Origin of the sequence: Solibacillus sp. FSL R5-0449 (genome assembly GCF_037975215.1) — a bacterium.
Lineage (GTDB): Bacteria > Bacillota > Bacilli > Bacillales_A > Planococcaceae > Solibacillus.
The window spans coordinates 2,485,114-2,600,456 of the sequence record NZ_CP150239.1 but is presented as its reverse complement, the minus strand read 5'-3'; the positions used below and the strand labels follow the sequence as shown (position 1 = coordinate 2,600,456).

Genomic DNA, 115,343 nt, shown 5'->3' with positions numbered 1-115,343 from the left:
ATAAAATGTGTGCACCAACTGGAATTGGGGTACTATATGGTAAAAAGGCGCTTCTTGAAGAAATGGAACCAGTAGAGTTTGGCGGAGAAATGATTGACTTCGTAGGTTTATATGAATCAACATGGAAAGAGTTACCGTGGAAATTCGAGGGTGGTACGCCGATTATTGCAAGTGCAATTGGCTTAGGTGCCGCAATCGACTTTTTAGAGGAAATCGGATTAGACAATATTGCAGCCCACGAACATAAGTTGGCTGGTTATGCAATGGATCAATTGGAAACGATTGACGGTCTTCAGATTTTCGGTCCACGTGACCCGATGAAACGATGCGGACTTGTTACATTCAACCTAGATGACGTGCATCCACATGATGTGGCGACAGTATTGGATATGAGTGGAATCGCAGTTCGCGCAGGACATCATTGCGCCCAACCTTTAATGAAATGGCTTCAAGTAACAGCAACAGCACGAGCAAGCTTCTACATGTACAATGATGAAGAAGATGTGGATCGTCTAGTTGCAGGATTGCGCTCAGCGAAGGAGTATTTTGGCGATGTCTTTTAATAATTTAGATCAACTTTATCGTTCCGTAATTATGGACCACTATAAAAACCCTCGTAACAAAGGGGCTCTTGAAGAAAACAGTGTGACAATCGATATGAATAACCCTACTTGCGGTGACCGTATCCATTTAACACTGAAGTTAAACGATGGGGTCGTAGAAGATGCGAAGTTTGATGGAGAAGGCTGTTCTATCTCCATGTCTTCAGCCTCAATGATGACTCAAATTGTCAAAGGCAAAAAATTGGACGAAGCTTTGGAACTGGCAGATATTTTCTCGAAAATGATGCTGGGCGAAGATTTTGACGATGAAAAGTACGACCTTGGGGATGTTGAAGCACTGCAAGGTGTAGCTAAATTCCCGGCACGTATCAAATGCGCTACATTAGCTTGGAAAGCGATGGAAAAAGGCGTAAACAACGAAAAGAACTAAAAAGTAGTAAGGCTAAAGTGTGTTTATGCACATTTTAGCACTTCTCAATAGATGAACGGAGGAGACAACATGGCTAAAAAAATGCCTGAAATCGGCGATTACAAGTATGGCTTCCATGACAAGGACGTATCTATTTTCCGTTCTGAACGTGGACTTACAGCAGATATCGTTCGTGAAATCTCAAGTATGAAGGAAGAGCCTCAGTGGATGCTTGACTACCGCTTAAAAGCTCTTGAAAAATTCTATGAAATGCCAATGCCTCAATGGGGCGGTGACCTAGCGTCATTAAACTTCGATGAAATTACGTATTACGTAAAACCATCTGAAGCAACAGAACGTTCTTGGGATGAAGTACCTGAAGAAATCAAAGCAACATTCGATAAATTAGGTATTCCTGAAGCTGAACAAAAATATCTTGCAGGTGTATCTGCTCAGTATGAATCTGAAGTAGTTTACCACAACATGAAACAAGACCTTACTGACTTAGGTATTGTGTTCAAAGATACTGACTCGGCATTAAAAGAAAACGAAGAAATCTTCAAAAAACACTGGGGTACAGTAATCCCTTATACAGATAACAAATTCGCAGCATTAAACTCTGCAGTTTGGTCTGGTGGTTCATTTATTTATATGCCTAAAGGCGTTAAATTAGACACACCATTACAAGCATACTTCCGTATTAACTCTGAAAATATGGGTCAATTCGAACGTACGCTAATCATCGTAGACGAAGATGCATCAGTACACTACGTAGAAGGTTGTACAGCACCAGTTTACACAACAAACTCTCTACACTCGGCTGTAGTTGAAATCATCGTTAAAAAGAACGCTTACTGCCGTTACACAACGATTCAAAACTGGGCGAACAACGTTTATAACCTTGTTACAAAACGTACAGTTGTTGAAGAAAACGGTACAATGGAATGGATCGACGGTAACATCGGTTCAAAATTAACAATGAAATACCCTGCTTGTATCCTTAAAGGTGAAGGCGCACGTGGTATGACATTATCAATTGCCATTGCAGGTAAAGGTCAACACCAACACGCTGGTGCGAAAATGATTCACTTAGCACCAAACACATCTTCAACAATCGTTTCAAAATCGATTGCTAAACAAGGTGGTAAAGTTACGTATCTTGGTCAAGTAAGATTCGGTAAAAATGCTAAAGGTGCACGTTCGAACATCGAGTGTGACACATTAATCATGGATAACGAATCTACTTCTGATACAATTCCTTACAACGAAATCTTAAATGATAACGTTTCTTTAGAGCACGAAGCGAAAGTTTCTAAAGTATCTGAAGAGCAATTGTTCTACTTAATGAGCCGTGGTGTTTCTGAAGAAGAAGCGACAGAAATGATCGTAATGGGCTTCATCGAGCCATTCACAAAAGAATTACCAATGGAATATGCAGTAGAAATGAACCGTCTAATCAAATTCGAGATGGAAGGTTCTATCGGATAATTTCTATCCAGGCACCTGTCTCCGATTTATCGGAGACAGGTTTTTTTTATTGTTGGATGTCTCTTGGATATTTACTTTGACTAAAATCTCTCTTAGTATGACTAAAAAAATGCCGAAGTTGGCCAAATAGCAAGTAGCGTTGACTAAATTGCTAAATAAGATGACTAAAATGATAAATAACTTGACTAAAATTATTTGCCGGGCGTCCCATACCTCAAATGCAAACCTGTTAATTTAGCAAAATTGTGTTGAATTCGTGAAGAAATAAACAACTTTACTAGAAAGATTTAAGAAAGCGCAGAGTATCCATTTACAATAATTGTATTAGATGGAATAATGGATTTAGATATATACATAAAGGAGCGACAAAATGGAAAACTTATTTTGGCCAGTAGTTTTAGGGGTTCCGGGTGCTGTAGTTGTAGTTGCAGTAGCACTCACTTTTTGGGCTTTAGGGGAAAAGAAGAACGGTAAGATGATGAAAAATGAAGAGCATGAAGGTATTATTAAATAATATTAAAATGGCTTCAAACGACTGCTTATGCGTTTGAAGCTTTTTTCTATTTTAAGTTGGAAACAAAGTTTTCGATTTCCTGTTGTGTTTTACGGTCTTTGCTGACGAAACGACCAAGTTCCTTGCCATTTTCATAGGCTAGAAAGCTCGGAATACCAATAATGCCTAAATCAATACATAAGTCCAGAAACTTATCACGGTCAACTTTAACGAATGTATATTCGGGAAATTTTTCAACGACTTCCGGCATAAACGGATCAATAAAACGGCAATCTCCACACCAGTCGGCTGTAAATTCGAAAATAACGGCTGAACTGCTTTTAAATTGCTCAAATTCCTCTGTTGATTGTAAAATATGCATAAACTTGTCCTCCTTTTTTCTATTATTATGATAGGAAATGTAGCTTTTTGCAATGAATGACCATTGAAAAGGGTAAGGTATTATACAATGCTAGAGAGGTGAAGAACGATGATTTCAATCGGCTTAACTGGTTGGGGAGATCACCCGGAAGTATATAGTGAAGTTACAGCAGCAAAAGATAAATTATTTGATTATAGCGGGCATTTTCCTGTCGTAGAATTAGATACGTCCTTTTATGCAATACCATCACCGGCAAACGTTGAGAAATGGTGCAAAGAAACACCGGATAGCTTCCAGTTTGTCGTGAAGGCTTATCAGGGCATGACAGGTCATTTGCGCGAGGAACTGCCTTTTGAGACGAAAAATGATATGTTCAACGCATTCCGAAATTGTGCCGATACATTTAAAAAGCATAATAAGCTTGCAATGGTCCTTGTTCAATTTCCACCTTGGTTTGACTGCCAAGGAAAAAACGTTCAATATATTCGATATATAAAGCAACAATTACAAGGTTATCCAATTGCCATTGAGTTTCGAAACCAAACTTGGTACAGCCCGCAAATGAAAGAGAAGACACTGCAGTTTTTGAAGGATCATGAACTGATTCATACGGTCTGTGATGAACCGCAGGCAGGAAACGGCTCTGTTCCTTTTGTTCCGATTGCTACCAGTGGGAAGGTACTTGTACGTATTCACGGGCGCAATGTACATGGCTGGCGAAATATAGGGCATGGGGAGAACTGGCGCAAAGTTCGGTTTTTATATGATTATAATGAAGAAGAATTGCAGAAACTTGCAGAGGAAGTAACATTTTTGGCTCGCCAGTCAAAACATGTTTTTGTCTTATTTAATAATAATTCGGGAGGACATGCAGCAAAAAATGCAAAGCGAATGCAGCAAATTCTTGATCTTGAATTTGATGGTTTAGCGCCAAAGCAATTAGGTCTTTTTGAAGAATAATGTAGAGCGAGGTGGCAATGCAAAAGTGCGAGAAGTAATTCATATATTCCATACGAATGATTTGCATAGTCATTTTACGTACTGGAAGCGCAGTCAGTCGTTTATTCAAATACAACGTCAAATACTGGCCGGAAAAGGTGAAACTAGCTTCTTGGTTGATTTAGGAGATCATTTGGACCGTTCCAATTTATATACAGAGGCAACACTAGGCAAAGGGAATATCAAAATGCTGAATGATGCTGATTATGATGTAGTGACAATCGGAAACAATGAAGGCATAACGCTCTCCTATAATCTGCTTTATCAGCTATATGATGATGCAAAGTTCGAGGTAGTTGTTGCAAATCTATATTCACAATCAGAACAAAATCCCCAGTGGATGAAACCTTATACAATATTAACTACCCAGTACGGCACAAAAATCGCTGTAATAGCTGCAACTGCCCCGTTTGATCTGTTTTATAAGGAACTTGGCTGGGACGTAACAAACCCGCGCAAAGAGCTTGTGAAGCGGGCATTTGAATTAAAAAAACAGGCGGATATAATTGTTTGTTTATCTCATTTAGGCATTACCGAAGATGAATTGCTGGCACAGGAATGCCCGATCATCGATGTGATCTTCGGTTCACACACACATCATGTATTTGAAAAAGGTAAAATGGAAAACAATGTCCTTTTAACCGGAGGCGGAAAGTTTGGACAGTATACCGGTCAGTTAACGATGGAATTTGACCACGTGTCTCGTAAATTAGTAGAAAAATCAGATCAATTATATGAAAATGCTCTTTTACCGACTGTCGAAGAAGAAGAACAATGGTTGTCCAATCTACAAAAAGAAGCAAAGGCTATAATGGAAAAACCTATTTTCAATTTAACGAAACCATACAATAAAGAATGGTTTCACCGCTCTCAATTATCGGATTTATTTGCAGAATGTATGTATGATTATACAGAAGCCGATTGTGTCATGTTCAATGCAGGAATCTTTGTTGAACCATTGCGAAAAGGGTTAATTTCTACATATGATCTTCATAAAATTTTTCCCCATCCGATAAATATATGTGTTGTTCAAATAACAGGTAATGAATTAAAAGAAATTTTCACTCAATCGGAAAATGAAGAATGGCCGCGTCTTGAATTAAAAGGCCTTGGCTTTAGAGGTGTTATTTTCGGGAAAATCTTGAACTACGGTATTGAGATGACGAAGCAGCGAGAACTTAATATTAACGGAGAACTCATGGTGCCGGATCGAATTTACCGTTTAGCAACGCTGGATCTGTTTACATTCGGCTATTTTTTCCCAAGTTTTAAGTATGCAAAAAAACAATATATGCTGCCGGAATTTATCCGGGATGTGTTTAAAAATTATTGTATGAAAAAGTTTCAATAAAATTTCCCAAAAGCCCCTTTCCAATTATATAATGAACGTAATAGTAGAATGGAGAAATTAGTATAGATGCGATTAATATCGATAAATGTTTTGAAAGAAGGTATGGCAGTCGGCAGAACGATCTGGAATGAAGCCGGACATCCGCTGCTTCATAAAAATGTCATTGTAACTAGCCGGATTATTGAAAGGCTGCGAGCACTAAATATTCATTATTTATACATTGATGATAAACTATCAGCCGGAATTGAAATTGAAGAAACGATTGAGCCGTTAAAAAGAATGGAAGCCGTTAAAAACATGGCGAAATCGTTCGAAAATGTAAAGAATGCGAAACGGGATCAGGCATCATATGTACTTGATCAACAGTCAAAAGTAATTGGCTTAATTGTCGATGATATTATGAATGCGATTATTAATAGCGAAGAAGTATTAATGGTGCTGACGGATGCTTATTTGTATGACAAATATATTTACCAGCATTCATTCCAAGTAGCCTTGTATTCAATCGCGATTGCTAAAGAAATGGGCTATTCATACGAAGACATACGATTAATTGGAATTGGGGCAATTTTACATGATGTGGGAAAGCTGCTTATTTCGCCTGATATATTATTAAAACCGAGTAACTTAACGGATGAAGAGTATGAAGAGATGAAAAACCATGCCCGTTACGGGTTTGATTTATTACGCAATTTACATTCAGTATCATTGCTTGTAGCTCATTGCGCGTTCCAGCATCATGAACGTATTGATGGGAGCGGATATCCGCGGGGTCTTGTTAACAATGAAATTCATCCGTTTGCAAAAATTATCGCTGTTGCGGACGTATTTGATGCGTTGACGTCCAATCGGATTTACCGAAAGAAAATGTTGCCGTCAGAAGCGATATCTATCATCAGTAGGGGTGACGGGAAGCAGTTTGATGCAAAGGTAATGGAGGCTTTCCGACGGAGTGTCGTCCATTACGCAAATGGATCAATTGTACTGCTGTCAGATGAACGACGGGGAATTGTATCAAAGCAAAATATTGTTGATGTGACACGTCCTTGGATTCGTATTTTCCAGGAGAACGGCAAAATGTTGGACGCTACATATGAAATATGTTTAAGTGATTACCCGACAGTCGACATAAAAAAAGTCGATGTAGATTTTGAAGTAAATGTAGTATAGAAAAATCCTCCTGCTCATATTTTATGGGAAGGAGGATTTTTTTTGCGTTTTCGTAAAAGAAAGTGGAATTCCTATGGCAGAAGAAGGGGCAAAATGCATAATGCCGTAACAGTCGTTATCGTCAGTATTATCGGTATGGTTTGTTTTAGTATATATGTAATTAACGATAGATTAATGCCAACCTATTTACAGTACGCTGAAGTCCAAACATTTAAAGTAGCCTCATATGTTGTGAGTAAAGCAATTAATTCAAGGACATCAAGTGTGTTAGATGTAAATGATGTCATCGTTGATTTACCGACCCAATCAGACGATATGATTACGACAAAATTCAATACGGAAATCATTAACCAAGTACGGGCAGAAACAACAGCATTAGTAAAAGAATATTTAGAGCAGGCCGAAAATGGAGATTTATCGCATTTGCCGAATTTGGAAAATGTAGAATATGACGTTGGAAAAATGGAAGCCGGGGACGGAATCGTGTTTTTCGTTCCGTTAGGGCAGGCTTTAAACCTTCCGATTATCGGGAATTTAGGGCCGAAAATACCGATTCGCTTTCATATTATTGGGAATGTAAGCAGCAATGTGGAATCAACAGTAAGTGAATTTGGTATAAACAATGCAATTGTGGAAGTGAATTTACTCATTGGCGTGAATGTTCAAATTATCGTGCCATTTGCCAGCAAATCAGCGGCAGTAGAACAGAAAATCCCGATAGCCATTGGTTTAGTAAGAGGAACAGTGCCGCATATTTATAGTGCAGGTGAAGGAGCACAGCCGTCTATCGAAGTACCAATCCCTTATGAATAGTAACTTAATTATGATAAATTCAAATTATAAGAATACTCTGTTGTTGGAAATTGGTTAATATGATACTCTGACATCAGAACATCGTAGCATTTGAGTGAGGGGAGTAAATGATATGACATCTTGTAAACCAACTAATCCTAGGGAAGAACACTTGCGTAAACCGGAGTGGCTAAAAATTAAGCTAAATACGAATGACGAATACAAAGCACTGAAAAAATTAATGCGGGACAATAATTTGCATACGGTATGTGAGGAAGCTCGCTGCCCGAATATTCACGAATGCTGGGGTGAGCGTCGTACAGCAACGATGATGATTTTAGGTTCTGTATGTACGCGTGCATGTCGTTTCTGTGCAGTTAAAACAGGTTTGCCTAATGAATTGGACTTGGCTGAACCAGAGCGCGTAGCAGATTCTGTTGCGTTAATGAATTTAAAGCATGTTGTTATTACAATGGTAGCGCGTGATGACCTGAAAGACGGGGGCGCGGAAGTATTGGCAGAAACAGTACGTGCAATCCGACGCAAAAGCCCGTTAACTTCTGTTGAAGTACTACCATCCGATTTAAGCGGCCGTGAAGAAAGTTTACGCATATTAATGGACGCTAAGCCGGACATTTTAAACCATAATATCGAAACAGTACGCAGTCTGACTCCACGTGTTCGGGCAAAAGCGACATACGACCGTTCACTGGAATTTTTACGCAGAGCAAAAGAAATGCAGCCGAATATTCCTACCAAATCATCTTTAATGATTGGTTTAGGAGAAACATTAGAAGAAATCTATGAAGTAATGGATGATCTGCGTGCAAACAATGTAGATATTATGACAATCGGCCAATATTTACAGCCGACAAAAAAACATTTGCCGGTAAAAAAATATTACTCTCCAATCGAGTTTGGAAAGTTGCGTAAAATCGCTATGGAAAAAGGCTTCAGCCATTGTGAGGCAGGTCCATTAGTGCGCAGTAGTTACCATGCAGATGAACAAGTGAATGCAGCAAAACAATCAAGTGTTACATTGTAGAAAATAGACGTTTAACTTATTTGTGCGGGCATCATACTACTCGCCGAAAGACGGACTATAGCTAATTTCACCATATTTACCTACAAAATTTGTTGTGAATATTGCTTTCATGTTCAATATTCATTAACATGGAAATAGATAGGTGGTGTCTAGTTTGATTATTGCAGATGGGTATGCTTATGAAGTGATCGAAAATGTGCGGGAAGGTTTTCAAGAAGATGCTTTTATCGCACGATACTCAGATATTTTATCGAAATATGATTATATTGTAGGGGACTGGGGATACGGTCAACTACGTTTAAAAGGATTTTTTGACGATAAAAATCAAAAATCTACGTTTGATACAAAAATTAGTACGATTCAAGACTATTTATACGAATATTGTAATTTTGGATGCGCCTATTTTATACTGCGAAAAACAGGCCGTGCACAAGAGCAAAAGAAAGAACAAATAGTTGCACAACAAACTGAGGCAGAAGAGCCGGTTGAATCAGCTGAATAACGTACAAAAGAGGAGGCGTCGTATAGCGCCCCCTCTTTTTTAGCTTAATAGTTCACGTAAATATTCACGTAAATCGACCGTCTCTTCTTCTGTACGGTTATATACATGCTCCAGGTAACCCGGCTCCTCCACATCATCCGCTCCGATAATAGCAAAACGTCCGAACTGGATATCAAGAACAAGCACTTTTCCGAAAAAGCGACTACTTTGCAATATGGCTAAATCATAACGCTGAGTCTTTCCTGCAAAGCTGACGAAGCGCGTTTTTGTATCTTCTACATCATCATATAAGAAAAATCGTTCCATTTTGTTTTGTACCCCTTCCATCTCTATAGAATATGGTACTATATATAGGAAAACACTATCAACTTTTATTGATTGAATGGAGGCTTTATCTATGTACTTCGTAGATAGAAATAAAATTACAAACAACTTAGCACACTTGGACGAGTTACTGGCGATTTTTGAATCGACTGAGAACTGGTTGGCAGATGATATTCATAAGCTGGCATTACAACGTATCGGCCATAATGTAATGGAAGCGATGATGGATGTAGGGAACTTGGTGATTGACGGCTTTATTATGCGTGATCCTGGAAGCTACGAAGACATTATCGATATTTTCGTTGATGAAAAAGTAATTACAGAAGAGATGGATGCACCATTAAAAGCGGTTGTCGGCTTACGCAAAATGATCGTTCGTGAATTTATCGCTGTAGATAGTGAAGAAATTTTAAATGTATTAACAGCAAACTTAAATATATTAAAGCAATTCTCACCAAAAGTTCACGATTACTTAACGAATGAATTGGGACCGGTTTCAGCATTTTTACCAGAGGACCAGGCATAATGTTTCCATATAAAGCGTATTGCTTTGATTTGGATGGGACAATCTACCGGGGGAGTGAAGCGATCGACTCTGCCGTGAAATTTGTTCGCCTACTGCAGGATAACGGAATCGAGCCTTATTATTTAACGAACAATTCATCGAAAACCCGCGAAAGACTGCAGCAGGTTTTACAAGATATGGGTGTAGATGCACCGCTTGATCATATTTATTCAAGCTCACTTGCAACTGCAGCTTACGTGGCTAAGATGAGTGCAAATAATAAAGTGAATGTTGTCGGTGAACTTGGCATTCGCACGGCTTTAATCGAGCAAGGATTAGAGATTACCGATGAGCAGAGCGATGTTCTTGTAATGGGGATTGACCGTCAGATCTCCTATGAGAAGCTTGTAAAAGCATGTAACTATGTTCAAAATGGCGCAAAGCTTATTGGAACAAATGGAGATATTAAATTTCCGAATGAAACCGGTTTTACTCCCGGCAATGGGTCATTTGTTCAGTTAGTAGCAACTGTAGCCGGTGTGACACCGACCTTCGTAGGGAAACCGTCACCGGTCATGCTGCAGATCATTGCTGAAGAGCATCACTATGAAAAGAGTGAAATGGTCATGGTCGGGGACAACTATGATACCGATATTTTATGTGGTATAAACTTCGGCTGTGATACGATTCATGTCAATACGGGCGTTACTTCTACTGAAATCGTAAAACAGCAAGCAAAGCTGCCAACATATTGTGTAGAAAATTTGATGGAACTTATCAAATAAAGAAAAAATCCGATGTGGGTCATTTACCACATCGGATTTTCTTCTATATATTTATAAATGCACTTTGTCAGCTCTTCTGGAGTGTCCGCTTCAACGATATCTCCGTTCACAACGGCATAAAAGTTTTCGGCACATTTCGTACAGTAGCTTAGGCAGCCATATTCTAATACATCAATATCAGGATCTTGCTCCAGTTGTTCATATGTTTGTTGCGCACCATTTGCTAAGTTGCTGATGCAAAATTCGACTAATGGATTTAACATGTTGTCACCTCACTATTAGCAATCCTACTTTTTTTTGCAGCGAACGTCAATTTCTCCGATTTAATATCTTTCACAACATGTTTGAATATACTTTAATTGAACCAAAATAGATAAAATAGGGTAATAAAAAACTTATGTGAATAAATTCACAAAATATCGTTTAATATATTGTGAAACTTATCACAAACAGTTATAATACTTATGGAAACTTTGAGAACACAATTTTGAGGTATGGAGCTTCTTAATTGATTACTTACAGATATGAGGGAATATGCTATGCAAAAGTTAGTATTATTGGGTGGCGGCTACGGAAATATGCGAATTTTACTTCGTCTATTACCAAGCTTACCAGCAGATGTAGAGATTACATTGGTAGACCGTACACCATTCCATAGTTTGAAAACAGAATTTTATGCACTTGCTGCGGGTACATCAACAGATAAGGAAGTTCGTGTTGCGTTCCCGGAACATGAACGATTAAAATGCGTTTACGGAGAAGTAGTACGCATCGACCGTGAAGATAAAAAAATTTACCTGGGTGACGGCGGGGAGCTTTCTTATGATCAGCTTGTTATTGGCTTAGGCTGTATTGATAAGTATCATGGAGTGCCGGGTGCCGATGAATTCACATATAGTATTCAAACAATCGCCAAATCACGTAGAACATTTGAAAAAGTATGCGGATTGGCTCCAGGTTCGACTGTTGCCATTATTGGTGCAGGTCTGTCAGGAATCGAGCTTGCAAGTGAATTGCGTGAAAGTCGTTCGGATTTAAAAATTAAATTATTTGACCGCTCACACCGTATTTTACGTGATTTCCCGGAAAAGCTAAGTGAGTATATTAAGTCTTGGTTTATTAAACACAACGTAGATGTAATTGCGGAATCGAATATTACTCGCGTTGAAGAAGGTCGTTTATACAATCACGATGAAGTAATTGAAGCGGATGTAATCGTATGGACAGCTGGTGTACAGCCTGTGAAAATCGTTCGTGAACTGGATGTTGAAAAGGATAAATTCAATCGTCCGATCATTACGGATCATTATCATGTAGTTGGGGATGAAAACGTATTTGTAGTTGGAGACTGTGCTTCTTCACATCTACCTCCAACAGCGCAATTGGCAGAAGAACAAGGCGAACGTATCGTGAAAGTTCTAAAAATGCGCTGGAAAGGCGAGCCACTTCCAGAAAAGCTTTCAGAGATCAAAATGAAAGGCTTTATGGGCTCCCTTGGTAAAAAGCAAGGTTTCGTTCATCTGGCTGATACAACGGTAACAGGACGCATTGCACGCCTTATGAAGTCGGGTCTGCTTTGGTACTATAAAAAGCAAAACGAAAACTAAAATTGGGTGTCCAAGCAATGGAAGCAATTTGACTTTAAACAAAAAAATTCAATTTCCTCGAGGAGAAAATTGAATTTTTTGTTTATGTTATAATTTACTCTTCAGTTGGTACGAAGCCCGCTGATTCAAGCGCTGTAAAAACAGGCTTAATCTGCACATAGCCTTCACCAACTACTTCATCATTGACTAGCACTAAAGGGTAGAAAAATTCATCTTCTTGAATACGGTTTGCGTAATCTTGATCACGTTCATTATCAATTACACCTTCAATATCGATATAGCGGATCGTAAACGGCTGTTCCGGATATTTTCGTGAAATTGCAGCTTGGAGCCATTCGTATGTATCTTTGGAAGATGGTGCATTTACACAGCTGGCACAGATGATGTCAGCGCCGAATACTTCTATAACTGGATGAGATTGTGACATAGGAATTCCAACCTTTCGTTATTCAATAATGGATTTTTTTGCTCCTTCACATTATAATGATTTTAATGAAGGGAGTCGAGCAAAATGACAGAAACAGAACAATATGCACAAGTACAAGAAGTTTTAGATAAATTACGTCCGTTCTTATTACGAGACGGCGGGGACTGTGAATTGGTAGATATTGAAGATGGTATCGTGAAATTGCGTTTACTAGGCGCATGCGGTAGCTGCCCAAGTTCTACAATCACATTAAAAGCAGGTATCGAACGTGCACTTTTAGAAGAAGTGCCAGGTATCCTTGAAGTAGAACAAGTTTTCTAATTTAAATTAAAAGAGCTGCCAAGAAAGTATTGCTTCCTTGGCAGCTCTCTTTTATAGGGCGATTTTACCGCGTGCTTCACGAACTAATTCCCATTGTTCTTTAGCCATATTAACAAGTTTGGCTTCACCGCCTACACGCTGGCTTTCAATTACACGTGAAAAGAAACGTGTTGCATTTTCATAATCTCCGATGCGACGAGACAGTTCAGCAACCATGTATACAATCCGTACATCCGACATCGATGTACCTGCATAATCTTCCGTAGAATAGCTTTCCATGTAATGATCACGGGCCAACTTTAAAAAGCGCTGTTCCTGTATATCATTTTTTATTGACCGATATAACCAAGCCAGGCGCAATGCCAAGCCGGAAGTAATGACGAATTTTTCTTTTTTGATCGTTGCACAAAACAACGCGAGCTTATAGGTTTGAATTGCTTCGAAAACAGTACGCTCTTTACTGAAACTGTGCGGTACCCAATGACTGCAAATTTTTTCATTGATTTGTTCTTGCACACCTGGAGCAAAATTTTTACTGAAGTCTTCAGTAAATGAAAACCCGCAATGCTGACAGACAAAAACATTATAATATAATGCATTTACGTTATTGTCTGTATAGACCGGCTGAAAATCGGATGCTGTATGTTCAATTTTTATGGATTTGGTACGAACTTTAAGTGTTGAAAAACTTTTCTTGCAATGAATACAGTTCACTGTCTTTTCGTAATATGGGGAAATTTCCATAAAGTTTCATACCTTTCGTTTAAATATGTTCCCTTATTATAGCAAGGAAATTTAAATAAGTGTGAGTAATTTACTGAATTTGTGTGAATTTTTTAGGTATTTTATCCTTATCCCTTTTTAGGCAACACAGGAATATAATCAGGTAGAGCAGTTTTGTTGTCAGATAGCTTTTACAATTGTTATGATTAATAAAAGAAAGTAGGTGACTGGAATGGCAAGTGAAAAACAAGTAATCATTTTAACAGAAGCGGCCTCATTTCAAGTCAAAGAAATGATGGTTCATAACGAAGAAGAAAATGCGAGCCTGCGTGTAGCAGTAAAAGGCGGAGGTTGCAGTGGTCTTTCATATGGTATGGCATTTGAACAAACAATTAATGACGATGACTTTGTTGACAACCAACATGGCATTCAAATTATCGTATCTGAAGAAGATGCGGGCATTTTACAAGGAACGAAAATTGATTTTAAACAATCATTAATGGGCGGCGGTTTCACAATCGACAACCCGAACGCACTTGCTTCATGCGGATGCGGCACAAGCTTTAAAGCAGCAGCACGTCCGGCAGTAGAGCAACCATGTGAATAATGGATTGTGAATAACGAGTCTCTTTGATTTGTGATGTTAATAAACATGACAAATCAAAGAGGCTTTTTTTGTGTGTGAAAAAACAAAATAAACTACTGAAAGAGTAAATTCTGTAAAAATATGTTGGATTAAGTAAAAAGTTGGGGTAAAATGACATTCGGGAATTAAAACTAGTACTTTTATCTATATTTTGTAGTTGTGGGGAAGTTATTTATACTCTATTCTATCGTGAGTAATAGTTCATTAACTCTATAATTATATAGGTTAATTAGTTTCAGTAACCAAATATATGAATACAAGGGGTGTATAATAATGAAAAAACAATCTAAATCCAGGTCTAAATCTAACTCTTCCATTAAATCAAAGTTAATTGTTATTTCTATTTTACTTTTGATTGTGCCGATGATTGTAATTGGAATGACAAGTTACCAGAAAAGCTCTACCAGCTTAGAGAAATTAGGTAAAACAAACTTGCAAAACAGTGTTGAATTTACACTTGCTACAATAGATGCTTATAATACGGAAGTTGAAAAAGGGAATATTCCACTTGAAAGTGCTCAAGAGAAAGTAAAGGAGATTATTTTAGGCGAAAAGAATGGGGATGGCGTTCGACCTATAAACTCTTCAATCGATCTTGGGGAAAACGGCTATATGATTGTTTATAGTCAAGATGGAACCCGTATAGCGCATCCATCTAAAGAGGGTGCGAGTGCATGGGATGATGTGGATGAGAACGGTGTGAAATTCGCTCAAGAGATGATTAAAACAGCAAATAACGGCGGTGGGTTTACTTTTTATAATTCCGCATTGCCAAATAATAAAGAGCAAATTGAGGAGAAGGTTTCCTATTCAAAAGTAGATCCAAACTGGGACTGGGTAGTAACTGCCAGTACCTATATGATGGATTTTAATCAGCCTGCTACAGAGTTGTTGACAATTATTCTTATTGTTATGGGGATTTCAATTATTCTAGGGGTAATCATTATTTGGTTCTACACTAATTTAATTACTAAGCCAATCATTAAAGTTACTGAACAGATGGGGTATTTGGCCAATGGTGATTTAACGAAAGAACTGCTGTTAGTTAAATCAAAAGACGAAATAGGCAAATTGGCGGATGCCATCAATCTATTACATAAAAATCTTAAAAATTCGATGAAAAAAGTTGCCGATACTTCAGAGTTATTAACGAGCCAAAGTGAAGAACTATCACAATCGGCCGATGAAGTAAGGTTGGGATCGGAGCAAGTGGCATCTACTATGCAAGAATTGGCTGCAGGTTCGGAAACACAGGCTCATAATGCGAGTGAACTGGCATCGGTGATGAATACGTTTGTTGAAAGAGTCCATGATGCGAATGAGAATGGGTTACGGATAGAGGAGAATTCAAAAGACGTATTAAGTATGACCAATGACGGATCTGAACTAATGAAAAAATCAATTCAGCAGATGGAAAAAATCCATGCCATTGTAAATGAATCAGTAAAAAAGGTTGCCGGATTAGATAAGCAGTCACAGGAAATATCCAATTTAGTGACGGTCATTAAAGATGTAGCCGATCAGACGAATCTCCTTGCTTTAAATGCTGCAATTGAAGCTGCAAGAGCTGGAGAACACGGTAAAGGATTTGCTGTAGTTGCTGATGAGGTAAGGAAGCTGGCTGAGCAAGTATCTAATTCTGTAACAGATATTACGGGGATTGTGGACAATATTCAAAAGGAAACTTTTTTTGTTTCTGACTCACTGCAAACGGGCTATAAAGAAGTCGAGCAAGGAAAAATCCAAATTGAATCAACAGGTGAAACTTTCGAAGGGATTAGTAGTGCTGTAAAAGAAATGGTAAATAGTATTACAACGATCGGCCAAAACTTATCGGAAATTACAGCCAGTACACAAGTGATGAATGGGTCCGTTGAAGAAGTTGCATCGGTCTCCGAGGAATCCGCTGCCGGCATCGAACAAACAGCAGCATCTGTTCAACAAACGAGCAGTATTATGGAGGAAGTAGCAGGCAGTTCGAAACATCTTGCCGATTTGGCGGAAGAACTCAATGCATTAGTTGGTGAGTTTAAACTTTAATTAATTTAGGCAGCTTGACTGCACTGTGAATAAAATATAACTAATGTTGAAACCTTTAGCGGTGTACTGCCGTTAAAGGTTTTTATATAAAATCGACCTTTTCATAGAAAAAATAAATTATCTTAATTTTAAAACTTATATTTCCTATAAAATAACTATGTTTTATCGGTTGGTTTTGTATTATTATAAGGATTGAATTATTATAGATTTATTACCATACTGCTAGGGGGCTTTTTAAATGAGTGTTTTAGAGTTACTGGATAAGTTAGATCAAATCGAAATTTTATATGAGCCAATCTATAGTGCAGATGGTCATCGCATTGTGGCTTATGAAGCGATAGGCCAAGTGGAAAGTGAAAATGAAAATGAACCGATCAATATTGAGCAATTTACATATGAAAAAGACGTACCAGCAGATATTAGAGCAGAAATTGAGCAAATTTTTGTTTCCCGATCATTGCAAAATGTTGCTCATTTGATTGACGATGTTGGCTTGTATATTCCATGCAACCCCGAACTGCTTTTACTGGATTTTGGGGAAAGTTATTTTACGATGCTGAAAGAAACAGTTGCCGAATCGAACCTCCCAAACATTACCCTTGTCATGACGGAACATCTTTATGAAGGAGAGCTGAATCAGCTGCAGCATTTAATTCGCTATATTAAAACATATGGCATCAAAATTGCTTTGGCAGATGTCGGTCCGCAAACCCAGCTTGAAAATATTTTACTGCTTGAACCGGCTATCCTTAAAATCAACGTCGCCCAGTTGAACTATAATTTATGGGGAGCGCAAAACCATGCGTTTTCAACAATTCGAACACTTGCCGTAAAGATGGGGACGCAATTATTAGTCGAAAATATTGAAACAGTGTACCAATTACAGCACGGATGGAAAAACGGTACCCGTTATTTTAAAGGACCTTATTTGCAACTGCCGCATAAAGAGCTGCAAGTACGCGATGCTTTAAAAGAACGCTTTCGCAAAGATTGTGAACAGTTTATTGCAACGGAAAAGAAACTCCTTCTTCAAAAGTATGAAGAAATGAAACGTCTTGAACGGACGATTTGTTCAACAGTTGAGCAAATCAATCCATCCACTTCACAGATTGATAAAATGATGCAGCTGGCAAATGCTTTGGAAAAATGTGCATTTCGTATTTATATTTGTGACAGCAATGGTTTCCAGACATCCCCGAATATCCGCTGGAACGAGGGGAAATGGGAAAAGCAAGAAGAGATCATCGGCAAAAACTGGAGCTGGCGACCATACTTCCTGTTGAACATTATTAAAATGACAAAAGACAATAAAGGCGAGTTGTCTTCCGTTTACAGTGACATTGAAACAGGCGAATTGACACGTACGTATTCAATGGCTATTTCAAACGAAGAGTTTTTGTTTATCGATATTAAATACGATTATTTATATGAACATAACATTGTAAATTGACGAAACGATTAATATCCATATGTTTGAAATCACGCAGGAAAAACGCTACTATTATGTTAGTATTTCAGTAAATTACCGTTTGCTGGCGCTCTATAAAAATGGCAAATAGATTTATAGCGCCGGTTCATTAAAATGAAGGGGTTTGATTGAATGAAAAGACCGACTATTTTAGTATTAGGCGCAGGGTATGGAGGATTAACAACAATTGTAAATCTCCAAAAATTAATCAATACAAATGAAGCAGAAATTATTTTAGTGAACAAAAACGACTATCATTATGAAACAACATGGCTGCATGAAGTAGGGGCTGGTACGATTTCTCCGGATAAAGCCCGTTATCCGATTTCAAAAGTTATTAATCACAATGTAACGTTCGTCATTGCGAATGTAGAAAACATTGATGCCAATACAAAGAAAGTAGAAACATCAGCTGGTGAGTTCTCGTACGATTATTTAGTGATCGGCTTAGGTTTCGAAGGGGAAACATTCGGCATTCCTGGTCTGAAGGAACACGCATTATCATTGACGAATATTAATACTGCACGTCAGGTCCGTGAGCATATTGAATATCAGTTTGCTTCCTGGACATTGGATGAAGTGAAAGACGACAGTAAACTTACGATTGTCGTAGGCGGTGCCGGCTTTACAGGCATAGAATTTTTAGGAGAGCTCGGTAACCGAATTCCTGAGCTTTGCAGAGAATTTGATATTCCTCAAGAAAAAGTGCGTCTTCTTTGTGTAGAAGCAGCACCGACTGTATTACCTGGTTTTGATCCGGAGTTGGTCGATTATGCGCAGGAACAGCTGCGTAAAAAGGGTGTGGAATTTTCTATCGGCACACCGATTGTGGAAGCGACAGCAGAAGGTGTGAACATTAAAAAAGATGAAGAAAACACGGAATTCATTAAAGCAGGTACTGTTGTATGGGCAGCGGGAGTCCGAGGAAATGCATTAATCGAGTCTTCCGGTATTGAATCGAACCGCGCACGTATTGCGGTCCGTGAAGATATGCGCGCACCAGGCTTTGACGATGTCTTTGTCGTAGGGGACTGTGCATTTTTACTGAATGCGGAAGCAGGCAGACCTTATCCGCCAACAGCTCAGATTGCGATGCAGCAAGGTGAAATCATCGCCAAAAATATTAAGCATTTAATGAATGATGAGCCGACGGAAGTGTTTGCTTACGATGATAAAGGTGCTGTTTGTTCATTAGGTCAAGAAGATGCTATTGGAACAGCATTCGGCCGTAAATTTACCGGCAAGCCAGCATCGGCATTAAAGAAAGTCGTTGATGACCGCGCATTGTATTTAGTCGGCGGTGTCGGCTTAACATTGAAAAAAGGCAAATTCAAATTTATATAAACGAACTTCAAACTTGCAAACGAATGTGTAACGCTTCCTTTGCAAGTTTTTTTACACCGTATTAACGGGAAGCAACAATTAAGTAGTTTCTAATCAGTGGAGTATGAAGTCAATTACTATCACAGCAAAGGGGGAATGTTATTTATGAAAAAGGATCGAGGAAAAGTTTGGCTTGGAGTTGCCGCGATTGTTGAAAATTCAGCAGGGGAATGGCTGCTCGTGAAAAAAACATATGGAGGACTAAAAGGAGCATGGTCTTTACCGGCCGGATTTGTTCAGCCAGCTGAAACCGTTACAACGGCTGCTGTGCGTGAAGTGCTGGAAGAGACGGGGATTCTCTGTGAAGTAAAGGGACTTGTCGGTTTTCGTTCCGGCGTCATCCTGAATGATATTAGTGATAATATGGCGATTTTTTATTGTAAGCCGGTAGATGATGATCAGCCTTTTACATTGCAGGAAAGAGAAATCGGCGAAGCATGCTGGATGGCACCGAGTGAAATTATTCACCATGAACTGTCATCGGTTATGCTCAGAGAAATGGCTAACCAGCACGCAGCACAACATATTCACCCGATTATTGAAGGGGTGAACCCGGGGGACGTGTTCGGCTATAGCGAATACCATCTATTTTTCAAAAAATAAGCGATTTACGTTATGAAGGATTTCTTACAATATTAGTATTCTATACGTTATTTTGGATGTTGAATTGAAAGCACCCGTTATATCATGTAAAATTATGATAGATTAATGGGGGTATACATAACATGAATGATGTTTCGTTAGTACAAGTAATTATTTCCGTCGTATTATTTTTTGTCATGTTTTTCGGGATCGGCTTTTTATTGAATATGTTATTGCGGATGACATGGTTAATGGCTATTGTCTATCCGGTTGTCGTAATTTTTATCATCGATGAAGTAAGCTTTTTGGATTATTTTTTTAAGGCAGGGACAGCATTTCCGGCTTTAAGCGACAAAATTCAGGCATTACAGATTGTGGATATCGTTATCTTGGCTGGTGGCTTTGCCGGGGCAATCGTATCCGGCTTTGTTATGATAGCACTGCGAAAAGCAGGATATCGCATGTTTTAGTTTACTTCTGCAAGGTGTCTGCAACAGAATTAAGGGGATGTTAAAAGCCGGTTTAGCCTTTAACATCCCCTTTTTTTATAACACTTGAATGGTGTACCATAAAGCTGCAAAAACAATTCCTGCCAATCCCCCGATGAACACTTCACTTTTTTTGTGACCTAATAATGTTTTTAAATCCTCGATTTTTTCTTGTTCATTCATTTCCGGCCAGCGTTTAATTTCATCAAAAAACAAGCGGAGATCGTGGCGCAGTTCGTTTAAAACGGCCGCGTGTTGTCCAGCCTGAAAGCGTACATGGCTTGCATCGTACATGACAATTCCGGCCAACATAGCTGCAACAGCAAAAGTCGGTGAATCAAATCCTGTCTCAATACCGACTGCAGTAGCAACACTTGTTACAGCTGCAGAGTGGGAACTTGGCATTCCGCCGGTAGATGTCAGCAAGCTCCAATCCACTTTTTTCGTTACAATAAAATGGATCGGTACTTTTAGGATCTGTGCAAAAACAATTGCAAAAACCCCAAGCCAAAGCGGCGTATTTTGTAGAAGTTCGATAATTACACCTACTTTCTCCTCATTGCTATAATTATATCATTTTCCCTATAATCGTTTGAATTTAAACTTGCAGAAAAATAAAAATTATTGGATGTTTCGATACCCGAATTAAAAGAATTTGTATATAATGAAACTATACTTTAGGAGGTTTTTAACTATGAATATTGAATCAACAGCAAAAACGTTTGAATCACAAACTTCTGAAACATTGATTATCGGAGTACAAAAACATCGTGAACAAATGAAAAACTGGTCAGCGTTTACTGAATTTTATGGAGATGTTATTGACACATGGCTTCATGCAGGTGAAATTTCATCAGATACAAAAAAGATTACGAAATTACCGTATTCGGGCAACCACTCTTCACTTAAACGTATATACTTTGTCGGCCTAGGTGAACGCAAAAATATAACAGCGAACGAATTACGTGAAGTATTTGCAGCAGTAGGTAAAGAACTGAAAGCGGCAAAAGTAGGCGATGTGGCAGTTTGGGTAGAATCTTTTACAACAGATCAGCTGGAAGAATCGGAAGTGGCTTACTTAGCTGGTGAAGGTTTAAATTTAGGCTATTATTCAGTACAAAATTATAAAACTTCTTCAAATGAGCCGAACATATATTTTGATCAAATTCAATTTGTTACAGAAGCGAATATGGAAGATGTGATCGGTAATTTCGAAGTAGGGAAAATTTATGCGGATGCGGTAAACGAAGCGCGTACATTAATCAACTTGCCTCCTAATTTACTGACAGCAAGTGATTTGGCGGATTACGCAACAGAGCTTGCGAATATTTATGGATTAGAAGTTGAAATTTTAAACAAAGCACAAATGGAAGAACTGGGTATGGGCGGTATTTTATCTGTCAATAAAGGTTCTGTAGAAGAGCCGCGTTTAATTACATTGAAGTATAAAGGGAAACCGGAATGGGAAGATGTAATCGGCTTTGTCGGAAAAGGTGTAACGTACGATACAGGCGGTTACTCATTAAAACCGCGTGAAGGCATGGTCGGCATGAAAGGCGATATGGGCGGAGCAGCTGCTGTTCTTGGTGCGATGCGCATTATCGGTGAAACTCGCCCGAAACAAAATGTTGTTGCCGTAATCGGATCTACAGACAATATGGTATCAGGTGAAGCATTCAAGCCGGATGATGTTATTACAATGTACAATGGCAAAACAGTTGAAGTATTAAATACAGATGCGGAAGGCCGTTTAGTATTGGCGGATGCTATGACTTATGCGAAGCAGCAAGGAGCAAACTATTTAATCGATGTAGCGACATTAACGGGTGGAGTAATCGTTGCGTTGGGCAAAGATAAAACAGGCGCTTTAACAAATAACGAAGAATTCTTTGAAGAGTTTATGGGTGCGGCACTTGAAACAGGTGAGTTCGTATGGCGTTTACCATTAACAGAAAGCGATAAAAAGCGTATCCGTAAATCGGAAGTGGCAGATTTAAACAACTCTCCGGGTCGTGACGGCCATATGATTTTCGGCGGTGGCTTCGTTGGAGAATTTGCGGAAGGAACTCCTTGGGTTCACCTTGATATTGCAGGGACTTCTGATGCGGATGCACCGCATGCATTGGGACCAAAAGGCGGTACAGGTGCCATGGTTCGTACTTTAGCAACACTGGTAGAATTACGCGATAACTAATTATTAAAGAGATGCTTTGCGAGGAAAAAACTTGCAAGGCATCTTTTTCATTTTTAGGCGGGTGACTAGCGGCTCTCATAATTATGAATACACTATTCATAAGGGAGGAGGACATGAACATGGTTAATCGCAATCGTTACTATAATCCAGGTTTTGGATTCGGATATCCGTTTGGGGTTCCTTTTTTAGGGAGCTTTTTAGGAGGATTTTTAGGGGGGTCACTGAATAATAATCGATACGGACCATATCCGCCGTATTATCAACCGTATCCGCCTAATTACTACTATCCACCTTATTATCCGCGCTATCCGAGACGCTACTGGTAAGAATGCGGTAAGTAGTGAAGGAGAGGCTTGCTCGTCTCCTCATTGTTAGCTATGATGAGGAAAAGAAATATTACGAGTTTTGAGGGAACAAGATGATGAAAAATCCTTATTTGTATGGCTACTTACCATTCATTACAATTATATTATTTAGTTTTTCGTTCAGTATGTTAGCCATATCAGAATCGCTACAACTGCTTCATGCAATCGGTGTCTATAATGGGATGCGTGAATTTTTATCGGATCTGGAGCTGCGCTTTGTATTACTGATTGTATTTGTATTACTATTTTTCATGATTTTTTCAGCATTAAAGCTGATCGGGGAGACGATTCATGAGCTTGGAATGCTGTTCTTCTCAAAAGATAAAGAAGGGCAAACGATTCATGCTGCACGCGGTGGATATGTCATCTTCTTTTTTGGAGCATTTGCTTCAATAATTGGGAGCCAATCCTTACCGATCTTAGTCGGCATTTTTATTTTTACGATTTTTTGTTATTTTATTTACAACGTTTATAAAAAGAGTCAGTATATGTCCATTCCAGGTGTGATCGGATTAATCTTTTATGAAGTACTTACCTGGTTCCTGTTATTGGCTCTCGTGATCTATGCAGTTATTAAGCTGTACAACGGAATTCTTGCGAGCTTGCCGTTCGCATAGTATAAAAAAAGCTTGTTAGGATTTTAGCGGGGGAGGTGCGCTATTTAAAACTAACAAGCTTTTTTTATTCTGTTATCGCATTAAATATAGCAAAATGAATTTTTGCGCGTTCGATCGCTTCCATTGAACGGGGCTGATCATAGCCAATCCAAACGGCTGCTGTATAGTCATTTGTCAATCCGGCAACCCAATAATCTTTGAATTCGTTTGTCGTTCCGGTCTTGGCCCCAATATAGCCGGATGCGCTATAAAGGCCTCTCCCTGTTCCGGTAGCCACCGTTTCATTCAAAAGGCTGCGCATCGTTTTTGTAGTCGATGCAGACCATATTTCCTCCCGTTTGCGCGGCCAGCTAAAAATCGTTTCTCCATTTAAATCAGTTACTTTACGAATGCTATGAGCAGGTACATAATAGCCGTCGACAAAACTGGAGTAAGCATCGGCCATTTCCAGTGAAGTCACCCCGTATGTTAACCCGCCCAGAGCTGCGGCAAATGTGCGGTCTTTTTCTATGATCGATTCAAAACCGAACCGGTTAATATAACGGAATGCTGTTTCAACCCCTACAGCATTAAACAGTCGTAAAGCACTTGTATTAACACTGTTTTTGAAAGCTGTTTCCACAGTTATATTGTTGTACCAGATACGTCCATAATTATCAGGACAGAAATTTCCTACACAGTACGGCCCGCCATTTACGATTGAATAAGGTGTAGCGGATGTTTCTTCAAAGTAAGGGGCAAACACACTGATCGGCTTAAATGCAGAACCCGGCTGTCTCGGAGATTGAAAAGCACGGTGCAAATCATGCTTCCGATAATTTTTACCACCAAATATACTGATCACTTCACGTGTTTCATTATCAATAATCGTTGCACTTGCCTGTAAGTCGGTCTTCGGTAAAATCCGGTTAATAGCCGTTTCATCCTGTCGTTGTTTCTCAGGCTGCAGTGCTGTATATACATGGACACCTTGACGTAAAATGGCGTCCGTTTTTTTCTTCAGCTCCAGCTGTAGAAATTCCTTTTCCATCTTATCGGAAGTGTTGTCGATTTTTTCGCGGTAACCTGTTTGTTCGGCAATGAGCCATTTCAGTTCCTCTAAAACGTATGTACTGTAGCTCGGATACTGCTGTGCTTTTTGTTTAATCGTCAATTGAATCGGTTCTTTTTTATACGTTATTGCTTCCTCAGCTGTAATAACCCCATGCTCTGTCAGTTTATCGAGTAACCGTTCCTGCCTGCTTTTTGTATTGTTAAAGTGCACAGACGGGTCGTATAATGAGGGATTGTTCGGAATCGCCGATATAAAAGCAATTTCGGGTATGGACAATTTTGACAAAGGACGATTGAAGTAATAAGTTGCCGCTGCTCCAATGCCATATACTTGATTGCTGAAATACATTTCATTTAAATACATCTCAAAGATTTCGTCTTTTGAATAAGTTTTCTCAATTTCGTAGGCGTAAAAAAGCTCCATCAGTTTCCGCTCATATGTTTTGTCCGTTGTTAAATAACGCATTCGGACAAGCTGTTGTGTAATAGTGGAACCGCCTTGCTGAATGGACTGCTCCGATTTATTTGCAATGAGGGCACGGGCGATTGCACTCACATCAAAGCCTATATGTTCATAAAAACTTTCATCTTCACTGAATATAAACAGCTGCTTAGCAATTTCAGGGACTTCATCCAGCGCAAGTGGCTGTGACCATTCAGTATATTCTTCACTGAAGATTTTGTTGTTTGCATCGTATAACGTAATGGGCGATGTGGAAGTTACTTCAGGGAGCTTGATCGACTGCTTGATTAATTGTTCATGCTGCTCCGCTTTCGCAAGTTCTTTCCAGGCCGCATTCCCGATTAGTAGAAGTAAAGGAATGCTACATAAAATGACAATGTAGCCGAAAAGTTGTTTCATGGATAATTGGCCCCCAAATAGGATATTCATTAAAATTGTCCAGACAAAAAACAACAAAATGAAAACGTTAGAAGCGTGATCATCTGTTGTTTTTTAAAGGATACCATATATACATTGAACATTTAAGCATGTTTTTTTAACATCTCGTCCATGTACTGCGTCGGAAGCTTTTTCAAGAAGGACATAATGACAAAGCCGATTAAAAATAGTAGGCCGGTCGTATAAAATACGGAATGAATTCCGCCAAAGCTTGCTACCACTCCGCCTAATACCGGTCCGATGATATTGCCAAGGAAACGGAAACTCTGGTTGTAGCCCATAATTTCGCCTTGCACTTCAACCGGTGCTTCACGGCGAATAAGAGCCGAAGTAATCGGAATGAGACCGCCGGATATAATACCGAACAAGAATCGTAAAATGATAAGCTGCCATAAATCTGTAACGAAAGCCTGTGGAATGATGAAAACGACGGCAAGGACTAACAAGTACGATAAAATTCGTTCATATCCATAATGGTCGGCCAATTTCCCCCAAAATCTCGCGAAACATATGTTACCTAGACCGGCAGCACTAAAGGTAATACCGGCGAGCATAGCAACTTCCTGAGAAGGGGTCAGTTCAGATACGTAAAGGGACAGCAGTGGCTGAATACTAAAGTTCCCGATTTGAATGAGTGACGTTACGAACATTACATTTAAGATGAGGCGATGATGGAAAATAGCCCATATGACATTTCTCCGTGAATAAATCTCATTTTTAACTTTCCGAATAATGGCCGGCTCATGAATACCGAAAATAATAATAATCGCCGCAATTGTAATTGTGACTGCTGTGATGAGGAACGTGTACTGAAAACCAAAAGTATCCGCCATCAATCCGCCGATTACTGGACCGAATAATGTCCCACCAACACTGCCCATCTGCAATGTCCCGAGTGTTTTTCCTGCTACTTCTTTCGGAGTATGCTTACTTATGAACGCAATGGAAGTAGGGATAAAGCCGGTTACAACACCCATCGCAAGCCTGAGTACAAAGAATTGCTCGACATTTTGAACATAACCCATTAAAAAGATACTTAACCCAACCCCGAAGCAGTTGATGATCATAATAGGCTTGTACCCATATTTGTCGGCAATTCGCCCCCAAATCGGTGACATTAAAAATGCTGTAATAAATGTTGCAGCAAAGATGATTCCGGCCCATGTCTGGACATAGCTATCTGTAAAGTCGCCGAGCGTATCAATATATAAAGACAAAAACGGCATGATCATCGTAACAGAAGCCGCAACAATAAAGTTTGCTATTAAAATGATGATGAAATTATGTCTCATATTTTTCTTCAATTTATCACTTTCTTCCTTTTTAATTATTTAGTATAACTTATTTCGGAATACGAAGGAAGTTCTTCACAAGATATTGGCTTAAAATATTAGAGTTATGGTAAACTTGGACTTGGTATTAAAGGGGAAGTTTGGTTTCTATACCTATACCCATCCATTCCACAATTTATTTAAAGGAGAGACAAAAATGTTTCCACAATTATCGAAAGAATTAAATCCAGGTGAAGTAATGGTAGAAATGAACACAACTATGGGTTCAATCAAAATTAAATTATTCCCGGAGCACGCACCAAAAACAGTTGAAAACTTTTTAGGGCATGCAAAATCAGGTTATTATAACGGTATTATTTTCCACCGTGTAATTCCAAACTTCATGGTACAAGGTGGCGACCCAACTGGTACTGGTATGGGCGGCGAGTCTATTTGGGGCGGTACATTCGAAGATGAGTGTGTACCTGAATTAATGAACATTCGTGGCGCATTATCAATGGCCAATGCGGGTCCTGGTACTAATGGATCTCAGTTCTTCATCGTTCAAGCACCTCAAGTTGAAGTATCTATGCTAAAACAAATGGAAGTGCGCGGCTGGTCTAAAGAAGAAGTGGAGTTTTACAAACAAAACGGCGGTACACCATGGTTAGACGGAAAGCATACAGTATTTGGCCAAGTAGTTGAAGGTATGGATGTTGTTGACAATATTGTTAAAGTTGACCGAAATATGCACGATAAGCCTAAAGAAGATGTTAAGATTGAGTCAATCACTGTAATTGACTAATTATTAAAGGACGTGTGGGCAAGTGAACCAATTTTTAATGAATTTCTCTGGTGGCTTTTTGTATTTCCCGGAAGACAAGTCATTGTATCTTCCCGCTGCAATTGAATTCGCAATACTACTGATTATTGTTTTTTTTACATTCCGGTTCGTCCGCCGTATCGCTGCTCGTCAGGCTGCACAGGCTAAAATTTTAGAGGAACGCGCATTAAAAGAACGTGATGCTCGTATCGCTAAAGAAACCATTAAGGAAGAATAAAAACAATAATCAAAAACATGTTATAGAAGAAGGGGCAGTCCGGAGTGATTATTCCGGCTGCCCCTTTTGTTTGATTATTCGAATGTAGCCATCGTTCGTTTTATGCGTTCAACCCCATCTTGCAATAGTTCAAATGGACAAGCAACATTGATGCGCAAGAAGCCTCTTCCTGCTTCACCATATTTTGTCCCCGGATCTAACGCAACTTTTCCTACCGAAAGAAGGCGTGCCATCAGTTCCTTTTCTTCTATTCCTGTTTTGCGGTAGTCTATCCACATTAAGTATGTTGCATCAGGAACTTCTACATGAATGCCTTCAATAACATTCAATTCTTTTACGACATATTCCATATTGTTTTTCAAATAACTAAGAAGCTCGTCCAACCACGGTGCCCCTTCTGTATAGACAGCTTTTACAGCAGTCGAAGCAAAAGTATTTAAACCTAAGTTGCCGTGTGCCTGTGTATTTTTCTCGATTGCTGTATATAATTTTTTGTCCGGTGCAACGATCATAGCAGCATGAATTCCGGCAATATTGAATGTTTTCGTTGGCGCAATACATGTGATGATTTTTGCCTCGTTAGCATTGGCTAATGTTAAGACAGGTGTATACGATTTTTGAATTGAAATATCAGCGTGGATTTCATCAGATAAAAGATACACGTCATATTGGATGCATAATGCAACTAACTGTTCCAGCTCTTCGGGACTCCATACAATACCGATAGGATTATGCGGATTACATAAAACAAACAGTTTAATACCGGCGCGGAATATTTCTTCAAGCTTCTCAAAATCCATCGTATAATGACCGTTTTGTTCGGTTAATTCACATGTCACGACTTCACGTTTCTGAGCCGCCGGTACGTTTGTGAATGGCGGGTATGCCGGTGTGGACATTCCGATTTTATCGCCAACCTCTGTAAAAGTTTCGATAATTGTCGCGATTGCCGGCACAACACCCGGCTGGAAAATAATCGAATTTGGATCGATCGACCATCGATGGCGCGTATCATACCAGTGAACAATCGCATTTTTTACAACATTGTCGGCAAAAGTGTAGCCGAAGATAGGATGCTCCAATCGAGCCTTTAACGCGTCTGATAAAGCAGCAGGTGGAGGGAAGTCCATATCTGCTACCCACATCGGCAGTAATTCAGTTGTATCTTTCAAATTGTAAACGACATTCATCATATCCCATTTTACAGATGCGGAACTGCGACGCTCATGAACTTTATTAAAAATAGACATTTGAACCCTCTTTTCTTATGCTTTCTTTCAGATTATGGTATCATACTAACTATTATAAGAGGTAGTTAGGTGAATCAAATGGATAATATTGAAATGAATCAAAAATGTGTACATTTATTGGAGCAGTGGGATCCTTTTAACTACGGTTCCGAAAGTTATGCAACTGAAACGGCAGATGTTGTCGCTGCGCTTCAAAATATTGACGATCCAACAACATTGGCAAAAGTCATTCAAAGAGTTTACGAATACTCCTTTGAACAATGGATACCTTTTGAGCAATGTGTTGCCATCGCATATAAATTAATTGCCGTAAAATTCGAAGCGAAGTGTATTATATAAAAATGCAGGCGACCTGTAGATTGAGGTCGCCCGCATTTTAATGTAATCCATCGATTAAGTTAGAAACCGGTACTTCCAGAACAGTCGATAAAATTAAAATGGTTTGGGTTGAAGGAATTTGCTCACCGTTTTCGTAGGCTGTCAGTTTTTCCGTACTTACTTGTGTTCGTAATGAAAGCTCTTCTATTGATAAATTCTTTTCCGAACGTAAAGATTTTAACTGTTCCTGAAACTGCAATTTCATTTCCCATCTCCTCCCCGTATGTTTACTATCATATGAACAATAGCTTATTAGGTCCCTTAATTGTAAAAATAAAAAAACTTGCCCGAATTTCATATCGAACAAGTTTTTTTAATTAACTAAAGAAAACTTTATTAATAAAGATAGCTGCAATTGAAAGTGGTGCTACATAGCGTACTATAAACAGCCAACAATTATAAACAACAGGTGATGCCTGCATTTCTTCACGAGAAATTTTCTTCGAATAATAATATCCCGCAAAAATAGATGTTAAAAAGGCACCGATCGGCATTAAAATCGCGCTCGTTACATAATCAACAAAGTCAAAAATGGAACGTTCAAAAATGGTGATATCCGATAAAATCCCGAACGATAAAGCACTAGGAATACCGATGATAAAAATCATTGCTGCCAATAACCAAGAGGCTTTCTTACGCTGCGCTGTTTTTTCCCGAATCCCTATGGAAACGACCACTTCCAGCAATGCAATCGCTGAAGTAACTGTCGCAAACAACAGCAAGATGAAAAATACGAGCAATAAAAATCCGCCAAACGGCAATTGCTCAAAAACAGCTGGAATCATTATAAATACTAAGCCAGGCCCTTCTGTAGGAGAGAAGCCTAATGCGAATACGGCAGGGAAGATAACAAGACCCGCCAATAGAGAAATCGCGATATTCATACTCGCTACATTAACTGCAGAAGTTACAATCTTCTCTTTTTTGGATAAATATGAGGCGTATGTAATCATCGCCGCAACTCCAATACTAAGAGAGAAGAATGCTTGGCCTAACGCCAACATTAACGTATCGCCGTTCATGTATGACCAGTCTGGTATGAACATGAACTTAACGCCTTCCATCGCACCATCCAATGTAATCGAACGGATAAACAATAAAATGAAAAACAAGAATAAAATCGGCATCATCCACTTACTTGCAGTTTCAATCCCGTTTTTAATCCCCGCTTGAACTATGAATAATGTTAAAAGCATGAAAGTAGCTTGTGCGATTAACACTTCCCAAGGGTTCGCAATAATATCAGAAAACAAAGTCCCGAAGTTAACACCTTGTCCCGTAAGTGAAAAACTAATTGCCCGAAGTATATAACTCAATATCCAACCACCTACAACACTATAGAAGGATAATATTAATCCGCATGCTACTAGGCCAATCCAGCCGATCATAAACCACGGTTTATTTGGAGCCTGCTCTTTAAATGATGTAATCGGATCTTTTTGACCGCGTCGTCCAATCATAAATTCTGCAATTAAAATCGGCAAGCCAATTAAAACTGTACATAGAACAAATAAAATAATAAATACACTACCGCCATTCGTACCCGCCATATAGGGGAACTTCCAAATCGCGCCAAGACCGATTGCGCTTCCTGCTGCCGCAAGTATGAATCCTATCTTAGATGTAAATTGATCTCTAGATGACAAAACAAAACCTCCTCATATATATGCAAGTACTCATTTTACAGCACGAATCCCGTATTTAGCAAAAAGTTTTGTGAATTTATCGGAAGTGTAAATCGAAAGAGAGAAAATTTTCACATTTTTTTAACTGGACTCTTATTTAATGCCTAGAAAATGCTAGATTAAAGCGATTCTTTGTTACAGCCCGTCTCATATGTTATAATTTAACATGACATTTACGTATATACGAAAAGAAGGTAGGAACAAAGTATGGCAAAAAAAATTGAAGTGGGTGACGTGCTAACGGGTAAAGTGACAGGAATTCAACCATACGGAGCTTTTGTTGCTTTAGATGAATATACGCAGGGACTTGTGCATATTTCTGAAATCACATACGGTTTTGTAAAGGATGTAAGTGATTTTTTATCCGTCGGGGATGAAATACAAGTTAAAGTTCTGGATGTGGATACGGATCAAAAAAAAATAAGTTTATCAATACGCGAATTGCAGGAAGTACCGTTTCACCGAAAAAGGGATATGCCGCCACGGCGAACTTTGCAAGATCGGGTTGATGAAGTGGATGCGGACGGCTTTCAAATTTTGAAGGAAAAGTTGAAAGATTGGATCGAACAATCTGGACACTAGGCAGGACATGCTCAATTAATTCTAAAATAAATTGAGCATGTTTTTTTATGGATGAATCTGGTCAGTTTTGAGCAAAATTTGTAAAAAAAGCGCTTTCTTCGTTTATTATCAACGGAAAAATTAAAAGTGTATAAAATGTGGCTAAATATTTAACAAACTCCGAATAAAGTATGTTACAATGTTGGCGGAAAGACCCAAATACATCAAAATTTAAAGAGGCGAATTATAAAATGGCTGAAAATTTGAACTTATTTACATCAACTCAAGAAGTAATTCATGAGGCATTAAATAAACTAGGCTATGATGAGGCAATGTATGAATTATTGAAAGAACCGGTTCGTATGTTGACAGTGCGTATTCCTGTAAAAATGGATGACGGTACAACAAAAGTATTTACTGGATACCGTGCACAGCATAATGATGCAGTAGGTCCAACAAAAGGTGGCGTACGTTTCCACCCGATGGTATCGGAAGAGGAAGTGAAAGCGCTTTCGATGTGGATGACGTTAAAATGCGGTATTGTTGATCTTCCATATGGTGGAGGTAAAGGTGGCGTTATTTGTGACCCGCGCGAAATGTCTATGGGCGAAATTGAACGATTAAGTCGTGGTTATGTTCGTGCAATCAGTCAAGTAGTTGGTCCAACAAAAGATATCCCGGCACCGGACGTATTTACAAATGCTCAAATTATGGCTTGGATGATGGATGAGTACAGCCGTATGGATGAATTTAACTCGCCAGGATTCATTACAGGTAAACCAATCGTTCTTGGCGGTTCACAAGGCCGAGATCGTGCAACAGCTGAAGGTGTTACAATTGTCATCGAAGAAGCTGCAAAAAAACGTAATATCGATATTAAAGGTGCACGAGTAGTTATTCAGGGCTTCGGTAACGCTGGTAGTTTCTTAGCGAAGTTTATGAGTGACTTAGGTGCAAAAGTTATTGGTATTTCAGATGCACACGGTGCGTTGCATGATCCGAACGGATTGGATATTGATTACTTATTAGATCGCCGTGACTCGTTTGGAACAGTTACGACATTGTTTGAAAATACAATTTCAAACAAAGAGCTTTTAGAACTGGATTGCGATATTTTAGTGCCTGCTGCTATCGAAAATCAAATTACAGCAGACAACGCATATCAAATTAAAGCAAACATCGTTGTAGAAGCTGCAAACGGTCCGACAACTGCCGAAGCAACAAAGATTTTAACGGAGCGCGGTATTCTTCTAGTACCGGACGTGTTAGCTTCTGCTGGTGGTGTAACAGTGTCTTACTTTGAATGGGTTCAAAACAATATGGGTTATTATTGGACGGAAGAAGAAGTACGTGAAAAGTTATATTCAAAAATGACTGCTGCGTTTGAAAATGTCTACACAACAGCACAAAACCGCAATATTAACATGCGTTTAGCTGCTTATATGGTAGGTGTACGCCGCACTGCCGAGGCCTCTCGCTTCCGTGGATGGGTATAATCATTATATTATTAAGTCTCACTCCTAATATTGGAGTGGGACTTTTTTTAAAAATAGGGGGAACCATTGATGAACGAATTTTCATTTTATAATCCAGTAAAGATTCATTTTGGTAAAGGCAGTATAGAACATTTGCGAAAAGAACTTCCGCAATATGGCCAGAACATTTTAATTGTATATGGTGGCGGAAGTATTAAATCGAATGGTGTATATGATGACATTATGACCATCCTAAATGATTTGAATATGAATGTATTCGAATTATCTGGTGTCGAGCCAAACCCTCGAGTTGAAACAGCGCGTAAAGGGATTGAAATCTGTAAAGAAAATCAGGTTGATATCGTATTAGCAGTAGGTGGCGGTTCAGTAATTGACTGCTCTAAATTAATCGTTGCAGGTGCAAAGGTGGAAGCGGATGCTTGGGATATCGTAACAAGAAAAGTAATGGCAACAGAAGCATTACCATTGGCGACTGTTTTAACCTTAGCTGCGACAGCATCTGAAATGAACTCAGGTTCGGTTATTACGAATTTAGAAACAAAAGAGAAATATGGTTGGGGCAGTCCGGTAACTTTCCCGAAATTCTCGATTTTAGATCCATCTTATACTTATTCAGTACCGGCGAATCAAACGGTAAATGGTGTTGTTGATACAATGTCGCATATTTTTGAGCAATATTTCAACAATGCGACAAACACACCGATTACAGATGAAATGAGTGAGGGGATTTTACGTACACTGATTGATGTTGCGCCGAAAGCATTGAAAGACCCGTCGAACTATGAGCATCGTGAAACACTAATGCTTGCAGGAACAATCGGCTTAAATGGATTCCTGGCATTAGGTTCACGCGGTGACTGGGCAACACACAATATTGAACATGCAGTTTCAGCATATTACGATATTGCACATGCAGGGGGCTTAGCTATTATATTCCCGAACTGGATGAAGCATAACTTACATGTGAACCCGTCACGTTTTGCAAAATTGGCTGTAAATGTATTCAATATTGATCCGACAAACAAGTCGGAGGAACAAGTTGCATTGGAAGGTATTGACGCATTATCAGCATTTTGGACATCTCTTGGTGCCCCGAATCGCTTGGCAGACTATGAAATTGATGCCACATACTTTGATGAAATGGTTGAGCATTGTCTGGTATATGGTCCATTCGGTAACTTCAACAAACTTGAAGCAGGAGATGTACGTAAAATTCTAGAAATGTCTTTATAAGAAAAAGAAAAAAGGAAGCGGTCGATTAATAGGACCAGCTTCCTTTTTTATTTTAAGATTCAATTAAATCATGCCTTTTTCTGATTCAGGTTTTGTAGCGATATGTGTCCAGCTGCGTTCGCCATTATCTTCATCAAACGCCATCGTAACTTTTGTTACACCTTTTTGGTTTAACAGCAATGTTGTTAAATGGTCACGTACATCATCTAAATAGGCGAGTGATAAATTCGGATCTGTCTCCGCAATAAGTTCAACATGTAAAAATTCGCCTTCTTTAATTACTTCTAGTCGTGCGATATCCGTTACATGCGGATCTTCCATAACAAGATTTCCGATATGCACAAGCATTTCCTCATCCGTTTCACCGATTGCACCACGCGCATTATCTAAAAAGACACGACCTACTACATAAAACATCATTAAACCGATTACCATTGAAATAAATCCTTCCAATCGGTAAAAGTCTGTAAAATACGCAATAACAATTGCTAAAAACGCCAGGACATTACCTGAAGTTGCCACTAAGTCTTCCATCCAGACAAGCTTTGTAGCCGGTTTTGCCCGCTTTAAATATTTTGCGGACTGGAGAATAGTAATCCCTTTAGGTTCTACACCAACTTCATGAAGCACTTCTTTAGCAGCTTTATTTAAAACAAATGCTTCCAAAATAATACCGAGTGCCAATACACCAAGGGCAATCAAAATTCCGGATGATTCCGTAGCAGGATGCATAAAATGGTGCCATCCTTCTTTAATCGTTTCGTATGAAAGGATTGCTACTATTAAAACGGCGCCTAAACACACTAAGTTAACAATCCGTCCGTATCCATTCGGGAATTTTGGTGTAGGAGCCTTTTTTGCCAAGGCGGAGCCTATGAATACGAAAAATTGGTTTGCGGCATCCCCGAAAGAGTGCATCATTTCAGCGAACATCGCAACATTTCCTGTAAAGAAGAAAGCAACTCCTTTAATCGTTCCTAAAAATGTATTGACGAATGCAGCGAGTAATGAGGGTTTATTGCCATCTTTGAGTAATTTAAATAGTTCTCCCATTGCGTTTTCCTCCGTTAATCTAAATATTCGATTTTAATATTTCTTACATAATCCAATTTACGCAGCCGGTTGTAAAGTTCGATTGTATGATTTGTTTCGACGGTCGATAAACGTATATCGATTTCGTGCAACAGCTTATCAGAAAATGGTACATCCCTGATTGAAATGTTATCAATATACATATCATGCTCCCTCAAATAATCCACAAGGTTTTTTATATTGTCTGCTTGGTCGGTATTGATTATTAAAGATACTTCACGCATTCTTAGACGTTTTGGACCGAATCTAAAGAGAAAAGGTGCCAGAAGTTCTATGCCCAATACGACAATAAGGACTGTTATAAAAGCTTCAATATAAAACCCTGCTCCAACGGCTATACCGATTCCGGCTGCTCCCCAAATCATGGCGGCTGTCGTAAGTCCGGTAATACTGTCATTCCCTTTACGCAAAATAACGCCGGCACCTAAAAAACCAATACCGCTTACAATTTGCGCGGCTAAACGCAACGGATCCATCGTAATATTTATATCGTCACGTGCAGGGGTTGAATAGGCCGTCTCAATCGAGATGATTGTAAGTAAACAACTGAATGTCGCAATTACTAAACTTGTCTTTAGACCGACTGGCTTCTTTTTCAATTCCCTTTCGATACCAATAATTAAACTTAGTGTAGCCGCAATTAGCAATTTTAATAAAATTTCTACCGTAAATTTATCATTCGCTAACCATTCCATATCCAAACATCTCCTTCATGTAAAATGGAATTCAAAACCTCTCGAAAAAAAATCTTTAATAAGGTATAGTTTGATAATGTGAATATGAGGTATCGCAAAATATTTCGTATTAGATGATATATATAGAAAGAAGGGTTTTAGTGGAAAGACCACCAATCCACCCGTATATTCCTATTATTATTGGGGTAATCTCTGTTTCCCTTTCTGCGATTTTTGTAAAACTTGCAAGTGCAGATTCTGGCGTTATTGCATTTTACCGTATGCTGTTTTCAATATTGATCATGCTCCCATGGTTTTTAATGAAATATAGCAATGAAATCAAAGTACTGTCAAAACGTGATTGGATATTTTCATCAATCGCAGGAGTATTTTTATCATTTCATTTTATATTATGGTTTGAATCATTAAATTACACTTCTGTAGCGAGCTCTACTGTACTCGTAACAATGCAGCCGCTATTTGCATTTATCGGTACGTATTTATTCTTTAAAGAAAAGATAACACTTCAGACATTCATTGCAGGAGGCATTGCGATATTAGGCAGCGTCCTTATCAGCTGGGGAGATTTTCAAATTAGCGGTACGGCACTTTACGGAGATATATTAGCATTGATTGCTTGTGCCTTAATAACAGGTTATTTATTGTTCGGGCAAGATGTACGGAAAAGATTGTCTCTTGTTACTTATACGATGGTCGTGTATTCCGTAAGTACAATTACTTTATTCTTTTATATTATTATAAAAGGAGAATCATTCGGTCCATATCCGGCAATTGATTGGATGTGGTTTATTTTATTGGCGATTATCCCAAACTTATTAGGGCATAACCTTTTCAACTGGGCATTGAAATGGACGAGTACGAATGTCATTTCAATAGCAATTTTATTTGAACCGGTTGGGGCAGCGTTACTTGCAATTTTTATCTTCAATGAGTATTTGACTGTTTCACAAATTGTAGGCGGATTGGTCGTTATTTTGGGGATTATGTTATTTGTGGTGGATATAAAAAAGTTTTTTAGAAAAAAAGCTTGATTTCAACTGTCCTTTTGAGGTATATTATTACTTGTCCTTAAGAGGACGGTTACTTCAAAAATATTTTACAATAATTATTGACTTCAATAGAACATTGTAATATACTAATTGGAGTCGCTATTAAAGTGAAAAGTTGATAGAAAATGTTATTGACATAATAGTTATGAAATGATAACATTGAGAAGTTCCTTTTGGGAGCACAATGAACCTTGAAAACTGAACAAGCAACGTTAATGAAACAAGCTTCTTAAATGAAGCAAACAATAGATTTCAACTTCTAACGAAGTTGGATCGCTAGCAAAGCAAATGAGCTTTCAAACTACTTTTATGGAGAGTTTGATCCTGGCTCAGGACGAACGCTGGCGGCGTGCCTAATACATGCAAGTCGAGCGGAAATTTTATTGGTGCTTGCACCTTTAAAATTTTAGCGGCGGACGGGTGAGTAACACGTGGGTAACCTACCTTATAGATTGGGATAACTCCGGGAAACCGGGGCTAATACCGAATAACACTTTTTAACACATGTTTTGAAGTTGAAAGACGGCATCTCGCTGTCACTATAAGATGGACCCGCGGCGCATTAGCTAGTTGGTGAGGTAACGGCTCACCAAGGCAACGATGCGTAGCCGACCTGAGAGGGTGATCGGCCACACTGGGACTGAGACACGGCCCAGACTCCTACGGGAGGCAGCAGTAGGGAATCTTCCACAATGGACGAAAGTCTGATGGAGCAACGCCGCGTGAGTGAAGAAGGATTTCGGTTCGTAAAACTCTGTTGCAAGGGAAGAACAAGTAGCGTAGTAACTGGCGCTACCTTGACGGTACCTTGTTAGAAAGCCACGGCTAACTACGTGCCAGCAGCCGCGGTAATACGTAGGTGGCAAGCGTTGTCCGGAATTATTGGGCGTAAAGCGCGCGCAGGTGGTTCCTTAAGTCTGATGTGAAAGCCCCCGGCTCAACCGGGGAGGGTCATTGGAAACTGGGGAACTTGAGTGCAGAAGAGGATAGTGGAATTCCAAGTGTAGCGGTGAAATGCGTAGAGATTTGGAGGAACACCAGTGGCGAAGGCGACTGTCTGGTCTGTAACTGACACTGAGGCGCGAAAGCGTGGGGAGCAAACAGGATTAGATACCCTGGTAGTCCACGCCGTAAACGATGAGTGCTAAGTGTTGGGGGGTTTCCGCCCCTCAGTGCTGCAGCTAACGCATTAAGCACTCCGCCTGGGGAGTACGGTCGCAAGACTGAAACTCAAAGGAATTGACGGGGGCCCGCACAAGCGGTGGAGCATGTGGTTTAATTCGAAGCAACGCGAAGAACCTTACCAGGTCTTGACATCCCGGTGACCACTATGGAGACATAGTTTCCCCTTCGGGGGCAACGGTGACAGGTGGTGCATGGTTGTCGTCAGCTCGTGTCGTGAGATGTTGGGTTAAGTCCCGCAACGAGCGCAACCCTTATTCTTAGTTGCCATCATTCAGTTGGGCACTCTAAGGAGACTGCCGGTGATAAACCGGAGGAAGGTGGGGATGACGTCAAATCATCATGCCCCTTATGACCTGGGCTACACACGTGCTACAATGGACGGTACAAACGGTTGCCAACCCGCGAGGGGGAGCTAATCCGATAAAACCGTTCTCAGTTCGGATTGTAGGCTGCAACTCGCCTACATGAAGCCGGAATCGCTAGTAATCGCGGATCAGCATGCCGCGGTGAATACGTTCCCGGGCCTTGTACACACCGCCCGTCACACCACGAGAGTTTGTAACACCCGAAGTCGGTGAGGTAACCTTTTGGAGCCAGCCGCCGAAGGTGGGATAGATGATTGGGGTGAAGTCGTAACAAGGTAGCCGTATCGGAAGGTGCGGCTGGATCACCTCCTTTCTAAGGATTTTTCGGAATCATTCCCTTGGGGAATGAAACATTAACGTTTGCTGTTCAGTTTTGAAGGTTCATACTTAAATGAATGAAACACTTCAAAACATTCGTTCTTTGAAAACTGGATAAAACGACATTGAAGCAATAAATCAAATTTCTATTTTATAGATATTTAAACAAGTCAAGCAATTGACGTGTAAACTTAAATCTTGGACTCGTTCCAAGTATTAACTTTTGGTTAAGTTAATAAGGGCGCACGGTGGATGCCTTGGCACTAGGAGTCGATGAAGGACGGCACTAACACCGATATGCCTCGGGGAGCTGTAAGTAAGCTTTGATCCGGGGATTTCCGAATGGGGGAACCCACTATCTTTAATCGGATAGTATCTTCACGTGAATTCATAGCGTGTCGAAGACAGACGCAGAGAACTGAAACATCTAAGTACCTGCAGGAACAGAAAGAAAATTCGATTCCCTGAGTAGCGGCGAGCGAAACGGGAAGAGCCCAAACCAAAGAGCTTGCTCTTTGGGGTTGTAGGACACTCTATACGGAGTTACAAAAGAATGAACTAGACGAAGCGACTTGGAAAGGTCCGCGAAACGAGGTAAAAGCCCTGTAGTCAAAAGTTCATTCCCTCCAGAGTGGATCCTGAGTACGGCGGAACACGTGAAATTCCGTCGGAATCCGGGAGGACCATCTCCCAAGGCTAAATACTACCTAGTGACCGATAGTGAACCAGTACCGTGAGGGAAAGGTGAAAAGCACCCCGGAAGGGGAGTGAAATAGATCCTGAAACCGTGTGCCTACAAGTAGTTAGAGCCCGTTAATGGGTGATAGCGTGCCTTTTGTAGAATGAACCGGCGAGTTACGATTACGTGCGAGGTTAAGTTGAGAAGACGGAGCCGCAGCGAAAGCGAGTCTGAATAGGGCGAATTAGTACGTGGTCGTAGACCCGAAACCAGGTGATCTACCCATGTCCAGGGTGAAGGTGAGGTAACACTCACTGGAGGCCCGAACCCACGCACGTTGAAAAGTGCGGGGATGAGGTGTGGGTAGCGGAGAAATTCCAATCGAACCTGGAGATAGCTGGTTCTCTCCGAAATAGCTTTAGGGCTAGCCTCGTGATTGAGAATACCGGAGGTAGAGCACTGTTTGGACTAGGGGGGCATCTCGCTTTACCGAATTCAGACAAACTCCGAATGCCGGATATTTATACACGGGAGTCAGACTGCGAGTGATAAGATCCGTAGTCAAGAGGGAAACAGCCCAGACCACCAGCTAAGGTCCCCAAGTAATCGTTAAGTGGAAAAGGATGTGGCGTTGCTTAGACAACCAGGATGTTGGCTTAGAAGCAGCCATCATTTAAAGAGTGCGTAATAGCTCACTGGTCGAGTGACGCTGCGCCGAAAATGTATCGGGGCTAAACGATTCACCGAAGCTGTGGATGCATACTTTGAGTATGCGTGGTAGGAGAGCGTTCTAACAGCGTTGAAGTCAGACCGGAAGGACTGGTGGAGCGGTTAGAAGTGAGAATGCCGGTATGAGTAGCGAAACATGGGTGAGAATCCCATGCACCGTATGACTAAGGTTTCCTGAGGAAGGCTCGTCCGCTCAGGGTTAGTCGGGACCTAAGCCGAGGCCGATAGGCGTAGGCGATGGACAACAGGTTGATATTCCTGTACCACCTCCTCACCGTTTGAGAAATGGGGGGACGCAGTAGGATAGGGTAAGCACGCCGTTGGTTGCGCGTGTTCAAGCAGTAAGGCGTGTATGTAGGCAAATCCGCATACTATAACGTTGAGCTGTGATGACGAGCTCGTATGAGCGAAGTTCCTGATTTCACACTGCCAAGAAAAGCCTCTATCGAGGTGAGAGGTGCCCGTACCGCAAACCGACACAGGTAGTCGAGGAGAGAATCCTAAGGTGTGCGAGAGAACTCTCGTTAAGGAACTCGGCAAAATGACCCCGTAACTTCGGGAGAAGGGGTGCTTCTTTGGGTGCATAGCCTAGAGAAGCCGCAGTGAATAGGCCCAGGCGACTGTTTAGCAAAAACACAGGTCTCTGCAAAACCGTAAGGTGACGTATAGGGGCTGACGCCTGCCCGGTGCTGGAAGGTTAAGAGGAGCGGTTAGCGCAAGCGAAGCTGTGAATTGAAGCCCCAGTAAACGGCGGCCGTAACTATAACGGTCCTAAGGTAGCGAAATTCCTTGTCGGGTAAGTTCCGACCCGCACGAAAGGCGTAACGATCTGGGCACTGTCTCAACGAGAGACTCGGTGAAATTATAGTACCTGTGAAGATGCAGGTTACCCGCGACAGGACGGAAAGACCCCGTGGAGCTTTACTGTAGCCTGATATTGAATTTTGGTACAACTTGTACAGGATAGGTAGGAGCCAGAGATCTCGGAGCGCCAGCTTCGAAGGAGGCGTCGGTGGGATACTACCCTGGTTGTATTGAACTTCTAACCCATGCCCCTTAGCGGGGTAGGAGACAGTGTCAGGCGGACAGTTTGACTGGGGCGGTCGCCTCCTAAAGAGTAACGGAGGCGCCCAAAGGTTCCCTCAGAATGGTTGGAAATCATTCGTAGAGTGTAAAGGCATAAGGGAGCTTGACTGCGAGACCTACAAGTCGAGCAGGGTCGAAAGACGGGCTTAGTGATCCGGTGGTTCCGCATGGAAGGGCCATCGCTCAACGGATAAAAGCTACCCCGGGGATAACAGGCTTATCTCCCCCAAGAGTCCACATCGACGGGGAGGTTTGGCACCTCGATGTCGGCTCATCGCATCCTGGGGCTGTAGTCGGTCCCAAGGGTTGGGCTGTTCGCCCATTAAAGCGGTACGCGAGCTGGGTTCAGAACGTCGTGAGACAGTTCGGTCCCTATCCGTCGTGGGCGTAGGAAATTTGAGAGGAGCTGTCCTTAGTACGAGAGGACCGGGATGGACATACCGCTGGTGTACCAGTTGTCTTGCCAAAGGCATCGCTGGGTAGCTATGTATGGACGGGATAAGTGCTGAAAGCATCTAAGCATGAAGCCCCCCTCAAGATGAGATTTCCCATTACGCAAGTAAGTAAGACCCCTGAAAGACGATCAGGTAGATAGGTTCGAGGTGGAAGTGCGGTGACGCATGCAGCTGACGAATACTAATCGGTCGAGGACTTAACCACATTTTATTGCACAAACTCAATGAAACGTTTATCCAGTTTTGAAAGAATGATCTTTCTAAGGGTTTCAAGACACAAGCTAGTCGAGGAAACGACTGAGTGATTGAAGGAGCGTACTCAAGTACGTGACTGAAAGAACGAAGGAAGTTGACGAAGGATAGCGCCGTGTATTGGAAGCCGTAATAGTGAAGTGATGATGGCAAAGAGGTCACACCCGTTCCCATACCGAACACGGAAGTTAAGCTCTTTAGCGCCGATGGTAGTTGGGGGCTTCCCCCTGTGAGAGTAGGACGTCGCTTCGCTAGAATATTGGAGGATTAGCTCAGCTGGGAGAGCACCTGCCTTACAAGCAGGGGGTCGGCGGTTCGAGCCCGTCATCCTCCACCATTTCTAAATGCCGGTGTAGCTCAGTTGGTAGAGCAACTGACTTGTAATCAGTAGGTCGAGGGTTCGACTCCTTTCGCCGGCACCATTTAGAGAGCCATTAGCTCAGTTGGTAGAGCATCTGACTTTTAATCAGAGGGTCGAAGGTTCGAGTCCTTCATGGCTCACCAGTTTATATTTTATACTGCTTAGCGGGTGTGGCGGAATTGGCAGACGCACTAGACTTAGGATCTAGCGCCGCAAGGCGTGGGGGTTCGACTCCCTTCACCCGCACCATTTTAATTTCATATTACTGTCAGAGTAAAAATATCTTAAGCATTTTGCGGAAGTAGTTCAGTGGTAGAACACCACCTTGCCAAGGTGGGGGTCGCGAGTTCGAACCTCGTCTTCCGCTCCAAAAAATGCCGGGGTGGCGGAACTGGCAGACGCACAGGACTTAAAATCCTGCGGTGAGTGATCACCGTGCCGGTTCGATTCCGGCCCTCGGCACCATCTTTACAATAAACAATATGCGCCCGTAGCTCAATTGGATAGAGCGTCTGACTACGGATCAGAAGGTTGTGGGTTCGACTCCTGCCGGGCGCGCCATATTATTTCGGAATGTAGCTCAGCTTGGTAGAGCACTTGGTTTGGGACCAAGGGGTCGTAGGTTCGAATCCTGTCATTCCGACCATCATTTATGGGGCCTTAGCTCAGCTGGGAGAGCGCCTGCCTTGCACGCAGGAGGTCAGCGGTTCGATCCCGCTAGGCTCCACCATAATTTTGTAACCAAAATAAAGATCCTGGCGGTGTAGCTCAGTTGGCTAGAGCACTCGGTTCATACCCGAAAGGTCGTGGGTTCGACTCCCTCTGCCGCCATCTTAAAGGACCTTTAGCTCAGTTGGTTAGAGCAGACGGCTCATAACCGTCCGGTCACAGGTTCGAGTCCTGTAAGGTCCACCAGTTAACGTACTAATAATAATGGAGGTATACCCAAGTCTGGCTGAAGGGATCGGTCTTGAAAACCGACAGGCGGGTAACACCGCGCGGGGGTTCGAATCCCTCTACCTCCTCCATTTTTACAAACTGGGTACTGAAAACAGGTTGAACATCATATTATCGCGGGGTGGAGCAGTGGTAGCTCGTCGGGCTCATAACCCGAAGGTCGCAGGTTCAAGTCCTGCCCCCGCAACCAAATGGTCCCGTGGTGTAGCGGTTAACATGCCTGCCTGTCACGCAGGAGATCGCCGGTTCGATCCCGGTCGGGACCGCCATTTGTGGGTTTGTAGCTCAGTTGGTAGAGCATTAGATTGAAGCTCTAAGTGTCGGCGGTTCGATTCCGTCCAAACCCACCATATGCGGGTGTAGTTTAGTGGTAAAACCTCAGCCTTCCAAGCTGATGTTGTCGGTTCGATTCCGATCACCCGCTCCAGTTTTTAAATAGGGCCTATAGCTCAGCTGGTTAGAGCGCACGCCTGATAAGCGTGAGGTCGATGGTTCGAGTCCATTTAGGCCCACCATATTATTCCGAAGTAGCTCAGTTGGTAGAGCATCCGGCTGTTAACCGGCAGGTCGCAGGTTCGAGTCCTGCCTTCGGAGCCATTTTTTCTATTTTTGGGGACATACTCAAGAGGCTGAAGAGGCGCCCCTGCTAAGGGTGTAGGTCGCGTAAGCGGCGCGAGGGTTCAAATCCCTCTGTCTCCGCCATCGGCCCGTTGGTCAAGTGGTTAAGACACCGCCCTTTCACGGCGGTAACACGGGTTCGAATCCCGTACGGGTCATACATAGAAAAGCGGAAAACGCTAAGTACTGTTACATGTACTTAGCGTTTTTTTGTTGCGTCAAAAGCTCTATAAAGATAATAAACAATGCTGCAATACTCAAAGAATTAATAATTTCTTACAAAATATTATGTTATTCAAATTTATAAAAACTAAGTTGAAATATAATTTTCCAATTAACTCACAACAGTTATCTTCTTTAAATGAATTATTTTATAAGTGCAGCTAAAAAAGCATATTTTTTCGATCACTATGTTGAAGGATGCATGGATTAAGGGAGAATAAGTTAGAAGGCAGGAGCGGAAATGTAGAAGGGATTTTCCAGTTATTAATGAAAAGTTGGTTGTGACCATAGAAATAGTTCAGTTAAAGCAAATTAGAGGGGGAATAAACCTACTTCTCCATATAATATATGAATAAGGTATCAAATCCCCAATACCATTGTAAAAAGCAAATCAAAAGGTGAATAACAAGAATTTACTACCTGAGTCGTTGAACCCCAAATAAAGCGGCCGTATGATTAAATCCATCTAATGAATATACCCGTTTCAAAGCATTTAATTATGAATAATATTATTATAGAATAACATAGGATATTGAAGAAAATGGAGAATACTATAGAGATAGAGAATATATTGAAAAAACATTAGGATGAAATAATAAAAGATATAGACTAAAAAATAATGGGAAATGTATGGACGTTTCCTTGACAGTTTTAGTTGATAAAATGTATAAATAAGAAGTCGTATATTCTAAAACACTTGATATTTATCAGTAATATTAATAATTATATCAGAATGATTTATAAATATTAAAAACAAGTCTTGATAAAATTAGTCAAACATATTAGAATTTCGTTATACTAAGTAAACGTTTTCATGTGCAACTTCAATGGAATTATGGAAAAAATAGAAAAAAATATATTTTATAAAAATAATTTCAAAAAAGGTATTGCATTATAAAAAAAGTAATGATAATATAAATCTTGTCCTTAAGAGAAAGGACATGCGGTTACAAAAAAGTAACTTGCAAAGACCCATTGGAGGATTAGCTCAGCTGGGAGAGCACCTGCCTTACAAGCAGGGGGTCGGCGGTTCGAGCCCGTCATCCTCCACCATTTCTAAAATGCCGGTGTAGCTCAGTTGGTAGAGCAACTGACTTGTAATCAGTAGGTCGAGGGTTCGACTCCTTTCGCCGGCACCATTTAGAGAGCCATTAGCTCAGTTGGTAGAGCATCTGACTTTTAATCAGAGGGTCGAAGGTTCGAGTCCTTCATGGCTCACCAGTTTATATTTTATACTGCTTAGCGGGTGTGGCGGAATTGGCAGACGCACTAGACTTAGGATCTAGCGCCGCAAGGCGTGGGGGTTCGACTCCCTTCACCCGCACCATTTTAATTTCATATTACTGTCAGAGTAAAAATATCTAAAGCATTTTGCGGAAGTAGTTCAGTGGTAGAACACCACCTTGCCAAGGTGGGGGTCGCGAGTTCGAACCTCGTCTTCCGCTCCAAAAAATGCCGGGGTGGCGGAACTGGCAGACGCACAGGACTTAAAATCCTGCGGTGAGTGATCACCGTGCCGGTTCGATTCCGGCCCTCGGCACCATCTTTACAATAAACAATATGCGCCCGTAGCTCAATTGGATAGAGCGTCTGACTACGGATCAGAAGGTTGTGGGTTCGACTCCTGCCGGGCGCGCCATATTATTTCGGAATGTAGCTCAGCTTGGTAGAGCACTTGGTTTGGGACCAAGGGGTCGTAGGTTCGAATCCTGTCATTCCGACCATCATTTATGGGGCCTTAGCTCAGCTGGGAGAGCGCCTGCCTTGCACGCAGGAGGTCAGCGGTTCGATCCCGCTAGGCTCCACCATAATTTTGTAACCAAAATAAAGATCCTGGCGGTGTAGCTCAGTTGGCTAGAGCACTCGGTTCATACCCGAAAGGTCGTGGGTTCGACTCCCTCTGCCGCCATCTTAAAGGACCTTTAGCTCAGTTGGTTAGAGCAGACGGCTCATAACCGTCCGGTCACAGGTTCGAGTCCTGTAAGGTCCACCAGTTAACGTACTAATAATAATGGAGGTATACCCAAGTCTGGCTGAAGGGATCGGTCTTGAAAACCGACAGGCGGGTAACACCGCGCGGGGGTTCGAATCCCTCTACCTCCTCCATTTTTACAAACTGGGTACTGAAAACAGGTTCAACATCATATTATCGCGGGGTGGAGCAGTGGTAGCTCGTCGGGCTCATAACCCGAAGGTCGCAGGTTCAAGTCCTGCCCCCGCAACCAAATGGTCCCGTGGTGTAGCGGTTAACATGCCTGCCTGTCACGCAGGAGATCGCCGGTTCGATCCCGGTCGGGACCGCCATTTGTGGGTTTGTAGCTCAGTTGGTAGAGCATTAGATTGAAGCTCTAAGTGTCGGCGGTTCGATTCCGTCCAAACCCACCATATGCGGGTGTAGTTTAGTGGTAAAACCTCAGCCTTCCAAGCTGATGTTGTCGGTTCGATTCCGATCACCCGCTCCAGTTTTTAAATAGGGCCTATAGCTCAGCTGGTTAGAGCGCACGCCTGATAAGCGTGAGGTCGATGGTTCGAGTCCATTTAGGCCCACCATATTATTCCGAAGTAGCTCAGTTGGTAGAGCATCCGGCTGTTAACCGGCAGGTCGCAGGTTCGAGTCCTGCCTTCGGAGCCATTTTTTCTATTTTTGGGGACATACTCAAGAGGCTGAAGAGGCGCCCCTGCTAAGGGTGTAGGTCGCGTAAGCGGCGCGAGGGTTCAAATCCCTCTGTCTCCGCCATCGGCCCGTTGGTCAAGTGGTTAAGACACCGCCCTTTCACGGCGGTAACACGGGTTCGAATCCCGTACGGGTCATACATAGAAAAGCGGAAAACGCTAAGTACTGTTACATGTACTTAGCGTTTTTTTGTATAAAAAGGAGAGGTTCCAGTGAACGAATATTTAAAAGTATTTGATCAATATTATAAGCAAACTGGTATTGAACAACGTGATTTCATTCATGCAAACGGTTATTGGCATGAAGTATTTCATTGCTGGATTATTGAGAAAACAGATTGTGAATGGCGCATTTATTTACAGCTGAGAAGTAAAAATAAAAAGGATTATCCAAATCAATTTGATATTACAGCAGCCGGTCATCTACTCGCATCGGAGACGGTTGAAGATGGTGTACGCGAATTAGAGGAAGAAGTAGGGATTAACGTTAGGTTTTCGCAATTAATATCTCTTGGGGTCATTCCGTACAGTATAGACAATGAAAAAATTAAGGATTATGAGTTTGCAAATGTGTTTATATATGAGTTAAGGGGAGGAATTGAGCAGTTCACTCTTCAACGAGAAGAACTGGATGGCATATACTCTGTTGACTTAAATCAATTTATATTGCTTGCGACCAATAAAATAAAGAAAATTGAAGTATCGGGTTATAAATACGTAAATGAAAAACGTCATTATGAAACGAAGCAAATCGGACTGGAACAAATGTCTACACTGCCTGAAAGTTATTTGCTTGAGTTTATCCCGAGAATGAAACAAAAGTTAATTGAAGCAACCTGAAATTTAGGTTAGCTTCTTTTTGATCAAAAAAAGTTAATTCACCATTGACCTTCACGTTGCGTCAACCTTTATAGTACTAATTAGGAGGTGATCATGTGCTAATTAATGAACTGGTCAAGCTTTCGGGTGTGAGTGCACGCACACTTCGTTATTACGATGAAATCGGCTTGCTGAGGCCTTCTGCAGTTGCGGAAAATGGCTACCGGCAATACAGCCAAGACGATATTGACCGGTTACAGCAAATATTATTTTACCGGGAGCTTGATTTTAAATTAGAGGAAATAAGAAAATTGCTCGATCATCCTGATTATGAAGTAAAAGAAGCACTAAAAAAACAATCCGAGCTTTTACAAAAGAAAAGACGATATATCGATGACTTGCTGATAACGATAGAACAAACAATCCAAACGATGGAAGGGGAACTTAAGATGACAAATGAACAAAAGTTTGACGTGTTTAAAAACAAATTGATTGAAGAAAACGAAAAGAGCTACGGGCAGGAAGTACGTAATAAATACGGTGAAGCTGAAGTGGAAGCGAGCAATAAAAAATTCAGGGATATGACAGAAGAGCAATATAATGCGATGCAGCAACTGGAACAACAACTATTTGAACGTTTAAAAGAAGCGCTTGTGTCCGGGGATGTAACATCAGACATAGCAATGGAAGCAGCGGAACTTCATAAACGCTGGTTAAGCTTCTCCTGGGCAAAATATACTCCTGAAGCACATATAGGCCTAGCACAGATGTATGTAAGCGATGACCGGTTCACTGCTTACTATGATGAGCGTGTCGCTCCTGGAGCTACACAATTTTTGCATGATGTAATCACTGTTTATGCAGCGAACAAATAAGAAAAGATGTTTTAGAAATCCCCATAAAGGTAATATTTTATTAATGGAAAAAGGGGGATTTAATATGGATATCAATCAATTACAACAATTACGTAGCGTTTTAGAAGAGGAACTTGCGACATTGCAGGAACATGTTAATGAAGAACCATCTTTAGATGAAACAGAAATAACGGCAGTTGATAATCATCCGGCAGATGCAGCAACTGATTTAACGACAATTGTTACGGAAAAAACATTAAGTGAACTGAAGGAAGACGAAATCGAGAGAATTCAAACAGCTTTAAATGCTATGGATGAGGGCACATACGGGGAATGTATCGTATGTGGAAAAGAGATTCCCTTTGAGCGTTTAGAAGCGGTTCCGACAGCTATAACATGTATTGACCATGTAGAAGAAGTGGCAGAATAATAAAAGAGGTATGTTGACTGTTCAACATACCTCTTTTAGTTTTAAATGAAATATGAAATTAATAGACCTACAGCCAACAAGAAACCAAAAATCGTGTTTGTTTGGGCTGTATATTTCATTGCCGGCATTACTTCCAGCGGTTTTTCTTTTGCTCGGAATAATTTAATCGCTTCAATCGGTTTTTTCACGCTTAATAATACAAGCAGTGCCCATGGTGTCAAATGACCTAGAACGATAAGAACAATGATCCAAATATACGAAACAATAAAGAAACCGGCCAGTACAGTTACTGCGTTATGTCGGCCAACTAAAATGGCCATCGTTTTACGTCCGCCTTCTGTATCTCCAACAATATCCCGGATATTATTTGAAAGCATAATCGCTCCGACTAAAATCATACTCGGCACAGAGATAATTACAGCATCAGCTGTTACATCGCCTGTTTGAATAAAGAAAGCAATCAGAACAATCCCCATACCCATTACTGCCCCTGAAACTAGCTCTCCGAACGGTGAATAAGCAATCGGATACGGTCCGCCAGTATACAGATAGCCGATCAGCATACATACAAGACCGACAGCAACAAGCCACCAGGATGTCATGGCACATATGTAAACGCCTAATAGCATTGCGATACCGTAAAAACTTAGCGCAATAGCCATAATAGTTTTTGGTGCTACACCATGTCGGACGATTGTGCCTCCAATACCGACTGAATTTTCATTATCCAGGCCAAGTTTATAATCATAATATTCATTGAACATATTGGTTGCTGCCTGTATGAGCATACTGGCAATAAGCATTGCAAAAAACAGTCCAAAATGAATTGTTTCATGATTTATAGAAAGTGCCATAGACGTACCTAATAATACAGGTACAAATGAAGCTGTTAATGTGTGGGGACGTGTTAAATGCCACCAAACTTTAAAACCCGTGTCCGCTTCAACGACTTTTGTCATAAAAAAACGCTCCTAACTAAATACAATTATCTAAACTATTGTAATGCAAATAAAACAAATTGAACAGAGTGAAGGGACAATACATGTAACGTTTGCTCGAAAAATGTTATGATAGGAACGTATTATTTACTGCGCGAACGCAAAAAAATAAGCAAATTATATAAAAATTCAGGCACGTATTAAAATAACGCTATACTTGCATCATACTTAGTGAATTTGCAACATGACGGAGGGAATTTTCATGCAACACAAGTGGTACAACGCCACTGAAATAGAAGTAGGCTCAAATTCAAAGCAAATTTTTTATATGGAAACAATCGAAGTAAGCCGATTATCCGCATTGGCATTTTTTGCTGCGGGCGAATCGAAATATAAAGGAAAACGCAACTACTGGCAAAATCGTGAAAAAACCTTCACATTGGTTGGTTTAGGTCATGCCTATACAATCGAAAACAATGCATCTGATGCCCGTTTCGATTTAGTAGAACGTGAATGGAAAAAACTGACGAGTCAAATCATAGAGGAAGATCAGCATCTGCAGCCAATCCTTTTCGGCGGTTTTACTTTTGATCCGCAAAATGAAGTTTCGGCAGAATGGACAAACTTCCCGCAAAGCTATTTTACTGTCGCAACACATCAGTTAGTTATTCGTAATGATAAAGCGTATGTAACAATTAACTATATTACGGATGAGGAAAATAGTGCGAAAACATTTGAAGCACTTCGTAAGGAACGTGATAAACTCATCCATGCAGCACAGGTGAAGGAAGTAAAAACTTATCCGAAACCGAAGATGACAAGCTATATGGAACCTTATAAGCAGGAATATTTAAATTCCATCAATAAAGTGACAAGCCTCATCAAAGCAAACGAAGCGCAAAAGGTTGTTATTGCCCGGTCTTTAGCATTGCAATTTGAGGAAACGATTACATCTCCGCAAATTTTGTCGCATGTCGTACATGAGCAGCCGGAGAGCTATTTGTTTGGCTTGGAGCATGGTGATTTACTGTTTTACGGTGCTTCACCGGAACGTTTAGTGAAGGTGGATAACGGTCGTGCCTATTCTTCATGTGTAGCGGGCTCGATTAAGCGCGGTACAACAGCTGAAGCTGACGAGGAATTAGGGAGAACGTTGCTGAGCGATCTGAAAAATCTTGGAGAGCATCATTATGTTGTGGAGATGATTACGGATACATTTAATAAAAATTGTACGGAAGTAAAAGTTCCGCATGGACCGAAGCTATTGAAAATCCGTGATATTCAGCATTTATATACACCGGTTGAAGGACAGTTAAATGATGATGCAACGATTTTGCAGCTTGTGAAACATTTGCATCCAACACCAGCTTTAGGCGGTGTTCCGCGTGAACAGGCAATGGAAATCATCCGGACATATGAGCCGATGAACCGAGGTCTGTATGCGGCTCCAATCGGCTGGCTGGATGCCGATGGAAATGGCGAGTTTGCAGTAGCAATTCGTTCGGCTGCATTAGTGCAGGATAAAGCGTATTTATATGCAGGCGGAGGCATTGTCGAAGATTCGGAAGCACAATCGGAATATGAAGAGACTCTCGTGAAATTCCGACCAATGCTTCGAGCTTTAGGGGGCCAGTTACATGAATGATCGTGAAGTATTATCCAATTATGTATATACAATAGTATCAGCATTAGTAGCATCTGGTGTAGAGCAGGTTGTCGTAAGTCCCGGCTCCCGTTCTACGCCGCTTGCCTATGCATTTGCGTCAACGAAGGAAATCAAAATGCATCGCCAAGTCGATGAAAGGGCAGCAGCATTTTACGCGCTAGGCCTAGCTAAATCGACTGCAAAACCGGTCGTACTCGTATGTACTTCTGGAACAGCAGCGGCCAATTACTATCCGGCCATTGTCGAAGCAAAATATGCCCGAGTGCCGCTAATCGTTTTAACAGCAGACCGTCCGCATGAATTACGTGAAGTAGGAGCACCTCAAACGATCAATCAAGTACGTTTATATGGGGAAAATGTGAAATGGTCGGCAGAATTTCCGATTCCGGATGAGGCACCGCAAACGCTTCCGTTTATCGAACGCCATACTGTCCGTGCAGTAAATATTGCAACGACAGCACCATTTGGACCGGTCCATTTGAATATCCCGTTCCGTGAACCGTTGATTATCGATTTTGCGGAAACGTTGCCAGCATCAAGCTATATTAAAAGCTATACAAATGAACTTCAGCCTGCCAAGCAAGCGGTAGCTGAACTGACAGAAATCATCGAACAAACAACGAACGGAATTCTGATCGTAGGAGAATTGCCGCTAGGAACGAACACGGAACATTTATGGGATTTTATTCGTGAAGTGAAATGGCCGGTAATGATTGAAAGCTTATCAAATCTGCGCACAGAAATACCGGAAGATTGCCAAATATATGCGATTACTACATATGATGCATTGATGAAAAATGAGCGCTTCAAGCGAAATGTTCGACCACAAACGGTCATTCGTTTCGGAGCACAGCCTGTTTCCAAATTTTTAATGCAGTTTATCGTACAGGCAAAACCGCAAAGCTATATTGTCATCGACGAAGATCCGATGTATAGGGATTCTACTCATATGTCGACACATTTCATTCACGCCTTGCCAGGAGAATGGCTGTCGGATGTGAAGTTAGCGCACTCTCGAGCAGAAATGGCATACGTTCAATTTTGGAAAATGGCAGATTTACTAGCTGCTGATGTCATTGAAAAGTATAGTGAATTTGCCGATGATGAAGGGGCAATGGTACAGGCATTCCTTACAAGTATTGAGGAGGACGCCGACATTTATGTTAGCAGCAGTATGCCGATACGTGACATTGATACATTTTTACTTACACAAAATCGTCCTGTTCAAATTTTCGCAAATCGCGGAGCAAATGGGATCGATGGAGTAACATCTACAGCACTGGGCTTCAGTAATGGCCGAAAAAACCGCAAAACGTATTTATTGATTGGCGATTTGGCATTTTTGCATGATGCCAATGCATTTGTAGCAAGCCGTTATCAGGAGTGCGATTTAACGGTACTTGTCATGAATAATGACGGGGGCGGCATCTTCTCGTATTTACCGCAATCGAAGGTAGAGGAGCATTATGAAGATCTTTTCGGTACACCGACTGCATTGACATTCGAACAAATGGCCAAAATGTATGAGCTGGATTACGTAAAAGCAACATCATTGGAACAATTTACGGCTGCATTGTCTGAGGATAAACAAACATCGATTAAACTGATCGAAGCTTTCACAGATCGGGAAGAGAATGTGAAGCAGCATCGACAGCTGTGGGCGCGGATTCATGAGGTGATGGAACAATGGCTCGCTTCACTGTAAAAGGGTTGGATGTGCATATTGAACAGTGGAATGAACAGGCAACTCAAACGGTTGTATTTCTTCATGGTTTTACAGGGAGCACAAATACATGGAAAAAGATTGTTTCGCTACTGCCTTCAAACATCCGATGTATTGCAGTTGATCTAATCGGACATGGTAAAACAGCAGCACCGACTACTGTTGAATTTTACTCGATGGCATTTCAAGTGGAACTGCTGCATGAACTGTTTCAACAATTAAAGCTAGATACTTTTACGCTGGTAGGCTATTCAATGGGAGGACGTGTAGCGCTGAGCTATGCGGTTCGTTATCCCTCTAGAATTGAGCATTTGCTTTTGGAAAGTGCTTCCCCAGGACTAGTGGAAGAACAGCAACGTACTACACGAAAACAGGCGGATGATACCCTTGCGGAAAAGATTCTTGCAAATGGGATTGAATCATTCGTAAACAAGTGGGAGAATATCCCGCTGTTTGCTTCTCAAAAAAAACTTCCTGCAGAAGTACAGCAGGAAATCCGTTCAGAGCGCATACAGCAGAGAGAAATCGGGCTTGCAAACAGTCTGCGCGGCATGGGAACAGGTGTAATGCCCGAACTTTGGGGTAAGCTTAATACATTAACAATGCCTGTAACACTCGTTACCGGTCAGCTTGACGAAAAATTCGTGCAATTAAACAATGAAATGCAAAAGCATATCGAAAAAGCAAATCATCTTACTATTCCAGCAGTTGGCCACGCAATTCATGTGGAAAATCCGACAAAGTTTGCTACAATAGTAAAGGAAACGATTTCATAACCGAATTAGGAGGCAATATATATGACAAAGCAACGTCTATGGACATCTTTACATACTTACGAAGATATTAAGTATGAATACTATAACGGAATCGCAAAAATTACGATTAACCGTCCAGAAGTTCGCAACGCATTCCGTCCAAAAACAACAGCGGAAATGATCGATGCTTTCACACGTGCTCGTGATGATGAGCGTGTTGGTGTAATTATTTTAACAGGTGAAGGCGAGCATGCATTCTGCTCAGGCGGCGACCAAAAAGTACGCGGTCATGGCGGCTATGTAGGCGATGACCAGATTCCTCGTCTAAACGTTTTAGACTTACAAACTTTAATCCGTAAAATTCCGAAACCGGTTGTAGCGATGGTAGCAGGTTATGCAATCGGCGGCGGCCATGTACTGCACGTAGTATGTGACTTAACAATCGCTGCAGAAAATGCACGTTTCGGCCAAACAGGTCCTAAAGTCGGTTCATTCGATGCTGGTTACGGTTCAGGTTACCTAGCACGTATCGTAGGACATAAAAAAGCTCGTGAAATCTGGTACTTATGCCGTCAGTACGATGCGCAGCAAGCACTTGAAATGGGCTTAGTAAACACAGTTGTACCATATGAGCAGTTAGAAGATGAAACAGTAAAATGGTGTGAAGAGATGCTTGAAATGTCTCCAACAGCATTACGTTTCTTAAAAGCTGCCATGAACGCAGACACAGACGGTTTAGCTGGTATCCAACAGCTTGCTGGTGATGCGACACTTCTTTACTACACTACTGATGAAGCAAAAGAAGGCCGCGATGCATTCAAAGAGAAACGTAAACCAGACTTCGGTCAATTCCCACGTTTCCCTTGATTTGTTCGTTATACTTTTCAAAAGGGATGTCCGAAAACTTTGGACATCCCTTTTCTTTACGATAGGAGGAAAAAGGGATGCAGCCAAACTGGATAAAGCAACGCGCCTATTTAACACCGAATCGAATTGCACTGAGCTTTCTTGATGAGCAATGGACGTTTAAAGAGCTTTATTTAAAGTCTGTCAGCTTAGCCTATAAATTAAATACACTTCGTTTAACAAGTGGAAAGCGGGTAGCAATTTTAGCACCGTCTACACCGCCTTTAATCGAACTGCTCTATGGATGTATGCAGGCACAATGCGAGATGGTGCTGTTAAATGGAAGACTTGCTAAGCAGGAGCTTGCGTATCAAGTTGAAGATGGAGAAGTGGATGCGATATTAGTAGCCGATGAAGAGCTTGCCAAACTTCCTGATGATGCCCGGATCATACCATTTTCCAAGCTCTATGAGACAACAGAATCGAAATATGAGATTGCTGCACAGTGGGATGAGAACTTTGCACTGACAATCATGTATACATCTGGAACAACAGGATTTCCGAAAGGTGTTTGCCAAACGGTTTCAAACCATAGTTCCAGCGCAGTCAGCTCGGCATTGAACTTAGGCATTTCAGAGAACGATACATGGCTTTGTACTGTTCCGATTTTTCATATAAGTGGTTTTTCGATTGTCGTCCGCTCATTGCTATATGGGATGAAAATACGTTTATATGAAAAATTCGATGCTGAAAAATGTGCACAGGAAATTATCGAAGGTACCGTTACGAAAATGTCGGTCGTTTCGGTTATTCTTGAAAATATCCTTTCCGAAATGGAACGGGCTGGACAAAAAGCGCACCCTCAATTTACAACCGCTTTGGCAGGAGGCGGTCCGGTTCCTGTCGATTATTTAAAACGTGCAGAAAAACTGGAGTTACGTGTTGCCCAAACTTACGGCATGACGGAAACATCTTCTCAAACCGCAACATTGGCAAACGAGGATGCCATGACACATATCGGATCTGCCGGCAAGCCGCTGTTCTTCAATGAAATAAAAATTGATGCAAAAGACGGGGAATCCATAGGTGAAATTTTAATCCGCGGACCTCATGTAACACCGAAATATATCGGCCGCTTTAAAGACAAACCGACGACTACTAATGGCTGGCTCCATACAGGGGATGTCGGATATTTAGACGAACAAGGTTATTTATATGTCGTCGATCGCCGCAGTGACTTGATTATTTCAGGTGGTGAAAATATTTATCCGGCTGAAATTGAAAACATACTCCTCGGACATCCAAATGTAAAAGAGGCGGGTGTTTGTGGAATGGAGCATGACAAATGGGGGCAAGTACCTGTTGCTTTTATTGTTTCAAAAAAACAGATGTCAGAACAAGAAATCATCGACTTCTGTACAGAGCATTTAGCAAATTATAAAATCCCGAAGCAAGTTCACTTTGTTACCCATTTACCTCGAAGCGGCTCCAATAAGCTTTTGCGAAGAAAGCTGATGCAGCTGTTGGAAGAGTGATAAAGAAATGAAAAGGTCCAAGCATAACATTGAATGCTTGGACCTTTTGTATGATTAATTGCTTAAAGCTTGTTTGAGGACATCCATATTTTTACGCATTAATGTAAAGTAGTCTTCATTGTTTTGGATATCTTCTTTTGTTAAAACACTTAAATTATGCAATGTTAATGTTTCTGCATTTACTTCTTTTTGAATAATTTCCGTTAATTTAGATGAAACATTTTGCTCGAAGAAAATATATTGGATATCTTCTTTATTTGCTAAATCAACAATTGCCGTTAATTCCTTTTGCGAAGGTTCACTTTGTGAGTTAAGACCAGCGACAGGAACTTGAGTGAAACCGTAATGTCCAGCAATATAGCCGAATGCTGCATGCGATACAAAGAATGTTTTATTCGTCGTAGCGGCAGCCATTTCTTCAAAGTCTGAATGTAATTTTGCAAGATCTGTTACTAATTGCTCGTAGTTTGAATTGAAAGTTGCTTCATGTTCCGGTAATGCAGCGACAAGTTCATCTTTAATCGTTAATGCCAACTGCTGTGAAATGACCGGCGATAACCATACATGGGCATCATGTTCTTCATGTGCATGCTCTTCTCCGTCATCATGTCCGTGGTCATCATGTTCCTCATGCTCGGCATGTGTATGACCTGTTGAAATGTGAAGCTGATCTTCCGTTACATCAGCAGCAGTAGCTACTAATTTTACATCTTCATTGGCCAAAGTTTTTTGTGCATTTTCAACAAACCCTTCGAGTCCAAGACCGATGTAGAAAAACAAATCCGCATCTGCTAAAGCCATCATGTCTTTTTGGGTTGGTTCAAATGAATGCTCATTTGCACCTGCTGGATAAATAGAAGAGACATCAACGTACTCTCCACCGATTTGCTCTGTGAAATACTGTAATGGATAAACGGTAGTATAAACCGAAAGGGCATCTCCATTTTGCTGTGATTCGTTTTTATCTTTTTTAGTATCCTCTGCATTACAAGCAGCTAAAAATAAAATTAGCGTAAACATCGAAATGATTGAAAACCATTTTTTCATTATAAATAAATCTCCTTAAATAGTAATAATTACGATTTGTATTTTTGAACATTTTCAATCATACAGGATTCAATAAAAAAAAACAATATAAAAAGCCTCCGAAAATTACTTTTTTTTCGAAGGCCATTTTTCAGGTACTGGATCAAATCCACCTGGATGAAGCGGCTGACATTTTAGTATTCGAATAACGGTCATGATCGATCCTTTTATTGCACCATGCTTTTGAATTGCTTCAATCCCATAGTGTGAACATGTCGGATGGAACCGGCAGGAAGGGGGCGACATGGGCGAAATATATTTTTGATAAAGACGAATGAATCCGATAAATAGTTTTTTCATTGCTGTTTGTGCTCTCCATTTTTATAAGTCCGGATTGGTTTGGCATCAACGGTTTGTTTTAATGATACGCTGTTTTTCCGGGCAAGTAAAATAATAGAGAATGCGAATATTACCATAATCGTTACGATCACTATCAATACAATAGGTAAGCTCATGTTATTCACCTCGCTCTCTTCCATTTTACAGGAAAAAAACAGGGTATGTGTGAATATTGGTTGAACTAAATGTTTTAAGAAGTGATAGAACGGATATAATACAACCATGATACATTTCTAAAAATAATAGAAATAGTAAAATATCAGGATTAAAATTTCGATTAGAAATTTTAAAAATAATTTATGAGGTGAAGGACAATGGCAAAGAAACAATTAAACACACAATTAAATGATTTAGTAGCAACATGGTCGGTAATGTATACGAAGTTACATAACTATCACTGGTATGTAAACGGACCATCATTCTTTACATTACACGTAAAATTTGAAGAACTTTACAACGAAGTAACACTTAACTTAGATGAAATCGCAGAACGTATTTTAACAAAGGGCGGTAAACCTGTTGCAACATTAAAGGAACATTTAGATCTTTCTTTAATTGAAGAAGCATCAGGCAAAGAAGAAACAGAAGAAATGGTAGCTATCCTAATTAAAGACTTCAATACAATTATGGATGCTTTAAATAAGGCAATGGAAACAGCTTCAGAAGAAGGCGATGACCGCACAGAGGATTTACTGAATGCTCAATTCCAAAGCCTTGAGAAACATACATGGATGTTAAATGCTTATTTAGGCAAATAATATCGGTTAAAACGACTCCAAACTCGGAGTCGTTTTTTGTTTATTCAGCGGTCTTTACGATACGGAATGACTGTGCGTTCCCTTACGATGTATAAATGCGATTATTGCCGTCCACCTTAACTATGAGGTGAGAATAATGGAAAAAAATAATGTTTATGTATCCATTGCCAATTTAACATGTAATCTGCATCCAGGGTCATCCTATGAATTTGTACTGAAAATGGAGCCGTACAAAGCGCGTGTATTTATGAAGCTGTTCAATCAGATGCAGGAGCTGGAGGCGTCAAATGCATTCCGGGCCCATATGCCGTTTATTCCATATCATTTGGACAGATTAAATCATGAAATCGACCACCGTCTGAAAAAAGTCTATGCGCTGATACATGAATTCGGTGATGAGGAAACGAAAAAATTCGTTGAGCAACTGCCTTACTTTACTCGTTAAATAGGCGATTTGATTGAACGGGTGACATCTGTTCGTTACACTATATAGTAGGAGTTGAGCGAAAAGATGTTTACATTTATCGATGAAAATAATTTACAAGTTGATTTAAGATTTGATGAAGGTCCATTCGAAGTTGAACCGAAGCATGTATTGGCACTCGTACAATATAAGGGGAAATGGTTATGCACGATTCATCACCGTAGAGGTGTTGAGTTTCCAGGCGGCAAGCAGGAACCCGGCGAGACGTTATACGAAGCGGCTGTCCGAGAGGTTTACGAAGAAGCAAATGTGGTCATAGAAGATGTAAAGTGGTTTGCCTACTACATTGTGCATGATGAGGTTCCGTTTTGCAAAGCGGTCTTTACTGCTAAAGTAAAGGCCATCGAACCTTTTACAGGAGACCATGAAACGGAAGGCATGTTATGGCTGACAGAAGAGGAGCTTTGGCAGCAGCCAAAATTGAGTTTCTATATGCGGGATGCAGGAATGAAAAAGATGTTGCAGGAAGTGAAAAATCATGAACGACAATGGTAAGATTTTTTCGATACGCAATTACCCGTCACCAAATCCTCATATCCGATTAGATGAAATCACGTATTGGTCACAAGGATTGCGTGTAAAAGGATTACTGGCGCGTCCTAAAGCCTCTGGTACATATGAAGCGCTTTTATATTTGCGCGGGGGACTTCAATCGATTGGCATGGTCAGACCTGCACGTATTGCCCAGTTTGCGATGCAAGGCTTCGTCGTGTTTGCCCCGTATTACCGCGGAAATCGCGGAGGGGAAGGGAAGGACGAATTTGCCGGGGATGACCGTTATGATACGGTAAACGGCATAGAAGTACTGAAGCAATTTATTCAGGTGGATAAAGTGAATTTATATGGTTTTTCCCGCGGCGGGTTAATGGTATTGTGGACAGCAATTTTACGTAAAGATATTAAATCGCTCGTAACATGGGCAGGAGTATCAGATGCGACCGCAACATATTGGGAGCGTGTGGATATGCGGCGCGGATTGAAAAGAATCGTTGGCGGTACGCCAAATAAAGTACCGGAAAACTATGATGACCGTACACCATTATTTGAAATCGAAAAACTTCAAACCCCCGTCCTCATTATTCACGGTACAGAAGATCAGCATGTTGATATCGAGCATGCCTATAAATTGGAGCAATATTTAAAAAGGGAAGGGAAATCTGTTGAGACATGGTACTCATCCGGATTAAAGCATCACTATCCCCCAAACCTGAACCGTGATACTGTGAAAAACTTGTGTGACTGGATGAAACGCCAATAAATACACAACAAAAAAACAGCATTTTTCTCTTAGAGAAAAATGCTGTTTTTGATTGAATAAACGTAGCTGATTAGTAAATTATACTAATGGGCCGCCTTTTTGAATGATTTCTTCTTCAACATTCTCGAATTTCTTGAAGTTGTTTTTGAACAGTTCAGCAAGTTCAGAAGCTTTTTTGTCGTATGCCACTTTGTCTGCCCATGCATCACGAGGATTTAATACGTTTGTTGGTACACCTTCAATTTCTACAGGGATGTTTAATCCGAAGACAGCATCTTTTGTAGTGTCAACATTGTTTAATTTCCCTTCGATTGCAGCGCGAACCATTTTACGTGTATATGAAAGCTTCATACGGCTACCTACACCGTATTCGCCACCAGTCCAACCAGTGTTTACTAAGAATACTTGTGAACCGTGCTCATCAATTTTCTTACCTAATTGCTCAGCATAAACTGTAGCGGCAAGCGGTAGGAATGGAGAACCGAAGCATGTAGAGAATACTGGTTCCGGCTCTGTTACACCGCGCTCTGTTCCGGCAAGTTTAGAAGTGAAACCGCTTAGGAAGTGATACATTGCCTGCTCTTTCGTTAATTTAGAGATAGGAGGTAATACACCGAATGCATCGGCTGTTAAGAAGACGATTGTATTCGGATGACCTGCTACTGATGGCAATACAATATTGTCGATAAAGTCGATTGGGTAAGCAACACGTGTGTTTTCTGTTAAAGAACCGTCTGCATAGTCGCATTCGCGTGATTCAGGGTCTACTGCCACGTTTTCCAATACTGAACCAAAGCGGATCGCATTGTAGATTTCCGGCTCATTTTCAGCAGATAGGTTGATTGTTTTTGCGTAGCAACCACCTTCAATGTTGAATACACCGTTGTCAGACCAGCCGTGCTCATCATCACCGATTAATTTGCGGTCTTTGTCAGCTGATAACGTAGTTTTCCCTGTACCAGATAAACCGAAGAATAATGCTACATCGCCTTCTTCGCCAACGTTGGCAGAGCAGTGCATTGGGAAAATACCTTGTTCAGGTAATAAGTAGTTCATAATACCGAAGATTGACTTCTTCATTTCACCTGCGTACTCAGTTCCGCCGATTAAGATGATTTTCTTTTCGATAGATGTTATAATAAATGTTTCCGATCCAGTACCGTCTACTTCCGGATCTGCTTTGAAGTTTGGCGCAGATACGATTGTAAACTCGGCAACGTGTTTAGCCAATTCGTCTGCTGTTGGGCGGATGAATAATTGATGACAGAATAGGTTATGCCAAGCATATTCATTAATTACTTTAATAGATAATTGAGAATCTTTGTCTGCACCGGCAAAACCGTTGAATACATATAACTCGTCGCGTTCTTTTAAGTAATTTAAAACTTTTACATAAAGTTTATCAAATACTTCTGCTGAGATCGGACGGTTGACTTTACCCCAATCGATTTTGTCTTTTGAGATTTCTTCTTCTACTATATATTTATCTTTAGGAGAGCGGCCAGTATATTTGCCTGTTTCAGCGCGTAAAGCACCCTCAACAGTTAGCGTTGCTTCTCCGCGTGATGTCGCTTTTTCAATCAATTGTGGAACAGATAATTGAGTTTTGATGTTTTCCCCGTTTAAAAGTTCTTTCAGCTCGTTAGCAATTTCTACCGAATTCATCTATTAAATACCATCCTTTTTTATAGTATTCCCTTATAGAGGGGAGTTGATTCCTAATTCAAAAATAGTATAACACATTAAGTGAAATAATCTATACTAATTGCAAATTATTTTTTCGTAAATTTTGACATATCGAAAAAAGTCAAAATTTGTTGACAGTCATTGATTTTTTGCGTAATATGTTTAATTGAACGGATACTCTTATCCCGAGCTGGTGGAGGGGCAGGCCCTATGAAACCCGGCAACCTGCGTATATTTTATACGTGTTGGTGCCAACCTGATGCAAGGGCAAAATTTCCCTTGAACGATAAGAGTGAAAGGTAACGAAACGTAATATCCTTTCCTCACGTGTGATGAACACGGCTATGAGCGAAAGGATTTTTTTTATTCTGTTTTACAATTTCGTACTGAGCGAAAATTATATAGTTACAGCCTTTCAGACCCTCGTGTTAAAGCAAATATAGCTTGACGTTAAAAAGGCCGGATACGCATATGCGTAAGTGCTCTAATATAACGGACATGGGTAATGAGTACCGTATCAATAAAAAACAATTGCCAAAGTGATTTAGGAGGAAATGACATGACAAATCGTCGACTGTTTACATCAGAAAGTGTAACGGAAGGACATCCGGACAAAATTTGTGATCAAATTTCGGATGCCATTTTAGACGCTATTTTAGCTGCAGATCCAAATGCACGTGTAGCTTGTGAAACTACGGTAACAACAGGCTTAGTATTAGTATCTGGTGAAATTACAACGTCTACTTATGTAGATATGAAGGGTATTATCCGCGATACAGTGGCAGAAATCGGCTATACACGCGGTAAGTACGGCTTTGATGCTGAAAATCTTGCAGTATTAGTAGCAGTAGGAGAGCAATCACCTGACATTGCACAAGGTGTTGATCAGGCATTGGAAGCACGTGAAGGTTCAATGACGGAAGATGAACTTGAAGCAATTGGTGCAGGTGACCAAGGTTTAATGTTCGGTTATGCATGTAACGAAACACCGGAACTTATGCCGATGCCTATTTCTTTAGCTCACAAATTAGCGCGTCGTTTAACAGAAGTGCGTAAATCAGGGGAATTGGAATATTTACGTCCGGATGGTAAAACACAAGTGACAATCGAATATGATGAAAACAATGAACCTGTTCGTGTGGATACGATCGTTATTTCAACACAGCATGATGAAGAAGCAACATTGGAACAAATCCAAACAGACATTAAAGAACACGTGATTAAACCGGTAGTTCCTGCACATTTATTGGATGAAGCTACAAAATACTTCATCAACCCGACAGGTCGCTTCGTAATCGGCGGACCTAAAGGCGATGCAGGTCTTACAGGTCGTAAAATTATTGTGGATACTTACGGCGGTTATGCACGTCACGGCGGCGGTGCATTCTCAGGTAAGGATGCAACAAAAGTTGACCGTTCTGCAGCATATGCAGCACGCTATGTTGCTAAAAACATTGTAGCGGCTGGCTTAGCTGACCGTGCTGAAGTACAATTGGCGTATGCAATCGGTGTTGCACAACCAGTGTCAATCGCAGTTGACACATTCGGTACAGGTAAAGTGGCGGAATCAGAAATCGTAAACTGGGTTCGTGAGCTCTTTGATTTACGTCCTGCAGGCATTATTAAAATGCTTGATTTACGTCGCCCGATCTATAAGCAAACAGCAGCTTACGGACATTTCGGTCGTACAGATTTAAATGTGCCATGGGAAAATACGGATAAAGCAGCTGAACTGAAAGCAAAAGCAGGAATTTAATAAAATATAAAGGAGCATCCAGTTAGGTGGAGTGCTCCTTTTTTATAATTTCTTTTAAATTTCCTATATAATAGGTAGAGATTCCGAAAAATAATATATGAGTGTAAAATTATTTCTGAAGTGATTTATAGTATTGACCCTTCGCCACATATTCGGAAATAATCCGGTCCATATCAGCGCGGTCTTCTGCCGTTACTTCACGTACGACTTTTGCTGGACGACCCATCGCCAAACAATTAGGAGGAATCACTTTTCCCGGCGGAACAAGACTGCCGGCACCGATAAATGCTCCTTCGCCAATAACGGCACCGTCCAATATGATGGAACCCATACCAACTAAAGCACGTTTCTTAATTGTACAGCTATGTAATGTAACTTGATGACCTATAGTTACTTCATCTTCAATAATGAGAGGATAAGCAGGGCTTTGGTGAAGGCAGCTCAAATCCTGTATACTGACACGCTCTCCGATTATTGTTTTGTTGACATCGCCGCGGATGACCGTGTTAAACCAGATTGAAGTTTCGGCTCCGATTGTTACGTCACCGGTAACTGTGGCATAGTCGGCAATAAATGCGGAAGGATGGATCGTCGGTTCTTTATCCTTATAAGGGTAAATCATTTTCAATTCCTCATTTCTTCTATAAAATTGTAGATAAATCTATAGATATCGTAACAAAACATGAAGATTTTTCAATTAACATTTCTTTTAGAATGGAATGTATTATAATTAAACAAATAAATAGTAATATAATGAGGCCTTGTGAAAAAAGGTGTAACATCGTATTTTTATGATATAGGTTAACAATACTGACCCTTATTAAAGGTCACGTGTTTATGACATTAAAATAATTTATATGTAAGGAGTATGGCCATGTGGAAATGGGAAACAGAGCAACAACCAAAAGCCGTAGTCGTTATTCTTCATAGCGCATATGAACATCATCGGTGGTACGCATGGTTAATCGAAAAGTTCCGCAGTTCCCACTTTCATGTTGTAATGGGAGATTTGCCTGGACATGGAGAACAAGGGGAGTATACAAAGTATCATGATGAGGATTTTAAAGAATATTACAAGTATACAAAAGTGTTATTGAAAGTGGCACTGGAATATAATTTACCGCTTTTTATCGTCGGAAATGGGCTAGGAGCTGCAATCGCTACGTATGTGCTTCAGAACAATAAAATAGAATGTGCGGGTGTTGTATTAACATCCCCTTGGTTTAATTTAAAGCTGGCACCTGGAAAATTGTCGAATGCTTTATCAAGCTTCAGCGCTATTACATCCAATGTTAAGCTGAAACATGAATTGGAGCCTCATCATCTTACACGGAATACAGATGTGTTAATGGAATTGAAAGAACAATTACCGTTAACGAACATGGTGACGGTTAAATGGTATCGGGACTGGCAGCAGATGACTCGGACAATCCGTAATCCCGAATTGAAGTTTCCGGATATCCCTGTATTATTAATGACAGGTGAAAATGATAGAGTAACAGACATCAGTACATCAAAGAAATGGATTACCGAGCATTCGCTTTCAGAGTTTCATTACAAGCAGTGGAAAGGCTGTCTTCATAGCCTGTATTTTGAATTAGAGCGGGAAGATGTCTTTAAATTTACGATTGATTATATTAACAATGTTTTAAGAGATTTGGGCTATATTATTGAATAGTGAAGAACCTAACAAACTTGCAATTTGTTAGGTTTTTTTAAAAAATAAAAAAATATATCGAAATTTTCGAATATTTGTAATATACTAAATTTCAAATTAATACATTATTTCAACAAGGGGGTATAATATGGATTTTTTGAATGATTTTGTAGGGTGGGCCAATAATATTTTATGGGGCCCGGTAATGATTTATGGTATTTTAATCGTTGGTTTGTTTTTCTCTATCCTTACAAAATTCGCCCAGGTCAGGCTAATTGGAGACATGTTCAAGTTAATGTTCTCAGGGAAAAAATCAGAAGCAGGTGTTTCGTCATTCCAGGCATTATCGATTGCATTGTCGGGGCGTGTCGGTACAGGTAATATTGTCGGTACCGCAACTGCAATTGCATTCGGTGGACCGGGTGCAGTGTTCTGGATGTGGGTTACAGCATTTATCGGTGCATCAACTGCTTATATGGAGTCGACATTAGCTCAGATTTACAAAGAGAAAAAAGATGGGCAATATCGTGGTGGGCCGGCATTCTATATTGAAAAGACAACAGGTATTCGCGCATTAGGTGTTATTTTTGCCATTGCGATGATTGCATCCGTTGCATTTTTAATGCCAGGTGTTCAGGCAAATGCCATTGCAGGTGCCGTTGATAATGCATTCGGGATTGAACCATGGATTACAGGTCTTATTACAATTCTTTTATTAGCAGTCATTATTTTTGGTGGTGTTAAGCGTATTGCGAATGCTGCCCAGATTTTAGTTCCATTCATGGCATTAGCTTATTTGTTAGTAGCGTTTATAATTATTATTATGAATATTACAGCAGTGCCTGAAGTATTTGCTTTAATTTTCCGTAGTGCATTCGCTACAGATGCTGTATTTGGCGGCATGATCGGTAGTGCGATTTTCTGGGGCGTAAAACGTGCCATCTACTCAAATGAAGCAGGTCAAGGTACTGGACCGCATCCGGCAGCAGCTGCAGAAGTTTCGCATCCTGCTAAGCAAGGATTGGTACAGGCGGCTTCAGTTTATATTGATACAATCTTAGTATGTTCTGCAACAGCATTAATGATTTTATTCATGGGTACATACAATGTCCATGAGGGTAGTCAAGACGGAGCTCTAATCGAAGCAAAAATGGATGAGTCAATTACGTATTCAGGCTTTACACAAGCTGCTGTAAATGAAGCGTTCCCTGCTTTAAATAACTTCGGTTCAGGGTTTGTCGCAATTTCATTATTCCTATTCGCATTCACTACATTAATGGCATACTACTATATCGCTGAAACGAATGTTTCGTATATGTTTAATGGTGGTGCAAGACGAGTTGGAATATTCTTAATGAAGTTCGTATTATTGGCTTCGGCATTTTACGGTACGGTAAAAACATCCGATTTAGCTTGGGCATTTGGTGATGTCGGGTTAGGATTAACGGTATGGATTAACGTAATTATGCTATTGTTCATCATGAAGCCAGCCCTCATTGCACTGAAAGATTATGAGCAACAGAAAAAAGAAGGCAAAGACCCAGTGTTTGATCCGAAAAAACTCGGTATTAAAAACGCAGATTTCTGGGAGACATATAAGCAAGATGAATAGAAAAAAAGGGGCAGCTCTTAAAAAGCTGCTCCTTTTTTCGTGGAATAATACAGGTGTAATGCTTCGAACTGTTCCTTAGTAAAATCTTTTTGTCCGCGAATATATTTTTCGTATAGATTATAGTAACAGATTGTTAAATATTCATCGTTGTGATGATGAGTGTATGGCGGATAGTTTTCAGGAATATGAAGATCGGCAAAATAACGTTCCATCTTATCGATTGTCCGTATCGTAATGCCTCGCGCACGCATCTCCTCCAGAACAATTTGTGTATAAATATATAAATCCTCTTTCGGGTACTCGTAAATATAATTGATCAGTACATGTTTGTCTTCTTTGGCAAAAATGCTGTTCAGCTCACGCCACTGGGCAAGCAGCTGACTTTTTGGGATAAAAGGGATTAGCTCGGTATGCCATAAACGCATCAGTTCACCTCATTAAAGATATGAAAAAGAGCTAAGAAAACTTAGCCCTCTATCGGAAATTCTTTTACTTTTTCTAATGCAATGATAAATGGGGGATCATTTTTCTGATTCATAAATTCATAGCGCAGCACATGTACATGTTTTTGCGGTAAATCACTTACATAGCGAATCACTTCATCACGCTCGTCTTTTCCGCCTTCATGACCATGATAAACGACTAAAACGATCATTCCCCCCACCTTTAACAGCTTTAACAAACTTTCAATCGCTTGGATTGTAGTGTTCGGCTTTGTCACAATTTCATGATTGCTGCCTGGCAGATAACCTAGATTGAAAATTGCGGCTGAAACAGGTTTGTGAATATAGTTTGCGACATTTTCATGCCCGTCTTTCAAAACGATTGCCCGATGCTCAAGTGCATGATCAAGCAGGCGGTGCAGTGTGGCATCAACCGCTTCCTTTTGTACGTCAAATGCATATACATAGCCGTCATCTCCAACGAGATTTGCCAGAAAAAGCGTATCATATCCATTTCCTGCAGTTGCATCGACCGCAATATCACCTTCGGAAACGGACATTTCCAACAAGGTTTGGGCATATTGAAGAACACGTTCTAATTTCATTTTGTCACATCCGCCTTATAAAACTTCCCTTGATAAGAGCCACGACGTTCCAGCTCCGCATCAATTCCGTTCAGTACTTCCCATTTGTTGACAGACCACATCGGACCGATCATTAAATCGATTGGACCATCACCTGTAATACGGTGGACGATCATTTCGGACGGGATAATTTCCAGCTGATCTGCTACGAGTTGGATATAAGCATCTTTTTCCATAAACTCAAGCATGCCTTTTTCGTATTGCTTCACAAGTGGTGTTCCTTTTAAAAGATGCAGAAGATGGATTTTGATGCCTTGTACATCAAGCTTCGCCACTTCACGGGCTGTTTCCATCATCATATCGTAATCCTCTAAAGGCAATCCGTTAATAATATGTGTCACAACACGAATCCCATGCTTGCGTAGTTTATTGACACCTTCTACATATGTCGCATAATCATGTGCACGGTTAATTAAATTTGCTGTTTTTTCATGAACTGTCTGAAGCCCCAGTTCAACCCATAAATACGTACGTTCATTTAACTCTGCCAAATATTCTACAACATCATCCGGCAAACAGTCGGGACGGGTTGCAATTGAAAGTCCCATAACTCCTTCACAGGCAAGTGCTGCTTCGAACTTTTCCTTTAATACTTCAAGTGGAGCATGTGTATTTGTATACGCTTGGAAGTAGGCCATTGTTAAACCGTCTTTCCATTTGTTCTCCATTTTTGCTTTAATCTTTTCGAACTGTACCGGAATCGGATCGACTTTACTGCCCGCGAAGTCCCCTGATCCTGCTGCCGAACAGAAAGTACAACCGCCAAAAGCGACCGTACCGTCCCGGTTTGGACAATCAAACCCTGCATCCAAAGCAACCTTGTAAACTTTCTTTCCGAATTCATTTCGTAAATAGCGATTCCATGTATAATAACGTTTCCCGTCTGACGGGAAAGGGAAATTTGTTTCAGTCATTCCTTGCTCACTCCTCTAACGTATTATTCTAACACGGACAGTACACCGTGTCCTACTAGAAATCTTTTTCTTGTACAAATTCCTTTTAAAGAATAAACTAGTAAATTGAGCAAATATTGAAGGAGGAAGTTGAGTGCCGAAACAAGTATGGTTTTTAATTATTGGCACATTCGTAAATACGGTCGGAAATTCATTTTTATGGCCTTTAAATAGTATTTATATTCATGATCATTTAGGTAAATCTTTAACTACCGCTGGGATTGTCCTTATGCTAAATTCATTGGCAGGTGTATTCGGCAATCTAGTAGGTGGTTATTTATTTGATAAATTAGGTGGCTATAAAGCAATTTTAATTGGGGTTGTATTTAATTTAATCTCAATCACTCTGTTGACCATCTGGCATGACTGGCCGCAGTACATTGTATTTTTAACGATGTTGGGCTTCAGTGGAGGGATTGTGTACCCGGCGATTTATGCAATAGCAGGGAGTGCCTGGCCTGAAGGGGGGCGACGTGCGTTCAACTCGATCTTTTTGGCAAACAACGTAGGGGTCGCAATTGGCCCGGCATTGGCAGGTATTGTTGCCGATATTAAGTTTGACTATGTATTTAGTGCGAATCTATTTTTCTATGTGGTATTTTTTGTGCTTGTCCTTACGACCTATAGACGTTTTGATATGAGGGGACTGACAACAAAACCGTTCTCAGGAAATGAGACAAAAAGAAGAAACAGAGGACCGATTGTGGCGATCAGTATATTAAGTATTTCTTTAATCGTCTGCTGGTTAAGCTATTCCCAATGGAGCGCGACCATTTCTTCTTATACACAAGGGCTTGGAATGAGCCTGTCCGAATATAGTTTACTATGGACAATTAATGGCTTCATGATCGTCGCAGTTCAGCCGGTTATCCGACCACTAATAACACGCTGGGAAAACAAAATAAAACATCAGCTGGTGCTGGGTCTCATATTGATGTCGTTTTCTTATATCGTCGTTTATTTTGCACAGGACTTTAAGATGTTTGCTGCGGCTATGGTCATTTTGACATTCGGGGAAGTATTCTTTACACCGGTAATCCCGATGATTGCCAATAAATTGGCGCCTCATGGACAAGAAGGTTTCTATCAAGGACTCGTCAATAGTGCTTCAACAATTGGACGGATGATAGGTCCTGTATTTGGCGGGTTAATGGTAGATTTATATGGCATGCAAATTTTGATGCTTATACTATCGGTACTCATTATTCTCGCTATTATTCCGTGTCTGTTCTTTGATCGTACGCTACGAAACGAACAAACATAAAACAGTTACTTGTACTTTTGTGTTGAATTCGTTAAAATGAATGAAATAATAATATTGACTGTGATGAGGAATAGTAAATGGACGCACTTTATAGAGAGCTGGCGGCAGGTGGAAGCTAGTAAGTGTCAAATTGAACTCGCCTCGGAGTTTGCTATAGTGAAGTAATAGTAGCTAATGGCCGTGTATTCGCGTTAAGAAATGAAGCTGAGTGCTGCGTCACTAATTTGGGTGGTACCGCGGGAGTAAAATACCTCTCGTCCCTTCTTATCATAAGATGGGACGGGATTTTTTTATTTTTTAAATATTCTGTTAAATCATTGATGATGCGCCTAAAATACATAAACCACAGCAAGAATATATTTAAAGGAGGAATTATTGTGAGTTTTAATCATCAGCAAATTGAAAAAAAGTGGCAAACGTTCTGGGATGTCAATAAAACATTCAAAACTGAAAGTGGAATGGAAAAGCCAAAGTTTTATGCATTGGATATGTTCCCGTATCCATCAGGAGCGGGTCTGCACGTAGGACACCCTGAAGGCTACACAGCGACAGATATTTTATCTCGTTTTAAACGTATGCAAGGCTATAATGTTCTTCATCCAATGGGTTGGGATGCATTCGGTTTACCTGCAGAACAATATGCACTTGATACAGGAAATGACCCGGCTGAATTTACGGCAAAAAACATCGCAACTTTTAAACGTCAAATTAACGAGCTAGGCTTCTCTTATGACTGGGATCGTGAAATTAACACAACAGACCCTTCATACTACAAATGGACGCAATGGATTTTCACGAAGTTAGTGGAAATGGATTTAGCGTATGTAGATGAAGTCGCGGTAAACTGGTGTGAAGCATTAGGTACAGTGCTTGCAAACGAAGAAGTAATCGACGGCGTTTCTGAGCGCGGTGGTCACCCTGTAGTACGTCGTCCGATGCGACAATGGGTATTGCGTATTACAAAATATGCAGACCGTTTAGTCGATGATTTAGTGGATGTTGACTGGCCGGAATCAATCAAGGAAATGCAACGTAACTGGATTGGCCGTTCTGAAGGTGCACAAGTGAAATTCACAGTTGCTAATACAGATAAAAACTTCGAAGTATTTACAACACGTCCGGATACATTATTTGGCGCGACATACTGTGTATTAGCTCCAGAGCATAAATTAGTAGCTGACATTACGACTGCAGAGCAAAAACAAGCGGTAGAAGCATACTTGGAAAAAGTATCATTAAAATCTGATTTAGAGCGTACAGACTTAGCTAAAGAAAAAACAGGTGTATTCACTGGTGCTTATGCAGTGAACCCGATCAACGGCAAACAAGTGCCAATCTGGATTGCTGATTATGTATTGGCAACATACGGAACTGGTGCAATTATGGCTGTTCCTGCACATGATGAGCGTGACTATGAATTCGCAAAAGAGTTCAACTTAGAAATTATTCCGGTTCTTGAAGGCGGAGACATCGAGAAAGAAGCATTCACTGGTGACGGTGCGCACATTAACTCGGATTTCCTAAACGGATTAAATAAAGCGGACGGCATTGCGAAGGCAATCGATTGGTTAGTTGAAAATGGTGTAGGGGAAAAGAAAATCACTTACCGTCTACGCGACTGGTTATTCAGCCGTCAACGTTATTGGGGTGAACCAATTCCAGTCATTCACTGGGAAGATGGCACAATGACAACGATTCCTGTAGAAGAGCTGCCATTGGAATTACCGAAAACAACTAATATCCGTCCTTCAGGTACAGGTGAATCACCACTTGCCAATATTGAAGAATGGGTAAATGTAGTAGATCCGGTGACAGGCAAAAAAGGACGCCGTGAAACGAATACAATGCCGCAATGGGCTGGTTCATCATGGTACTTCCTGCGCTATATCGATCCGAAAAATGATCAGGCGCTTGCAGATCCGGAATTATTAAAACACTGGCTTCCAGTCGATATTTATATCGGTGGTGCAGAACACGCAGTACTTCACTTACTATACGCACGCTTCTGGCATAAAGTGCTTTATGATCTAGGACTTGTTCATACGAAGGAACCGTTCCAAAAGTTATTTAACCAAGGGATGATTCTAGGTGAAGGCAACGAAAAAATGTCTAAATCAAAAGGTAACGTAGTAAACCCGGATGACATTATCGCTTCACACGGTGCAGATACTTTACGTTTATACGAAATGTTCATGGGACCGCTGGAAGCTTCTGTTGCATGGAGCACGAACGGTCTTGACGGAGCACGTCGTTTCCTAGATCGTATTTGGCGTTTATTCGTAACAGATGAAGGAAAGCTGGCTGCAAAAATTCAGGATTCATCTGATGTAACATTGGAAAAAGTGTATCACCAAACTGTGAAAAAAGTGACGGAAGACTATGAAGGCATTCGCTTCAACACTGCAATTTCACAAATGATGGTCTTCATTAATGATTGCTACAAAGCGGAAGTAATTCCGACAGAATATGCAAAAGGCTTCGTGAAACTTTTATCACCAATCGCACCGCATATTGCTGAAGAGCTTTGGTCAATTTTAGGGCACGAAGATACAATCACGTATGCAACATGGCCAACATTCGATGAGTCGAAACTAGTTGACGATGAAATCGAAGTTGTTGTTCAAGTTTTAGGTAAAGTACGTGCAAAAGTAACGGTTGCTAAAGATATTACTAAAGAAGAATTAGAAAAAGTTGCTTTAGCAGACAGCAAAGTTCAAGAGTTTATCGATGGAAAAACAGTTGTGAAAGTAATTGTCATCCCAGGTAAATTAGTTAATATCGTTGTAAAATAATTGAAACAATATTTAAAAGCCATTTTTCTCATTGAGAAAAATGGCTTTTTTGCTTAAGAAAAATTTAAAAGAAATTTCCAGAAGGTGAAACAATTTCTTGGAAATATGCGACTATAAAGAAAACAGTGAAAGGGGTGGGACCGTGTCAGCACATTTAGAAGAGGTAATGGAGGCATATGGTGAATACTGTATGCGTGTTGCCTATTTATATGTAAAGGATTGGGTAGCTGCAGAAGAAATTGTGCAGGACACATTTTTAGCTTATTACAGGCAACAGGAGCGATTCGAAGGACGATCTTCTTTAAAAACGTATTTAGTGAAAATTACGATACATAAAAGTCATGATTATTTAAGAAGCTGGAAACGCAAAATGACCCATATTTTACCGAAAAAGCTTGTCACTCCTTCCATTGAACAAAAGAAGATTCATGAAGAACAGCAGTCAGAGCTAGTTGAAGCTTTGTTACAGCTATCGATTAAATACCGTGAAGTCCTTATTCTTCATTATTACGATGATTATAAAATCAGGGAAATTGCAGAACTTTTACAGGTAAGTGAAAACACTGTAAAAACGAGGCTTGTTCGAGGGCGAGAAAAACTGAAGCCACTGCTAATGAACTTTGAATGGGAGGTGCAGCAATATGACGAAATGGAAAGATGAAATTGACCGCTATATCGGGGAGGAACAAAAATTCACCCCTGAATTGAGAGCAAAAATATTGCGGAAGGCATCCAAACGTTCGATTGACTGGCGGTATGGGCTGACTGTCGTTTCATTTTGTATCGTTGTATTCATACTTTTTTTAATGGGACCAATTCAAGTGGAACCACCAGTCCAAACAGCAACACCTTTGGAAAAGCTCATTGAAGAAACAACGGTCGAGGAATTTTTTATAAGCTCAAAATATAGTGATGCACAACAATTTTTTGCGCGGGATTCGAGTCGTTTTAAGGATGTGCATGCGTTTAAGAACGAAGAAGATGCCCTTGCTATGAACCGGCTTTTACATGATCTAAAGCTTGCTGAAAGGCCTTCTAATAATGGTTTTAATAGAGATGTGCTTATAGTGATGGCGAATGGCGAACACCTGAAGCTGAAAATCTATAAAAGTGGTGGATGGTTCGCGGTCCAAGATGTTCGAACAAAATTATTTTATAAACTTGAAGATACATCGGCGGTTAATTATTCAAGATGGAATCAAAAAGTAGAGGAAGCTGGGTTGAGTTTTGGGGAATTAGCAATGGTTGGCGGAGCAATTTTAATGATCTCCTACATTTTAAAGCTTGTTCTGAATTTGCCGAAGTCCAGGCAAAAACAACCAAAAACAGTTAGCTGGAAAGGTTCATTAGTCTATATAACAGTCTTTGTTTCAATGCATTACTACAATAATTATTTGCAGGAACATGAATATGTAGTTTATCAGGATCTTCAATTCATTGTATATGCATTAGGATTTATTATTGTAATTCCTTTAATGGAAGATAAGGATAAGCCTAGAAATGAGCAAATTTATGACTGGATTATGTCAGCATCAATCTTATTATTCTTATGGATTCTATTCTTTTATGGATAAGGAGGACCGCGGATGAAAAAGTTATTACTAATTACGTTATTATTTTTACTTAGTGGCTGTACCTCAGATATGACCGCTAAGGAACCGTATCCTGTGGAGAAAGATTATTCATTTGATGAACAGCTCGTACAGTCTGTCCCGCATGACGTTACGCTGAAAGTCTATCCGAGAAGCAATGAACTTGAAATTTCCTTTGTGACGACATATGAACAGGCTGCATTTTTAGCAAGGAATGAGCCGTATTTAACATATGAAACAGTAGAAGGGAATTTTGTATTACCTAAGGCAGATTTAAAAATTGGGGAACGGATTGAAATAGAGGATAACGTGTATTATGGCATGAGTATAAGAGTGATCGGTACACAGGTTGAATGGCAGGGGGCGCCGCAATCATTTACACATCTACGCTTTATGTTAGAGGATGAGCAATTGATGATATTAAATATTGGAAGAATAGCTTTTGATGGGGAAGCCAGGCTTGTACGGACGAAAAGTACAACGAATAAGAAACTAAGGGAAATAGCACAAATCTTGCATGAAAAGCAAAAATAACTATGTTGCGTAACCGATTTCTATGTAATACTAGAATAGTAAATGGTGACATTTAATGAAATGAAGAAAGAAGTGTAACAACATGGCACAAGCATCACATTCAGTACAAATCCCGGTTAGCCAGGACAAAGTATGGGCTTTCGTAAGTAAAATAGAAAAATGGGCAGTATTAGTTCCAGCTTACAAAGAGCATAAAGAACTGGATGCCCAAACATCACATTGGACATTCGAAGGAAACTTTAAAGGTTTAAAGAAAAAAGTTGAAATCGAAATTAAAATTATCGAAATGAATGAGCCTTCTAAAATTAAATTTGAAATTACAGGGCTATCAGATAATATTAAAGGCGGCGGTGAATTTACAGCCGAGCCGAAAGATGGCGGTACATATATGACAGGTACAGTAGAAGTAACTGCTGGCGGTCTTTCAGGTGCAGTATTAAATCCGGCTATTAAAGTATTATTGCCGAAAGTAACGACTCGCTTAACAGAAAAAATCGCTCGTCATATTCAAGCGTAATTACCAAAATCCTACCGGAAAAATATATCCGGTAGGGTTTTTTAGTGGAACGAAATAGGAGGCAAGGGAGGGGAGATTTAGCCAAAGGTACCGGAAATTTTACCAAAGGTGGAGGGAATTTAGCCAATATCTGTGATGATTTAGTCAATGGGGACTCTTATTTAGCCAACGGACGTTGTTATTTTGCCAATACTTCTCATATTAGTCATCGCCCTTATAATAAATATCTTCAGGAATTAGATAATAGCGGCCTTTTGTTGCACCATACTTTTCAAAATTGAGCCTCGCCAAAATTTTGGAAGCTGCAAAAGTACTTTTAATCCCAGTAAATTCACGAAATTCTTTATTTGAAATACGCGGACTGATCAGCACCCGGTAATGATGCAGTGCTTCATGTAAAGCTACCCGGGATTTTGAGTGACATTTTTCGCATTGCCAAATTCCGCGCTCGTAATGCATCCGGCCCATATACTCGCATTTTTGGCATAATACGCCCGATTTTAACCGGCAGCGTGCAATGGTTTTTCTGGCAGGCAAAGGCTGTATTAACATTTTCAGTTTGGAGCATATATCCGTTATATTGACCTTTTTATGGTTATTTTCCGCATAAAGTTTTTCTAAATAACGAGGCAATCCGCTTATATGGATAATCGGGAAACCTTCCAATGAGACGTCAAGCTCTGCGCGGTAATTGGCTATCACAACTAATTGAAGGACGGGCATCGTTACATTTAATTTTTGTAGAAATTGTTTGATAAAAAGTTTGTGGCGGTACACTTGATCAAAGGGATTTGGAAAGTTGTCGCGCGTTTGATTTTCTGTTATGCGGGTAAATTCGTGAAAAACAGGTTTATAAGAGAGCTTTCCTGACAGTTGTTTTACCTCGAAAATGAGGATGAAATACGGAGTAATGAGCAGGGCATCGATTTGATGGGTAAAACCACGGTCATTTACACATTCAAAGTTATAAAAAATAGAATAATCGCTTTTAAAGGAGAAATCTTTTAAGGTATTTTTCAGCTTTTTTTCACCCGCAAATCCGGCTTTCATACGGTAAAATTCTTCTTGAAATGCGGCAGCTTCCGGATCATTTGGGAGAATTCGCTGGACGGCTGCTTCAATGAATAAATAATGATTCGATTTTTTCAAAAAAACACCTCCAAATCAATTCTATATAGCCTATTTCTAGAATGGAAGTGAATTGCCGAAACTTCCTTTTTTAAAAACCTTTCATACGGAGATTGTCTGTTTTCCTGCACAATTCATCGGAAATAATTAATCTAGTCAATAAACGGAAAGATTTAGTCACTATAAGGAAAGATTTAGTCACTATAAGGAAGAATTTAGTCAATATTTTAAGGATTTTAGTCAACAGAATATATTATTTAGTCATAATAAAAGATTTCCAGCAAACCTATGATAAATATCATATGGAAAATATGACATGTTCTTCTATAACAACTGAATACACTTTTTTATAATTGAATAATGAAAGAGGTGGCTTTATGACACAAATCATGATGGAACAAAGTGGATATAGTGCAAAGGAAGAATTTTGGAACGGGCTGACACACGGAGTTGCGGCATTGCTGACGATTCCCGCAACATTGCTGTTAATAAATAAAGCCCAGCATCAAGGCACAACTTTAGAGCTTATAAGCTATATTATTTTTGGTATTTCAATGTTTTGCCTGTATTTTGCTTCAACGATGTATCATTCATGGCCGAACCATAAAACCTTTCTGAAAAAGCTCGACCATAGCTCAATATTTTTAATGATTGCAGGAACATATACACCGATCGTATTAGTCGCAATTGGAGGCAAATTAGGTTGGATGATTTTTGCGATTCAATGGATTTTAGCAACAATCGGTATTATACTAAAACAATTTTTTGTTTACCGTTTCAAATTACTGTCGCTGTTAGTTTATATCGGAATGGGTTGGCTTATTATTTTTGTTGCCAAGCCGCTATTCGCGCATATCGGAATCGCAGGCTTTGCCACATTATTAATCGGTGGCCTCTCGTATACGATCGGCACATACTTTTACAAAAATGACCGCATTCCATACAACCATGCAATTTGGCATGTTTTTGTTTTGGGGGGCAGTGTCGCAATGTTCTTCGCAATTTACTTATATGTATAAACAAAAGAGTCAATCCCCAATACCGGGATTGACTCTTTCTATATGCTCGCTGTAAACTTTTCGATAAGATCCTGCAAATAATCGTCATATTGTTCTTCATTGCGCTTTTTCATTTCTTCCAAAACCTGATTTAAAAATGTTTTGTTGTCCATAAACTGATCAGGCAACGTTTCATATAGTAGCTGATGATGGTAATTTTCCTGATCCAAATATAGCTCAAAATAATAGCCGAGCTTTTCGTCTTCATTGAACATATGCATCATGCAATCTACTTCATAGCATTGCATTATAAAATCATGTTTAAAGCCAACCTGAACGGTAAATGCGATATGTCCGCCTTCACTGTCCAATTTAAAAGAATCCATATCTGAAATTATTTGGTTTTTATGCATGAGCCAGTACAGTTCATTTGCCTGCCGATTTGTCGTAAAGCTTGTAATTCCTTTTGGCGCATTTTCAATGAAGAAATGTTTTGCCAGTTTTGCTTGCACGGCCTCTTCAATTGATGAAGAAGAAGCAATTTTATCGAGCTGCTGACAAACGACTAGCAATAGTGCCGGACTTTTTTGCAAATGTTCAACAATCTTTTTTAATTGCATCGGGCAAACATTTGGGATATTGACTAAATCGACAGCCAAAGTCATGCCGACGCCTTGTTTATTTAAGCCGAGTATCAAATATAATGGAACACTTTTCGCATAGGAGTTATTTTTTTCGACATAGCAAAAAACACGAATGGAAAAGGTAAATTCATCTTTATTACGATTGCTTATTTTAGTGCAAGATAAATGCGTTTGCATTAGCTCATCTGATGCTAAATAAAGCATAGTCTGGTTTTTTTGAGAATTATTCATCGTGCCGTATCCTCCTGAGTGTACATACCTCTTATGATACTAGGGAATGATGAGCAGTTCTAGTATTTTTACGATTAAAATCAGATAACATTACTGTTGACCAGCACTCATACCTGCAATTCGACCTGTTACGAGCGCGGAAGTAATATTATAACCCCCTGTATAACCGTGAATATCCAAAATCTCACCACAGAAGTAGAGTCCCTGTTTTTTCTTGGAAGCCATTGTTTTTGGTTCTATTTCTTTTACCGAAACACCGCCCCCAGTAACAAATGCCTTTTCGATCGGTTGGGTACCGTGAACGTCCATCGTAAATGCGACAAGTTCACGTGCAAAATTGCGAATCTTCTCCTGAGATAATTCTATGCCTGTTAACTGTGCGTCAATACCTGCGCGCTCCATTAAAAATAGAAGCCAGCGTTCCGGAACAAGTGATTTCCATAAGTTTTTCACCGCTTTTTTCGGTTCTTCCTTAATTGTTTTATTCAACATTTGGAAGCATGTTTCCTCGTTGTATTCCGGTAAAGATTGAATTCGGACTTGTACGGGCGCGCTGCCGGATTTCAGCTGCTCTTTTACAATAAATTGGCTGCATCGTAAAATGGCAGGACCACTTAAACCGAAATGCGTAAACAGCATATCCATCTGATGTGTAACAAGAACTTTTCCTTTTTTATTCAGGACAGAGACAGCTGCATCACGTAATGCCAGCCCTTGCAGCTCACGTGATTGAATGAATGGTTCTTTAGAAGTTACCGGAACTTCTGTAGGGTAAAGCGTAGTAACGGTATGGCCAGCACGTTCTGCCCACGGATAACCGTCTCCAGTTGAGCCTGTTTGAGGAACAGCTTTACCGCCGACTGCGACAACAACTGCATTAGTACGGATTTCTTCGCCGCTCTCCAAACGTACACCATAGATCTTTTCATCATCCATGAGTAATTTATTTACTGCCGTGTGTAAACGGACTTCCACTTTTAATCGTTTCATTTCATTAACAAGGGCATCTACAACATCTTGTGCGCGGTTGGAGACAGGGAACATACGTCCATGATCCTCTTCTTTTAATGCCACGCCAAGCCCTTCGAAAAATGCAATGATATCTTCATTATTATAAACGGTAAAGGGACTGTATAAAAAACGTCCATTGCCGGGTATATGTTTTATGATTTCTTCCGCTGATAGTCGATTTGTTACGTTGCAACGTCCACCACCTGATATGGCCAATTTCTTTCCTACTTTTGAGCCCTTTTCAAGGAGCAGCACTTTTTTGTTTTGCTCGGCTGCGGCGATTGCTGCCATCAATCCTGATGGGCCGCCTCCTATTACAATTACATCATACATAGATAATTTCTCACTTTCTTTTGCAAAAATTTTTTCGTTCAACGGATTTTTCTCTTACTTATTATACACGAAGTGAAGAAACTATTTGAGTAAATGGTCTTTCACATGTAAACTTGTAAAAGGAAATGTACGGGAACTTTTTGAGGAGAGTACCGTCACATGAAGGAAGTTAAATAATGTAAATAAATAACTTGCTCTACAGATTTGTAAGGTAAGTGAATTGTTATACTAAGAGAATTTCATATAGAACGGTAGGTTATTTCATGTCTTCATTAATGAAAGGAACAGCCATATTGACAATCGGGTTGTTTCTATCAAAGCTTTTAGGGTTAATTTATATTTTCCCGTTTTACGCCATTGTAGGTGAAGATAATATTGCTTTATACAATTACGCCTACATTCCTTATAACATTATGTTAAGTGTTGCCATTGCGGGACTGCCGATTGCAGTTTCAAAATTCGTCTCGAAATATAATGCACTTGGAGATTATGATGCCGGCCGAAGACTAGTAAAAACAGGTGCATTACTGATGACGCTTACAGGAATTGTAGCGTTTATTTTAATGAATCTGCTTGCAACACCGCTTGCAAATATAGTGATTGACAGTGAAGAACAGACATTTACTGTTGAGCAAGTAGCGAACGTGATCAAATGGGTGAGCTATGCATTAATTGTTGTACCGTTTATGAGTTTAGTACGTGGTTACTTGCAAGGGTACGGCCACTATTTACCGACATCTGTTTCTCAGTTAGTCGAGCAGATCGTGCGCATTGTCTTTTTACTTGGTGGGGCATTCCTCGTTGTTAAAGTGATGGGCGGTGATGAGATTGCCGCAATTAATTTCTCAGTGTTTGCTGCATTTATCGGCGCGATTGGCGGACTGTTGACATTGTTTTATTTCTGGAAAAAGCTACGCCCTGAAATTAAGGCTGTTCAAACTGTTGCACCAAAAGAACAGAGGCTTCCTTATTCGGATATGTACAAAGAAATTTTCAAATATTCGATTCCTGTTGTTTTTGTCGGGTTGGGAGGATCGTTATTCCAGCTTATCGATTTGCTGACATTTAACCGTGCGATGAGCGCAAGTGGAGTACCGGCGGAAATTTATGAACCGTATTTTACAATGCTCAATTTGCTAACACAAAAAATCGTCATGATTCCTGTTGTGTTGGCGACAGGCTTTTCAATGGCCATCATTCCAACGGTGACGAAATTTTATACGGAAGGTAATTTGCGTCAAGTACATAGTGCGATGGATAAAACGTATCAAGTACTGCTGTTTATTACTGTACCGGCAGCGATCGGAATTTCGATTTTGGCGGAAGATTTGTATCATTTCTTCTATTCCTTCAGCGAAATGGGTACACAAGTATTAAGTCACTATGCACCACTTGCGATTTTCTTTGCTTTATTTTCAGTAACAGCTGCTATGTTACAAGGGGTCAATTACCAAAAGTGGGTCATCTTCAGTTTACTTGTCGGCTTGCTTACAAAGACGATACTCACGATACCGCTTATTCACCTCATGTCGGTAGATGGAGCAATTTTAGCAACAGCACTTGGCTATGGAGTGACAATCGCAATTAATATTTTTGTCCTGAAAAAAGTGACAGATTACAATGCGACAGTTGTGTTGCGACGTATTTTATTAATTATTATTCTCACTGTTGTGATGGCTTTAGGTGTATGGATTACACATATGATTTTAACAGCGATTGCCCCGGCGGATACAAAAGTCTTGGCACTGCTGTATGCAATTATTTGTGCAGGAGTCGGTGCGATTCTTTACGGCGCGATTTCTTATCGGCTAGGGTTAGCCCAATTATTATTAGGTGAAAAATTCACGAAAATTGCACGTAAATTAAGATTAGTAAAATAAAAATGAGGACGTCTACAATAAAAGGCGTCCCCTTTTTTCATGGAGGACTTTATGCGTTTAGATAAATTATTGGCCAATATGGGCTACGGCTCACGAAAAGAAGTAAAACTATTATTAAAGCAAAAAGCGGTAACAGTGGACGGAGTTACAGTAAAAGATTCGGCAATGCATGTAAATCCTGAAAAGCAAAATGTTTCGGTATTCGGTGAGCGTGTGGAATATGTGGAGTTTGTTTATTTAATGATGAATAAACCACCGGGTGTCATCTCAGCTACAGAAGACCGTTATGATCAAACGGTCATTGATTTACTTGACCCGTCTTATCAGCACTTTAAGCCATTTCCTGTTGGACGGTTGGATAAAGATACGGAAGGATTGCTGTTAATTACAAATGACGGCAATTTAGCACATAATCTGCTTTCTCCTAAAAAGCATGTCCCAAAATGGTATTACGCGAAAATAGACGGAGTAGTTACGGAAGCCGATATCGAAACTTTCGCACAAGGTGTAACATTGGATGATGGCTATCATACAAAGCCGGGGGAATTAAAAATATTAGTTTCTGGCGAAGAATCGGAAATTGAACTGATGATCCAAGAGGGTAAGTTCCATCAAGTGAAGCGCATGTTCGAGGCGGTAGGCAAGAAAGTGACGTATTTAAAGCGTCTGTCAATGGGAACATTGGAGCTTGATGAAGAATTGGCTTTAGGGGAATACCGCGAGCTGACAGAACAGGAACTTGAACTTTTAGCGACAAAATAATAAACAAAGGAAAAGCGAATGCCCCGACGAAAAGGCATTCGCTTCTTTTAGTTCTCTGTGTCAAGAACTAAGTGAACGCTTGCTGAGTCAGCAATGTTCATAATATTTCATTTGTAACTGATCGACACCTTACGTTATGTTGGGACAATTAGTCCTTTCTCACAAAATAAAGAATCAGCCGCTTTCAAGAATTCTAAGATGTCATTTTTACTTTTTTCTTCGTCGTTGTCCATTTACCCCGACTTGGACTCATTACCAAGTCATTGAAGGCTAACACATTCAAATCTCTTTGAATGGTGCGAGGAGTGATGTTAAACTCTTCGACTAAATCCTGTGTAGTCACTTCTCCTTTATTCAGGATAAACATATACACGTCTTTAATACGATTAAGCATTCTATCAGTAGTTGGCTTCATTTCTAAAAACCACTCCTTCGATCTTAATTTCTCATGGCATAAGACTAGCGGACGACAAAATATGTGCGGAGTGCACTTAGGCTTTAATAGTTTGCCTTAGACATCCCCTTTTCTGAAAGTTTGGTCAGAATAGATGTTCTGACACATACATTATAGCGGAAAACCAAACAGATTTCCAGAAATGAAAGACGAAAAACACTATTTTTACAGAAAATTCATATATTTAATATTCCTAGAAATAGAGAAAATGATGATTTTGTCAAATGATTATTGTAATTTCAAGAAGAAGGAGTACAATAACAATATTATAAAAATGAGGTGTCGTGATGGATTGGTTACAACTGGCTCAGGAAAGAAAAGAAGAGCTTATTCAGGAATTACAGCAATTGATTCAAATAGAAAGTGTAAAAGATGAAAATAATTTTTCTGATATAATGCCTTTCGGTGCTGGACCTAAAGCAGCATTGGAATTCATGCTTCAAAAAGGTATCGAGCAAGGGATGATTACAAAAAACGTGGATCATATGGCCGGCCATATTGAAATGGGCCAAGGTGAAGAACTTGTCGGGGTACTTTGCCACGTAGATGTAGTGCCTGCAGGAGATGCTGCAAGCTGGACATATCCTCCGTTTGAAGGACAAGTGGCCGATGGAAAATTATTTGGCCGTGGTGCAATCGATGACAAAGGTCCAACAATGGCTGCATGGCTGGCGATGAAGCTGATTCATGATGCAAAAATTCCTTTGAAAAAACGTGTACGTATGATTATTGGCACAGATGAAGAAAGTGGATTCCAATGCGTAACGCGCTACTTCGAAAAAGAGGAAATGCCGACAATTGGTTTTGCACCTGATGCAGATTTTCCGCTAATCAACGCTGAAAAAGGTATTGCCCATTTAACGTTCTCAAGTAAAGAAAAACAATCAGGCGATGAGCAATTACTGTCATTCTATGCAGGCAACCGTACAAATATGGTGCCGGATGAAGCGACAGCTATTTTAAAATATGCCGAAGAAAGCACAAATGAGAATTTTCTGAAATATTTAAAAGAAAATGGTGTTGAAGGTACTTTCACTAAAAATGATAATGGGATTATAATTGTGGTGAAAGGTAAATCAGCTCATGCAATGGAACCGGAAAAGGGAAGAAATGCAGCAGTTTACTTAGCGAAATTTTTACAAAATGTTGTGAAGACAAAACAAAGTAAGGCATTTGTTGATTTTATTGTCCGTGTTTTTGAGGATCATTTTGGAGCAGCATTGGACTTCCAATTTGAAGATGCACTGTCAGGACCGACAACATTAAATCCTGGAATCATAAGCTTTGATGAGCGCGGTGCATCAATTGAAGTGAGTATGCGCTATTCTGTGACATATCCATACGAAGAAAAAATTACGAAAGCACAGGCACTACTGCAAAATGAAGCATTTACGCTAGATGTAGTGAGCAATTCAATTCCGCATTTTGTGAGCGAGGAAGATGAATTGGTGCAAACATTGCTGCAAGTTTACCGCAAATACAGCAATGACTACTCGAAGCCACTTTCAACTGGCGGAGGAACTTATGCGCGCGTTATGGAAAAAGGGGTCGCATTCGGAATGCTGTTCCCAGGCGAACAAGATGTTGCCCACCAGGCCGACGAATTTGTTGATATTGAAAACTTGATAAAGGCGGCTGCGATTTATGCAGAAGCAATCGTAAATTTAGCAACTAACTAATAAAAAGGTGGTATTTGAGATGAGCTTTAGTTTATGGAATGATCAAATTGTAAAAAATGAAGAAGTACTGGTGGATAAGGAAGACCGCGGTTACCAATTCGGCGACGGTGTATATGAAGTCGTGAAAGTATATAATGGAGAATTGTTTACAGCGACTGAGCATATTGACCGTTTTTATAGCAGTGCTGAAAAAATCCGCATTACAGTTCCTTATACTAAAGATAAATTGCACCAATTATTGCATGAACTTGTAGAAGCTAATAATATTGACACAGGTCATGTTTACTTCCAAATTACACGTGGTGCCGGCCCTCGTAACCACATTTTCCCTGGTGATAATGTGAAACCGGTAATTACAGGGAATACAAAAGAAAATCCACGCCCATTAGAAAACTTTGAAAAAGGTGTAAAAGCTACATTTGTGGAAGATATTCGCTGGTTACATTGTGATATTAAATCATTAAACTTGCTTGGTGCGGTTCTTGCAAAACAGGAAGCATATGAAAAGGGCTGCTATGAAGCGATTTTACACCGTGATGAAATCATTACGGAAGGTTCATCTTCAAATATTTACGGAATTAAAGAAGGCGTACTCTATACACACCCAGCCAATAACCTGATTTTAAATGGAATTACACGTCAAGTAATCATTAAATGTGCTGCGGAAATCGGTCTTCCTGTTAACGAACAGGCGATGACGAAAGAACAGCTGCTTGCTATGGATGAAGTAATCGTTTCTTCAACAACATCAGAAGTAACGCCAGTTATTGAAATTGACGGTAAAGTTATCGGCAACGGTACACCGGGCGAATGGACACGTAAATTACAAGCACAATTTGAAACAAAAATTCCAAAAGGGATTAAAGCTTAATTACTCAATTTAATAAAATAGCGCGTTGCTTAACGGCAAGGCGCTATTTTTTTTTGCAGATAACCTGTAGAATATAACGTAATGAAGATTTGGAATGAACTTAGGGAGTAGATAAAATGGCTCAGTTAATAAAACTTCAAGATTATATTTCACGATACGAAATTGACTTGGCACGCTATCCAACGCAGTTTATTCGCTTAAAGCAAAATCAGTGGGAGCGAATAAAGTATCAATGGCAGACGGGTGAAACAATCGAACGTTGGGAACATATTGAGGAAGAAGTAAAGGAAGAGAAGAAAAAATCACTGTTCCAAAAACTTTTCCCTTTCAAAAAAGATGTAGAAGTATTTGAAGAAGAACAAGAAGATATCGAAAAAGTGAACATTTCCAACGATTGGGCTGTAGAAGAAAATGCGTATCAGGAAGAAGATACGACGTTAATTTTTGAACCGAATCTTGTCTATACGCCAAAAACTTTGGAAGAACTTAAGAAAATGTTCATTGATCAGTTTTTTCATTTTCAAATGAAATGGGCAAGCTCGACATTACGTGAAAAATCTTATGTAGATCCAAAATTTATGCGTGATACATTATTGCGTTCCATGCTTCAAACATTGCCGGACAATTACTTAGTATTCTATTATCCGATTTTACGTGTAAAAAAAGCGCCGATAGAATTGGATATTATCATTATGACACCGACAGAATGTCTATGCATTACGGTTTTGGAACAGGAAAGTCAGGCGGTATATATAGCAAATAGTGAACGTTTCTGGTTAAAGAAGGTCGGGAAAAATGAAAAAAAAGTGTTAAGCCCTTTAATTCAATTAAACCGGATGGAAAAAGTGATCGAACAGATTTTTCAACAGAATCAAATTGAATTGCCGATTCGAAAAGTATTGTTAACACGAAATGGCTATATTGATTATCCTGGAACAATGTATGGCGTTTCATTTGTGGATAAACGAAAATTCCCAGAGTGGATGGGCCAATTAGCGCGTTCCGTTTCACCGATGAAGCATATGCAAATGCGTGGGGCACAATCCATCTTAAATACTGTTCAGACAACATCCTTTCATCGGGATATTTGGAATACGGAAAATAAGGAAGATTAAATAATGGAAGTGCATTTTATAATTAATCCTAAGGCAGGTAACGGCCAGGGGGTTAATCGTTGGCGCCATTTCCAAAAGCAGTTGACGATCCCTTATCAAATCCATTGGACAGAATACAAAGGTCATTCGCTTCTGCTGGCAAAGGAATTAGCCGGACGGTCAACAAAGGAAAACCCGGTCTGTCTAATTGCTATCGGAGGCGATGGGACAATCCATGAAGTGTTGAATGGCGCAATACATTATGACAATGTTTATATAGGGGCAATTTCGGCAGGTTCTGGCAATGATTTTGCGAGAGGATATAAAGCATTCGAAACGGGTGAACAGCTAGAGCAATTTGTAAACACAGTAAAAAGTACTTCACACGATTGCGGGGTAGTGAACCTCAATGGGATAACCAAATACTTCATTAATAATTTTGGTGTAGGGTTTGATGCATTAGTGGCGAATACCGCAAACAACTCCCCACTCAAAAGTACCCTTAATAAATGGAAACTGGGAAAGCTGAGTTATCCGTATTATGTCATTCAAGCCCTGTTTTCATATCGACCATTTACGCTTACGGTTTTCCAGGAAGAGAGAATAAGGCGCTATGAAAATGTGTGGTTTGTTACGGCGAGCAATCAGCCTTATTTTGGTGGGGGAATGAAATTATCTCCACAATCGAATACAACCGACGGCCGGTTCGAACTGACCGTCGTTTCCAATTTATCGAAATGGAAATTATTATTTCTTTTCGGAACAGTCTTTTTAGGGAAGCACACACTTTTGAAGGAAGTCGAGCAGTTTGCAGCGACGGATGTACAGTTGATTTTTGAGGATCCGGTCTTGGTACATGCAGACGGGGAAACTCAAAAGTTAACTCCTGGTCAAAATACAATTGAAATTTCCGTTCAGAAAAATGCGTGGAATTTAGCAAAATAAAAGCAAACGAAGCTATTTTCCGTTATAATATGAGGCAGCTACACAATAGAAAAGAGGATAAGTGAGTGAGATTAAAGCATAAACCATGGGCAGCGGAATATATTCAACAACATCCTGATGTCATTATTCCAAACCCGGAAGATTATAAGGGCAAGTGGAATGAAGCATTCGGCAACGACAACCCGATTCATATTGAAGTAGGTACGGGTAAAGGGCAATTCGTTTTAGGAATGGCGCTGCAAAATCCGGATATTAACTATATCGGTATTGAATTATTTGATAGTGTAATCGTTTGTGCCCTTGAAAAAATTGAAGCAGCTAACAAACCATCGAATTTGCGTTTATTAAAAGTAGATGGCGCGAAGCTGGAAGAGTTTTTCGGAAAAGGGGATGTGGACCGTGTCTATCTGAACTTCTCGGATCCATGGCCAAAAACGCGACATGCAAAACGTCGCCTGACACATGAAGGTTTCCTGAAAATTTATGAGAACATTTTAGTTGATAACGGTGAAATCCATTTCAAAACGGATAACCGTGGTCTTTTTGAATATTCACTCGTAAGTATGAACGAGTATGGTATGGGATTAAACTATGTATCGCTAGACTTACATGCGAATATGCCGGAAGATAATATTATGACAGAGTACGAGGAGAAATTCTCGAAACTCGGTCAGCCAATATATCGACTAGAATGCCAATACAAGACGAAATAATAACGATTTAGGGGGATGGAGAAATGGATCGATTTGAATTTCACAACATGACACTGACTTGGCTGCATGGGGGTGTCACAGCACTGGATGGCGGGGCTATGTTTGGGGTAGTGCCAAAAGCACTGTGGTCGCGTAAATATCCAGTAAATGAACTGAACCAGATTGAATTAGCATGTGAACCGATTTTAATTCAATACGAGGGGAAAAATTACTTGATCGATTCTGGCGTAGGTGCCGGTAAATTAAATGAAAAGCAGCTGCGCAATTTCGGTGTTTCCGAAGAATCAACAATCGAAAAAAGCTTAGCTGAAGCTGGATTACAGCCAAGTGATATTGATGCGATTTTAATGACACATCTGCATTTTGATCATGCTGGTGGTTTAACGAAGTGGGAAGGGGACAAGCTAGTTCCGGTTTTCCCGAATGCAGTTATTCACACGACACAGATTGAATGGGACGAGATGCGCAATCCGAATATCCGTTCCAAAAATACGTATTGGAAAGAAAACTGGGAGCCTGTACAGCATTTAGTCTCAACATATGAAGGGGAGCTTGAAGTGGCTCCGGGCTTAAAAATGATTCATACGGGCGGCCATAGTGAAGGACATGCGATTATCCGCCTTGAACAAAATGGTGAAGTGGCGCTACATATGGCGGATATTATGCCGACACATGCCCATCAAAATCCGCTTTGGGTATTGGCATATGATGATTACCCAATGACGAGCGTATTTGCGAAGGAAAAGTTAATGAAAGAAGCGCTGTCAAATGGCTACCGCTTTATCTTTTATCATGATGCGTATTACCGCATGATTCAGTGGGATACAACAGGCAAGGAAGTAACGGACAGCCTGGAACGTTCGAAACCGGCATTAATTAAGTAACACGAAAGCACCTGCATGATTTACGATGCAGGTGCTTTTTATTATCGGTTTCGTACTTTCAGTATATATTTTGTATTCACCGTGATCAGAATTAAAGCAATGATCAGAATGGCAAAAAGCTGGGATTCACCGGATGCGACTGAATAGAACATGCATAGTAACAATGAACAAAGTAATAAAATATTCGTCAAATTAAATGCGGAATATAAACCTTGTAACATGATATGGCGTTCGCCTTCATCGGACATTTCAAACATCTTTTTGGTATAGTGTTTATCATTATAAGAAGGGATTTCACGGTACGGATACACATATTTTATATAATTTCCTACTAATGGTATAGCGATAATAGCTATTAAAATAATAGGAACTGAAAGAATTTGAATACCAATTGACTGTTCTGTAATGATACCAACGCAAGCACCTGCAATACTGATAATTAATGACATATTAATTGCCAATGAAGCATCACTGTATAGCTTATATAAATTCTCTTCGTGCAAATCTTCGTCTTCACCACTAAGCTGCTGCAATGATTGTCTTTTTAACTGGGCTAATTTGATGTAGCCCCCAACAGCTAACAGAAGCGCAATGCCTAAAAATACAATGGTCATTTCTGTGGCAATTTCGTATAAAGGCAGAGTAAATTCGCCTGTTACGATAAAGGATCCTATAAGTCCCCCAATAAGACCTCCAAATAAAAACTGTTTTAACGTTCTTTTCATTATAATTCCTCCTCTTCAAAAATAAAAATCTCATCAATCGGTTCGTTCAAAATTTTTGATATTCTTACGGCTATTAATAGTGAAGGGACGAGTTCTTCGCGTTCAATCAGGCTAATCGTCTGTCTTGATACTTTTGCGCGTTTTGCTAATTCGGTTTGATTTAACTGATACCTTGCCCGCAACTCCTTTAGTCTTGTTTTCATTTCTTCACCTCTTGTATATGATTGTAAAATAGTTGAGTCAGTTTGACAAGTATTCTTGTCATAATGACTAAAATATTTTTATAATTGACCGAAAAAATACGATGACTAAAATTACGTCATCGCATCCTCTACATTATATTTGTTTAATATCAACAATGGCACCGGAACGTGCATCTGCTGCGAACTCGTAGTTTTCAAGCTCGCCATCGATTGTACGGGAAATACCTCCACGATAGACCGGAGTTTCTGTAAAGCCATTACTGAAGTTTTCTGTTTTCATGTAAATCCAAGAACCATCAATTGGTGCGTGTTTTTTAAATTCATCTTTGATGTTGGCTAAAATTTGATCTGGATTCGCAAATGGTGCGACACGATTGCTCATTTCTTTAACAATGACAGCTGCTGCCATCCCTGTTACTACCCCTATTGTAAAGTCTTTTAAATTCATCTCAAAATACCTCCTCAAAATAGTGACTACATTTACTTTATCATATTCTGAAAATAGAGTAAAAATAATAGAAGGTTCGAAAGTCGAAATATTGCTTGCAATTTGTGGTATAATGAATGCAAATCTACATTTAGAGGTGTTGCAGAATGAATCAAGATACACTTGCTCTTTTTAAAACATTAACAGAACTGCCTGGTGCACCAGGGAATGAGCGCGCGGTCCGCAATTTTATGCGCTCTGAATTAGCAAAATATTCTGATGAAGTTATCCAGGATAATTTAGGTGGCGTATTCGGCGTGCGTAAAGCAAAAGATGAACAAGCGCCAAAAATATTAGTCGCTGGCCATATGGATGAAGTTGCTTTCATGGTTACTTCCATTACTGAAAACGGCATGATCCGTTTCCAAACACTTGGCGGCTGGTGGAATCAGGTTATGCTGGCACAACGCGTTACGGTCTATGCAAAAGATCGTGAAATTCCGGGTGTTATTGCATCAATTCCGCCGCATTTATTAACAGATGCTGAGCGTTCAAAACCAATGGATATTAAAAATATGCTGATTGATATCGGGGCAGATTCTAAAGAAGATGCGTTGAATTTAGGTGTACGTCCAGGGCAATCCATTATTCCCGTATGCCCATTCACACCGATGGCCAATCCGAAAAAAATTATGGCAAAAGCTTGGGATAACCGATACGGCTGTGGTTTAGCGATTGAACTGTTAAAAGAGATTCAAGGTCAGGAAGTGAAAAGCCATATTTATTCCGGAGCGAATGTTATGGAAGAGGTCGGCTTACGCGGAGCGGCTGTTTCATCGAATATGATCAAGCCTGATCTATTCTTTGCATTGGATGCATCACCTGCGAACGATACAACTGGCGACAAAAATGAATTTGGACAATTAGGTAAAGGAACATTACTTCGAATCCTGGACCGTTCAATGGTAACACACCGAGGTATGCGTGAGTTCGTGCTGGACACAGCAGAATCAAACAATATTCCATACCAATATTTCGTTTCTCAAGGCGGTACAGACGCAGGACGTGTGCATACACAAAATGACGGTATTCCTTCTGCAGTAATCGGGGTTTGCTCACGTTATATTCATACTTCTGCTTCGATTATTCATGTGGATGACTATGCGGCGGCTAAAGAATTGTTAGTAAAATTAATTCAAACAGCAGACCGATCTACAATCGAAACTATTCGCGCAAACGTATAAAAAAATTCAATATTATATTATAATACAAGGATGCGAACTTATCGCATTCTTGTTTTTTAGTTGCGGATACTAGGTTGAACGTGACTTACATAGGAAATCGGTAAACCATTTTATACAGGTATAGACCGTTTAAAAACGAACAGCTTGGAGATGAAATAATGAAAGTAGCAGTCGGATCAAAAAATAAGGCGAAATTAGGTGCCGTTGAAGCAATTGTCAAACAGTATTTCCCTGAAGCCACAATCGAAAATATGGAAGTACCCTCAGATGTATCGATTCAGCCTTTTTCAAATGAAGAAACGAGACAAGGTGCGATCAATCGTGCACGCCATACAATGATGCTGACAAATGCAGATATGACATTTGGACTTGAAGGTGGAGTCGATGAAATCGAAGGAACGATGTATTGCTGTAACTGGGGTGCGGCTGTTTTAAAAGATGGAACAGTTATTGCCAGTTCAGGGGCACAATTTGCCTTACCTGAAGAAATTGCTCAGGAGCTTCGTATGGGCAAGGAACTTGGGCCGGTGATGGACGTCTATACAAATAGCGAAAATATTCGCCATCATCAAGGAGCAGTCGGTATTTTCTCAAATAATTTAATTGACCGTCAGGAAATGTTTGAACATATTGTGAAATTATTAGTCGGTCAAATTTTATTTAAAATGAATAAAGAGCAAAAGGATCAGATGTAAAGCACATTCGTTGCAATACGGCTCGAAAAATTATTATGATACGATTGAACGTTTGAAAGAGAGGGAAAGCAATGGGTCGTAAATGGATACATTTGTTTTTGCTTACTTCAATTGTTGTTATATTATCAGCATGCAGTCAAACAGTCGAAGAACAGGCACAAGCTGGGATGGAAAATGCTGAAACAATATTTAGCAGCGAAACGAACGAAGCAAACAAAACGATTGGACATATAGAGCTATATTTACCAAAAGGATATAGCATTGAAAAAGGAATCGATGAATTGAATTATACAATTTTGAACGGAAAAGATTCTTATATACTTTTCGTCAATCAAAATGAACCGGAAGACAGTCGGTTACAGTATGACTTGTTAAAGCAGGAAAACAAAAATGAAATTGTGGAAGAAAAAACTTTCGAAGAGGATGGCCATTTCGGATTTTCTGCTGTCACGAAATTACCTGAAGAGAAATATGAGCTGATTGTAAATATTGGCGGAGTGAAATTATCGACTATTTCCGAGGATAAGAAAATGGACGATAAAATCAAGGAAATGATGGAAATTGTGAAATCAGTGAAAGTGGTTAACTAGTTGGAGCGTTAGGGAAAGTAATCATATAGCTTTTTTGTTACAATAGATGAAGTAAATGGAACGGTTCACATTTGTGAGCCGTTTTTGATTAGATAAAGGAGTGGTTGAATGGAATCGAAACAGTTAGTAGCTGAACTGAAGGCTAAGTTAGGTGAGGCAAACTTTACATTCACATTCGATGAAAAGCATGATAAATTACGTCTTGAACATAAAAAAATCGGGCGGGGTATGGATATTTCTTTACCCGAAATTTTAACGAAGTACGAAAAGAAAAAGCAGCAGGCAATCGATGAAGTGATTTATACAATCGAACAAACCTTTTTAGCGATGCAACGGGAAAAAGAGCAGGGGTTTGCTGGACTGGCATCAGTTTATCCGATCATCCGCTCAACATCTTTCCCTAAAAAGTCGAATGAAGGACATGCGTTTATTATGACAGATCATACGGCGGAAACACGTATCTATTATGCGCTTGATCTAGGCACAACATATCGTTTAATCGATGAGTCCATGTTATCGAAATTAAATGTAACAGAGGAGCATATACGCGAAGCTGCCCGTTTTTCTGTAAAAAAATTGCCGACTTCTGTTAAACGGGATGAAGTTTCAGGAAATGTATATTACTTTTTAAATCAGAATGACGGTTATGATGCAAGCCGAATTTTAAACGAAAGCTTTTTAAAGGAAATGGAAGGCCAAATTGAAGGCGAAATGACGGTATCTGTCCCGCACCAGGATGTATTAATTATTGGTGATATTCGCAATGAAGTAGGGTATGATGTATTAGCGCAGATGACGATGCATTTCTTTACAGTTGGCGCGGTTCCGATTACGAGCTTGTCATTTGTATATGAAAACGGTCATTTAGAACCAATATTTATTTTAGCGAAAAACAAAGTAAAAAAGGAGCAAGAAGAAAAATGAAAGTAGCTTACAATAAAGCACACGTAGGAGATGTCCTATTAGTTCAATTATCAATGGAGTCAATCGTAAAAACAGCGATGGATCGCGCTGGCGATGTAGCCATTTTAAAAGAAGAGACAACTGGTGAAGTGAAAGCTTTCAACCTTTTTAATGCAAGTAAGTACGTACAACTGGATGTTGCAGGAAATGTGGAAGTAACACCGGAGCTTGTAGAAAAACTAGAAGCGGCATTAAAAGCAAATGGCGCAGAAATCTCATTGGATGTAGACTTCTCACCAAAATTTGTAGTTGGCTATGTTGAAACAAAAGAAAAGCATCCAAATGCAGATAAATTAAGTGTTTGTAAAGTAAATGTCGGGGATGAAACATTACAGATCGTATGTGGAGCACCGAATGTTGATGCAGGCCAAAAAGTAGTTGTAGCTAAAGTTGGCGCTGTAATGCCTTCAGGTTTACTGATCAAAGAAGGTAACCTGCGTGGTGAAGATTCATTCGGTATGCTTTGCTCAGCACGTGAACTGGCAATTCCAGGTGCACCAGAAGTAAAAGGGATTTTAGTACTGGATGATTCTGCAGAAGTAGGAAGCCCATTCGAAGTTTCAACTCGTTAATAAGTACGATAAGTTAGTATGTTGAGCTGAGTCTCTCATACTAACTTTTTTTTATCCTTAAAAATATCAGCGACAAAGCGCATTTAACCGGCAAATATGATATGCTTTTGAGGTGTATATTATTTATGCACAGCAATCTAAATAAGAATAAAGACCGTTGCAAATAGTGGAATTTGTACGGCAATGTTTTTAAGGAAAGAAGTGGTATTTATGAGTTGGATTAAAAATAAATTTAATAAACTATTTAAAATGGATTCAGATGAAGAATATGATGAGTATGAACAATCACCAAAATCGGATGATATAAATCAGACAAACCAATCACAAGCGCAGCAAGATTATTATGAAGAACCTGATGCACCAAAAAAAGCATTCCGTTTTCCTCTAATAGAAGATAATTATGAGCAATCAGCAAAACCGGAAAATGAGCAGCGACAAACGACGCGCTTTTATGATGATGATAAGGAAGAACTGACATTACCGAATTACTTGCAAAAACATTCAGCGAAGGAAGTATATGATGTTGAAGTCTCCGGCATTCGGGATCTGCTGGAACGTCGCCGTAAAGGGAAAGGTCATACAAATATAGCACATACAAGAGACCCGGTTCGCCGTTTGCCAAATTTAAAAGAAGAACGAGAAGCTATACGTCACAATAAGCCTGTACGTGGTGAAAGAACTGAAAATAAACAAATTTTAAAACCGATCGAAATTAGGAAACGTTTTATTCCTACTGACGTTCCATCACCTGTCCATGGGTTTAAAAAGCCGTCACCTATTGAAAAATTAATTGAAAAGCAGCAGGATGAAAAGTTAAAAAAAGAAGAGCAGGAACCTAAATTACGAACTGAACAAGAACATACTGATAATGCAGAACAAGCGATTGAGCAGGTTGTTATACCAAATAATGAGGAAGAACAACAAGCTGTGCCAAATCTTGAACAAGGAATATACGAGTCTAGTAAAGAAGTAGAAATTTCACAGTCTGAAAACCTTGAAGCAGAGTCACAATCAGAACCTGAACTAGAACCTGCATCTGAAGCTGAGGTAGATCCAGCACCTGAACCGGAAGAATTAATTTTAGGCGAAACGGACGAATCAGTTGAAGAAGAGCAGCAACCGATGGAAGAAGAGGTAGTTGAACATCTGACAGAAGCGGTTATTGAGGTAGAAAATGAAGTGGAAGAGGCTGTAGTAGACGAACCTTCAGCTGCAGAAACAATCAATGATGTTCAAGTGAAACATGTAACGATTGAAAATTCAACGATTCATATCGGTCATTTGAATGTGGAGCAAATGCCTCCATCATCTGAAGAAGCCGTTGTAATTGAAGAGAAGAAGGAAGAAACGGATGAAGTTCAGCCAATCAGTACGAGAAGCCGTGTTCCATTTAATGTGGTGATGCTGAAGTCAGACAAGCAAAAATTGATGACGAAACAATTTGTCGAGCAGCAGCTTAGCATGCAAAGCAAACAAAATAAAGTAGATGAAGTAAAGCAAGAGAACATAATTCATCCGGCTGCACAGACAGATGAAGCTAATACAGAACTAGAGGATACAGTGCAGCAAGGAAACAATGATGAAGCAAAAGCTGTTAATCCTGCAACAGAGCCATTGCAAAATGAAGTACGACAAGTACAGGAAAATGCTGAAATCAATTTTAACGAACATGTTATAAAGCATGAGCCGACGAATCAGTATGAAGAGGAAACGATGCGCACATCCACTTCTACATCTGTAGGATTACTGGAACGTGAATCCGATATACCTGAAAAAGTTGAAGAGCTATTAGAAGTAGCAGCAACTACGGAAGCTGTAGTGGAAGAAGTGCCGGAAACATTGAACGTTCAGGAAGTACCGGAAATTCAAGAAGTGACAGAACTACCGTCAGTTAAAGTAGAGGAAGAGCCAATTGTTGAAGAAACGGCAGATGGAAAAGAATTATCTACGCAAGAAGTGATGGAAGAGGAAGCTGAAACCGTAATAGAAGCACCACCAGTAAAAAGAATTCCTTATGTGAAACCACCGCTTGAATACTTAGTACCGCCAGAGGAAATGGTGGAAGACCGCGACTGGATGGATGAGCAAGGCGAAAATTTAGTGGAAGCACTGTCTCATTTCCAAGTCCAGGCTCAAATTGAATCGATAGTCCAAGGACCGGCCGTTACTCAATTTGAAATTACCGTAGGACACGGCACAAAGGTAAGCAAAGTCCGCAATTTAACGGATGATATTAAATTGGCATTAGCTGCAAAAGATATTCGAATCGATGCGCCAATTCCAGGGAAGCGATCAATCGGTATTGAGATTCCAAACAGGATTTCCCGTTCGGTTCGCCTTTCGGAAGTGACAGAATCAGCTTCTTTTAAAGATTCGGATTCACCATTGGAGGCAGCACTCGGTTTGGATCTAACAGGGAAGCCGGTCACAATCGACTTACGGAAAATGCCGCATGGTCTGATTGCCGGTGCGACAGGTTCAGGTAAATCGGTATGTATTAACTCGATTTTAGTGAGCCTCCTGTATAAAGCAAATCCGAATGAATTAAAGCTGATGCTGATTGACCCGAAAATGGTGGAACTTGCGCCATTTAACCATATTCCGCATTTAGTCAGCCCTGTAATTACAGATGTTAAAGCCGCGACTGCAGCATTAAAATGGGCAGTAGAGGAAATGGAAAGACGTTATGAGTTATTTATGCATAGCGGTGCACGTAAAATAGAAGCATATAATAAAATGTGCGATGCAAATGGTATGTATGCACAGAAACTTCCATACTTATTAATTGTCATCGATGAGTTGGCAGATTTAATGATGATGTCCCCGCAAGATGTGGAAGACAGCATTGTACGAATTACGCAAAAGGCCCGTGCTGCAGGAATACACTTAATTGTTGCTACACAGCGCCCATCTGTAGATGTTATAACAGGTCTGATCAAGTCCAATATTCCAACGCGTATCGCCTTTTCTGTATCATCGCAAATCGACTCTCGCACAATTTTGGATTCACAGGGCGCAGAACGATTGCTCGGTCGAGGAGATATGCTATATTTAGGAAATGGAATGTCGGCTCCAACACGTATTCAAGGTACATTCGTAACAGATGATGAAATCGAAGAAATAATCGAGTATGTACGTGAACAAGGTGAGCCACAATATATATTTAAACAGGAAGAACTATTAAAACGCTCAGAAACAATAGAGGAACAAGACGAGTTGTTTGAAGAGGTATGCCGATTTGTGTTTGAACAAGGCTCAGCATCGACATCACTTTTACAACGCCGTTATCATATTGGCTATAATCGGGCAGCTAGATTAATCGATATGTTAGAGCGACATGGTTATGTTTCAGAACCAAAAGGAAGCAAACCAAGAGATGTATATATTACAGAGGAAGAGCTGTTTGAGCAATTCGGAGGCTAATGCACCAGCAAGTTGAACAATAAAAAATTAGAATTGTCGTTCAATTATCGTAACGTGTATTTAGTGCTATAATGTAGGCATACTTTGAAACAATAAATTGATAATTCAATGGGGTCTTCGTATCCTAGGAGGGTTTTATAAATAATGACACGCTATCATTTTACCGGTATTAAAGGTTCAGGCATGAGTTCCCTGGCACAAATTCTATTTGATGCAGGAGAGGAAGTTCAAGGTTCCGACTATGAAACATATTATTTTACGGAACAACCATTACGTGATCGAGGAATAGAAATTTTAAATTTCGATGAAAATAATATTAAAGAAGGTTTAACCGTTATTGCAGGGAATGCATTTAATGATGATCATCCAGAATTAGTTCGTGCACGCGAGTTGGGTGTTGAAGTTATTCGCTACCATAAGTTTTTAGGCGAATACAGCAATCGCTATACTTCTATTGCCATTACAGGTGCACACGGTAAGACGTCTACGACTGGTTTAATGAGCCATGTTATAGGCGGTTATATGCCGACATCGTATTTAATCGGTGATGGTACTGGTTCAGGTAAAGAAGATGCTTCATATTTTGTTATGGAAGCATGCGAATACCGTCGCCACTTTTTAGCGTATCATCCGGATTATGCAATCATGACAAATATTGATTTTGATCACCCGGATTATTTCACGAGCATTGATGATGTATATGATGCTTTCCAACAGCTTGCTTTACAGGTGAATAAAGCAATTATTGCTTGCGGTGATGATGAACAGCTTCAGAAAATTCAAGCCAATGTACCGGTTGTCTACTACGGTTTTGATCCTGCTAATGATTTTTCAGCGCGTAATATCGTTAAAACATCGGAAGGTACGGAGTTTGATGTTTATGTTCGAAATGAGTTTTACAGTAAGTTCTTTATCCCGTTATTCGGTGATCATACGATTTTAAACTCGTTGGCGGTAATCTCACTGTGTCATTATGAAGGGGTTCCGGCAAAGCTGATACAAGAACGCCTTAACACATATGGCGGGGTAAAACGTCGCTTTACTGAAACGAAAATGGGCAATGCGATTTTAGTAGATGATTATGCACATCATCCAACAGAAATCGCGGCAACTTTGCAATCAGCACGCCAAAAGTATCCGGATCGTGAAGTTGTTGCGGTATTCCAGCCGCATACCTTTACTCGAACTAAAGCATTTTTACAAAACTTTGCGGATAGTTTGAGCGGTGCCGACGCAACCTACTTATGTGATATTTTTGGTTCGGCACGTGAAAAACAAGGTGAGCTTTCAATTCAGGATTTAGCAAACTTAATTGATGGCTGTATTGTTTTAACACTTGAAACAATTGATCAACTTAAAAAACATGAAAATGCCGTATTCCTGTTCATGGGAGCGGGAGATGTTCATAAATATCAAGATGCTTTTGAAGCAATTTTGAACTAATTGAAAAACAGCTTAACCTCAAACTAAAGGATAAGCTGTTTTTCCATACATAACGTGAAATACTTGTGACGACCAACAATGTGTTTTGAATGAACCAATTGGGCTTTCCGTTATTGCGGGGAAATGTAGAACTTCTCTCCATAAAGGGTTTTATTCATCAACAGATTGGGGAATATGAAAGCATGGACAAAAAGGTCATTCGCCTTTAGTGAATAAATAAATAACAAATTAATGGTATTCACGTAAGAAAAGCTTGTATTTCTTGAGGGTTTTGCGGAAAAAATGCTTTTCTAGGAAAAGGATTGTCGCAATTTTTGTCGAATGTAATAAATGGAACTAGATAGAGGAGGTTATATTTGATGGAAGTATTACTTTATATTGCGGCATTAGTGGCTGCAATCGGATTTTTAGTCCTATGTGTAAGTATTGGTATGACATTGTTTTCTGTGAAGAATACATTAAATTCAATTGCAGGAACAGTTGCCGGTATTGAAGGACAAATGGAAGGCATTACACGTGAGACAACAAGCCTGCTTACAAAAACAAATGCACTGGCAGATGATATTTCAGATAAATCGGAGAAGTTAAATTCAGTAATGCATGCTGTAAAAGGTGTTGGTGATTCTGTTAATAACTTGAATTCATCCGTTCAACGTATTACAACATCGATCTCAACAGAAGTGCATAAAAATGAAGACAAGATTGCGCAAGTCGTTCAATGGAGTAATGTAGCAATGGGGATTGCAGATCAATGGCGTCAGCGCAAGCCGATTAATGAAGAAGATATTGTGTATACGAGTACTAAAACAAATGAAACACCACCAAATTTAGGCCAAAAGTCAAAGTTTGGTTTCTTAAAACGCAAGTAATAAGGGAAACGACATTCAATAACAAGGGGGAGTTTTTAAAATGGAAGAAACACGCTATGATTATAACCGATTAAATGATTCGATTTATGATGATGAAAAAATTCATGTTAAGGATTTTGTTATCGGAGCATTGGTAGGCGGTATTGTCGGTGTAGCGACAGCATTATTACTGACACCGAAGACAGGCAGTGAAATGCGTAATGATGTGGCGGTACAAGCTGTTACATTAAAAGATAAGAGTATTGAGCTTTCTGGTACTGCAAAGGAAAAGACAGCACAGCTTTCAACGCAATTAAAAGAGCAGTCTTCTTCAATTGTTGAAAAAGTAAAAGCAAAGACAGCAAAACAACCACCTGTTATGGATGATGGAACAGCTTCATCGGAAGGTGAGGAACCATTACCATTAGACAAAATGGTCGATGAAGAAGTACTTGCTGCTGAATCTCCGGATCCGGATAGTGTAAATACAGACCCGGATATCGCACCAAACTCAACACGCCATACAGATGTACAATAAGAAAAACGGCTCCCAAATTGTGGGGAGCCGTTTTTTATTTTATTCAATAACCGGTTGATCCGTTAGCTGAATTTCCAATTGGTCACCACCGAATATTTCGGCATCAAACGAAGAGGGCTGTCCATTCCGTAAAATCGTAAATGACCCTTTAAATGTTGCAGGTAGCTGCCAGTTGGAAAATCGAAAGACATCCTGATAAATCCACTTGCTTGTATCTTTCTCAATAATATTAATTGTAGCCCCATTCGGCACAATTGCTTCATGTTGGACTACTTGACCGTTTAGTAAAAACTCACGGGCTACTTTTACAAGTTCGACTTGTTCATGCTGAAACGATACGATCGCTTTTTCTTCCAGCAATAAATTTAAATGTGCTGCAATTTGTTCAGCTGTCGGTAAATGGCGTTGTTCAAATGTAATAATATCCCCATTTTGAATAGGGTAATGCAGTTTCCCTAGCTTTCCGTTAATGAAAAGCTGTGATGAAAAATCAGGGAATGATACAGGTTTCCCGTCGATATGAACAAAATAAGATTGGAACTGCTGCATATGCACAGATTGGTTCAATGACCTCAATGCATCTTCTACCGTTTCGATTGTTTCGACGACAATTACGTCTCGGTCCTGTATAGGTGTATCGAGTTTGACGATTTTACCGTTTACAAATACTTTCGGTTCAATATTATATGGCTTTTCTTGAATTGTCACAGTCATGACGGAAGCATGGTCAATAATATCCCCAATAGTAACAGCTGCGGCTGTCCCGTCTTTTCCTGGAATCAGTTTTATTTGATCTCCATTTTTAATAAGAGATTTAATCGAGGCATTTTCCCCATTGAGTATAATTTGTGCAGGCTGACCATGTTCACCAGGCACGAAAACATTTTGACCGTTCACTGTTATCGACAATCCATGTCCTGGCTTGCCGTATAATTGTTTTGCTCTAATATTCGCAGCCAAAAATGCATCACCGACAGTCATTTCCTTTAATTCAAATAGTCTTACGATTTGTTCGTTCACTTGAATTGACATGTAATGAATCGGCGCTTTTTGTGCAGCAATCGCAATTCCAATCGGTGTCACAAGCTCAGGCGTTGCAGCAATATTGTGTGCGCGTGTTAAATTCTGTATGGCATTCACATCACGTACCGCCACACGGTTAGCCGGCAAATTTAGTGTTTTGCCGATTTCTTCCGGCAAGCGGGGTGTTAAGCTCCCGCCGCCAACTAACATGACCGCTTTTGGTGGGATGTTATTGTTTAACCTTAAAATTTCCTCGCCAATGGACTTTGCCAAATTTTCAATTGCAGGGTATATTGCTTTAATTACTTCTTCCCGTGGGTAATGTTCGTCAAATCCTAAAATATCCTGGATGAGAATTTCCTCGCTCGTATGCAATTGGCGCTTTGCCATTTCAGCGACCGGGAAATCCAGTAAATAATGGTCACTTAAACTTTCGGTAATCTCATCACCGGCAGTCGGCACCATTCCGTATGCGACAACCGTACTTTTGTCTGTGATGGCAATATCCGAAGTTCCGGCACCAATATCAACAAGTGCCACATTTAAGCGGCGCATAGATGGTGGAATAAGGACATTGATTGCGGCAATCGGTTCTAACGTGAGCGCCTCCATCTCCAAATCGGCTCGCTTTAATGCGGCAAGCAATGATTCCACTACAACACGTGGCAGGAAAGTGGCAATCACTTCAACGGATGCTTCATCACCTTGCTGATCAAGGAGGCTTCCAATTTCTTCACCATCCAAACGGAAATATAAAACGGAATAGCCGACACAATAATAATGGTTATTTTTTGTATCTTCCTTATGGAGCAATAATTGTTGCTGCGCCTGCTGAACGGCTTGCAGCTCCAGGCGGTTAATATCTTCTTCCGTAAAGATCGGTCGGTTTTTAATAGAAATGGAAACACTGGCCTGTTCGGTCTTTAATGCACGCCCGGCTGCTGCTACACTCACTTTCTCCAAAGGACCATGCGTTTCTTCCAATTCAGTCTTGATCTCCTGTATTAGCTCCGCTACATACAGGACGTTATGTATTTGGCCATCAACCATTGCACGCTCTTTATGTTCTTTTACTAATATATCGGCAACATGGTAGGTGTCTGCATGCTGCTCTAAAATAATGCCGACAACGGACCGTGTTCCAATATCAAGTGCGAACAATTTGTTTGCCATATGAAAACGCTTCCTTTCTATTATTATTACAATACACTTTAGCGAGTTGAAGCGCTAAATTAAAAATACGTGACATTCTACAATAGTTTGATTATAATAAGATTATTACTTAAAAATGTATCATACTTTTTATTTAACTGAAAGTGCCGGATACGCAAAGAAGAGGGGTAGAGGAATATGCATCAACAAGATTTAGAAAGCTTACGTAGCCAGATTGACAACCTGAACTTAGAAATTTTACGTTTAATAAATGAACGTGCAACTGTAGTAGAAGAAATTGGTAAGATTAAAGAAAAACAAGGTGTGAATCGCTATGATCCGCTACGCGAGCGTCATATGCTTGACTTAATTAAAGAAAACAATAACGGTCCGTTAAATCAAATGACGGTTGATTATATTTTTAAACAAATCTTCAAAACAGCGCTTAAACAATTAGAAGCAGAAAAGAAAAAAGAATTACTCGTTTCACGTAAAGAAAAGTCAGAAGATACTGTCATTAATGTTAATGGTGAATTAATCGGTACAGGTGCTCCTTCTTTCGTATTTGGACCATGTGCGGTTGAATCATATGAACAAGTTGCCGCAGTAGCTGCAACAATCCAGGAAAAAGGATTAAAACTGATCCGTGGTGGTGCATACAAACCACGTACATCACCGTATGATTTCCAAGGTTTAGGTCTGGACGGGCTTAAAATTCTAAAAGATGTTTCAAAAGAATACGGTTTAGGTGTTATCACAGAAATCGTAACACCAGCTGATTTAGATCATGCATTAGATTACATTGATGTCATTCAGATCGGTGCTCGTAATATGCAAAACTTTGAACTATTAAAAGCGGCTGGATCAACGAATAAGCCTGTATTATTAAAACGCGGTCTTGCAGCAACAATTGATGAGTTCATCCATGCAGCAGAATACATCATGTCAAAAGGTAATGAAAACATTATTTTATGTGAACGCGGTATCCGCACATATGAAAAAGCTACTCGTAACACATTGGATATTTCGGCAGTTCCGATTTTAAAACAAGAAACTCATTTACCGGTAATGGTAGACGTGACGCATTCTACAGGTCGCCGTGATTTATTGTTGCCATGTTCAAAAGCGGCAATCGCTATTGGAGCAGACGGTGTCATGGCAGAAGTGCATCCAGATCCATCAATCGCATTATCGGATCAGCAACAGCAAATGGATATCCCGACATTCAATGCATACTACGATGAACTATTAAAATTCATGAAACAATACGAAGTGTCAAAATAAATATTAATAAGCCCATGTTGAGTCATTTCAACATGGGCCTTTCTGTATTTTTCGCAAGTGCTTCCGTGTTGATGGCATATTTTTTGAATATTTTAAGACAATTGATGAAAAAACCAGGTATTCACTAGGTTTTGGATTGAAAAGAGAAATGAAAATATTATATGATGAAGCTATACATAACAATTAGTATTACTAGTCAATTTGAAAAACTTGTATCACTAAGATAAAAAAGGGGGAGAAACTTTTGACTGTCACAATTTATGATGTTGCACGTGAGGCGAATGTATCAATGGCAACCGTATCTCGCGTAGTAAATGGAAATCAAAATGTTAAGCCTGCAACAAGAAAAAAAGTGTTGGAAGTGATAGAGCGTCTGGAATATCGTCCAAATGCAGTAGCACGTGGCTTAGCAAGTAAAAAAACAACATCAGTAGGAGTCATCATCCCTGATATTTCGAATAATTTAAATGCCGAGCTTGCTCGAGGCATTGAAGATATTGCGACAATGTACCGCTATAACATTATTTTGGCGAATTCAGATCAAAATGAAGAAAAAGAACTAACGTTACTTGATACGATGCTAGGGAAGCAAGTTGATGGCATTGTGATGATGAGTGAAGAGGTAACAGACACTATTCAACGGGCGGTGGAGGCTTGCCCTGTACCGATTGTATTGGCAGGGTCTATCAGTTCTACTGAAAAAGTAGCTTCTGTAAATATTGACTATTATAATGCGGCATTTGAAGCTGTAGAAACACTTATTAATAATGGACATACGAGAATTGCATTTGTATCAGGGCCGTTAAAGTATACAGTGAATGGTCAGCATAAACTTGCTGCCTATAAAGATGCCCTTAAAAAAGCAAACATAGAAATAGATGATGCTTTAATTGATGCCGGAGATGGCTCTTATGACGATGGATTGGAAAGCTGGGCGAATTTAAGTGAACTACAGCAACCGCCTACTGCCATTTTTGTCGGGAATGATGAGTTGGCAATTGGATTAGTCCATGGCATTCAAGATAGCGGGAAAAATGTACCGAATGATGTGGAAATCATCAGCTTCGAAAATTCAAAACTAGCGCGCATGGTACGACCTAGACTGACAAGTGTTGTATTGCCTTTATACGATATCGGAGCAGTTGCAATGCGCTTATTAACGAAGTATATGAACAAAGAGGAAGTTGAACAGCAACATGTCATCTTACCACACCGCATAGAAAAACGCGGTTCAAGTAAATAATAAAAGCGCCTGTCAACAGCTGACAGGCGCTTTTGCTTTATTATATATCTATAATTTCACCCGGAATTTATAGCAACATTATAAACAGTTTTTTTCTGTACGAATTATATGTAGGGCTTTTTCAAGCATTCGTGCATTTTTTTCCTCAATTTCAGCTTTACGCGGAATCGGATCATATAAAGGTTGTGGATCATGCCAAGTCGGTATTAGAGGAACAGGCGATTCCGTCTGCCATTTATCGAGCCATTGCTGCGGTAACGGTCCAGTCGGGGCAGGCTGATCGGTCATCTCAGTCCAAATATGTGACCAAGCACGCGGAACGACCCGCCAAATATCATAGCCACCGCCGCCAACTGCAATCCAGCGACCTTCACAATATTCATGTGCCAATTTATGCGCAAGCTTTGGTATTTCTTTGTAAATGTTCATTGTCCCGTACAAATGTGTGAGCGGATCAAAATAATGGGCATCTGCACCATTTTGCGTCAAGACGACATCGGGTTTGAAAAATTCAAATACTTCACGCATGGACTGTTCATATATTTCCAGGAAGCTCTCATCCTCTGTAAATGCGTCAATAGGGAAGTTAAAAGAAGTCCCGTATCCTTCACCGTTCCCGCGCTCTGTTATATTGCCTGTACCAGGGAATAAATAGCGGCCTGTCTCATGAATCGATAATGTACATACATTCGGATCATCATAAAAGGACCATTGAACACCATCGCCATGATGTGCATCAGTATCTACATACAAAACGCGTAGCCCATACTTTTCCTGAATATATTTAATCGCTACGCTGCTGTCATTATAAATGCAAAAACCGGATGCTTTTCCACGGAAACCGTGATGAAGTCCGCCGCCCAAGTTTAAAGCATGCTGAGATTTACCTTGCAGTACTTGATCGACTGCCTGCAATGTACCGCCAACGAGCAGTGCGCTTGCTTCATGCATATTTTTGAATATCGGTGTATCCTCTGTTCCAATACCATATGGTTCCCCTTGCTGGGGTGTTAACTCGCCATGACCAGCTTTTTTTACGATTTCGATATATTGCATGTCGTGTGCCAGCGCAATTTCTTCATCTGTCGCAATACGGGCAGGGACAATATCCTCATCCTTGAGTGCACCGATATTTTTCAATAAATCAATCGTTAAGTGTAACCGTTTGTGGTTAAACGGGTGTGTGTCCGAAAATTTGTAAGTGAGTTGTTCTGGTGAATAAATAAATACAGCTTTTTTCATAATGTAACGCCAGGCAAGTTTGGCCACAATACATCGTATCCTTGCTTACGCAACTCTTCAATAATATGCAGCGGATTGATTACTTGCAGACGGACACTTACAATTCGGGACTTCTTATTTTCACCATCAGGATATACGAGAACACTTAATACATTTGCCTTGTTATCATGGAATACTTTTGTTATTTCAAACAGCATACCCGGCTTGTCATTTACCCGAATGTCAATTTTAGATCCGGGTTTATGTGCGCCTGTTAATTCGATGTAAGTATATAGTAAATCAGTCGTCGTTACGATACCAATCAGTTTTCCGGCAGTAACAATAGGTAAACAGCTGATTTTAGCATCATAAAAAGTCATGGCTACTTCTTCAACGAAGTCTAGCGGGTGGCCGACAATCGGATTTTTGACCATGATTTTCTCGATTGGAGCATCATAAATCGTAGAGTCCGGTTCTTCGCGTAACCGGGAAGGCAAAGCGTTTTTCAAGTCATGGTCTGTAATGATGCCTACAACAAGATTCTCTTTGTTTACAATCGGCACATGACGGATATTTTTATCCCGCATTAGCCCGACAGCATCACGTACTGTGTTTTCAGGCAGGAGTGTATGTATCTCTCTTTGCATAATTTCTTCGACAATCATAGTTCATTCCCCTTTGTGATAAGAATTAATACATGAAACGATTTCTAAAGCGAAGTCTGTCAAATCTCTCCAATGTCTCAGTTCCAACACGTGCCCCCACACGCGCCATGAGACAGTTGGCAGGATGGGAAGTGATTTCAGGATCATCTGTTGCATAATACTCGAAATTGACGGATGTCATCATTCTCTCCATCATATTCCGGTATTCCCACACGGATAAACCTGTCCCTTTTAAATCCCAGTGCCAGTAATATTCAGTTGTAATGACCAAATAATCTTCCATTGCATCATCCATAAATGATACTTCCAATAATTTTTTGCCGGAGCCGGATCCTCTAAAAGAAGGAATGACTTCAATGGCGCCAAGCTCAATCATATTCGGAATCCGATCCTCAGACCAGCGTTCCAAAGGATCTGGATAGAGATACGTGACATAGCCGACAATAATATTATCCTGTCGAATGACAATAATGCGCCCTTCTTCCAGCTTAGCAATCCCGACAAGGGCTTCATGCTGTTGATGGGAAGGTCTGAAAGCTTTTAAATCTTCATGTAATGTGTAGGTAGCTAGTTTTTCGGAAGAAACAGGTCCTTCTACTAAAACATTACCATTCTTCGTTTTGAATTCAAGACGATAATAATTTTTCACATGAATCATAATCACACCACCTGCATTTAATACATCTATTATACTCTATTTCATGCGAAAATACGCTTAAATTCGCGAGATGTCACTAAATTGATTGAAAGTTTTAAATATTTTGCCTATTATAGTATTTTTATTGTAAAATGATTGTAGTTTTTAATGAAAGGGGATTTTTCATGGGGATGAAAACAATGGAAAAGCTAGCAGTTATTCCGGGGGAACATAATTTAAAAAATTATGAGGAAACAGCTGCGAATCATGTTTGGCAACATAGTGAAACAGCATTTTCTTGGTTTGAAACGGGGAAGGTCAATATTGCATATGAAGCAATAGACCGACATGCAACAACACACCGCAAAAACAAAGTCGCTCTTTATTATAGTGATGGGAATCGAAAAGAAGCCTATTCTTTTTATGATATGAAACGTCATACAAATAAGGCTGCGAATGTGTTGAAGGAAAAGGCGGACTTAAAAAAAGGGGACCGTATATTTATTTTTATGCCGCGCACGCCGGAGCTTTATTTCAGCTTAATTGGTGCATTGAAAATTGGCGCAATCGTGGGGCCATTATTTGAAGCATTTATGGAAGGGGCCGTATATGACCGGTTAATGGATAGTGAAGCGACCGCAATCATTACAACACCAGCATTGTTAAGCAGAGTCCCGCTTGAGAAGCTGCCGCTTTTAAAAACGGTTTTTGTTGTCGGGGAAAATATTGAAGAAACGGATAAGATACTAGATTTTAATAAATACTTTGCAGAGGCATCTCAGGATTTTGACATTCAATGGGTCGATAAGGAAGATGGCTCCCTTTTGCATTATACTTCCGGTTCAACGGGTGCTCCAAAAGGGGTATTGCAGGTCCATTATGCAATGATCCAGCAATATCAGACAGCACAATGGGTACTGGATTTAAAGGAGGATGACATCTACTGGTGCACAGCCGATCCTGGATGGGTGACAGGTACGGCCTATGGGATTTTCGGTCCATGGTTAAATGGTGTGACGAATGTCGTTATCGGGGGACGATTTAGTCCGCAGGCTTGGTATGGAGCAATTGAGGAATATGGTGTCACAGTATGGTATAGTGCGCCAACTGCATTTCGAATGTTGATGGGTGCAGGTCCGAATATTATCGGTAAATATAATCTTTCAACTCTTCGTCACGTTTTATCGGTCGGTGAACCATTAAATCCGGAAGTCGTAAAGTGGGGTATGGAAATATTAAATCACCGTATTCACGATACATGGTGGATGACGGAAACGGGTGGCCATATGATCTGCAATTACCCATCAATGGATATTAAGCCGGGATCAATGGGGAAACCTGTGCCAGGTATTTATGCAACGATTGTAGATGATCAAGGCAATGAAGTCCCGCCATATACAATGGGGAATTTGGCTATTAAAAAAGGATGGCCTGCAATGATGCGGCAAATTTGGGGGAACCCTGAACGCTATGAATCCTATTTCTTAAAAGGAGAATGGTATGTTTCAGGTGATTCTGCATTTAAGGATGAAGAAGGTTACTTCTGGTTCCAGGGTCGAGTAGACGATGTCATTATGACGTCAGGAGAACGTGTAGGACCATTTGAAGTGGAAAGTAAACTGCTTGAACATCCTGATGTAGTGGAAGCAGGCGTCATCGGAAAACCAGACCCGGTGCGCGGTGAAATTATTAAAGCATTTATTTCATTGCGTGAAGGGGTAGAGCCTAGCGAAGCGCTTGAATCGAATATTAGAGACTTTGTAAAAACCGGTCTATCCGCCCATTCGGCACCACGCGAAATTGAATTCAGAGATAAGCTGCCGAAAACCCGAAGCGGTAAAATTATGCGCCGTGTTTTAAAGGCATGGGAACTTGATTTACCGGCAGGCGACTTATCAACAATGGAAGATTAATTTTATATGCCAGTACTTCTTAAATCGGGGCGCTTACATATGTAGGTGCCTTTTGTATTATTATTGAACAATAATTTAGAATAATCTAGAATTATATAAAAATACAGTTGACTAAATAAATATACATACTTATACTTATTTTTATCATTTAGAATTCGTAAAAGATTTTTTCGGTTATATAAAATTGACGAGGTGACAACATGAAGGCAGGTATTATTGGTGCAACAGGGTACGGCGGGCTAGAACTGCTGCGTTTTTTGCATAATCATAAAGAAGTGGAAGAAATTGGATTATTCACATCTTCTGATGAAGGAACTCAGTTTTCGGATAAATTTCCGCATTTAACGGATATTTATAATCAACCATTACTTAAATTGGATGATGAGGCATTGGCGCAATACGATGTTATATTTGCAAGTACGCCATCCGGGGTATCAAGTACGATTTTTCCGTCTTTAGTTGAACGGGGTCCAAAATTAATTGATTTATCCGGGGATTTCCGGCTGAAAAATTTAGCAAGCTATGAAACATGGTATAAAAAAAATCCGGCACCACAGGAAGTTGTGGATCGAAGTGTTTACGGATTAACGGAGTGGAATGCGTCGGCGATTGAAAACGCAGATTTAATTGCCAACCCGGGCTGCTATCCAACGGCTGTTTTATTATCCATCCTGCCTCTTATAAAACATCGTCTAATTGATCCGAGCTTCCTCGTCATCGATGCGAAGAGCGGAATTTCAGGAGCAGGGAACAAACCGTCACAGGCAACACATTTCAGTGAAGCAAATGAGAGCTTCTCGATTTATAAAATTAATGAACATCAGCACATTCCCGAAATCGAACAAGCGATTTCAATGTTTACCGATATCGAAACAACAGTAACATTTAATACGCATCTTGTACCGATGACACGAGGTATTTTAGCAACTTCCTATGCACAAGTAACGGAAGGGGTTACTCAAAAACAATTAGTGGACTGTTTAACAGAAACATATAAAGATCATCCATTTGTCCGTGTCATTCAACAGGCTTCCGCAGTGGGAACAAATCGCGTGAAAGGTTCAAACTATTGTGATATTTATGTGAAACTCGATGAAAGGACAAATCGGGCAACGATTATCGGTGTGATCGATAATTTAGTTAAAGGAGCTGCCGGCCAGGCTATTCAGAACATGAATGTCCAATTCGGCTTCCCACAGCAAACAGGCTTACAACTCGTTCCGTATTTTATTTGATTTATAAAGATGAGAAATAAATGACTATCAAGTTGATTGGTTGGAGGGGAAGGCGAGTCGATTGTGCCTTCTCATTCATCAGCGAACAGATTATGACGAGGACAATTAAGGGAGGGTCATTAGATGACTTCAACAATAGAGATGAAGAAATTATCAAGCAAAAATATCGTATCACCAAAAGGGTTTACAGCAGCAGGTGTTCATTGCGGACTTAAACATAAGAAAAAAGATTTAGCGATTCTAGTAAGTGAAGTACCAGCAAGCGTTGCCGGAGTATTTACAACTAATGCAGTTCAGGCAGCACCTTTAAAAGTAACAAAAGAAGTTGTATATGAAACGAAAAAAATGCAGGCAATGATCGTCAACTCAGGAAATGCCAATGCATGTACAGGTAAACAAGGCGTATTGGATGCATATGAAATGCAACTGCTTGCCGCACAAAAGCTTGGCATCGCATCTAATTTGGTAGGGGTAGCCTCTACGGGTGTCATCGGGGAAATTATGAAAATGGAGCCGGTTAAAAAAGGTGTTGAACAATTAAATCCCGATTCAAAGTTAGAAAGCGGTATTGATTTCTCTCAGGCAATTTTAACAACAGATACTGTCATGAAAAATACAACTTATGCCACGATCATTGATGGCAAGGAAGTCATTGTATCAGGAACAGCTAAAGGTTCCGGAATGATTGAACCAAATATGGCGACAATGCTAGGGTTTATTACAACAGATGCCAATATTGAATCAAATGAGCTGCAAAAAGCATTATCAAGTGTAACGGATTGCACATTTAATTCAATCACTGTGGATGGAGATACATCTACGAACGACACGGTTATTGTAATGGCTAATGGCTTAGCGGGAAATGAACCCCTATCTCCATTACATCCTGACTGGGAAAACTTTTACACAGCACTACGTCTTGTGGCAGAAGACTTAGCAAAGTCAATTGCACGTGACGGGGAAGGCGCAACAAAGCTGATTGAAGTAGAAGTGGATGGAGCAGTTTCAGATGAAGAGGCACGTAAAATTGCAAAAACAGTTGTAGGTTCACCGCTTGTAAAAACAGCAGTATTTGGCTGTGATGCAAACTGGGGACGTATTATTGCAGCAGTTGGCTATTCAGGTGCTGTAATCGATCCCGATAAAATTACAATCAAAATCGGTGGGGCAACAATGGTGGAAAATGGCGAACCAATTAAGTTTTCCGAGGAAGAGCTTATCGAAATTTTAAAACAGCATGAAGTAAAAATATATGTGTCACTTGAAGTTGGGAAAGGGCACGGATTTGCATGGGGGTGTGACCTGACTTATGACTACGTTCAAATCAACGCATCATACCGCTCGTAAAATGGTCATCAAACTTGGCGGCAGCACATTAGAAGGTCTTAACGAGACCTTCTTTCGCAATTTTAAAGCGTTGCAGGATCAAGGGTTCCAACTTATTATTACACATGGAGGTGGACCTGCGATCAACCATGAATTAGCCGCTGCCGGGATCGTGTCACAAACGGTAAACGGACTGCGTGTAACAAGTGAAGAAATGATCGGTATTGTACAGTCAACTTTAATCGGAAAAGTAAACCCTTCACTTGTACATGAGCTCCATTCAGCAAATATTTCTGCTATTGGGCTGAATGGGTTTGACGGGGGACTGCTGGAGTGTGAATTTTTAGATTATAAAAATTACGCATATGTTGGAGAAGTGAAGCGTGTTAATATAAATATGTTAAACTCTTTGACGGAAGCTGGAATTGTACCTGTTATTGCCTGTATCGGTGCAACGAAGGATGGGCAGGCGCTGAATATTAATGGCGATACAGTGGCAAGTGAAATTGCATTGGCTGTCGAGGCGGAATGTCTCCTGCTTGTGACGGATGTGGCCGGTATTCGCATACAGGATGAATACCAGACAGAAGTAACACCACGCCTGATCGAACAATGGATTGAAGAAGGGCATATTTACGGCGGGATGATTCCGAAAGTACAGGGTGCCCTGAATTGTTTGAAGGCAGGTATACCTTCTGTACAAATTGTTAATGAAGCTTTAACCGGGACGACTATTTTAAGTGAGGAGCTAGTGAAATGAGTGCATTATTCCAAAATTACGCAAGAAGACCTTTTGCTATTGTCGAAGGCAAAGGAACAGAAGTATTTGATACGACAGGGAAGAGATATTTAGATTTTACGAGCGGCATTGCTGTTTGTAGTTTAGGGCATGCACATCCATCAATCGTTGAAGCTATTCAAAAACAAAGTCAAAAACTGTGGCATATTAGTAACTTATTTGAAAGTCCAGGACAGGAAAAACTTGCCGCATCATTAGTGAAAGATTTGCATTTATCATATGCATTTTTCTGTAATAGTGGTGCAGAGGCGAACGAAGCGGCTATTAAATTAGCACGTAAGCATACAGGGAAACATAAAATCATTGTGTTTGAACAGAGCTTTCATGGACGTACATTTGGTGCGATGAGCGCAACTGGACAAGATAAAGTACGTAAAGGATTCGGTCCTTTAGTGAGTGAGTTTATAACATTGCCATTTAATGATATCGAAGCATTGAAAGCTGCAGTTGATGAAGATACTGCTGCGATTATGCTTGAAATGATTCAAGGTGAAGGCGGAGTAAATCCTGCAACGGATGAATTCGCGAAAGCCATTCATGAAATTCAGCAATCCTCAGATATTTTAGTCATTGTTGATGAAGTACAAACAGGTATCGGACGTACAGGAACTCGTTTTGCATTTGAACAGACAGCTATTAAACCGGACATTGTCTCAATGGCTAAAGGTCTCGGCGGCGGTTTCCCAATCGGGGGAATTCTTGGGACAGAAAAGCTGTTTAACACATTTAATGCAGGTACACACGGTACGACATTCGGCGGGAATCCATTAGGTGTTGCCGTTGCTCAAACAGTTATCGATCAAATATTCAATGATGCCTTTTTGGATAATGTAAAACAAAAATCAGCATACTTTATTAAAAAACTGGAAGAAGCTTTTCCGGAAGATAAATATTCAGTTCAAGGAAAAGGGTTAATGCTTGGTCTAAGCCTTGGCGGAGAAGATGTGGCACCTTATGTGGCCGCATTGGATGAAGCTGGTCTATTAACAGTTGCTGCCGGCCCGAAAGTGATTCGATTATTACCGCCTTTAACAGTGAGCGAACAGGAAATTGATGAAGCAGTCAATTTACTTAAAGATGTATTAAAAGCAGAACAATTATCAATTTAATTACATTAAAAAATCTCACCAACCTATAAAAGTTGGTGAGATTTTTTGTTTTTATTCCCCTGATGGTTCTGGTTCGACCGGATCGACGTCAACTTCAATCTCATCCAGGTCTTCAATTACTTCCCCAGGTACAACATTTTCCTCATCTTCCGTTTCCGGTGGAGCTGGTGGTGCAGTTTCAACCACTTCTCCGACTTCATTCG

At 40.1% G+C, this 115,343-nt stretch carries 109 protein-coding genes, 40 tRNA genes, 3 rRNA genes, 1 pseudogene, 1 riboswitch and 1 other annotated feature (2 of these 155 only partly in view); of the genes and pseudogenes, 119 read left to right on the top strand and 34 right to left on the bottom strand.

From position 1 onward, the window contains the following. From MKY27_RS13110 to MKY27_RS13095, 4 genes are all read left to right on the top strand, one after another. A protein-coding gene (locus MKY27_RS13110) for a cysteine desulfurase (protein ID WP_339172851.1) crosses the window boundary here: on the top strand, positions 1–563 show its end. Its footprint begins 667 nt before the window's first position; the window shows 563 of its 1,230 coding nt (coding positions 668–1,230); its start codon lies off the left edge, out of view; its stop codon occupies positions 561–563. Continuing rightward, entirely contained in the window at positions 553–993 is a 441-nt protein-coding gene (sufU, locus tag MKY27_RS13105; protein WP_339195563.1) for a Fe-S cluster assembly sulfur transfer protein SufU, read from the top strand. Before MKY27_RS13110 ends, sufU begins: the two co-directional genes overlap by 11 nt. 69 nt (positions 994–1,062) lie before the next feature. Beyond that, positions 1,063–2,460: a Fe-S cluster assembly protein SufB gene (gene sufB, locus MKY27_RS13100; protein WP_339172847.1), complete on the top strand. Its 1,398-nt coding sequence runs from the start codon at positions 1,063–1,065 to the stop codon at positions 2,458–2,460. Between the two features lie 370 nt (positions 2,461–2,830). Beyond that, positions 2,831–2,974, top strand: a complete 144-nt coding sequence (locus tag MKY27_RS13095) for a hypothetical protein (RefSeq protein WP_339172844.1) — start codon at positions 2,831–2,833, stop codon at positions 2,972–2,974. 46 nt (positions 2,975–3,020) lie between these two features. Here MKY27_RS13095 and MKY27_RS13090 read toward each other — a convergent pair whose 3' ends face one another. Next, positions 3,021–3,335, bottom strand: coding sequence for a thioredoxin family protein (locus MKY27_RS13090; protein WP_339172842.1), 315 nt, complete (start codon positions 3,333–3,335; stop codon positions 3,021–3,023). 108 nt (positions 3,336–3,443) lie between these two features. On the opposite strand from MKY27_RS13090, the gene MKY27_RS13085 reads away from it, so the two are divergent. The 6 genes from MKY27_RS13085 to MKY27_RS13060 all read left to right on the top strand — a co-directional run bounded on the left by MKY27_RS13085 (position 3,444) and on the right by MKY27_RS13060 (position 9,194). Further along, positions 3,444–4,295, top strand: a complete 852-nt coding sequence (locus MKY27_RS13085) for a DUF72 domain-containing protein (protein WP_339195560.1) — start codon at positions 3,444–3,446, stop codon at positions 4,293–4,295. 25 nt (positions 4,296–4,320) lie between these two features. After that, complete coding sequence (locus MKY27_RS13080; protein ID WP_339195557.1) at positions 4,321–5,685, top strand: bifunctional UDP-sugar hydrolase/5'-nucleotidase; 1,365 nt, start codon at positions 4,321–4,323, stop codon at positions 5,683–5,685. A gap of 66 nt (positions 5,686–5,751) precedes the next feature. Then, positions 5,752–6,855, top strand: a complete 1,104-nt coding sequence (locus tag MKY27_RS13075; protein ID WP_339195555.1) for an HD-GYP domain-containing protein — start codon at positions 5,752–5,754, stop codon at positions 6,853–6,855. A gap of 42 nt (positions 6,856–6,897) precedes the next feature. Beyond that, positions 6,898–7,668, top strand: coding sequence for a sporulation protein YunB (gene yunB / locus MKY27_RS13070; protein WP_339172831.1), 771 nt, complete (start codon positions 6,898–6,900; stop codon positions 7,666–7,668). A gap of 112 nt (positions 7,669–7,780) precedes the next feature. Continuing rightward, the gene (gene lipA / locus MKY27_RS13065) at positions 7,781–8,692 is read left to right on the top strand and encodes a lipoyl synthase (protein WP_079524181.1); all 912 of its coding nucleotides are present in this window, start codon (positions 7,781–7,783) and stop codon (positions 8,690–8,692) included. A gap of 154 nt (positions 8,693–8,846) precedes the next feature. Further along, positions 8,847–9,194 (top strand): YutD family protein, encoded by a 348-nt coding sequence (locus MKY27_RS13060; protein ID WP_339172826.1) that lies wholly within the window; start codon positions 8,847–8,849, stop codon positions 9,192–9,194. 39 nt (positions 9,195–9,233) lie between these two features. On the opposite strand, the gene MKY27_RS13055 is transcribed toward MKY27_RS13060, so the two are convergent. Next, positions 9,234–9,500 (bottom strand): DUF3055 domain-containing protein, encoded by a 267-nt coding sequence (locus MKY27_RS13055; RefSeq protein ID WP_339172824.1) that lies wholly within the window; start codon positions 9,498–9,500, stop codon positions 9,234–9,236. 91 nt (positions 9,501–9,591) lie between these two features. On the opposite strand from MKY27_RS13055, the gene MKY27_RS13050 reads away from it, so the two are divergent. Beyond that, positions 9,592–10,044, top strand: coding sequence for a DUF86 domain-containing protein (locus tag MKY27_RS13050; protein WP_339195550.1), 453 nt, complete (start codon positions 9,592–9,594; stop codon positions 10,042–10,044). Next, a complete protein-coding gene (locus tag MKY27_RS13045; protein ID WP_339195548.1) occupies positions 10,044–10,808 on the top strand; it encodes a TIGR01457 family HAD-type hydrolase in 765 nt (254 codons plus the stop codon). The genes MKY27_RS13050 and MKY27_RS13045 overlap by 1 nt, the downstream gene beginning before the upstream one ends. A gap of 23 nt (positions 10,809–10,831) precedes the next feature. Here the strand turns inward: MKY27_RS13045 and MKY27_RS13040 are convergent, their stop codons facing one another. Further along, on the bottom strand, positions 10,832–11,071 hold the full coding sequence (locus MKY27_RS13040; protein WP_339195545.1) for a YuzB family protein: 240 nt from the start codon (positions 11,069–11,071) through the stop codon (positions 10,832–10,834). A gap of 276 nt (positions 11,072–11,347) precedes the next feature. Between MKY27_RS13040 and MKY27_RS13035 the strand changes: the two genes are divergently transcribed. Next, entirely contained in the window at positions 11,348–12,415 is a 1,068-nt protein-coding gene (locus MKY27_RS13035) for an NAD(P)/FAD-dependent oxidoreductase (RefSeq protein ID WP_339172818.1), read from the top strand. A 94-nt stretch (positions 12,416–12,509) separates the two neighbouring features. Here MKY27_RS13035 and MKY27_RS13030 read toward each other — a convergent pair whose 3' ends face one another. Next, positions 12,510–12,842, bottom strand: coding sequence for a YuzD family protein (locus MKY27_RS13030; RefSeq protein WP_008409039.1), 333 nt, complete (start codon positions 12,840–12,842; stop codon positions 12,510–12,512). A 28-nt stretch (positions 12,843–12,870) separates the two neighbouring features. Between MKY27_RS13030 and MKY27_RS13025 the strand changes: the two are divergent. After that, positions 12,871–13,163: pseudogene (locus tag MKY27_RS13025) on the top strand (NifU family protein). 51 nt (positions 13,164–13,214) lie between these two features. Here MKY27_RS13025 and MKY27_RS13020 read toward each other — a convergent pair. Beyond that, a complete protein-coding gene (locus tag MKY27_RS13020) occupies positions 13,215–13,907 on the bottom strand; it encodes a DUF2225 domain-containing protein (protein WP_339195542.1) in 693 nt (230 codons plus the stop codon). A 211-nt stretch (positions 13,908–14,118) separates the two neighbouring features. On the opposite strand from MKY27_RS13020, the gene MKY27_RS13015 reads away from it, so the two are divergent. The 6 genes from MKY27_RS13015 (at position 14,119) to MKY27_RS12990 (ending at position 20,475) form a co-directional block, all read left to right on the top strand. Beyond that, positions 14,119–14,493 carry an iron-sulfur cluster assembly accessory protein gene (locus tag MKY27_RS13015; RefSeq protein ID WP_079524175.1) on the top strand — a complete coding sequence of 125 codons (375 nt, stop codon included), beginning with the start codon at positions 14,119–14,121 and terminating at the stop codon, positions 14,491–14,493. Between the two features lie 312 nt (positions 14,494–14,805). Further along, a complete protein-coding gene (locus tag MKY27_RS13010) occupies positions 14,806–16,572 on the top strand; it encodes a methyl-accepting chemotaxis protein (RefSeq protein WP_339195538.1) in 1,767 nt (588 codons plus the stop codon). A 238-nt stretch (positions 16,573–16,810) separates the two neighbouring features. Next, on the top strand, positions 16,811–18,022 hold the full coding sequence (locus MKY27_RS13005) for an EAL-associated domain-containing protein (RefSeq protein ID WP_339195536.1): 1,212 nt from the start codon (positions 16,811–16,813) through the stop codon (positions 18,020–18,022). A 150-nt stretch (positions 18,023–18,172) separates the two neighbouring features. After that, positions 18,173–19,384: an NAD(P)/FAD-dependent oxidoreductase gene (locus tag MKY27_RS13000; RefSeq protein ID WP_339172803.1), complete on the top strand. Its 1,212-nt coding sequence runs from the start codon at positions 18,173–18,175 to the stop codon at positions 19,382–19,384. Positions 19,385–19,528: 144 nt separating this feature from the next. Continuing rightward, the gene (locus tag MKY27_RS12995) at positions 19,529–20,026 is read left to right on the top strand and encodes an NUDIX hydrolase (RefSeq protein ID WP_339195533.1); all 498 of its coding nucleotides are present in this window, start codon (positions 19,529–19,531) and stop codon (positions 20,024–20,026) included. A gap of 122 nt (positions 20,027–20,148) precedes the next feature. After that, positions 20,149–20,475 carry a YuiB family protein gene (locus tag MKY27_RS12990; protein ID WP_339172800.1) on the top strand — a complete coding sequence of 109 codons (327 nt, stop codon included), beginning with the start codon at positions 20,149–20,151 and terminating at the stop codon, positions 20,473–20,475. Between the two features lie 75 nt (positions 20,476–20,550). Here the strand turns inward: MKY27_RS12990 and MKY27_RS12985 are convergent, their stop codons facing one another. Then, on the bottom strand, positions 20,551–21,030 hold the full coding sequence (locus MKY27_RS12985; protein WP_079524169.1) for a divergent PAP2 family protein: 480 nt from the start codon (positions 21,028–21,030) through the stop codon (positions 20,551–20,553). Positions 21,031–21,187: 157 nt separating this feature from the next. On the opposite strand from MKY27_RS12985, the gene MKY27_RS12980 reads away from it, so the two are divergent. The 3 genes from MKY27_RS12980 (at position 21,188) to MKY27_RS12970 (ending at position 23,669) form a co-directional block, all read left to right on the top strand. After that, positions 21,188–22,687, top strand: coding sequence for a leucyl aminopeptidase (locus tag MKY27_RS12980; protein WP_339195530.1), 1,500 nt, complete (start codon positions 21,188–21,190; stop codon positions 22,685–22,687). Positions 22,688–22,806: 119 nt separating this feature from the next. Further along, entirely contained in the window at positions 22,807–23,013 is a 207-nt protein-coding gene (locus tag MKY27_RS12975) for a hypothetical protein (protein ID WP_339172795.1), read from the top strand. A 95-nt stretch (positions 23,014–23,108) separates the two neighbouring features. Further along, positions 23,109–23,669 (top strand): YufK family protein, encoded by a 561-nt coding sequence (locus MKY27_RS12970; RefSeq protein WP_339176638.1) that lies wholly within the window; start codon positions 23,109–23,111, stop codon positions 23,667–23,669. 64 nt (positions 23,670–23,733) lie between these two features. Here MKY27_RS12970 and MKY27_RS12965 read toward each other — a convergent pair whose 3' ends face one another. Further along, the gene (locus MKY27_RS12965; RefSeq protein WP_339195528.1) at positions 23,734–25,584 is read right to left on the bottom strand and encodes a transglycosylase domain-containing protein; all 1,851 of its coding nucleotides are present in this window, start codon (positions 25,582–25,584) and stop codon (positions 23,734–23,736) included. Between the two features lie 122 nt (positions 25,585–25,706). Beyond that, positions 25,707–26,915, bottom strand: coding sequence for an MFS transporter (locus MKY27_RS12960; protein ID WP_339199725.1), 1,209 nt, complete (start codon positions 26,913–26,915; stop codon positions 25,707–25,709). 196 nt (positions 26,916–27,111) lie between these two features. Between MKY27_RS12960 and MKY27_RS12955 the strand changes: the two genes are divergently transcribed. Further along, positions 27,112–27,699, top strand: coding sequence for a peptidylprolyl isomerase (locus MKY27_RS12955; protein ID WP_079524164.1), 588 nt, complete (start codon positions 27,112–27,114; stop codon positions 27,697–27,699). Between the two features lie 22 nt (positions 27,700–27,721). Continuing rightward, the gene (locus tag MKY27_RS12950; RefSeq protein WP_339172788.1) at positions 27,722–27,955 is read left to right on the top strand and encodes a hypothetical protein; all 234 of its coding nucleotides are present in this window, start codon (positions 27,722–27,724) and stop codon (positions 27,953–27,955) included. A 74-nt stretch (positions 27,956–28,029) separates the two neighbouring features. Here the strand turns inward: MKY27_RS12950 and MKY27_RS12945 are convergent, their stop codons facing one another. After that, positions 28,030–29,205 (bottom strand): MalY/PatB family protein, encoded by a 1,176-nt coding sequence (locus tag MKY27_RS12945; protein WP_339195526.1) that lies wholly within the window; start codon positions 29,203–29,205, stop codon positions 28,030–28,032. Between the two features lie 78 nt (positions 29,206–29,283). Between MKY27_RS12945 and MKY27_RS12940 the strand changes: the two genes are divergently transcribed. Continuing rightward, positions 29,284–29,544 carry a DUF1871 family protein gene (locus tag MKY27_RS12940; RefSeq protein WP_339176635.1) on the top strand — a complete coding sequence of 87 codons (261 nt, stop codon included), beginning with the start codon at positions 29,284–29,286 and terminating at the stop codon, positions 29,542–29,544. Between the two features lie 37 nt (positions 29,545–29,581). On the opposite strand, the gene MKY27_RS12935 is transcribed toward MKY27_RS12940, so the two are convergent. Both MKY27_RS12935 and MKY27_RS12930 read right to left on the bottom strand, forming a co-directional pair. Then, complete coding sequence (locus MKY27_RS12935; protein WP_339172783.1) at positions 29,582–29,788, bottom strand: helix-turn-helix transcriptional regulator; 207 nt, start codon at positions 29,786–29,788, stop codon at positions 29,582–29,584. Between the two features lie 112 nt (positions 29,789–29,900). Further along, the gene (locus tag MKY27_RS12930) at positions 29,901–31,229 is read right to left on the bottom strand and encodes a sodium-dependent transporter (protein WP_339195525.1); all 1,329 of its coding nucleotides are present in this window, start codon (positions 31,227–31,229) and stop codon (positions 29,901–29,903) included. A 246-nt stretch (positions 31,230–31,475) separates the two neighbouring features. Here MKY27_RS12930 and yugI point away from each other — a divergent pair, with 246 nt between their 5' ends. From yugI to MKY27_RS12915, 3 genes are all read left to right on the top strand, one after another. After that, positions 31,476–31,850 (top strand): S1 domain-containing post-transcriptional regulator GSP13, encoded by a 375-nt coding sequence (yugI, locus tag MKY27_RS12925; protein ID WP_339172779.1) that lies wholly within the window; start codon positions 31,476–31,478, stop codon positions 31,848–31,850. 230 nt (positions 31,851–32,080) lie between these two features. Continuing rightward, the gene (locus MKY27_RS12920; RefSeq protein ID WP_339172777.1) at positions 32,081–33,325 is read left to right on the top strand and encodes a Glu/Leu/Phe/Val dehydrogenase; all 1,245 of its coding nucleotides are present in this window, start codon (positions 32,081–32,083) and stop codon (positions 33,323–33,325) included. Between the two features lie 69 nt (positions 33,326–33,394). Further along, the gene (locus MKY27_RS12915; protein WP_339195524.1) at positions 33,395–34,558 is read left to right on the top strand and encodes an iron-containing alcohol dehydrogenase; all 1,164 of its coding nucleotides are present in this window, start codon (positions 33,395–33,397) and stop codon (positions 34,556–34,558) included. 63 nt (positions 34,559–34,621) lie between these two features. On the opposite strand, the gene MKY27_RS12910 is transcribed toward MKY27_RS12915, so the two are convergent. Together MKY27_RS12910 and MKY27_RS12905 are read right to left on the bottom strand one after the other, a co-directional pair. Continuing rightward, positions 34,622–35,611 (bottom strand): cation diffusion facilitator family transporter, encoded by a 990-nt coding sequence (locus MKY27_RS12910; RefSeq protein ID WP_339195522.1) that lies wholly within the window; start codon positions 35,609–35,611, stop codon positions 34,622–34,624. Between the two features lie 14 nt (positions 35,612–35,625). Next, a complete protein-coding gene (locus MKY27_RS12905; RefSeq protein ID WP_339195520.1) occupies positions 35,626–36,345 on the bottom strand; it encodes an MgtC/SapB family protein in 720 nt (239 codons plus the stop codon). Between the two features lie 140 nt (positions 36,346–36,485). Here MKY27_RS12905 and MKY27_RS12900 point away from each other — a divergent pair, with 140 nt between their 5' ends. The 47 genes from MKY27_RS12900 (at position 36,486) to MKY27_RS12670 (ending at position 49,397) form a co-directional block, all read left to right on the top strand. Next, complete coding sequence (locus tag MKY27_RS12900; protein WP_339195518.1) at positions 36,486–37,376, top strand: DMT family transporter; 891 nt, start codon at positions 36,486–36,488, stop codon at positions 37,374–37,376. A gap of 324 nt (positions 37,377–37,700) precedes the next feature. Further along, a 16S ribosomal RNA gene (locus tag MKY27_RS12895) occupies positions 37,701–39,257 on the top strand. Positions 39,258–39,487: 230 nt separating this feature from the next. Further along, positions 39,488–42,416 (top strand): 23S ribosomal RNA (locus MKY27_RS12890). A gap of 183 nt (positions 42,417–42,599) precedes the next feature. Then, positions 42,600–42,715: ribosomal RNA gene (gene rrf / locus MKY27_RS12885) — 5S ribosomal RNA — on the top strand. The 16S, 23S and 5S rRNA genes sit together here with 20 tRNA genes alongside, the layout of an rRNA operon. Before the next feature lie 9 nt (positions 42,716–42,724). Further along, positions 42,725–42,800, top strand: a tRNA-Val gene (locus tag MKY27_RS12880). A 9-nt stretch (positions 42,801–42,809) separates the two neighbouring features. Further along, a tRNA-Thr gene (locus tag MKY27_RS12875) sits at positions 42,810–42,885 on the top strand. A gap of 6 nt (positions 42,886–42,891) precedes the next feature. Continuing rightward, a tRNA-Lys gene (locus tag MKY27_RS12870) sits at positions 42,892–42,967 on the top strand. Between the two features lie 21 nt (positions 42,968–42,988). Next, positions 42,989–43,073 (top strand) — tRNA-Leu (locus MKY27_RS12865). Between the two features lie 46 nt (positions 43,074–43,119). Continuing rightward, positions 43,120–43,194, top strand: a tRNA-Gly gene (locus MKY27_RS12860). Positions 43,195–43,200: 6 nt separating this feature from the next. Then, positions 43,201–43,289, top strand: a tRNA-Leu gene (locus MKY27_RS12855). Positions 43,290–43,308: 19 nt separating this feature from the next. Continuing rightward, positions 43,309–43,385: transfer RNA gene (locus MKY27_RS12850), tRNA-Arg, on the top strand. An 8-nt stretch (positions 43,386–43,393) separates the two neighbouring features. Beyond that, positions 43,394–43,470 (top strand) — tRNA-Pro (locus MKY27_RS12845). 8 nt (positions 43,471–43,478) lie between these two features. Continuing rightward, positions 43,479–43,554, top strand: a tRNA-Ala gene (locus tag MKY27_RS12840). Between the two features lie 27 nt (positions 43,555–43,581). Beyond that, positions 43,582–43,655 (top strand) — tRNA-Met (locus MKY27_RS12835). Between the two features lie 7 nt (positions 43,656–43,662). Further along, positions 43,663–43,739, top strand: a tRNA-Ile gene (locus tag MKY27_RS12830). 20 nt (positions 43,740–43,759) lie between these two features. Beyond that, positions 43,760–43,852: transfer RNA gene (locus MKY27_RS12825), tRNA-Ser, on the top strand. 44 nt (positions 43,853–43,896) lie between these two features. Continuing rightward, positions 43,897–43,971 (top strand) — tRNA-Met (locus MKY27_RS12820). 3 nt (positions 43,972–43,974) lie between these two features. Then, positions 43,975–44,050, top strand: a tRNA-Asp gene (locus MKY27_RS12815). Between the two features lie 5 nt (positions 44,051–44,055). Then, a tRNA-Phe gene (locus tag MKY27_RS12810) sits at positions 44,056–44,131 on the top strand. A 3-nt stretch (positions 44,132–44,134) separates the two neighbouring features. Beyond that, positions 44,135–44,208 (top strand) — tRNA-Gly (locus MKY27_RS12805). 11 nt (positions 44,209–44,219) lie between these two features. Next, positions 44,220–44,296: transfer RNA gene (locus tag MKY27_RS12800), tRNA-Ile, on the top strand. 6 nt (positions 44,297–44,302) lie between these two features. Next, positions 44,303–44,378 (top strand) — tRNA-Asn (locus MKY27_RS12795). Positions 44,379–44,392: 14 nt separating this feature from the next. After that, a tRNA-Ser gene (locus tag MKY27_RS12790) sits at positions 44,393–44,483 on the top strand. Positions 44,484–44,485: 2 nt separating this feature from the next. After that, a tRNA-Glu gene (locus tag MKY27_RS12785) sits at positions 44,486–44,557 on the top strand. A gap of 1,041 nt (positions 44,558–45,598) precedes the next feature. Next, a tRNA-Val gene (locus tag MKY27_RS12780) sits at positions 45,599–45,674 on the top strand. 10 nt (positions 45,675–45,684) lie between these two features. Then, positions 45,685–45,760 (top strand) — tRNA-Thr (locus tag MKY27_RS12775). Between the two features lie 6 nt (positions 45,761–45,766). Continuing rightward, positions 45,767–45,842: transfer RNA gene (locus MKY27_RS12770), tRNA-Lys, on the top strand. A 21-nt stretch (positions 45,843–45,863) separates the two neighbouring features. Further along, a tRNA-Leu gene (locus tag MKY27_RS12765) sits at positions 45,864–45,948 on the top strand. Positions 45,949–45,994: 46 nt separating this feature from the next. Continuing rightward, a tRNA-Gly gene (locus tag MKY27_RS12760) sits at positions 45,995–46,069 on the top strand. A gap of 6 nt (positions 46,070–46,075) precedes the next feature. Then, positions 46,076–46,164 (top strand) — tRNA-Leu (locus tag MKY27_RS12755). A 19-nt stretch (positions 46,165–46,183) separates the two neighbouring features. Further along, a tRNA-Arg gene (locus MKY27_RS12750) sits at positions 46,184–46,260 on the top strand. Positions 46,261–46,268: 8 nt separating this feature from the next. Continuing rightward, a tRNA-Pro gene (locus MKY27_RS12745) sits at positions 46,269–46,345 on the top strand. Positions 46,346–46,353: 8 nt separating this feature from the next. Next, positions 46,354–46,429: transfer RNA gene (locus tag MKY27_RS12740), tRNA-Ala, on the top strand. 27 nt (positions 46,430–46,456) lie between these two features. Next, a tRNA-Met gene (locus tag MKY27_RS12735) sits at positions 46,457–46,530 on the top strand. Positions 46,531–46,537: 7 nt separating this feature from the next. Then, positions 46,538–46,614: transfer RNA gene (locus MKY27_RS12730), tRNA-Ile, on the top strand. 20 nt (positions 46,615–46,634) lie between these two features. Continuing rightward, positions 46,635–46,727 (top strand) — tRNA-Ser (locus MKY27_RS12725). A 44-nt stretch (positions 46,728–46,771) separates the two neighbouring features. Then, a tRNA-Met gene (locus tag MKY27_RS12720) sits at positions 46,772–46,846 on the top strand. A gap of 3 nt (positions 46,847–46,849) precedes the next feature. Beyond that, a tRNA-Asp gene (locus MKY27_RS12715) sits at positions 46,850–46,925 on the top strand. 5 nt (positions 46,926–46,930) lie between these two features. Next, positions 46,931–47,006, top strand: a tRNA-Phe gene (locus MKY27_RS12710). 3 nt (positions 47,007–47,009) lie between these two features. Beyond that, positions 47,010–47,083: transfer RNA gene (locus tag MKY27_RS12705), tRNA-Gly, on the top strand. An 11-nt stretch (positions 47,084–47,094) separates the two neighbouring features. Next, positions 47,095–47,171, top strand: a tRNA-Ile gene (locus tag MKY27_RS12700). Positions 47,172–47,177: 6 nt separating this feature from the next. Beyond that, positions 47,178–47,253 (top strand) — tRNA-Asn (locus MKY27_RS12695). 14 nt (positions 47,254–47,267) lie between these two features. Beyond that, positions 47,268–47,358 (top strand) — tRNA-Ser (locus MKY27_RS12690). Between the two features lie 2 nt (positions 47,359–47,360). Beyond that, a tRNA-Glu gene (locus MKY27_RS12685) sits at positions 47,361–47,432 on the top strand. A gap of 75 nt (positions 47,433–47,507) precedes the next feature. Next, positions 47,508–48,134: an NUDIX domain-containing protein gene (locus MKY27_RS12680; RefSeq protein ID WP_339172766.1), complete on the top strand. Its 627-nt coding sequence runs from the start codon at positions 47,508–47,510 to the stop codon at positions 48,132–48,134. 95 nt (positions 48,135–48,229) lie between these two features. Next, positions 48,230–48,988 (top strand): MerR family transcriptional regulator, encoded by a 759-nt coding sequence (locus MKY27_RS12675; RefSeq protein WP_339195516.1) that lies wholly within the window; start codon positions 48,230–48,232, stop codon positions 48,986–48,988. A 64-nt stretch (positions 48,989–49,052) separates the two neighbouring features. Beyond that, positions 49,053–49,397: a TraR/DksA C4-type zinc finger protein gene (locus MKY27_RS12670; protein WP_339195515.1), complete on the top strand. Its 345-nt coding sequence runs from the start codon at positions 49,053–49,055 to the stop codon at positions 49,395–49,397. Between the two features lie 41 nt (positions 49,398–49,438). On the opposite strand, the gene MKY27_RS12665 is transcribed toward MKY27_RS12670, so the two are convergent. Further along, a complete protein-coding gene (locus tag MKY27_RS12665) occupies positions 49,439–50,356 on the bottom strand; it encodes a 1,4-dihydroxy-2-naphthoate polyprenyltransferase (RefSeq protein WP_339172758.1) in 918 nt (305 codons plus the stop codon). Positions 50,357–50,597: 241 nt separating this feature from the next. Here MKY27_RS12665 and MKY27_RS12660 point away from each other — a divergent pair, with 241 nt between their 5' ends. The 5 genes from MKY27_RS12660 (at position 50,598) to MKY27_RS12640 (ending at position 56,860) form a co-directional block, all read left to right on the top strand. Then, a complete protein-coding gene (locus MKY27_RS12660; RefSeq protein ID WP_339195513.1) occupies positions 50,598–51,980 on the top strand; it encodes an isochorismate synthase in 1,383 nt (460 codons plus the stop codon). Beyond that, positions 51,973–53,706 carry a 2-succinyl-5-enolpyruvyl-6-hydroxy-3-cyclohexene-1-carboxylic-acid synthase gene (menD, locus tag MKY27_RS12655; RefSeq protein ID WP_339195511.1) on the top strand — a complete coding sequence of 578 codons (1,734 nt, stop codon included), beginning with the start codon at positions 51,973–51,975 and terminating at the stop codon, positions 53,704–53,706. Before MKY27_RS12660 ends, menD begins: the two co-directional genes overlap by 8 nt. Continuing rightward, on the top strand, positions 53,688–54,500 hold the full coding sequence (menH, locus tag MKY27_RS12650) for a 2-succinyl-6-hydroxy-2,4-cyclohexadiene-1-carboxylate synthase (RefSeq protein WP_339195508.1): 813 nt from the start codon (positions 53,688–53,690) through the stop codon (positions 54,498–54,500). The genes menD and menH overlap by 19 nt, the downstream gene beginning before the upstream one ends. Before the next feature lie 21 nt (positions 54,501–54,521). Further along, a complete protein-coding gene (gene menB, locus MKY27_RS12645; RefSeq protein WP_008408141.1) occupies positions 54,522–55,346 on the top strand; it encodes a 1,4-dihydroxy-2-naphthoyl-CoA synthase in 825 nt (274 codons plus the stop codon). A gap of 77 nt (positions 55,347–55,423) precedes the next feature. Next, complete coding sequence (locus MKY27_RS12640; protein WP_339195507.1) at positions 55,424–56,860, top strand: o-succinylbenzoate--CoA ligase; 1,437 nt, start codon at positions 55,424–55,426, stop codon at positions 56,858–56,860. A gap of 54 nt (positions 56,861–56,914) precedes the next feature. Here the strand turns inward: MKY27_RS12640 and MKY27_RS12635 are convergent, their stop codons facing one another. The 3 genes from MKY27_RS12635 to MKY27_RS12625 all read right to left on the bottom strand — a co-directional run bounded on the left by MKY27_RS12635 (position 56,915) and on the right by MKY27_RS12625 (position 58,401). Next, a complete protein-coding gene (locus tag MKY27_RS12635; protein ID WP_339195504.1) occupies positions 56,915–57,907 on the bottom strand; it encodes a zinc ABC transporter substrate-binding protein in 993 nt (330 codons plus the stop codon). A 105-nt stretch (positions 57,908–58,012) separates the two neighbouring features. Beyond that, positions 58,013–58,246 (bottom strand): membrane protein insertion efficiency factor YidD, encoded by a 234-nt coding sequence (gene yidD / locus MKY27_RS12630; protein ID WP_339172744.1) that lies wholly within the window; start codon positions 58,244–58,246, stop codon positions 58,013–58,015. Continuing rightward, positions 58,243–58,401, bottom strand: a complete 159-nt coding sequence (locus MKY27_RS12625; RefSeq protein WP_339195503.1) for a hypothetical protein — start codon at positions 58,399–58,401, stop codon at positions 58,243–58,245. Before MKY27_RS12625 ends, yidD begins: the two co-directional genes overlap by 4 nt. A gap of 198 nt (positions 58,402–58,599) precedes the next feature. Between MKY27_RS12625 and MKY27_RS12620 the strand changes: the two genes are divergently transcribed. From MKY27_RS12620 to MKY27_RS12605, 4 genes are all read left to right on the top strand, one after another. After that, positions 58,600–59,043, top strand: coding sequence for a DNA starvation/stationary phase protection protein (locus MKY27_RS12620; protein ID WP_339172738.1), 444 nt, complete (start codon positions 58,600–58,602; stop codon positions 59,041–59,043). A gap of 136 nt (positions 59,044–59,179) precedes the next feature. Next, positions 59,180–59,488 carry a transposase gene (locus tag MKY27_RS12615; protein WP_339195500.1) on the top strand — a complete coding sequence of 103 codons (309 nt, stop codon included), beginning with the start codon at positions 59,180–59,182 and terminating at the stop codon, positions 59,486–59,488. A gap of 66 nt (positions 59,489–59,554) precedes the next feature. Then, a complete protein-coding gene (locus tag MKY27_RS12610) occupies positions 59,555–60,022 on the top strand; it encodes an NUDIX domain-containing protein (protein ID WP_339172736.1) in 468 nt (155 codons plus the stop codon). Next, the gene (locus MKY27_RS12605) at positions 60,006–60,785 is read left to right on the top strand and encodes a prolyl oligopeptidase family serine peptidase (RefSeq protein WP_339195498.1); all 780 of its coding nucleotides are present in this window, start codon (positions 60,006–60,008) and stop codon (positions 60,783–60,785) included. The genes MKY27_RS12610 and MKY27_RS12605 overlap by 17 nt, the downstream gene beginning before the upstream one ends. Positions 60,786–60,863: 78 nt before the next feature. Here the strand turns inward: MKY27_RS12605 and pckA are convergent, their stop codons facing one another. Beyond that, positions 60,864–62,450: a phosphoenolpyruvate carboxykinase (ATP) gene (gene pckA, locus MKY27_RS12600; RefSeq protein WP_339195495.1), complete on the bottom strand. Its 1,587-nt coding sequence runs from the start codon at positions 62,448–62,450 to the stop codon at positions 60,864–60,866. Between the two features lie 198 nt (positions 62,451–62,648). Continuing rightward, positions 62,649–62,764, top strand: a riboswitch (SAM riboswitch). 266 nt (positions 62,765–63,030) lie between these two features. On the opposite strand from pckA, the gene metK reads away from it, so the two are divergent. Next, positions 63,031–64,227: a methionine adenosyltransferase gene (gene metK / locus MKY27_RS12595; RefSeq protein ID WP_079528596.1), complete on the top strand. Its 1,197-nt coding sequence runs from the start codon at positions 63,031–63,033 to the stop codon at positions 64,225–64,227. A gap of 109 nt (positions 64,228–64,336) precedes the next feature. On the opposite strand, the gene MKY27_RS12590 is transcribed toward metK, so the two are convergent. Then, the gene (locus MKY27_RS12590; protein WP_339195492.1) at positions 64,337–64,849 is read right to left on the bottom strand and encodes a gamma carbonic anhydrase family protein; all 513 of its coding nucleotides are present in this window, start codon (positions 64,847–64,849) and stop codon (positions 64,337–64,339) included. Between the two features lie 252 nt (positions 64,850–65,101). On the opposite strand from MKY27_RS12590, the gene MKY27_RS12585 reads away from it, so the two are divergent. Both MKY27_RS12585 and MKY27_RS12580 read left to right on the top strand, forming a co-directional pair. After that, complete coding sequence (locus tag MKY27_RS12585) at positions 65,102–65,905, top strand: alpha/beta hydrolase (protein ID WP_339195490.1); 804 nt, start codon at positions 65,102–65,104, stop codon at positions 65,903–65,905. A gap of 127 nt (positions 65,906–66,032) precedes the next feature. Continuing rightward, entirely contained in the window at positions 66,033–67,496 is a 1,464-nt protein-coding gene (locus MKY27_RS12580; RefSeq protein WP_339195487.1) for an alanine/glycine:cation symporter family protein, read from the top strand. 17 nt (positions 67,497–67,513) lie between these two features. Here MKY27_RS12580 and MKY27_RS12575 read toward each other — a convergent pair whose 3' ends face one another. Genes MKY27_RS12575 through MKY27_RS12565 form a run of 3 tightly spaced genes read right to left on the bottom strand, consistent with a single transcriptional unit; the run spans position 67,514 to position 69,497 of the window. Beyond that, complete coding sequence (locus MKY27_RS12575; protein ID WP_339172725.1) at positions 67,514–67,921, bottom strand: pyrimidine dimer DNA glycosylase/endonuclease V; 408 nt, start codon at positions 67,919–67,921, stop codon at positions 67,514–67,516. Positions 67,922–67,962: 41 nt separating this feature from the next. Then, positions 67,963–68,544, bottom strand: coding sequence for a class I SAM-dependent methyltransferase (locus tag MKY27_RS12570; protein ID WP_339195485.1), 582 nt, complete (start codon positions 68,542–68,544; stop codon positions 67,963–67,965). Then, positions 68,541–69,497, bottom strand: coding sequence for a TIGR01212 family radical SAM protein (locus MKY27_RS12565; RefSeq protein WP_339195482.1), 957 nt, complete (start codon positions 69,495–69,497; stop codon positions 68,541–68,543). Before MKY27_RS12565 ends, MKY27_RS12570 begins: the two co-directional genes overlap by 4 nt. 133 nt (positions 69,498–69,630) lie before the next feature. On the opposite strand from MKY27_RS12565, the gene MKY27_RS12560 reads away from it, so the two are divergent. The 6 genes from MKY27_RS12560 (at position 69,631) to MKY27_RS12535 (ending at position 76,235) form a co-directional block, all read left to right on the top strand. Continuing rightward, positions 69,631–70,800 carry an MFS transporter gene (locus MKY27_RS12560; RefSeq protein ID WP_339195480.1) on the top strand — a complete coding sequence of 390 codons (1,170 nt, stop codon included), beginning with the start codon at positions 69,631–69,633 and terminating at the stop codon, positions 70,798–70,800. A 51-nt stretch (positions 70,801–70,851) separates the two neighbouring features. Continuing rightward, positions 70,852–71,065 (top strand) — a binding site (T-box leader). Between the two features lie 112 nt (positions 71,066–71,177). Continuing rightward, positions 71,178–73,592, top strand: coding sequence for a leucine--tRNA ligase (gene leuS, locus MKY27_RS12555; RefSeq protein WP_339195477.1), 2,415 nt, complete (start codon positions 71,178–71,180; stop codon positions 73,590–73,592). 142 nt (positions 73,593–73,734) lie between these two features. Beyond that, positions 73,735–74,253 (top strand): sigma-70 family RNA polymerase sigma factor, encoded by a 519-nt coding sequence (locus tag MKY27_RS12550; RefSeq protein ID WP_339195476.1) that lies wholly within the window; start codon positions 73,735–73,737, stop codon positions 74,251–74,253. Then, a complete protein-coding gene (locus MKY27_RS12545; protein WP_339195473.1) occupies positions 74,234–75,166 on the top strand; it encodes a hypothetical protein in 933 nt (310 codons plus the stop codon). Before MKY27_RS12550 ends, MKY27_RS12545 begins: the two co-directional genes overlap by 20 nt. A 12-nt stretch (positions 75,167–75,178) precedes the next feature. Then, complete coding sequence (locus MKY27_RS12540; protein ID WP_339195470.1) at positions 75,179–75,718, top strand: hypothetical protein; 540 nt, start codon at positions 75,179–75,181, stop codon at positions 75,716–75,718. 82 nt (positions 75,719–75,800) lie between these two features. Beyond that, positions 75,801–76,235 carry an SRPBCC family protein gene (locus tag MKY27_RS12535; protein WP_339172707.1) on the top strand — a complete coding sequence of 145 codons (435 nt, stop codon included), beginning with the start codon at positions 75,801–75,803 and terminating at the stop codon, positions 76,233–76,235. A 201-nt stretch (positions 76,236–76,436) separates the two neighbouring features. Here MKY27_RS12535 and MKY27_RS12530 read toward each other — a convergent pair whose 3' ends face one another. Continuing rightward, positions 76,437–77,384, bottom strand: a complete 948-nt coding sequence (locus MKY27_RS12530) for a nuclease-related domain-containing protein (RefSeq protein WP_339195468.1) — start codon at positions 77,382–77,384, stop codon at positions 76,437–76,439. Positions 77,385–77,740: 356 nt separating this feature from the next. On the opposite strand from MKY27_RS12530, the gene MKY27_RS12525 reads away from it, so the two are divergent. After that, positions 77,741–78,382 (top strand): hemolysin III family protein, encoded by a 642-nt coding sequence (locus MKY27_RS12525; protein ID WP_339195465.1) that lies wholly within the window; start codon positions 77,741–77,743, stop codon positions 78,380–78,382. A gap of 38 nt (positions 78,383–78,420) precedes the next feature. Here MKY27_RS12525 and MKY27_RS12520 read toward each other — a convergent pair whose 3' ends face one another. Beyond that, positions 78,421–79,236 carry a cysteine methyltransferase gene (locus MKY27_RS12520; protein ID WP_339172698.1) on the bottom strand — a complete coding sequence of 272 codons (816 nt, stop codon included), beginning with the start codon at positions 79,234–79,236 and terminating at the stop codon, positions 78,421–78,423. 90 nt (positions 79,237–79,326) lie between these two features. After that, a complete protein-coding gene (locus tag MKY27_RS12515; protein ID WP_339176634.1) occupies positions 79,327–80,580 on the bottom strand; it encodes an NAD(P)/FAD-dependent oxidoreductase in 1,254 nt (417 codons plus the stop codon). 263 nt (positions 80,581–80,843) lie between these two features. Here MKY27_RS12515 and MKY27_RS12510 point away from each other — a divergent pair, with 263 nt between their 5' ends. Continuing rightward, positions 80,844–82,460: a polysaccharide biosynthesis protein gene (locus tag MKY27_RS12510; RefSeq protein WP_339195463.1), complete on the top strand. Its 1,617-nt coding sequence runs from the start codon at positions 80,844–80,846 to the stop codon at positions 82,458–82,460. Between the two features lie 51 nt (positions 82,461–82,511). Further along, positions 82,512–83,222, top strand: coding sequence for a pseudouridine synthase (locus tag MKY27_RS12505; protein ID WP_339195460.1), 711 nt, complete (start codon positions 82,512–82,514; stop codon positions 83,220–83,222). A gap of 193 nt (positions 83,223–83,415) precedes the next feature. Here the strand turns inward: MKY27_RS12505 and MKY27_RS12500 are convergent, their stop codons facing one another. Next, complete coding sequence (locus MKY27_RS12500) at positions 83,416–83,637, bottom strand: DeoR family transcriptional regulator (RefSeq protein ID WP_008408196.1); 222 nt, start codon at positions 83,635–83,637, stop codon at positions 83,416–83,418. 326 nt (positions 83,638–83,963) lie between these two features. Between MKY27_RS12500 and pepV the strand changes: the two genes are divergently transcribed. From pepV to MKY27_RS12470, 6 genes are all read left to right on the top strand, one after another. Next, positions 83,964–85,355: a dipeptidase PepV gene (gene pepV / locus MKY27_RS12495; protein WP_339195458.1), complete on the top strand. Its 1,392-nt coding sequence runs from the start codon at positions 83,964–83,966 to the stop codon at positions 85,353–85,355. Positions 85,356–85,374: 19 nt separating this feature from the next. After that, complete coding sequence (gene dat / locus MKY27_RS12490) at positions 85,375–86,226, top strand: D-amino-acid transaminase (RefSeq protein ID WP_339195455.1); 852 nt, start codon at positions 85,375–85,377, stop codon at positions 86,224–86,226. Positions 86,227–86,342: 116 nt separating this feature from the next. Next, complete coding sequence (locus MKY27_RS12485) at positions 86,343–87,341, top strand: nuclease-related domain-containing protein (RefSeq protein ID WP_339195452.1); 999 nt, start codon at positions 86,343–86,345, stop codon at positions 87,339–87,341. A gap of 3 nt (positions 87,342–87,344) precedes the next feature. Next, entirely contained in the window at positions 87,345–88,265 is a 921-nt protein-coding gene (locus tag MKY27_RS12480) for a diacylglycerol kinase family protein (protein ID WP_339195449.1), read from the top strand. Between the two features lie 65 nt (positions 88,266–88,330). Next, positions 88,331–88,978 carry a tRNA (guanosine(46)-N7)-methyltransferase TrmB gene (trmB, locus tag MKY27_RS12475; protein ID WP_339195447.1) on the top strand — a complete coding sequence of 216 codons (648 nt, stop codon included), beginning with the start codon at positions 88,331–88,333 and terminating at the stop codon, positions 88,976–88,978. 23 nt (positions 88,979–89,001) lie between these two features. After that, positions 89,002–89,862, top strand: a complete 861-nt coding sequence (locus tag MKY27_RS12470) for an MBL fold metallo-hydrolase (RefSeq protein WP_339195446.1) — start codon at positions 89,002–89,004, stop codon at positions 89,860–89,862. A gap of 41 nt (positions 89,863–89,903) precedes the next feature. Here the strand turns inward: MKY27_RS12470 and MKY27_RS12465 are convergent, their stop codons facing one another. From MKY27_RS12465 to MKY27_RS12455, 3 genes are all read right to left on the bottom strand, one after another. Next, complete coding sequence (locus MKY27_RS12465) at positions 89,904–90,587, bottom strand: DUF3169 family protein (RefSeq protein WP_339195445.1); 684 nt, start codon at positions 90,585–90,587, stop codon at positions 89,904–89,906. After that, positions 90,587–90,790 (bottom strand): helix-turn-helix transcriptional regulator, encoded by a 204-nt coding sequence (locus MKY27_RS12460; protein WP_339172676.1) that lies wholly within the window; start codon positions 90,788–90,790, stop codon positions 90,587–90,589. The genes MKY27_RS12465 and MKY27_RS12460 overlap by 1 nt, the downstream gene beginning before the upstream one ends. Positions 90,791–90,923: 133 nt before the next feature. Continuing rightward, positions 90,924–91,238, bottom strand: a complete 315-nt coding sequence (locus tag MKY27_RS12455; protein WP_339172673.1) for a PepSY domain-containing protein — start codon at positions 91,236–91,238, stop codon at positions 90,924–90,926. A gap of 146 nt (positions 91,239–91,384) precedes the next feature. Here MKY27_RS12455 and MKY27_RS12450 point away from each other — a divergent pair, with 146 nt between their 5' ends. From MKY27_RS12450 to MKY27_RS12410, 9 genes are all read left to right on the top strand, one after another. After that, the gene (locus tag MKY27_RS12450; RefSeq protein ID WP_339172670.1) at positions 91,385–92,461 is read left to right on the top strand and encodes a M42 family metallopeptidase; all 1,077 of its coding nucleotides are present in this window, start codon (positions 91,385–91,387) and stop codon (positions 92,459–92,461) included. Positions 92,462–92,619: 158 nt separating this feature from the next. After that, on the top strand, positions 92,620–93,156 hold the full coding sequence (locus tag MKY27_RS12445) for a DUF84 family protein (protein ID WP_339172667.1): 537 nt from the start codon (positions 92,620–92,622) through the stop codon (positions 93,154–93,156). 71 nt (positions 93,157–93,227) lie between these two features. Next, complete coding sequence (locus tag MKY27_RS12440; RefSeq protein ID WP_339172664.1) at positions 93,228–93,746, top strand: hypothetical protein; 519 nt, start codon at positions 93,228–93,230, stop codon at positions 93,744–93,746. Positions 93,747–93,854: 108 nt separating this feature from the next. Further along, positions 93,855–94,670, top strand: a complete 816-nt coding sequence (locus tag MKY27_RS12435) for a DUF1444 domain-containing protein (RefSeq protein WP_339172661.1) — start codon at positions 93,855–93,857, stop codon at positions 94,668–94,670. Further along, on the top strand, positions 94,667–95,281 hold the full coding sequence (ytpR, locus tag MKY27_RS12430; protein WP_339195442.1) for a YtpR family tRNA-binding protein: 615 nt from the start codon (positions 94,667–94,669) through the stop codon (positions 95,279–95,281). Before MKY27_RS12435 ends, ytpR begins: the two co-directional genes overlap by 4 nt. Before the next feature lie 210 nt (positions 95,282–95,491). Next, on the top strand, positions 95,492–98,704 hold the full coding sequence (locus MKY27_RS12425; RefSeq protein WP_339195440.1) for a DNA translocase FtsK: 3,213 nt from the start codon (positions 95,492–95,494) through the stop codon (positions 98,702–98,704). Positions 98,705–98,848: 144 nt separating this feature from the next. Further along, positions 98,849–100,147: a UDP-N-acetylmuramate--L-alanine ligase gene (gene murC / locus MKY27_RS12420; protein ID WP_339172654.1), complete on the top strand. Its 1,299-nt coding sequence runs from the start codon at positions 98,849–98,851 to the stop codon at positions 100,145–100,147. Positions 100,148–100,506: 359 nt separating this feature from the next. Then, entirely contained in the window at positions 100,507–101,016 is a 510-nt protein-coding gene (locus MKY27_RS12415; protein ID WP_339172652.1) for a DUF948 domain-containing protein, read from the top strand. 40 nt (positions 101,017–101,056) lie between these two features. Beyond that, a complete protein-coding gene (locus tag MKY27_RS12410) occupies positions 101,057–101,533 on the top strand; it encodes a YtxH domain-containing protein (protein WP_339172650.1) in 477 nt (158 codons plus the stop codon). A 39-nt stretch (positions 101,534–101,572) separates the two neighbouring features. Here the strand turns inward: MKY27_RS12410 and MKY27_RS12405 are convergent, their stop codons facing one another. Beyond that, positions 101,573–103,729, bottom strand: a complete 2,157-nt coding sequence (locus MKY27_RS12405) for a cell division FtsA domain-containing protein (protein ID WP_339172648.1) — start codon at positions 103,727–103,729, stop codon at positions 101,573–101,575. Positions 103,730–103,906: 177 nt separating this feature from the next. Between MKY27_RS12405 and MKY27_RS12400 the strand changes: the two genes are divergently transcribed. Continuing rightward, positions 103,907–104,992 carry a bifunctional 3-deoxy-7-phosphoheptulonate synthase/chorismate mutase gene (locus MKY27_RS12400; protein ID WP_339195437.1) on the top strand — a complete coding sequence of 362 codons (1,086 nt, stop codon included), beginning with the start codon at positions 103,907–103,909 and terminating at the stop codon, positions 104,990–104,992. A gap of 244 nt (positions 104,993–105,236) precedes the next feature. Next, complete coding sequence (gene ccpA / locus MKY27_RS12395) at positions 105,237–106,235, top strand: catabolite control protein A (RefSeq protein WP_339195434.1); 999 nt, start codon at positions 105,237–105,239, stop codon at positions 106,233–106,235. Positions 106,236–106,313: 78 nt separating this feature from the next. On the opposite strand, the gene MKY27_RS12390 is transcribed toward ccpA, so the two are convergent. The 3 genes from MKY27_RS12390 to MKY27_RS12380 are packed head-to-tail and all read right to left on the bottom strand — an operon-like array spanning position 106,314 to position 108,779. Next, positions 106,314–107,477: an acetoin utilization protein AcuC gene (locus tag MKY27_RS12390; protein WP_339195433.1), complete on the bottom strand. Its 1,164-nt coding sequence runs from the start codon at positions 107,475–107,477 to the stop codon at positions 106,314–106,316. Next, positions 107,474–108,121, bottom strand: coding sequence for an acetoin utilization AcuB family protein (locus MKY27_RS12385; protein ID WP_339172638.1), 648 nt, complete (start codon positions 108,119–108,121; stop codon positions 107,474–107,476). Before MKY27_RS12385 ends, MKY27_RS12390 begins: the two co-directional genes overlap by 4 nt. Positions 108,122–108,146: 25 nt before the next feature. Next, positions 108,147–108,779, bottom strand: a complete 633-nt coding sequence (locus tag MKY27_RS12380; protein WP_339172636.1) for a GNAT family N-acetyltransferase — start codon at positions 108,777–108,779, stop codon at positions 108,147–108,149. A gap of 170 nt (positions 108,780–108,949) precedes the next feature. On the opposite strand from MKY27_RS12380, the gene acsA reads away from it, so the two are divergent. From acsA to MKY27_RS12355, 5 genes are all read left to right on the top strand, one after another. Continuing rightward, positions 108,950–110,671, top strand: coding sequence for an acetate--CoA ligase (gene acsA, locus MKY27_RS12375; protein WP_339199722.1), 1,722 nt, complete (start codon positions 108,950–108,952; stop codon positions 110,669–110,671). A 200-nt stretch (positions 110,672–110,871) separates the two neighbouring features. Continuing rightward, positions 110,872–111,906, top strand: coding sequence for an N-acetyl-gamma-glutamyl-phosphate reductase (argC, locus tag MKY27_RS12370; protein WP_339195431.1), 1,035 nt, complete (start codon positions 110,872–110,874; stop codon positions 111,904–111,906). Between the two features lie 123 nt (positions 111,907–112,029). Next, positions 112,030–113,253: a bifunctional glutamate N-acetyltransferase/amino-acid acetyltransferase ArgJ gene (gene argJ / locus MKY27_RS12365; protein WP_339195428.1), complete on the top strand. Its 1,224-nt coding sequence runs from the start codon at positions 112,030–112,032 to the stop codon at positions 113,251–113,253. Then, complete coding sequence (argB, locus tag MKY27_RS12360) at positions 113,216–113,992, top strand: acetylglutamate kinase (RefSeq protein ID WP_339195427.1); 777 nt, start codon at positions 113,216–113,218, stop codon at positions 113,990–113,992. The genes argJ and argB overlap by 38 nt, the downstream gene beginning before the upstream one ends. Further along, positions 113,989–115,140, top strand: coding sequence for an acetylornithine transaminase (locus MKY27_RS12355; protein WP_339195426.1), 1,152 nt, complete (start codon positions 113,989–113,991; stop codon positions 115,138–115,140). The genes argB and MKY27_RS12355 overlap by 4 nt, the downstream gene beginning before the upstream one ends. 51 nt (positions 115,141–115,191) lie before the next feature. Here the strand turns inward: MKY27_RS12355 and MKY27_RS12350 are convergent, their stop codons facing one another. After that, positions 115,192–115,343, bottom strand: partial view of a transglycosylase domain-containing protein gene (locus MKY27_RS12350; protein WP_339195424.1) — the final stretch only. The gene runs 2,719 nt beyond the window's last position; only the last 152 of its 2,871 coding nucleotides appear in the window; its start codon lies beyond the right edge, outside the window — the gene reads right to left on this strand; its stop codon occupies positions 115,192–115,194.

Bases quoted from the DNA above. Each gene is read 5' to 3' on its own strand.
- sufU (WP_339195563.1), top strand. From the start codon at position 553: ATGTCTTTTAATAATTTAGATCAACTTTATCGTTCCGTAATTATGGAC.
- sufB (WP_339172847.1), top strand. From the start codon at position 1,063: ATGGCTAAAAAAATGCCTGAAATCGGCGATTACAAGTATGGCTTCCAT.
- MKY27_RS13095 (WP_339172844.1), top strand. From the start codon at position 2,831: ATGGAAAACTTATTTTGGCCAGTAGTTTTAGGGGTTCCGGGTGCTGTA.
- MKY27_RS13090 (WP_339172842.1), bottom strand. From the start codon at position 3,335: ATGCATATTTTACAATCAACAGAGGAATTTGAGCAATTTAAAAGCAGT.
- MKY27_RS13085 (WP_339195560.1), top strand. From the start codon at position 3,444: ATGATTTCAATCGGCTTAACTGGTTGGGGAGATCACCCGGAAGTATAT.
- MKY27_RS13075 (WP_339195555.1), top strand. From the start codon at position 5,752: ATGCGATTAATATCGATAAATGTTTTGAAAGAAGGTATGGCAGTCGGC.
- lipA (WP_079524181.1), top strand. From the start codon at position 7,781: ATGACATCTTGTAAACCAACTAATCCTAGGGAAGAACACTTGCGTAAA.
- MKY27_RS13055 (WP_339172824.1), bottom strand. From the start codon at position 9,500: ATGGAACGATTTTTCTTATATGATGATGTAGAAGATACAAAAACGCGC.
- MKY27_RS13050 (WP_339195550.1), top strand. From the start codon at position 9,592: ATGTACTTCGTAGATAGAAATAAAATTACAAACAACTTAGCACACTTG.
- MKY27_RS13045 (WP_339195548.1), top strand. From the start codon at position 10,044: ATGTTTCCATATAAAGCGTATTGCTTTGATTTGGATGGGACAATCTAC.
- MKY27_RS13040 (WP_339195545.1), bottom strand. From the start codon at position 11,071: ATGTTAAATCCATTAGTCGAATTTTGCATCAGCAACTTAGCAAATGGT.
- MKY27_RS13035 (WP_339172818.1), top strand. From the start codon at position 11,348: ATGCAAAAGTTAGTATTATTGGGTGGCGGCTACGGAAATATGCGAATT.
- MKY27_RS13030 (WP_008409039.1), bottom strand. From the start codon at position 12,842: ATGTCACAATCTCATCCAGTTATAGAAGTATTCGGCGCTGACATCATC.
- MKY27_RS13020 (WP_339195542.1), bottom strand. From the start codon at position 13,907: ATGGAAATTTCCCCATATTACGAAAAGACAGTGAACTGTATTCATTGC.
- MKY27_RS13015 (WP_079524175.1), top strand. From the start codon at position 14,119: ATGGCAAGTGAAAAACAAGTAATCATTTTAACAGAAGCGGCCTCATTT.
- MKY27_RS13010 (WP_339195538.1), top strand. From the start codon at position 14,806: ATGAAAAAACAATCTAAATCCAGGTCTAAATCTAACTCTTCCATTAAA.
- MKY27_RS13005 (WP_339195536.1), top strand. From the start codon at position 16,811: ATGAGTGTTTTAGAGTTACTGGATAAGTTAGATCAAATCGAAATTTTA.
- MKY27_RS13000 (WP_339172803.1), top strand. From the start codon at position 18,173: ATGAAAAGACCGACTATTTTAGTATTAGGCGCAGGGTATGGAGGATTA.
- MKY27_RS12995 (WP_339195533.1), top strand. From the start codon at position 19,529: ATGAAAAAGGATCGAGGAAAAGTTTGGCTTGGAGTTGCCGCGATTGTT.
- MKY27_RS12990 (WP_339172800.1), top strand. From the start codon at position 20,149: ATGAATGATGTTTCGTTAGTACAAGTAATTATTTCCGTCGTATTATTT.
- MKY27_RS12980 (WP_339195530.1), top strand. From the start codon at position 21,188: ATGAATATTGAATCAACAGCAAAAACGTTTGAATCACAAACTTCTGAA.
- MKY27_RS12975 (WP_339172795.1), top strand. From the start codon at position 22,807: ATGGTTAATCGCAATCGTTACTATAATCCAGGTTTTGGATTCGGATAT.
- MKY27_RS12970 (WP_339176638.1), top strand. From the start codon at position 23,109: ATGAAAAATCCTTATTTGTATGGCTACTTACCATTCATTACAATTATA.
- MKY27_RS12965 (WP_339195528.1), bottom strand. From the start codon at position 25,584: ATGAAACAACTTTTCGGCTACATTGTCATTTTATGTAGCATTCCTTTA.
- MKY27_RS12960 (WP_339199725.1), bottom strand. From the start codon at position 26,915: ATGAGACATAATTTCATCATCATTTTAATAGCAAACTTTATTGTTGCG.
- MKY27_RS12955 (WP_079524164.1), top strand. From the start codon at position 27,112: ATGTTTCCACAATTATCGAAAGAATTAAATCCAGGTGAAGTAATGGTA.
- MKY27_RS12945 (WP_339195526.1), bottom strand. From the start codon at position 29,205: ATGTCTATTTTTAATAAAGTTCATGAGCGTCGCAGTTCCGCATCTGTA.
- MKY27_RS12940 (WP_339176635.1), top strand. From the start codon at position 29,284: ATGGATAATATTGAAATGAATCAAAAATGTGTACATTTATTGGAGCAG.
- MKY27_RS12935 (WP_339172783.1), bottom strand. From the start codon at position 29,788: ATGAAATTGCAGTTTCAGGAACAGTTAAAATCTTTACGTTCGGAAAAG.
- yugI (WP_339172779.1), top strand. From the start codon at position 31,476: ATGGCAAAAAAAATTGAAGTGGGTGACGTGCTAACGGGTAAAGTGACA.
- MKY27_RS12920 (WP_339172777.1), top strand. From the start codon at position 32,081: ATGGCTGAAAATTTGAACTTATTTACATCAACTCAAGAAGTAATTCAT.
- MKY27_RS12915 (WP_339195524.1), top strand. From the start codon at position 33,395: ATGAACGAATTTTCATTTTATAATCCAGTAAAGATTCATTTTGGTAAA.
- MKY27_RS12910 (WP_339195522.1), bottom strand. From the start codon at position 35,611: ATGGGAGAACTATTTAAATTACTCAAAGATGGCAATAAACCCTCATTA.
- MKY27_RS12905 (WP_339195520.1), bottom strand. From the start codon at position 36,345: ATGGAATGGTTAGCGAATGATAAATTTACGGTAGAAATTTTATTAAAA.
- MKY27_RS12670 (WP_339195515.1), top strand. From the start codon at position 49,053: ATGGATATCAATCAATTACAACAATTACGTAGCGTTTTAGAAGAGGAA.
- MKY27_RS12665 (WP_339172758.1), bottom strand. From the start codon at position 50,356: ATGACAAAAGTCGTTGAAGCGGACACGGGTTTTAAAGTTTGGTGGCAT.
- MKY27_RS12660 (WP_339195513.1), top strand. From the start codon at position 50,598: ATGCAACACAAGTGGTACAACGCCACTGAAATAGAAGTAGGCTCAAAT.
- menD (WP_339195511.1), top strand. From the start codon at position 51,973: ATGAATGATCGTGAAGTATTATCCAATTATGTATATACAATAGTATCA.
- menH (WP_339195508.1), top strand. From the start codon at position 53,688: ATGGCTCGCTTCACTGTAAAAGGGTTGGATGTGCATATTGAACAGTGG.
- menB (WP_008408141.1), top strand. From the start codon at position 54,522: ATGACAAAGCAACGTCTATGGACATCTTTACATACTTACGAAGATATT.
- MKY27_RS12640 (WP_339195507.1), top strand. From the start codon at position 55,424: ATGCAGCCAAACTGGATAAAGCAACGCGCCTATTTAACACCGAATCGA.
- MKY27_RS12635 (WP_339195504.1), bottom strand. From the start codon at position 57,907: ATGAAAAAATGGTTTTCAATCATTTCGATGTTTACGCTAATTTTATTT.
- yidD (WP_339172744.1), bottom strand. From the start codon at position 58,246: ATGAAAAAACTATTTATCGGATTCATTCGTCTTTATCAAAAATATATT.
- MKY27_RS12625 (WP_339195503.1), bottom strand. From the start codon at position 58,401: ATGAGCTTACCTATTGTATTGATAGTGATCGTAACGATTATGGTAATA.
- MKY27_RS12620 (WP_339172738.1), top strand. From the start codon at position 58,600: ATGGCAAAGAAACAATTAAACACACAATTAAATGATTTAGTAGCAACA.
- MKY27_RS12615 (WP_339195500.1), top strand. From the start codon at position 59,180: ATGGAAAAAAATAATGTTTATGTATCCATTGCCAATTTAACATGTAAT.
- MKY27_RS12610 (WP_339172736.1), top strand. From the start codon at position 59,555: ATGTTTACATTTATCGATGAAAATAATTTACAAGTTGATTTAAGATTT.
- MKY27_RS12605 (WP_339195498.1), top strand. From the start codon at position 60,006: ATGAACGACAATGGTAAGATTTTTTCGATACGCAATTACCCGTCACCA.
- pckA (WP_339195495.1), bottom strand. From the start codon at position 62,450: ATGAATTCGGTAGAAATTGCTAACGAGCTGAAAGAACTTTTAAACGGG.
- metK (WP_079528596.1), top strand. From the start codon at position 63,031: ATGACAAATCGTCGACTGTTTACATCAGAAAGTGTAACGGAAGGACAT.
- MKY27_RS12590 (WP_339195492.1), bottom strand. From the start codon at position 64,849: ATGATTTACCCTTATAAGGATAAAGAACCGACGATCCATCCTTCCGCA.
- MKY27_RS12585 (WP_339195490.1), top strand. From the start codon at position 65,102: ATGTGGAAATGGGAAACAGAGCAACAACCAAAAGCCGTAGTCGTTATT.
- MKY27_RS12580 (WP_339195487.1), top strand. From the start codon at position 66,033: ATGGATTTTTTGAATGATTTTGTAGGGTGGGCCAATAATATTTTATGG.
- MKY27_RS12575 (WP_339172725.1), bottom strand. From the start codon at position 67,921: ATGCGTTTATGGCATACCGAGCTAATCCCTTTTATCCCAAAAAGTCAG.
- MKY27_RS12570 (WP_339195485.1), bottom strand. From the start codon at position 68,544: ATGAAATTAGAACGTGTTCTTCAATATGCCCAAACCTTGTTGGAAATG.
- MKY27_RS12565 (WP_339195482.1), bottom strand. From the start codon at position 69,497: ATGACTGAAACAAATTTCCCTTTCCCGTCAGACGGGAAACGTTATTAT.
- MKY27_RS12545 (WP_339195473.1), top strand. From the start codon at position 74,234: ATGACGAAATGGAAAGATGAAATTGACCGCTATATCGGGGAGGAACAA.
- MKY27_RS12540 (WP_339195470.1), top strand. From the start codon at position 75,179: ATGAAAAAGTTATTACTAATTACGTTATTATTTTTACTTAGTGGCTGT.
- MKY27_RS12535 (WP_339172707.1), top strand. From the start codon at position 75,801: ATGGCACAAGCATCACATTCAGTACAAATCCCGGTTAGCCAGGACAAA.
- MKY27_RS12525 (WP_339195465.1), top strand. From the start codon at position 77,741: ATGACACAAATCATGATGGAACAAAGTGGATATAGTGCAAAGGAAGAA.
- MKY27_RS12520 (WP_339172698.1), bottom strand. From the start codon at position 79,236: ATGAATAATTCTCAAAAAAACCAGACTATGCTTTATTTAGCATCAGAT.
- MKY27_RS12515 (WP_339176634.1), bottom strand. From the start codon at position 80,580: ATGTATGATGTAATTGTAATAGGAGGCGGCCCATCAGGATTGATGGCA.
- MKY27_RS12510 (WP_339195463.1), top strand. From the start codon at position 80,844: ATGTCTTCATTAATGAAAGGAACAGCCATATTGACAATCGGGTTGTTT.
- MKY27_RS12505 (WP_339195460.1), top strand. From the start codon at position 82,512: ATGCGTTTAGATAAATTATTGGCCAATATGGGCTACGGCTCACGAAAA.
- MKY27_RS12500 (WP_008408196.1), bottom strand. From the start codon at position 83,637: ATGAAGCCAACTACTGATAGAATGCTTAATCGTATTAAAGACGTGTAT.
- pepV (WP_339195458.1), top strand. From the start codon at position 83,964: ATGGATTGGTTACAACTGGCTCAGGAAAGAAAAGAAGAGCTTATTCAG.
- dat (WP_339195455.1), top strand. From the start codon at position 85,375: ATGAGCTTTAGTTTATGGAATGATCAAATTGTAAAAAATGAAGAAGTA.
- MKY27_RS12485 (WP_339195452.1), top strand. From the start codon at position 86,343: ATGGCTCAGTTAATAAAACTTCAAGATTATATTTCACGATACGAAATT.
- MKY27_RS12480 (WP_339195449.1), top strand. From the start codon at position 87,345: ATGGAAGTGCATTTTATAATTAATCCTAAGGCAGGTAACGGCCAGGGG.
- MKY27_RS12470 (WP_339195446.1), top strand. From the start codon at position 89,002: ATGGATCGATTTGAATTTCACAACATGACACTGACTTGGCTGCATGGG.
- MKY27_RS12465 (WP_339195445.1), bottom strand. From the start codon at position 90,587: ATGAAAAGAACGTTAAAACAGTTTTTATTTGGAGGTCTTATTGGGGGA.
- MKY27_RS12460 (WP_339172676.1), bottom strand. From the start codon at position 90,790: ATGAAAACAAGACTAAAGGAGTTGCGGGCAAGGTATCAGTTAAATCAA.
- MKY27_RS12455 (WP_339172673.1), bottom strand. From the start codon at position 91,238: ATGAATTTAAAAGACTTTACAATAGGGGTAGTAACAGGGATGGCAGCA.
- MKY27_RS12450 (WP_339172670.1), top strand. From the start codon at position 91,385: ATGAATCAAGATACACTTGCTCTTTTTAAAACATTAACAGAACTGCCT.
- MKY27_RS12445 (WP_339172667.1), top strand. From the start codon at position 92,620: ATGAAAGTAGCAGTCGGATCAAAAAATAAGGCGAAATTAGGTGCCGTT.
- MKY27_RS12440 (WP_339172664.1), top strand. From the start codon at position 93,228: ATGGGTCGTAAATGGATACATTTGTTTTTGCTTACTTCAATTGTTGTT.
- MKY27_RS12435 (WP_339172661.1), top strand. From the start codon at position 93,855: ATGGAATCGAAACAGTTAGTAGCTGAACTGAAGGCTAAGTTAGGTGAG.
- ytpR (WP_339195442.1), top strand. From the start codon at position 94,667: ATGAAAGTAGCTTACAATAAAGCACACGTAGGAGATGTCCTATTAGTT.
- MKY27_RS12425 (WP_339195440.1), top strand. From the start codon at position 95,492: ATGAGTTGGATTAAAAATAAATTTAATAAACTATTTAAAATGGATTCA.
- murC (WP_339172654.1), top strand. From the start codon at position 98,849: ATGACACGCTATCATTTTACCGGTATTAAAGGTTCAGGCATGAGTTCC.
- MKY27_RS12415 (WP_339172652.1), top strand. From the start codon at position 100,507: ATGGAAGTATTACTTTATATTGCGGCATTAGTGGCTGCAATCGGATTT.
- MKY27_RS12410 (WP_339172650.1), top strand. From the start codon at position 101,057: ATGGAAGAAACACGCTATGATTATAACCGATTAAATGATTCGATTTAT.
- MKY27_RS12405 (WP_339172648.1), bottom strand. From the start codon at position 103,729: ATGGCAAACAAATTGTTCGCACTTGATATTGGAACACGGTCCGTTGTC.
- MKY27_RS12400 (WP_339195437.1), top strand. From the start codon at position 103,907: ATGCATCAACAAGATTTAGAAAGCTTACGTAGCCAGATTGACAACCTG.
- MKY27_RS12390 (WP_339195433.1), bottom strand. From the start codon at position 107,477: ATGAAAAAAGCTGTATTTATTTATTCACCAGAACAACTCACTTACAAA.
- MKY27_RS12385 (WP_339172638.1), bottom strand. From the start codon at position 108,121: ATGATTGTCGAAGAAATTATGCAAAGAGAGATACATACACTCCTGCCT.
- MKY27_RS12380 (WP_339172636.1), bottom strand. From the start codon at position 108,779: ATGATTCATGTGAAAAATTATTATCGTCTTGAATTCAAAACGAAGAAT.
- acsA (WP_339199722.1), top strand. From the start codon at position 108,950: ATGAAAACAATGGAAAAGCTAGCAGTTATTCCGGGGGAACATAATTTA.
- argC (WP_339195431.1), top strand. From the start codon at position 110,872: ATGAAGGCAGGTATTATTGGTGCAACAGGGTACGGCGGGCTAGAACTG.
- argJ (WP_339195428.1), top strand. From the start codon at position 112,030: ATGACTTCAACAATAGAGATGAAGAAATTATCAAGCAAAAATATCGTA.
- argB (WP_339195427.1), top strand. From the start codon at position 113,216: ATGACTACGTTCAAATCAACGCATCATACCGCTCGTAAAATGGTCATC.
- MKY27_RS12355 (WP_339195426.1), top strand. From the start codon at position 113,989: ATGAGTGCATTATTCCAAAATTACGCAAGAAGACCTTTTGCTATTGTC.